Origin of the sequence: Curtobacterium sp. C1, assembly GCF_021049325.1 — a bacterium.
Taxonomy (GTDB): domain Bacteria; phylum Actinomycetota; class Actinomycetes; order Actinomycetales; family Microbacteriaceae; genus Curtobacterium; species Curtobacterium citreum.
In genome coordinates this window covers 2,886,741-3,000,738 of the sequence record NZ_CP088076.1, presented here as the reverse complement: position 1 = coordinate 3,000,738, position 113,998 = coordinate 2,886,741, and the positions used below count along the sequence as shown (strand labels likewise).

Annotated in this window: 104 protein-coding genes, 1 tRNA gene and 6 rRNA genes (2 of these 111 only partly in view); 71 read left to right on the top strand and 40 right to left on the bottom strand. The window is 70.1% G+C overall.

The annotated features are described in order from the left end of the window. The 3 genes in view from LQK89_RS14385 to LQK89_RS14375 are tightly spaced (at most 10 nt apart) and all read right to left on the bottom strand, a layout consistent with a single transcriptional unit that may run on beyond the window. Positions 1-579, bottom strand: partial view of an FAD-dependent oxidoreductase gene (locus tag LQK89_RS14385; RefSeq protein WP_231049513.1) — the beginning only. Its footprint begins 663 nt before the window's first position; the window shows 579 of its 1,242 coding nt (coding positions 1-579); it begins with the start codon at positions 577-579; the stop codon falls past the left edge of the window. Then, positions 576-1,058: a DUF6264 family protein gene (locus tag LQK89_RS14380; RefSeq protein WP_231049512.1), complete on the bottom strand. Its 483-nt coding sequence runs from the start codon at positions 1,056-1,058 to the stop codon at positions 576-578. Before LQK89_RS14380 ends, LQK89_RS14385 begins: the two co-directional genes overlap by 4 nt. A 10-nt stretch (positions 1,059-1,068) precedes the next feature. Further along, entirely contained in the window at positions 1,069-1,941 is an 873-nt protein-coding gene (locus tag LQK89_RS14375; RefSeq protein WP_058743103.1) for an HpcH/HpaI aldolase/citrate lyase family protein, read from the bottom strand. Positions 1,942-2,079: 138 nt separating this feature from the next. Here LQK89_RS14375 and LQK89_RS14370 point away from each other — a divergent pair, with 138 nt between their 5' ends. Then, positions 2,080-5,916 carry an ATP-binding protein gene (locus LQK89_RS14370; protein ID WP_058743104.1) on the top strand — a complete coding sequence of 1,279 codons (3,837 nt, stop codon included), beginning with the start codon at positions 2,080-2,082 and terminating at the stop codon, positions 5,914-5,916. Between the two features lie 302 nt (positions 5,917-6,218). Continuing rightward, positions 6,219-6,803, top strand: coding sequence for a CDP-alcohol phosphatidyltransferase family protein (locus LQK89_RS14365; protein WP_058743105.1), 585 nt, complete (start codon positions 6,219-6,221; stop codon positions 6,801-6,803). A gap of 118 nt (positions 6,804-6,921) precedes the next feature. Here the strand turns inward: LQK89_RS14365 and mscL are convergent, their stop codons facing one another. Genes mscL through LQK89_RS14350 form a run of 3 tightly spaced genes read right to left on the bottom strand, consistent with a single transcriptional unit; the run spans position 6,922 to position 8,391 of the window. Beyond that, the gene (mscL, locus tag LQK89_RS14360) at positions 6,922-7,422 is read right to left on the bottom strand and encodes a large conductance mechanosensitive channel protein MscL (protein ID WP_058743106.1); all 501 of its coding nucleotides are present in this window, start codon (positions 7,420-7,422) and stop codon (positions 6,922-6,924) included. Positions 7,423-7,478: 56 nt separating this feature from the next. Next, positions 7,479-7,805, bottom strand: coding sequence for an FmdB family zinc ribbon protein (locus LQK89_RS14355; RefSeq protein WP_175325293.1), 327 nt, complete (start codon positions 7,803-7,805; stop codon positions 7,479-7,481). A 1-nt stretch (position 7,806) separates the two neighbouring features. Further along, positions 7,807-8,391: a 5-formyltetrahydrofolate cyclo-ligase gene (locus LQK89_RS14350; RefSeq protein WP_174777482.1), complete on the bottom strand. Its 585-nt coding sequence runs from the start codon at positions 8,389-8,391 to the stop codon at positions 7,807-7,809. Between the two features lie 115 nt (positions 8,392-8,506). On the opposite strand from LQK89_RS14350, the gene galU reads away from it, so the two are divergent. From galU to LQK89_RS14330, 4 genes are all read left to right on the top strand, one after another. After that, positions 8,507-9,397 carry a UTP--glucose-1-phosphate uridylyltransferase GalU gene (gene galU, locus LQK89_RS14345; protein ID WP_096900522.1) on the top strand — a complete coding sequence of 297 codons (891 nt, stop codon included), beginning with the start codon at positions 8,507-8,509 and terminating at the stop codon, positions 9,395-9,397. A gap of 90 nt (positions 9,398-9,487) precedes the next feature. Continuing rightward, on the top strand, positions 9,488-10,150 hold the full coding sequence (locus tag LQK89_RS14340) for a GNAT family N-acetyltransferase (RefSeq protein WP_231049511.1): 663 nt from the start codon (positions 9,488-9,490) through the stop codon (positions 10,148-10,150). Between the two features lie 119 nt (positions 10,151-10,269). Beyond that, positions 10,270-11,376 (top strand): hypothetical protein, encoded by a 1,107-nt coding sequence (locus LQK89_RS14335; RefSeq protein WP_058743111.1) that lies wholly within the window; start codon positions 10,270-10,272, stop codon positions 11,374-11,376. An 84-nt stretch (positions 11,377-11,460) separates the two neighbouring features. Further along, positions 11,461-11,533: transfer RNA gene (locus tag LQK89_RS14330), tRNA-Ala, on the top strand. A gap of 71 nt (positions 11,534-11,604) precedes the next feature. On the opposite strand, the gene LQK89_RS14325 is transcribed toward LQK89_RS14330, so the two are convergent. Further along, a complete protein-coding gene (locus LQK89_RS14325) occupies positions 11,605-11,988 on the bottom strand; it encodes a hypothetical protein (RefSeq protein ID WP_058742091.1) in 384 nt (127 codons plus the stop codon). A gap of 73 nt (positions 11,989-12,061) precedes the next feature. On the opposite strand from LQK89_RS14325, the gene LQK89_RS14320 reads away from it, so the two are divergent. Next, on the top strand, positions 12,062-13,123 hold the full coding sequence (locus LQK89_RS14320; RefSeq protein ID WP_231049510.1) for an amidase domain-containing protein: 1,062 nt from the start codon (positions 12,062-12,064) through the stop codon (positions 13,121-13,123). Positions 13,124-13,303: 180 nt separating this feature from the next. Here the strand turns inward: LQK89_RS14320 and LQK89_RS14315 are convergent, their stop codons facing one another. Continuing rightward, positions 13,304-14,539 (bottom strand): mannosyltransferase family protein, encoded by a 1,236-nt coding sequence (locus LQK89_RS14315; protein WP_231049509.1) that lies wholly within the window; start codon positions 14,537-14,539, stop codon positions 13,304-13,306. 124 nt (positions 14,540-14,663) lie between these two features. Here LQK89_RS14315 and LQK89_RS14310 point away from each other — a divergent pair, with 124 nt between their 5' ends. Continuing rightward, complete coding sequence (locus tag LQK89_RS14310) at positions 14,664-15,503, top strand: alpha/beta fold hydrolase (RefSeq protein ID WP_231049508.1); 840 nt, start codon at positions 14,664-14,666, stop codon at positions 15,501-15,503. A gap of 88 nt (positions 15,504-15,591) precedes the next feature. Here LQK89_RS14310 and LQK89_RS14305 read toward each other — a convergent pair whose 3' ends face one another. After that, complete coding sequence (locus LQK89_RS14305) at positions 15,592-17,448, bottom strand: glycoside hydrolase family 2 protein (RefSeq protein WP_231049507.1); 1,857 nt, start codon at positions 17,446-17,448, stop codon at positions 15,592-15,594. A 100-nt stretch (positions 17,449-17,548) separates the two neighbouring features. Between LQK89_RS14305 and LQK89_RS14300 the strand changes: the two genes are divergently transcribed. Further along, positions 17,549-18,811: a phosphotransferase gene (locus LQK89_RS14300; RefSeq protein WP_231049506.1), complete on the top strand. Its 1,263-nt coding sequence runs from the start codon at positions 17,549-17,551 to the stop codon at positions 18,809-18,811. A 103-nt stretch (positions 18,812-18,914) separates the two neighbouring features. On the opposite strand, the gene LQK89_RS14295 is transcribed toward LQK89_RS14300, so the two are convergent. Next, positions 18,915-19,268 (bottom strand): DUF1844 domain-containing protein, encoded by a 354-nt coding sequence (locus LQK89_RS14295; protein ID WP_058742096.1) that lies wholly within the window; start codon positions 19,266-19,268, stop codon positions 18,915-18,917. A 274-nt stretch (positions 19,269-19,542) separates the two neighbouring features. On the opposite strand from LQK89_RS14295, the gene infC reads away from it, so the two are divergent. The 32 genes from infC (at position 19,543) to LQK89_RS14135 (ending at position 58,849) form a co-directional block, all read left to right on the top strand. After that, the gene (gene infC, locus LQK89_RS14290; RefSeq protein WP_083519974.1) at positions 19,543-20,202 is read left to right on the top strand and encodes a translation initiation factor IF-3; all 660 of its coding nucleotides are present in this window, start codon (positions 19,543-19,545) and stop codon (positions 20,200-20,202) included. Positions 20,203-20,281: 79 nt separating this feature from the next. Next, on the top strand, positions 20,282-20,476 hold the full coding sequence (rpmI, locus tag LQK89_RS14285; RefSeq protein ID WP_058742097.1) for a 50S ribosomal protein L35: 195 nt from the start codon (positions 20,282-20,284) through the stop codon (positions 20,474-20,476). Between the two features lie 28 nt (positions 20,477-20,504). Further along, complete coding sequence (gene rplT / locus LQK89_RS14280) at positions 20,505-20,888, top strand: 50S ribosomal protein L20 (protein WP_022908516.1); 384 nt, start codon at positions 20,505-20,507, stop codon at positions 20,886-20,888. A gap of 71 nt (positions 20,889-20,959) precedes the next feature. Next, positions 20,960-21,811 carry a TrmH family RNA methyltransferase gene (locus LQK89_RS14275; RefSeq protein ID WP_231049505.1) on the top strand — a complete coding sequence of 284 codons (852 nt, stop codon included), beginning with the start codon at positions 20,960-20,962 and terminating at the stop codon, positions 21,809-21,811. Positions 21,812-21,881: 70 nt separating this feature from the next. After that, positions 21,882-22,922, top strand: coding sequence for a phenylalanine--tRNA ligase subunit alpha (gene pheS, locus LQK89_RS14270; RefSeq protein ID WP_058742099.1), 1,041 nt, complete (start codon positions 21,882-21,884; stop codon positions 22,920-22,922). Continuing rightward, the gene (gene pheT / locus LQK89_RS14265) at positions 22,922-25,417 is read left to right on the top strand and encodes a phenylalanine--tRNA ligase subunit beta (protein ID WP_231049504.1); all 2,496 of its coding nucleotides are present in this window, start codon (positions 22,922-22,924) and stop codon (positions 25,415-25,417) included. Before pheS ends, pheT begins: the two co-directional genes overlap by 1 nt. A 75-nt stretch (positions 25,418-25,492) precedes the next feature. After that, positions 25,493-26,590, top strand: coding sequence for an N-acetyl-gamma-glutamyl-phosphate reductase (locus LQK89_RS14260; RefSeq protein ID WP_175324905.1), 1,098 nt, complete (start codon positions 25,493-25,495; stop codon positions 26,588-26,590). 5 nt (positions 26,591-26,595) lie between these two features. Next, positions 26,596-27,786, top strand: coding sequence for a bifunctional glutamate N-acetyltransferase/amino-acid acetyltransferase ArgJ (gene argJ, locus LQK89_RS14255; protein ID WP_229666867.1), 1,191 nt, complete (start codon positions 26,596-26,598; stop codon positions 27,784-27,786). Beyond that, the gene (gene argB / locus LQK89_RS14250; RefSeq protein ID WP_058742102.1) at positions 27,786-28,814 is read left to right on the top strand and encodes an acetylglutamate kinase; all 1,029 of its coding nucleotides are present in this window, start codon (positions 27,786-27,788) and stop codon (positions 28,812-28,814) included. The genes argJ and argB overlap by 1 nt, the downstream gene beginning before the upstream one ends. Further along, positions 28,811-30,031, top strand: coding sequence for an acetylornithine transaminase (locus LQK89_RS14245; protein WP_269145902.1), 1,221 nt, complete (start codon positions 28,811-28,813; stop codon positions 30,029-30,031). The genes argB and LQK89_RS14245 overlap by 4 nt, the downstream gene beginning before the upstream one ends. Next, positions 30,028-30,951, top strand: coding sequence for an ornithine carbamoyltransferase (argF, locus tag LQK89_RS14240; protein WP_058742104.1), 924 nt, complete (start codon positions 30,028-30,030; stop codon positions 30,949-30,951). The genes LQK89_RS14245 and argF overlap by 4 nt, the downstream gene beginning before the upstream one ends. Positions 30,952-31,021: 70 nt before the next feature. Then, positions 31,022-32,209 carry an argininosuccinate synthase domain-containing protein gene (locus LQK89_RS14235; RefSeq protein ID WP_231049503.1) on the top strand — a complete coding sequence of 396 codons (1,188 nt, stop codon included), beginning with the start codon at positions 31,022-31,024 and terminating at the stop codon, positions 32,207-32,209. 102 nt (positions 32,210-32,311) lie between these two features. Then, positions 32,312-33,760, top strand: a complete 1,449-nt coding sequence (gene argH / locus LQK89_RS14230; protein ID WP_231049502.1) for an argininosuccinate lyase — start codon at positions 32,312-32,314, stop codon at positions 33,758-33,760. Further along, entirely contained in the window at positions 33,757-34,437 is a 681-nt protein-coding gene (locus LQK89_RS14225) for a DNA-3-methyladenine glycosylase (protein ID WP_058742107.1), read from the top strand. Before argH ends, LQK89_RS14225 begins: the two co-directional genes overlap by 4 nt. A 64-nt stretch (positions 34,438-34,501) precedes the next feature. Continuing rightward, the gene (tyrS, locus tag LQK89_RS14220; RefSeq protein WP_231049501.1) at positions 34,502-35,815 is read left to right on the top strand and encodes a tyrosine--tRNA ligase; all 1,314 of its coding nucleotides are present in this window, start codon (positions 34,502-34,504) and stop codon (positions 35,813-35,815) included. A 527-nt stretch (positions 35,816-36,342) separates the two neighbouring features. Beyond that, positions 36,343-37,864 (top strand): 16S ribosomal RNA (locus LQK89_RS14215). 466 nt (positions 37,865-38,330) lie between these two features. Further along, positions 38,331-41,459: ribosomal RNA gene (locus LQK89_RS14210) — 23S ribosomal RNA — on the top strand. 135 nt (positions 41,460-41,594) lie between these two features. After that, positions 41,595-41,711 (top strand): 5S ribosomal RNA (gene rrf / locus LQK89_RS14205). A gap of 103 nt (positions 41,712-41,814) precedes the next feature. Then, positions 41,815-42,633: a GNAT family N-acetyltransferase gene (locus LQK89_RS14200; protein ID WP_231049500.1), complete on the top strand. Its 819-nt coding sequence runs from the start codon at positions 41,815-41,817 to the stop codon at positions 42,631-42,633. Between the two features lie 557 nt (positions 42,634-43,190). Then, a 16S ribosomal RNA gene (locus LQK89_RS14195) occupies positions 43,191-44,712 on the top strand. Between the two features lie 466 nt (positions 44,713-45,178). Next, positions 45,179-48,307 (top strand): 23S ribosomal RNA (locus LQK89_RS14190). A 135-nt stretch (positions 48,308-48,442) separates the two neighbouring features. Then, a 5S ribosomal RNA gene (gene rrf, locus LQK89_RS14185) occupies positions 48,443-48,559 on the top strand. The 16S, 23S and 5S rRNA genes sit together here, the layout of an rRNA operon. Before the next feature lie 590 nt (positions 48,560-49,149). Continuing rightward, positions 49,150-49,905, top strand: a complete 756-nt coding sequence (locus LQK89_RS14180) for a hypothetical protein (protein WP_231049499.1) — start codon at positions 49,150-49,152, stop codon at positions 49,903-49,905. Further along, entirely contained in the window at positions 49,902-50,600 is a 699-nt protein-coding gene (locus LQK89_RS14175) for a hypothetical protein (RefSeq protein ID WP_231049498.1), read from the top strand. Before LQK89_RS14180 ends, LQK89_RS14175 begins: the two co-directional genes overlap by 4 nt. A 28-nt stretch (positions 50,601-50,628) precedes the next feature. Then, positions 50,629-51,606 (top strand): HAD-IIA family hydrolase, encoded by a 978-nt coding sequence (locus LQK89_RS14170; protein WP_058743136.1) that lies wholly within the window; start codon positions 50,629-50,631, stop codon positions 51,604-51,606. A 10-nt stretch (positions 51,607-51,616) separates the two neighbouring features. Continuing rightward, positions 51,617-51,829: a hypothetical protein gene (locus LQK89_RS14165; protein WP_175325576.1), complete on the top strand. Its 213-nt coding sequence runs from the start codon at positions 51,617-51,619 to the stop codon at positions 51,827-51,829. Further along, the gene (locus LQK89_RS14160; RefSeq protein ID WP_231049497.1) at positions 51,822-52,652 is read left to right on the top strand and encodes a TlyA family RNA methyltransferase; all 831 of its coding nucleotides are present in this window, start codon (positions 51,822-51,824) and stop codon (positions 52,650-52,652) included. Before LQK89_RS14165 ends, LQK89_RS14160 begins: the two co-directional genes overlap by 8 nt. Further along, the gene (locus LQK89_RS14155) at positions 52,649-53,566 is read left to right on the top strand and encodes an NAD kinase (RefSeq protein ID WP_058743139.1); all 918 of its coding nucleotides are present in this window, start codon (positions 52,649-52,651) and stop codon (positions 53,564-53,566) included. Before LQK89_RS14160 ends, LQK89_RS14155 begins: the two co-directional genes overlap by 4 nt. Then, positions 53,563-55,257, top strand: a complete 1,695-nt coding sequence (gene recN, locus LQK89_RS14150) for a DNA repair protein RecN (RefSeq protein ID WP_231049496.1) — start codon at positions 53,563-53,565, stop codon at positions 55,255-55,257. Before LQK89_RS14155 ends, recN begins: the two co-directional genes overlap by 4 nt. A 172-nt stretch (positions 55,258-55,429) precedes the next feature. Next, positions 55,430-57,100, top strand: coding sequence for a CTP synthase (locus LQK89_RS14145; RefSeq protein ID WP_144805099.1), 1,671 nt, complete (start codon positions 55,430-55,432; stop codon positions 57,098-57,100). Between the two features lie 118 nt (positions 57,101-57,218). Beyond that, entirely contained in the window at positions 57,219-57,800 is a 582-nt protein-coding gene (locus LQK89_RS14140) for an NUDIX domain-containing protein (protein WP_058743143.1), read from the top strand. A gap of 20 nt (positions 57,801-57,820) precedes the next feature. Further along, positions 57,821-58,849 (top strand): site-specific tyrosine recombinase XerD, encoded by a 1,029-nt coding sequence (locus LQK89_RS14135; RefSeq protein ID WP_231049495.1) that lies wholly within the window; start codon positions 57,821-57,823, stop codon positions 58,847-58,849. Between the two features lie 23 nt (positions 58,850-58,872). Here LQK89_RS14135 and LQK89_RS14130 read toward each other — a convergent pair whose 3' ends face one another. After that, a complete protein-coding gene (locus LQK89_RS14130; protein ID WP_083520144.1) occupies positions 58,873-59,313 on the bottom strand; it encodes a DUF2510 domain-containing protein in 441 nt (146 codons plus the stop codon). Positions 59,314-59,439: 126 nt separating this feature from the next. Between LQK89_RS14130 and LQK89_RS14125 the strand changes: the two genes are divergently transcribed. Next, on the top strand, positions 59,440-59,916 hold the full coding sequence (locus tag LQK89_RS14125) for an ASCH domain-containing protein (protein ID WP_231050808.1): 477 nt from the start codon (positions 59,440-59,442) through the stop codon (positions 59,914-59,916). Position 59,917: 1 nt separating this feature from the next. Here the strand turns inward: LQK89_RS14125 and LQK89_RS14120 are convergent, their stop codons facing one another. After that, positions 59,918-60,949 carry an LLM class flavin-dependent oxidoreductase gene (locus LQK89_RS14120; protein ID WP_217507795.1) on the bottom strand — a complete coding sequence of 344 codons (1,032 nt, stop codon included), beginning with the start codon at positions 60,947-60,949 and terminating at the stop codon, positions 59,918-59,920. Between the two features lie 56 nt (positions 60,950-61,005). On the opposite strand from LQK89_RS14120, the gene LQK89_RS14115 reads away from it, so the two are divergent. Beyond that, positions 61,006-61,338, top strand: a complete 333-nt coding sequence (locus tag LQK89_RS14115) for a TraR/DksA family transcriptional regulator (RefSeq protein ID WP_058743259.1) — start codon at positions 61,006-61,008, stop codon at positions 61,336-61,338. Between the two features lie 140 nt (positions 61,339-61,478). Then, positions 61,479-61,940: a TIGR02611 family protein gene (locus LQK89_RS14110; protein WP_231049494.1), complete on the top strand. Its 462-nt coding sequence runs from the start codon at positions 61,479-61,481 to the stop codon at positions 61,938-61,940. Between the two features lie 19 nt (positions 61,941-61,959). Here the strand turns inward: LQK89_RS14110 and LQK89_RS14105 are convergent, their stop codons facing one another. Then, positions 61,960-63,423 carry an MFS transporter gene (locus LQK89_RS14105; RefSeq protein ID WP_269145901.1) on the bottom strand — a complete coding sequence of 488 codons (1,464 nt, stop codon included), beginning with the start codon at positions 63,421-63,423 and terminating at the stop codon, positions 61,960-61,962. Here LQK89_RS14105 and LQK89_RS14100 point away from each other — a divergent pair. Together LQK89_RS14100 and LQK89_RS14095 are read left to right on the top strand one after the other, a co-directional pair. Beyond that, positions 63,310-63,675: an ArsR/SmtB family transcription factor gene (locus tag LQK89_RS14100; RefSeq protein ID WP_231049492.1), complete on the top strand. Its 366-nt coding sequence runs from the start codon at positions 63,310-63,312 to the stop codon at positions 63,673-63,675. The two genes, LQK89_RS14105 and LQK89_RS14100, sit on opposite strands and share 114 nt — an antisense overlap. Continuing rightward, positions 63,672-65,255 (top strand): DUF7059 domain-containing protein, encoded by a 1,584-nt coding sequence (locus LQK89_RS14095; RefSeq protein ID WP_442874050.1) that lies wholly within the window; start codon positions 63,672-63,674, stop codon positions 65,253-65,255. The genes LQK89_RS14100 and LQK89_RS14095 overlap by 4 nt, the downstream gene beginning before the upstream one ends. Positions 65,256-65,384: 129 nt before the next feature. Here the strand turns inward: LQK89_RS14095 and LQK89_RS14090 are convergent, their stop codons facing one another. Beyond that, positions 65,385-66,251, bottom strand: a complete 867-nt coding sequence (locus LQK89_RS14090) for an NAD-dependent epimerase/dehydratase family protein (protein WP_058741121.1) — start codon at positions 66,249-66,251, stop codon at positions 65,385-65,387. 135 nt (positions 66,252-66,386) lie between these two features. Next, the gene (locus tag LQK89_RS14085; protein ID WP_114851419.1) at positions 66,387-66,980 is read right to left on the bottom strand and encodes a TetR/AcrR family transcriptional regulator; all 594 of its coding nucleotides are present in this window, start codon (positions 66,978-66,980) and stop codon (positions 66,387-66,389) included. An 83-nt stretch (positions 66,981-67,063) separates the two neighbouring features. Between LQK89_RS14085 and LQK89_RS14080 the strand changes: the two genes are divergently transcribed. Next, entirely contained in the window at positions 67,064-69,598 is a 2,535-nt protein-coding gene (locus LQK89_RS14080) for a glycoside hydrolase family 3 protein (RefSeq protein WP_442874049.1), read from the top strand. A gap of 432 nt (positions 69,599-70,030) precedes the next feature. On the opposite strand, the gene LQK89_RS14075 is transcribed toward LQK89_RS14080, so the two are convergent. After that, entirely contained in the window at positions 70,031-71,038 is a 1,008-nt protein-coding gene (locus LQK89_RS14075; RefSeq protein WP_231049490.1) for an LLM class flavin-dependent oxidoreductase, read from the bottom strand. Positions 71,039-71,149: 111 nt separating this feature from the next. Between LQK89_RS14075 and LQK89_RS14070 the strand changes: the two genes are divergently transcribed. Genes LQK89_RS14070 through LQK89_RS14060 form a run of 3 tightly spaced genes read left to right on the top strand, consistent with a single transcriptional unit; the run spans position 71,150 to position 74,543 of the window. Beyond that, complete coding sequence (locus LQK89_RS14070; RefSeq protein WP_231049489.1) at positions 71,150-73,720, top strand: DEAD/DEAH box helicase; 2,571 nt, start codon at positions 71,150-71,152, stop codon at positions 73,718-73,720. Next, positions 73,720-74,235: a GNAT family N-acetyltransferase gene (locus LQK89_RS14065; protein ID WP_231049488.1), complete on the top strand. Its 516-nt coding sequence runs from the start codon at positions 73,720-73,722 to the stop codon at positions 74,233-74,235. The genes LQK89_RS14070 and LQK89_RS14065 overlap by 1 nt, the downstream gene beginning before the upstream one ends. A gap of 56 nt (positions 74,236-74,291) precedes the next feature. Continuing rightward, complete coding sequence (locus LQK89_RS14060) at positions 74,292-74,543, top strand: DUF6458 family protein (protein ID WP_204621833.1); 252 nt, start codon at positions 74,292-74,294, stop codon at positions 74,541-74,543. 56 nt (positions 74,544-74,599) lie between these two features. Here the strand turns inward: LQK89_RS14060 and LQK89_RS14055 are convergent, their stop codons facing one another. Then, the gene (locus tag LQK89_RS14055) at positions 74,600-75,121 is read right to left on the bottom strand and encodes a ribonuclease H family protein (protein ID WP_114851414.1); all 522 of its coding nucleotides are present in this window, start codon (positions 75,119-75,121) and stop codon (positions 74,600-74,602) included. 65 nt (positions 75,122-75,186) lie between these two features. Beyond that, complete coding sequence (locus LQK89_RS14050; protein WP_231049487.1) at positions 75,187-76,086, bottom strand: hypothetical protein; 900 nt, start codon at positions 76,084-76,086, stop codon at positions 75,187-75,189. A gap of 97 nt (positions 76,087-76,183) precedes the next feature. Between LQK89_RS14050 and LQK89_RS14045 the strand changes: the two genes are divergently transcribed. Then, positions 76,184-76,522 carry a hypothetical protein gene (locus tag LQK89_RS14045; protein WP_114851412.1) on the top strand — a complete coding sequence of 113 codons (339 nt, stop codon included), beginning with the start codon at positions 76,184-76,186 and terminating at the stop codon, positions 76,520-76,522. A gap of 25 nt (positions 76,523-76,547) precedes the next feature. Here the strand turns inward: LQK89_RS14045 and LQK89_RS14040 are convergent, their stop codons facing one another. Next, entirely contained in the window at positions 76,548-77,366 is an 819-nt protein-coding gene (locus LQK89_RS14040) for an aldo/keto reductase (protein WP_231049486.1), read from the bottom strand. Positions 77,367-77,491: 125 nt separating this feature from the next. On the opposite strand from LQK89_RS14040, the gene LQK89_RS14035 reads away from it, so the two are divergent. Next, on the top strand, positions 77,492-78,283 hold the full coding sequence (locus LQK89_RS14035) for a hypothetical protein (RefSeq protein WP_231049485.1): 792 nt from the start codon (positions 77,492-77,494) through the stop codon (positions 78,281-78,283). A 75-nt stretch (positions 78,284-78,358) separates the two neighbouring features. Here the strand turns inward: LQK89_RS14035 and LQK89_RS14030 are convergent, their stop codons facing one another. After that, complete coding sequence (locus tag LQK89_RS14030) at positions 78,359-79,564, bottom strand: MFS transporter (RefSeq protein WP_175325660.1); 1,206 nt, start codon at positions 79,562-79,564, stop codon at positions 78,359-78,361. Positions 79,565-79,979: 415 nt separating this feature from the next. Between LQK89_RS14030 and nrdH the strand changes: the two genes are divergently transcribed. From nrdH to nrdF, 4 genes are all read left to right on the top strand, one after another. After that, on the top strand, positions 79,980-80,213 hold the full coding sequence (gene nrdH / locus LQK89_RS14025; protein WP_058727719.1) for a glutaredoxin-like protein NrdH: 234 nt from the start codon (positions 79,980-79,982) through the stop codon (positions 80,211-80,213). A 111-nt stretch (positions 80,214-80,324) separates the two neighbouring features. Continuing rightward, a complete protein-coding gene (gene nrdI, locus LQK89_RS14020; protein WP_058741109.1) occupies positions 80,325-80,741 on the top strand; it encodes a class Ib ribonucleoside-diphosphate reductase assembly flavoprotein NrdI in 417 nt (138 codons plus the stop codon). Between the two features lie 17 nt (positions 80,742-80,758). Next, positions 80,759-82,864 (top strand): class 1b ribonucleoside-diphosphate reductase subunit alpha, encoded by a 2,106-nt coding sequence (gene nrdE, locus LQK89_RS14015; protein ID WP_083519825.1) that lies wholly within the window; start codon positions 80,759-80,761, stop codon positions 82,862-82,864. Between the two features lie 108 nt (positions 82,865-82,972). Beyond that, positions 82,973-83,974 carry a class 1b ribonucleoside-diphosphate reductase subunit beta gene (nrdF, locus tag LQK89_RS14010; RefSeq protein WP_058725585.1) on the top strand — a complete coding sequence of 334 codons (1,002 nt, stop codon included), beginning with the start codon at positions 82,973-82,975 and terminating at the stop codon, positions 83,972-83,974. Positions 83,975-84,147: 173 nt separating this feature from the next. Here the strand turns inward: nrdF and LQK89_RS14005 are convergent, their stop codons facing one another. Next, positions 84,148-84,687 carry an AAA family ATPase gene (locus tag LQK89_RS14005; RefSeq protein WP_231049484.1) on the bottom strand — a complete coding sequence of 180 codons (540 nt, stop codon included), beginning with the start codon at positions 84,685-84,687 and terminating at the stop codon, positions 84,148-84,150. A gap of 103 nt (positions 84,688-84,790) precedes the next feature. Here LQK89_RS14005 and LQK89_RS14000 point away from each other — a divergent pair, with 103 nt between their 5' ends. Beyond that, positions 84,791-85,117, top strand: a complete 327-nt coding sequence (locus LQK89_RS14000; protein ID WP_231049483.1) for a hypothetical protein — start codon at positions 84,791-84,793, stop codon at positions 85,115-85,117. 26 nt (positions 85,118-85,143) lie between these two features. On the opposite strand, the gene LQK89_RS13995 is transcribed toward LQK89_RS14000, so the two are convergent. Next, on the bottom strand, positions 85,144-85,587 hold the full coding sequence (locus LQK89_RS13995; protein WP_231049482.1) for a hypothetical protein: 444 nt from the start codon (positions 85,585-85,587) through the stop codon (positions 85,144-85,146). Between the two features lie 403 nt (positions 85,588-85,990). Here LQK89_RS13995 and LQK89_RS13990 point away from each other — a divergent pair, with 403 nt between their 5' ends. The 3 genes from LQK89_RS13990 (at position 85,991) to LQK89_RS13980 (ending at position 86,990) form a co-directional block, all read left to right on the top strand. Beyond that, positions 85,991-86,224: a hypothetical protein gene (locus LQK89_RS13990; protein WP_231049481.1), complete on the top strand. Its 234-nt coding sequence runs from the start codon at positions 85,991-85,993 to the stop codon at positions 86,222-86,224. Positions 86,225-86,254: 30 nt separating this feature from the next. Further along, the gene (locus LQK89_RS13985) at positions 86,255-86,659 is read left to right on the top strand and encodes a hypothetical protein (protein ID WP_231049480.1); all 405 of its coding nucleotides are present in this window, start codon (positions 86,255-86,257) and stop codon (positions 86,657-86,659) included. Positions 86,660-86,771: 112 nt separating this feature from the next. Then, positions 86,772-86,990, top strand: coding sequence for a hypothetical protein (locus tag LQK89_RS13980; RefSeq protein ID WP_231049479.1), 219 nt, complete (start codon positions 86,772-86,774; stop codon positions 86,988-86,990). Positions 86,991-87,218: 228 nt separating this feature from the next. Here the strand turns inward: LQK89_RS13980 and LQK89_RS13975 are convergent, their stop codons facing one another. The 4 genes from LQK89_RS13975 to LQK89_RS13960 form a co-directional block, all read right to left on the bottom strand. Further along, positions 87,219-88,400 (bottom strand): FAD-binding domain-containing protein, encoded by a 1,182-nt coding sequence (locus LQK89_RS13975; protein WP_231049478.1) that lies wholly within the window; start codon positions 88,398-88,400, stop codon positions 87,219-87,221. A 157-nt stretch (positions 88,401-88,557) separates the two neighbouring features. Further along, complete coding sequence (locus tag LQK89_RS13970; protein WP_231049477.1) at positions 88,558-88,953, bottom strand: hypothetical protein; 396 nt, start codon at positions 88,951-88,953, stop codon at positions 88,558-88,560. A gap of 22 nt (positions 88,954-88,975) precedes the next feature. Beyond that, the gene (locus LQK89_RS13965; RefSeq protein ID WP_231049476.1) at positions 88,976-89,401 is read right to left on the bottom strand and encodes a PRC-barrel domain-containing protein; all 426 of its coding nucleotides are present in this window, start codon (positions 89,399-89,401) and stop codon (positions 88,976-88,978) included. Positions 89,402-89,409: 8 nt separating this feature from the next. Then, a complete protein-coding gene (locus tag LQK89_RS13960; RefSeq protein ID WP_231049475.1) occupies positions 89,410-89,817 on the bottom strand; it encodes an SdpI family protein in 408 nt (135 codons plus the stop codon). Here LQK89_RS13960 and LQK89_RS13955 point away from each other — a divergent pair. From LQK89_RS13955 to LQK89_RS13945, 3 genes are all read left to right on the top strand, one after another. Further along, a complete protein-coding gene (locus LQK89_RS13955) occupies positions 89,816-90,685 on the top strand; it encodes a serine hydrolase domain-containing protein (RefSeq protein ID WP_231049474.1) in 870 nt (289 codons plus the stop codon). The two genes, LQK89_RS13960 and LQK89_RS13955, sit on opposite strands and share 2 nt — an antisense overlap. Before the next feature lie 335 nt (positions 90,686-91,020). Next, on the top strand, positions 91,021-91,554 hold the full coding sequence (locus tag LQK89_RS13950; RefSeq protein WP_231049473.1) for a hypothetical protein: 534 nt from the start codon (positions 91,021-91,023) through the stop codon (positions 91,552-91,554). A 103-nt stretch (positions 91,555-91,657) separates the two neighbouring features. Then, entirely contained in the window at positions 91,658-92,107 is a 450-nt protein-coding gene (locus LQK89_RS13945; RefSeq protein ID WP_231049472.1) for a hypothetical protein, read from the top strand. A gap of 60 nt (positions 92,108-92,167) precedes the next feature. Here the strand turns inward: LQK89_RS13945 and LQK89_RS13940 are convergent, their stop codons facing one another. Then, the gene (locus tag LQK89_RS13940; RefSeq protein ID WP_231049471.1) at positions 92,168-93,217 is read right to left on the bottom strand and encodes a methionine synthase; all 1,050 of its coding nucleotides are present in this window, start codon (positions 93,215-93,217) and stop codon (positions 92,168-92,170) included. Positions 93,218-93,237: 20 nt separating this feature from the next. After that, positions 93,238-94,275, bottom strand: a complete 1,038-nt coding sequence (locus tag LQK89_RS13935; protein WP_231049470.1) for a putative oxygenase MesX — start codon at positions 94,273-94,275, stop codon at positions 93,238-93,240. A gap of 72 nt (positions 94,276-94,347) precedes the next feature. Between LQK89_RS13935 and LQK89_RS13930 the strand changes: the two genes are divergently transcribed. Continuing rightward, the gene (locus LQK89_RS13930; RefSeq protein WP_058741093.1) at positions 94,348-95,289 is read left to right on the top strand and encodes a LysR family transcriptional regulator; all 942 of its coding nucleotides are present in this window, start codon (positions 94,348-94,350) and stop codon (positions 95,287-95,289) included. Positions 95,290-95,400: 111 nt separating this feature from the next. Here the strand turns inward: LQK89_RS13930 and LQK89_RS13925 are convergent, their stop codons facing one another. Further along, positions 95,401-96,141, bottom strand: coding sequence for an SGNH/GDSL hydrolase family protein (locus LQK89_RS13925; protein ID WP_231049469.1), 741 nt, complete (start codon positions 96,139-96,141; stop codon positions 95,401-95,403). 96 nt (positions 96,142-96,237) lie between these two features. Further along, positions 96,238-97,227 carry a nuclear transport factor 2 family protein gene (locus tag LQK89_RS13920; RefSeq protein WP_058741091.1) on the bottom strand — a complete coding sequence of 330 codons (990 nt, stop codon included), beginning with the start codon at positions 97,225-97,227 and terminating at the stop codon, positions 96,238-96,240. A 63-nt stretch (positions 97,228-97,290) separates the two neighbouring features. Between LQK89_RS13920 and LQK89_RS13915 the strand changes: the two genes are divergently transcribed. Further along, entirely contained in the window at positions 97,291-97,674 is a 384-nt protein-coding gene (locus LQK89_RS13915) for a winged helix-turn-helix transcriptional regulator (protein WP_174777535.1), read from the top strand. A 31-nt stretch (positions 97,675-97,705) separates the two neighbouring features. Here LQK89_RS13915 and LQK89_RS13910 read toward each other — a convergent pair whose 3' ends face one another. From LQK89_RS13910 to LQK89_RS13900, 3 genes are all read right to left on the bottom strand, one after another. After that, on the bottom strand, positions 97,706-98,203 hold the full coding sequence (locus LQK89_RS13910; RefSeq protein WP_231049468.1) for a hypothetical protein: 498 nt from the start codon (positions 98,201-98,203) through the stop codon (positions 97,706-97,708). Between the two features lie 41 nt (positions 98,204-98,244). Continuing rightward, positions 98,245-98,643, bottom strand: a complete 399-nt coding sequence (locus LQK89_RS13905; RefSeq protein WP_174777537.1) for a hypothetical protein — start codon at positions 98,641-98,643, stop codon at positions 98,245-98,247. Between the two features lie 104 nt (positions 98,644-98,747). Further along, positions 98,748-100,709 (bottom strand): alpha/beta hydrolase, encoded by a 1,962-nt coding sequence (locus LQK89_RS13900; protein ID WP_231049467.1) that lies wholly within the window; start codon positions 100,707-100,709, stop codon positions 98,748-98,750. Between the two features lie 191 nt (positions 100,710-100,900). Between LQK89_RS13900 and LQK89_RS13895 the strand changes: the two genes are divergently transcribed. From LQK89_RS13895 to LQK89_RS13875, 5 genes are all read left to right on the top strand, one after another. Beyond that, entirely contained in the window at positions 100,901-101,962 is a 1,062-nt protein-coding gene (locus LQK89_RS13895; RefSeq protein WP_231049466.1) for a LacI family DNA-binding transcriptional regulator, read from the top strand. A 117-nt stretch (positions 101,963-102,079) separates the two neighbouring features. Then, positions 102,080-103,471, top strand: coding sequence for an ABC transporter substrate-binding protein (locus tag LQK89_RS13890; RefSeq protein ID WP_231049465.1), 1,392 nt, complete (start codon positions 102,080-102,082; stop codon positions 103,469-103,471). A gap of 11 nt (positions 103,472-103,482) precedes the next feature. After that, the gene (locus LQK89_RS13885) at positions 103,483-104,439 is read left to right on the top strand and encodes a carbohydrate ABC transporter permease (protein WP_231049464.1); all 957 of its coding nucleotides are present in this window, start codon (positions 103,483-103,485) and stop codon (positions 104,437-104,439) included. Then, positions 104,436-105,338, top strand: coding sequence for a carbohydrate ABC transporter permease (locus tag LQK89_RS13880; protein WP_174777539.1), 903 nt, complete (start codon positions 104,436-104,438; stop codon positions 105,336-105,338). Before LQK89_RS13885 ends, LQK89_RS13880 begins: the two co-directional genes overlap by 4 nt. Positions 105,339-105,388: 50 nt before the next feature. Further along, complete coding sequence (locus LQK89_RS13875; protein WP_231049463.1) at positions 105,389-107,488, top strand: beta-galactosidase; 2,100 nt, start codon at positions 105,389-105,391, stop codon at positions 107,486-107,488. Positions 107,489-107,566: 78 nt separating this feature from the next. On the opposite strand, the gene LQK89_RS13870 is transcribed toward LQK89_RS13875, so the two are convergent. From LQK89_RS13870 to LQK89_RS13860, 3 genes are all read right to left on the bottom strand, one after another. Continuing rightward, entirely contained in the window at positions 107,567-108,181 is a 615-nt protein-coding gene (locus LQK89_RS13870; protein ID WP_231049462.1) for a class F sortase, read from the bottom strand. A gap of 33 nt (positions 108,182-108,214) precedes the next feature. Then, the gene (locus LQK89_RS13865; RefSeq protein WP_231049461.1) at positions 108,215-109,747 is read right to left on the bottom strand and encodes a tyrosine-protein phosphatase; all 1,533 of its coding nucleotides are present in this window, start codon (positions 109,745-109,747) and stop codon (positions 108,215-108,217) included. 132 nt (positions 109,748-109,879) lie between these two features. Then, positions 109,880-110,317 carry a hypothetical protein gene (locus tag LQK89_RS13860; RefSeq protein ID WP_231049460.1) on the bottom strand — a complete coding sequence of 146 codons (438 nt, stop codon included), beginning with the start codon at positions 110,315-110,317 and terminating at the stop codon, positions 109,880-109,882. 99 nt (positions 110,318-110,416) lie between these two features. Here LQK89_RS13860 and LQK89_RS13855 point away from each other — a divergent pair, with 99 nt between their 5' ends. Next, positions 110,417-110,758 carry a ribonuclease E inhibitor RraB gene (locus LQK89_RS13855; protein ID WP_175325639.1) on the top strand — a complete coding sequence of 114 codons (342 nt, stop codon included), beginning with the start codon at positions 110,417-110,419 and terminating at the stop codon, positions 110,756-110,758. A gap of 36 nt (positions 110,759-110,794) precedes the next feature. Here LQK89_RS13855 and LQK89_RS13850 read toward each other — a convergent pair whose 3' ends face one another. The 4 genes in view from LQK89_RS13850 to LQK89_RS13835 are tightly spaced (each overlapping or abutting the next) and all read right to left on the bottom strand, a layout consistent with a single transcriptional unit that may run on beyond the window. Continuing rightward, complete coding sequence (locus LQK89_RS13850) at positions 110,795-111,541, bottom strand: ABC transporter permease (protein WP_231049459.1); 747 nt, start codon at positions 111,539-111,541, stop codon at positions 110,795-110,797. Then, positions 111,538-112,242, bottom strand: coding sequence for an HAD family hydrolase (locus tag LQK89_RS13845; RefSeq protein WP_231049458.1), 705 nt, complete (start codon positions 112,240-112,242; stop codon positions 111,538-111,540). The genes LQK89_RS13850 and LQK89_RS13845 overlap by 4 nt, the downstream gene beginning before the upstream one ends. Further along, positions 112,152-113,777, bottom strand: coding sequence for a glyceraldehyde-3-phosphate dehydrogenase (locus tag LQK89_RS13840; RefSeq protein ID WP_231049457.1), 1,626 nt, complete (start codon positions 113,775-113,777; stop codon positions 112,152-112,154). The genes LQK89_RS13845 and LQK89_RS13840 overlap by 91 nt, the downstream gene beginning before the upstream one ends. Beyond that, a protein-coding gene (locus tag LQK89_RS13835; protein ID WP_231049456.1) for a phosphoenolpyruvate carboxykinase (GTP) crosses the window boundary here: on the bottom strand, positions 113,777-113,998 show its 3' end. The gene runs 1,650 nt beyond the window's last position; 222 of the gene's 1,872 nt are visible here — the last part of the coding sequence; the start codon falls outside the window, past its right edge; the stop codon is at positions 113,777-113,779. The genes LQK89_RS13840 and LQK89_RS13835 overlap by 1 nt, the downstream gene beginning before the upstream one ends.

The following is a 113,998-nucleotide window of genomic DNA, read 5'->3' as shown; positions in this document are numbered from 1 at the left end:
GAACCACCACGTGTCGAACCCGACCGGGAAGCGTCGCGGTCGCAGTCCCGCCGCGGCCCGCAACACCGAGTTCCGGCCGTCGCACGCGATGACCACGTCGGCGCGCAGTTCCTCGGGCTCGCCGCCGCCGCGCGGCGTCAGGTGCACGCCGGTGACCAGCCCGTCCTCCACGATCAGGTCGGAGGCCGCGGTGCCCATGGTGATCGAGAACGAGGGCTCCTGGCGCGCCGCGGTGGTGAGCAGGTCGAGCAGGTCCCACTGCGGCACCATCGCAACGTGGTCGTACGGCGGACGGAGCCGCGAGAACTCGCCGAGCACGAGCCGTGACCCGTCCGGCCGGGGCAGCGAGAAGTCGTCGAGGCGCGACTGTGGGAGCGCCCGGAACCGGTCGCCGAGCCCGAGCTCGTCGAGCAGTCGGATGGTCGAGGCGTGCACGGTGTCGCCGCGGAAGTCGCGGTTGAAGTCGTGATGCGACTCGACGACCCGCACGTCGACGCCGGCCCGGGCGACGAGCAGCCCGAGCATCACACCGGCGGGGCCGCCCCCGACGACGGCGACCGACGTCCGCGAGACCCTCACGGTGCTGCGGTCGCGGTCCCTGCCGTCCCGACACCGTCCGCCGCGTCGGCGAACACCACGCCGCCCCAGGTGATCACGGCGATCGCCAGGACGAAGCCGATCGCGGCGATCCACCACGACGAGCGCCGCCGGAGCCAGGCGCCGATCGTCAGCACCACGGTCGCGACGCCGACGACGAAGGCGCCGCCGACCGCGATGGCCGTCCCGCCGAGGTAGCCGCCGGGCGAGCACCCGGTCGCGGCGTCGCACCCGGCGGTGGCGGAGACGAGCGCGATGATGCCGACGACCGCCGTGACGAGCGTCACCACGGCGCCGAACACGAGCAGGAGCACGGTCGACACCCGGTCGGCGATGCGCCCGGCGGGGAACAGCGTCGTCCCGCCGCGCGCCCACTCGGCCCGCTGCTGGGCGTCGCGGTCGTGGGGACCGCCGGTGGGCGAGGACTGCGGCGGACCGCCGGGCACGTTCGACCAGGTCATGGGGACCGGTCTACCGCGCCTCGACCCCGAACGCCTGGGCGAGTCGCTGGATCTTCTGCGCTCGGCCGAGTCGCGGCAGGTCGGAGCCGTCGCGGATCACCCGGCCCCGGGCCTCGAAGTCGTCGAGGAAGTCCTGCGCCCAGGCCACGTCGGTCGGCGTGGGGGAGATGACCTCGTTGATGACCGGGAGCTGCTCGGTGTCCAGGCAGAGCTTGCCGGTCAGGCCGAGGGACACCGCCACCTGCGACTGCTCGCGCAGGATCGCGTGCGCCGACCCGACCGTCGGGCCGTCGATCGGCCCGGGCAGGTCGCCGACGCGGGACGCCACGACGAGCCGGGAGCGCGGGTACGCCATCGCCATCGTGTCGGCGGAGGTGCCGGTGTCACGGCGGTAGTCGCCGGAGCCGAACGCCAGTCGGAAGGCGCCCTGCGCGCGGGCGATCGACGTCGCCTCCTCGATGCCGAGCGCCGACTCGACGAGCGCGATCACGGGCGTGTGGCCGCCGAGCCGGTGCCACGTGTCGGTGACCTGTGCGGGCGACTCGGTCTTCGCGAGCATGACGCCCTGCAGGCCGGGCAGGCCGCGGAGCTCCTCGACGTCGTCCGCCCAGAAGTCCGTCGTGACGTCGTTGATCCGCACCCAGGCCTCACCGCCGCCGGCGAGCCACGAGGCCACCGTCTGGCGGGCGCCCGGCTTGGCGGCGGGGTCGACCGCGTCCTCGACGTCGAGGATGATCTGGTCGGCCCGGGACCGCTGCGCCCGCTCGAACCGGTCGGCGGCGGTGCCGGGGACGAGGAGCCACGAACGGGAGATCTCGGCGGGGACCGATCGACGCCGATCCGGCGCAGGGGTGGACGTGGTGGTGCGGTCGTCGATGGCCATGTCCACGTTGGTACCACACGCGGGTGGCCGGGGAGCCCGACCGTCCCGGGGCGGCCCGGAATCCCGGAAACCTCGGTTCATTGCCAGAGAGGGCGGTCGCTTCCGCCTACAGTGTCCGATGTGTGGCGAGCGGACAGGGTGACCGACGACGAGGGCGACGCGAACGGCGACGTCCCCGCGCGCGGTCGCGCCGTGCCCGCCGACGGCCGGGGGGAGCAGGACGACCAGCAGGTGGAGCAGGGAGCGAACGTCGTGACGGACGAACCGGACCGGACCCTGCGGCCGGAGCTGCAGCTCACGAGTCCGCAGGCGATCAGCCTGGGTGATCCGCGCCTCCAGGCCGGCAACGCCGCGGAACCCGCGTGGGACGCGTGGCGGAAGCAGCTGACCGGGGTCGGCGGCGTCAGCCCGCTCACGCACTTCAGCGACCACCCGCGCACCCGCATCGAGCTCTCGACCACCCACCCGGGTGGCCTCGCGCAGTTCATCACCGGCAAGACCACCCTGCTCTCCAGCCTGATCCGCGACGAGGTGGCGCTCCGCGCCGCCCGCGTCGCCGCCGCCCGGGTCGAGGAGAAGGGCACCGAGCTCGCCACGGTCCGCGGCATCGACGCGGTCGAACTCGGCATCGGCATGGCCGACTGGACGCACGCCGACGAGCACTTCCGCGGCCCCGTGCTGCTCCGCCCGCTGGCCATCCGACGCCACGGCCGCGACTTCGAGGTCCGCCTGCTCGGCGAACCCGTCCTCAACCCGGGCCTCGCCGACGCCCTGCACGAGCAGTACGGCGTGATCCTCGACGCGCAGTCCTTCGTCGCGCTCGCGCAGCAGGACGGCTCGTTCACGCCGAACCCGGTCATCGACCGGCTGCGCGGCCTGACCGCGCACATCCCCGGCTTCTCGGTGCACGCGCGCCTGGTCGTGTCGACCTTCGCCGAGGTCGCGAGCGGCCTGGTCGAGGACACCGAGGACCTGTCGCACCCGGTCCTCGACGCCCTCGCCGGCAACCCGAGCGCCAAGTGGCAGGTCGAGCAGTCGTACCACCCGGTCGAGCAGACGCCGTCCGACGAGCGCAGCCCCGAGACGGACACGCTCCTGCTCGACGCCGACGACGAGCAGGAGAACGTGATCGCGCAGATCACGGCCGGCAACTCGATCGTCGTGAAGACCCTCCCCGGCACCGGTGGCACGCAGACCATCGTGAACGCCCTCGGCGGGCTCGTCGCGGCGAACAAGCGCGTCCTCGTGGTCAGCCCGCGTCGCGCGACCCTGCGGGGGATCGCCGCGCGCTTCGCCGAGGTGCAGCTCCCCGGGGTCGCCGTCACACCGTCCACGCTCCGACGCGACGTCGTCCGCGCGATCGCCCGGAACGAGAAGGCGTCCAGGCCGAACCTCCGCGAGGTCGACGACGCCCTGGTCCGGCTCCGCAAGGTCCTCACGGACTACCGCGGCTCGCTGACCCGGGTCGACCCGCACTTCCGCGTCTCCGTGCTCGACTGCCTGGTCGAGCTCTCGCGGCTCTCGCTCCTGCCGGTGCCGCCGTCGACGACCGCGCGCCTGTCGTCCACCTCGGTGACGAGCATGGTCGAGGGCCGTTCGCGCGTCGCCGAGACCATGGTCAGCGCCGCGAACCTCGGTGAGTTCCGCTACGGTCCCGACGACTCGCCCTGGTACGGCGCGAAGTTCGGCTCGAGCGACGGGGCGCAGCGGGCGCACCGCACCGCGCAGGACCTCGACGCCGACGGGCTGCCGACGCTGCTCCGGCGCGCGCAGGACCTCGTGGCCTCGACGCACATGCGGCAGTTCACGACCATCAACGAGCTCGGCATCTACCTCCGCCTGCTCACCGAGATCCGGGACACGCTCGACCGCTTCCTGCCCGTCGTGTTCGACCGCTCGGTCGCCGAGCTCGTCGCCGCCACCGCCCCGCGCGGCGAGGGCGCCCCGATGTCGTCCACGAACCGGCGCCGGCTGAAGAAGCTCGCGCGCGAGTACGTCCGCCCGGGTGTGCACGTGTCCGACCTGCACGAGGCCCTGACCCGCGTGCAGCAGCAGCGCGTGCTCTGGCAGCGCTACGTCGCCGCCGGCGTGAACCCCGAGGTGCCCACGGGCATCGGGGACGTCCAGGTGCTCTTCTCGAACGTCGTGCAGGACCTCGCGCGCCTGGACGAGCCGCTCGGCCGCACGTCGCGCGAGACCCAGCTGGCCAACCTGCCCATCGACGAGCTCGTCCCCACGATCGCGCGCCTGGCCGAGGAGTCCGACGTCCTGCACAACCTGCAGGAGCGCACCGAGCTCATGCAGACCCTGCGCGACCTGCAGCTCGAGCCGCTCATCACCGACCTGGCGAACCGCCACGTCCCGGACACCCAGGTGCCCGCCGAGCTCGAGCTCGCGTGGTGGCAGTCCGCCCTCGAGACCATGCTCGAGTCCGACCGGGCGCTGCTCGGTGGCAACACCGACATGCTCGACCGCGTCGAGGCGGACTTCCGGCTCGTCGACGACGCGCACGCCGCCGGGGTGTCCCAGGGTCTGGCGTGGCAGCTCGCCGAGAACTGGAAGGTCGGTCTCGTCGACTGGCCGGAAGAGGCGACCGCACTCCGCACCCAGCTCAAGGAGGGCGCGATCACCTCGCGCCTGCTCCAGGACTCCGCGCCGCACCTGTCCCGGTCGATCGCGCCCGTGTGGCTCGCATCGCCGTACGAGGTCGCGCAGATCGCCGACACGATGCCGTTCGACACGGTCATCCTGGTCGACGCCGGCGCCGTCACGATCGCCGAGACCGTCGGCGCGATCCGTCGCGCCCGGCAGACGGTCGCGTTCGGCGACCCGGTGACGCAGACGCCGTCGCCGTTCCGCATCGCCGTCGACCCCGACCACCGCGCCCTGCAGGTGGACGAGGGCACGCTCGACGCCCTGCACGCCGACTCCGCGCTCGCGAAGCTCTCCACGCTGCTGCCGACCCTGTCACTCACGCGGTCGTACCGCGCCGGCGGCGAGGACCTCGCCGAGCTCGTGAACCGGCGCTTCTACGGCGGCCGCATCGAGTCGCTGCCGTGGGCCGGGTCGTTCCTCGGGCACGGGTCGATCGCGATCGACTACGTCAGCGACGGTAAGGCGGTCCCGGACCCGGAGTCCGGCGCGGTCGAGAGCGTCGATGCCGAGGTGGACCGCGTCGTCCGGCTCGTCATGGAGCACGCCCGCACCCGGCCGTCCGAGTCGCTCATGGTCATCACGGCCTCCGCGAAGCACGCCGTCCGCGTCGAGCAGGCGGTCCTGACGGCCGCGCAGGGACACAAGGACCTCACCGAGTTCGTCATCGGCGACCGGGCCGAGCCGTTCATCGTCGCGACCCTCGAGCAGTCGGTCGCGCAGAGCCGCGACCGCGTCGTGTTCTCCATCGGCTACGGCCGGACGCCGCACGGCCGGGTCCTCCGCGACTTCGGGGCGCTCGGCAAGCCGGGCGGGGAGCGCCTGCTCGCCGTCGCGATGACCCGTGCGCGCCGCTCGATGGTCATCGTCACGTGCTTCCAGCCGTCCGACATCGAGGCCGAGCGGATGGGCCACGGCACCGTCGCCCTGGCCGAGATCCTGGCAGAGGTCCGCGCCCGCACGACCGCCGAGTACGTGCCGGACGACTCCGACCCGCTGCTCGTCGACCTGGCCCGACGCCTCGAGATGCGCGGCATCCCGGTGGCACTCGGGCACCGCGGGAAGCTCGGCCTGGTGGCCGCGCACGGCGGGGTCTGCGTCACGATCGAGACCGACGCCTCGCTCGTCCGCGGGTCGCTCCGCGAGAGCCTGCGGCTCCGTCCCGAGGTGCTCCGTCGACTCGGCTGGCACTACGTGCGCGTGCACGCCTTCCAGCTGTTCTCCGACCCGGACCGCGTCGCGGACACGGTCGCGTCGGTGCTCGGCGTCGACCGCGGGGCCACCCAGGAGATCAGCATCCCGCCGATCCCGGCCCGCCGATGAGCCGCAGGGCGCACCGGCCCGCGGGGCCGGTGACGCCCGACACGGACCAGCTGGTGGGCACGTGGACGCGGGCCGACGACGCGGCGGACGCCGTGCCTCCCGTCCGACCAGCGACTGACGGACCGGAGACGGCGGACCGGACGGGAGGCACGGCGCGACCCCGCAGGCGCGTCACCACCCAGCCGGTGCCGGGCAGCGACCCCGCTCCCGCACCGGAACCGCCGCGGCACCGCACGGGGGAGAACGACGACCAGCTCCGCCGCGACGTCCCCCCGCACTGGTGACGGGTAGCCTGGGACGCGATGACTGACACCGTGCGGCAGCGCCCCGACTGGCAGACGTGGCCGAACCTGATCACGGTGGTCCGCTTCCTGCTGATCCCGGTGTTCATCGGGCTCGTCGTCGCACACCACTCGGGCTGGGCCCTGGTGACCCTCGTCGTCCTCGGCGTGAGCGACTGGGCGGACGGGTTCATCGCGCGGAGGTTCGACCAGGGCTCGAAGCTCGGCAAGGCCCTCGACCCGATCGCCGACCGGCTCGCCATCATCGCGATCGTGCTGTCGCTCGTGCTCGTCGGACTGCTGCCGTGGCCGAGCGTCGCGATCATCGTGCTCGTCGACGCGGTGCTGGCGCTGCTGTCCGGGCTGTGGTTCCGGGGCGACCCCGACCTCGACGTCACCTGGACCGGCAAGGTGCGCTCGGCCCTGCTGTTCGTCGGCCTGCCGCTGCTGCTGTTCTCGTCGACGTCGTTCGCGGCCGGTCACGACTGGGTGCGGGTCACCGCGCTCGTGTTCGTCTGGGCGGGGACGATCGGACACGTCGTCGCGGGCGTGCAGTACGCCAGGGCCCTCGCCGCGAAGCACCGCGCGGAGTCCCGCGCGCGCTGACGCGCCGCCCGCCATCGCGGGCGGATCGAACCACGAAACCGACGTGGAACCAGCACACGTGCATGGTTCGACGTCGGTTCCGTGGTTCGGAGCGGGGCGACCGCGGCGGCCCAGCGCGCTACAGCTTGGTCGTGCCGGCGATCCCCGGACCCTCGGGCGCGGTCGACGGGGCCACGTGCGCACCGCCACCCGTGCCGACCGCGGCGCCGTTCTGCGTGCGCAGCAGGTCGCGGATCTCGAGCAGCACCTCGACGTCCGTGGGCGGGACGTCCTGCGGCGTCTGCTCCTGGTTCTTCTGCACCCGCTCGAAGGCGAGCTTCTTGAGGTGGTTCACCGGGAGCACGAGTGCGAAGTACACGACCGCCGCGACGATGACGAAGTTGATGACCGCGCCGATCACCGCGCCGAAGTACATCACCGCCTCGCCGCCCGAGACGGTCGGGATCGCGACGGGCAGCGCCTTGTCCAGGCTCGACGCGTTGAAGACCGCGCCGATCGCCGGGTTGATGACGGCGTTGACGATCGCGGTCACGATGGCGGTGAACGCCGCACCGATGACGACCGCGACGGCCAGGTCGATGACGTTCCCGCGGAGCAGGAACTCCTTGAAGCCCTTCACGCGGGCCTCCTTCCGTGTCGAGGAGACCCCACCGTACCGACGGAGACGAGTCCTCGTCAGGAGGCGCTGGGCGCGGCCGGCTTCGACTCGGTCTTCTTCGGTGCGGCCTTCGACGTGCTCGACGAGGAGTCACCGGACGACGAGCCGCCGGACGACGAGCCGCCGGACGACGAGCCACCCGACGACGAGCCACCGGACGAGGGCGTCGACCGCGAGTCGGTGCGGTAGAAGCCGCCGCCGTTGAACGTCACGCCGACGGGGGAGAAGACCTTGCGCAGGACGCCCCCGCACACCGGGCACTCGGTGAGTGCGGCGTCGGAGAACGACTGCTTGACGTCGAAGGCGTTGTCGCACGCGGTGCAGCGGTACGAGTAGGTGGGCACCCTAGCTCCGGAAGGTGATGATGCGCGACGGCGTGATGATGCCGTCGACGGGTTCGTCGTGGGCCTCGCGCGGGACCTCGTCGAGGTACTCCGCGTCGAAGATCACAGCATAGACGGGCGGACGGTTCGCCATGGACCCGAGCGTCTTGTCGTAGTAGCCGCGGCCCCAGCCCATCCGGCAGCCGTCCTTCCCGACGGCGGCCGCGGGGGTCAGGATCGCGTCGACGTCGCCGAGCGCGAGCGGGGAGAGCACCTCGCCGACGACCTCGGGCATGCCGGACAGGCCCTCGCGCTCGGACTCGCCGTCGCCGACGGCCCAGTCGAGCAAGCCGTCCTCGCGGGTCACCGGCAGGAGCACCCGCACGCCGTGCTCGTGCGCCCAGTTCAGGAACGGTCGCACGTCGGGCTCGTCCGGCGCCGACAGGTACAGCGCGAGGGACCGGACCTGCCGTTCTTCGACGAAGCGCTGCAGGGTCGTGGTCAGGGCGCGGCTGTCGCCGTCCCGTTCGGTCGCGGTCCGGGTGCGCCGGCGCTGCCGGAGCTCGGCCCGCAGGGCTCGCTTCTCGTTCCCGAGGTCGGCGGTCATGGCGAGGAGTCTAGCGAGCGGGCACGATGCGGCTTCCCGCCGCTCGGCGCGGGAAGCCGTGTCCCCAGCAGTGACGACATGCCCCGTGCAGGGGTCATCCGATACGTTCGACGGCATGGGCTTCCAGATTTCGAAGGCGGTGATCCCGGCCGCAGGCCTGGGCACGCGCTTCCTCCCCGCGACCAAGGCGATGCCGAAGGAGATGCTCCCGGTCGTCGACAAGCCGGCGATCCAGTACGTGGTGGAAGAGGCCGTCGGCGCCGGACTCACCGACGTCCTGATGATCACCGGGCGCAACAAGAACGCGCTCGAGAACCACTTCGACCACGTGTCCGAGCTCGAGGAGACCCTGAAGAAGAAGGGCGACCACGAGAAGCTCCAGAAGGTCAACCAGTCGACCGACCTCGCCGACATGCACTACGTCCGCCAGGGCGACCCGCTCGGCCTCGGCCACGCGGTGCTCCGGGCCAAGATGCACGTCGGGCGCGAGCCGTTCGCGGTCCTGCTCGGTGACGACATCATCGACGCCCGCGACCCGCTGCTCAAGCGCATGATCGAGGTCCAGGGCGAGAAGAACGCGACCGTGGTCGCGCTCCTCGAGGTCCCGGCCTCGCAGACCCACATGTACGGCATCGCGACGGTCGAGGAGACCGACACCGACGACGTCGTGAAGATCACCGGCCTGGTCGAGAAGCCCCCGCAGGGCGAAGCCCCCTCGAACCTCGCCATCATCGGCCGCTACGTCATCCGCCCCGAGGTCTTCGACGTCCTCGAGAAGCAGGAGCCGGGCAAGGGCGGCGAGATCCAGCTCACCGACGCCCTCATGAAGATGGCCGGCGCCGAGGAGTGGACCGGCGGCGTGTACGGCGTCGTGTTCCGTGGACGTCGGTACGACACCGGTGACAAACTCGACTACATCAAGGCGATCGTGCAGCTCGCCTCGGACCGCGATGACCTCGGCCCCGACCTCAAGTCGTGGCTCAAGGAGTTCAACGCGGGCGAATAGCCGACCCCGTGCGAACGGGTCCGGGGGTCCTCCCCGGGCCCGTTCGTGCATCCACCCGGCCGACCACCGGGTACCGGAGGAACCACAGCGATGACGACGATCCCGACCCTGTCCCACAGGCGGGTCACCATCCGGCCCCTCCGCCTCCGGGACACGCGCGACCTCGACGTCGCCCTGGCCTCGAACCGCAGCTGGCTCCGGACGTGGGAGGCCACGAACCCGTCCGGCCACGTGTCGACGGACGTCCGCGGCAGCATCCGCGCGCTGCAGGCCAACGCCCGCGCCGGGCTCGGGCTCCCGTTCGCGATGGAGCTCGACGGTCGCTTCGTCGGCCAGCTCAACGTGTCCGGCATCTCCTACGGCTCCCTCGCGAGCGCGTCGATCGGCTACTGGGTCGTCGAGGACGCCGCCGGACACAACGTGACCCCGATCGCCGTCGCGATGGCCGTCGACCACTGCTTCCGGGTCGTCGGCATCCACCGCATCGAGATCTGCATCCGTCCGGAGAACGCCCCGAGCCTGCGGGTCGTCGAGAAGCTCGGCTTCCGGTACGAGGGACTCCGCCGCCGCTACATCCACATCAACGGCGACTGGCGCGACCACTTCTGCTTCGCCCTGGTCGCAGAAGAGGTCCGCGAGGGCGTCCTCGACCGCTGGGTCGCGGGTCGCGTCCCGGCCGGCGTCGGCAGCGTGCCGCTGGCGGCCCGCGACGAGGCCGCCATGCCGCTCGACACCCGTCCCCGCATCCAGTGACCGCGCGCATCCAGTGACGGCCGGGATGCACGCCCCGCCTCCACCGGATCCGTCGCGACCCGCGCAACACGCGACCGGCAATCACCCGCCAGGGGAACCCGCACCCCTACCGTTGCCCCATGGCAGGTATCGGCTCCTGGGGCGGCGGCATCGTCCTGCTCATCGCGGCCGTGCTCTGGGTCGTCTACCTGATGCCCTCGTGGGCCGCCCGACGCCAGTACCTCGCCACCGAGCGCAACGCCATCCGGCTGCAGCAGACCCTCCGCATCCTCGCCCAGACCGCTGAGCTGCCGGACGAGGTCCGCGTCGAGATGAACGCCCGGTCGCTGGCCGAGGCGCAGCGCGTCGCGCGGTCCGAGGAAGCGAAGCGCGCCGCGATCGTCCGCGCCCACGAGGCTGCTCGGCAGCGTGAGATCACCCGGCGACTCGCCGAGCAGCAGCCCCAGCTCGAGCGCGTGTCGGCCGTCCCCGCACTGACCGCCCGTCGGATGCGACGGTCCCGGCTCGGCGCGACGACCTTCGGCGCGATCGGCCTCGTCGTCGCGCTCGTCGTCCTCGTCGCCGCACCGTCCGCGTGGCTCGTCGCGGTCGCCGGACTCGTCGCGGCCGGAGCGTCCGCCGCGGTCCTCGCCCAGCTGCACCAGGTCGCCCAGGCGCGGAAGGCGCGTGCCGCAGCCGGCGCTGCCGACGCGAGCCGTGCCTCCCGGCCGTCGACCACGTGGACGGACCCGGCGCCGCCGCTGCCCACGGAACAGCAGACGGAGCCCACGCGCGACCGCACCTGGACTCCGCCGGCCGCCGTCCCGAAGCCGCTCTACGTCGAGCGCCCCGCCGCACCGACCCCCTCGCCGGAGTCGTCCGCGGAGCTCGCCGCACGGCTGCGGGAGCGCGTCGCCGCGGCGAAGGCCGAGGCGGACGCCGAGGCCGCGGCGATCCGCGCCGCTGAGACGGACCCCTCGCTCGCCCGGGTGTCGCGGATGCGGCCGGACGTCGAGGAAGCGGTCGCCTCGCTCTCCGCGCACGACCAGGGCCGGCTCGCCGAGCGGCTCGGACTGCGGGCGCCCGCGCCGGAGCCGCGCGGGCAGGAGACCGCCGCTGCCCCGACCGCCGAGCCCGTGGCGGAACCGGCTCCGCCGAGCCGCTGGGCGGGCATGGGCGTGCTCGACGAGGACGGCTTCCAGCAGGCCGACCTCGACGCGATCATGCGTCGCCGTCGCGCGGTCTGACCAGCGTCCACTCCGCGGCACGCCCGAGCGGGTCGGACCGATTTCGGATCGTCGACGACGTGGTGCTAGTGTGGTCGAGCACTCGGGGCTATGGCGCAGTTGGTAGCGCGTCTCGTTCGCAATGAGAAGGTCAGGGGTTCGAATCCCCTTAGCTCCACTCGAGTGCAGAAGGCCACCCCGCGGGGTGGCCTTCTGTGTTTCCCGGGCTGTGCTTCCCGGGCCGCCGGCTCAGCTCGCGATGCTGTCCGTCAGGATGCCTGCCTGGGTGAGCTCGGCGTGGATCGCGTTCGCTGCCTGCTCGAACGCGCGGTTGCCGCGGGAGATCCCGATCGCGCCGCCCTTCAGCGCGGACTTGCCGGAACCGCGGAGCAGTCGCGCGACGGTGCGTCCGTCGGGCGTGACCATCACCTGCACGTCGAGCCGGGTGTGGAACGTGCGGTCGTTCGCGAGGCCGCCGATGAGCAGGGTGAGGCCGAGGCTGCCGCGGGTGGCCTGCAGGGCACCCTGCTCACCGTCGACGACGGCGTAGCCCTCGCGGACGAGCGCCTCGCGGACGCGGGCTCGGGTGGACTCGGGGTCGGCGGCGACGAAGAAGTCGTGGCTCTCGGGCATGGTCTGATCCTTCCGGTGCTGGTCGGCTTGCTACCGGTGATCCTGCCGTACCGTCGCCTACCCTGGACAGGTCATGTCTTCCTCGTTCACGCGTCGTTCGCTGCTCTCGCTCGCCGGTGTCGCCGGCATCGGCCTCGCCGTGGCCGCCTGCTCCCGTGGTGGGGACGGCGGTGGCGACGTCGCATCTGGCCCCACCAGCGCCGCCTCGGGCCGTGCGTCCGGCGGGTCCGGCAGCGCGGCCGGCACGGCGACACCCGCGGCCTCCTCGCTCGAGCCGGCGCAGGTGCCGCTCGCCGGCGGGGTCACGGTCACGATCGCGGGGACCGGCCTCGGTGCCGTCCGGGGGGTCACGGTCGGTGGGGTCGCCGCGCGGGACGTGCAGGCCTCGGCGACCAAGGTGACCTTCACGGCCCCGCACCAGGCGATGTACACCGCCGGAGCCGCGGACGTCGCCCTCTTCACCACCGCGATCGAGCCGTCACCGTCCGCGAACCGCTCGTCCGACGGCAACGGCAGCGCCGCGAACGACGGCCAGGCGGGGGCGACGCAGGACGACGTCACCGCGACGCCGACGCCGACCGCCGCACCCGTGCCGGACGCGTCGACCGCCGTCGCGACGAGCTCGCTGACGTACGCGGCCCTGACCGACGTGGACCGGCAGCTCGAGTACGCGATGGCGCACTGGGAGGACTACAACACCGCCGAGTACGGCACCATGAACCCGATCGGCGGCGACTGCGCGAACTACGTCAGCCAGACGCTGATCGCGCGCGGGTGGCAGCAGCGGAGCGACTGGTACAACCGGGACGGCGGCGCGCAGCACAGCGCGACGTGGACCTACTGCCCGTCGATGGACCCGTGGCTCAGCGCGAACGCATCGACGTTCGGCCTCACCCGCCGGTCCCTCGACGAGCGCAGCAAGGTCAAGGTCGGCGACATCGTCTTCTACGACTGGAACGCGAACCAGTCACCCGACCACGTGACGATCGTGTCCGAGGTGTTCACCGAGCCGGACGGCACCGTCCGCATCAAGTCGGCGAGCCACAACCAGGACGGGCCCTACCGGGACCTCGACGAGATGATCACCGTGCAGCACCCGGGCGGCACCGCCTGGTTCCACACGTTCGACGCGTAGCCGCCGCCGCGCGCGCGTTCGGGCGGGCCGCCGGGCCGCCGCGGGCGCCCGCACAACCGGAAGCACGCCGCGCCACGGAACTCAGTTGTTCGGCGTGCTTCCCGTTGTGCGCAGACACGCCGAACAAGCCGCGGCCCGCCCCGCACGCGCGCCGCGACACGCGCCCCGCGCCGCCGCGGCTCACGGGTACCCGAGGAACCACAGCAGCACCACGGCCACCGGCTGCAGGCACACCCCAACCACGAGCCACCCCACCGCCCGCCGCCGCGTCGCCGTGAACGCGTCCGCCCCGAGCAGCGGCGCCGTCGGCATGAGCAGCCGCGGCAGGCTCTGCTGCGGCAGGAACACCGCGACGAGGTACAGCGCGTACGCCGCCGTGAACGACACCACGTCGACCCCCAGGGCACGGACGCCCCGCCGGGTCCAGAACCAGACGGCCCCGGCGAGCACGACGACCACCAGGACGATCCCGACCGGCCCGAGCCAGGTCCCCGCCATCGTGAACCACGGCGTCAGCGGCGCGAAGTGCTGCCGACCGACGAACCCCACCCACCACGACAGCTCGGTGTCCAGGTACGCGTCCGGTCGTCCGGTCACCGCCGAGGCGACCACGGGCCACGCCAGACCGGCCACCGCGATCCCGAGCCCCGCGACGACGATCGCCACCGCGTCCCGCGCCGGCAGCGTCCGACGCTCGCGTGTCCACCGCACGACCAGGTGCACCGCGAGCGCGACCGCGAGCGCGAGGACCCCCGGCTTCGTGAACGCCGCCACCAGCCCGAGCGGCAGCACGAGCCAGTACCGCCGCCGCACGAGCGCGAGGAGCGCCCCGAAGAGCAGCAGCAGGAAGGTGCTCTCCGCGTAGGCCACCTGGAGCAGGAACCCGGTGGGTCCGAACGCGAAGAGTGTGGTCGCCCACCGCGCGCGCCGGACGTCGGTGACCGCCACGACGAGCCGGTACAGCACCACGCACGCGCCCGCCCCCGCGAGCGTCGCGACGAGCACCCCGGCCACCCAGAAGGACCCGCCGACGAGCGGCTGCACCGCCCGCGCGAGCGTCGGGAACACGGGCAGGAAGGCCCAGGCGTTCGGGAGCACGTGGCCCGCCTGGTCGAGCGGCAGCGTGGTCGGGTAGCCGCGTTCCGCGATGGTCCGGTAGAACGACGCGTCCCACGAGCCGAGGAACGACCAGAAGGTGCCCTCCCGGCGGTGGGACGCGAACGTCCAGCCGTGCACGGTGGCGGTCAGCCAGACGCCGAGCAGCAGGACGGTGCTGAGCACGCGCGAGGCCAGCCACAGGAGCAGGGGAGCTGTCCACCCGCTGTGCCGCGCCTCCAGTCCGTCCGTCACCACGCGTCGGACGCGGGTCGGCAGACCCGGCCGGGAGGCACGGGTCGGCTCCGCCAGGTCGGTCACCGGCCGATCCTCCCACCTCCGCGCGCGTCGGCGCGCTGTCCGGTCCCCGCACGCGGTCAGGTCCCGTCAGCGGAGCGGGCGTTGCATCGGGCACGTTCCACGGAAACCAGCGACAGGAGGCACCATGCCCTTCATCACCGTCGGCGCCGAGAACGGCCACGACATCGACCTGCACTACGACGACCTCGGCACGGGCGACCCCGTGGTCCTGATCCACGGCTGGCCGCTCTCCGGCCGCTCGTGGGAGGGCCAGGTCCCCGCACTCGTCGAGGCCGGCCACCGCGTCATCGCCTACGACCGACGAGGCTTCGGCCAGTCGTCGCAGCCGTGGGGCGGCTACGACTACGACACCTTCGCGGCCGACCTCGACAAGCTCATCACCGAGCTCGGCCTGTCGGACGTCACGCTCATCGGCTTCTCGATGGGCGGCGGCGAGCTCGCGCGCTACGTCTCGACGTACGGGACGTCGAAGGTGAAGAAGCTCGTGTTCGCGAGCGCCGTGCCGCCGTACCTGTGGAAGTCGGACGACAACCCGGACGGGGCCGTCGACCAGGACCTCGCGGACTGGTTCGCGAACGGCATCACCGGGGACCGCCCGGCGTTCCTGCACCAGTTCGTCGACATGTTCTACACGCCGGGGGAGTCCGGGGAGCCCGTGGTCTCCGCCGACCAGCGCGCCTACGACCTGGCGATCGCCGAACTCGCGTCGCCGAAGGGCACGCTCGACTGCACCGTGGCGTTCGCGACGACCGACTTCCGCGACGACCTGACGAAGATCGACGTCCCGACGCTCGTCATCCACGGCGACTCGGACGGCATCGTGCCGTTCGAGGCCTCTGGGAAGCGCACCGCCGAGGCGATCCCGGACGCGCAGACGCACGTGATCGAGGGCGGCCCGCACGGGGTGCTCGCGTCCCACAGGGACGAGTGGAACGAGGCGGTCCTGCGCTTCCTCGCTTCCTGAGGCACCCCCGGCTCGCAAGACGCAACGTGGGCGGTTTCCCGCAGCGACATTCCGCTGCGAGGAGCCGCCCACGTTGCGTTCTGCGGGGTCAGGCGCCGGTGACCGCCCGTCGGATGCGCTCGATCGGCACCTTCGGGGTCCGGTCGGCGTTCAGCAGGCCGTTCGTCTCCTGCAGGGTGTCGGTGAGCTGCGTCCAGCACGACCCCGCGAGGAACGAACTCGCCCGGACGCCGTCGTAGAGCGCCGTGATGCGCGCGATCCAGTCGTCGCCGTCGACGGCCGAGGTGTACCCCCACCCGTCCTCCCGCTGCGCCCCCGGCTGGTAGTCCACCCCGCCGAACTCGGTCAGCATCACGGGCTGCCCACGATCCACCGCGCCACCGACCAGGATCCGCCGGTCCGCGGGCCCCCGTCCGCCGAGCAGGGCCGTCCGGGCGGCGTCGTCGGCGTAGGTCGCCGCGAGTCGCGAGCCGTCGCCCTCGTAGTCGTGGACCGTGACGATGTCCGAGTCGGGGTGCTCCCACCCGTCGTTCGAGACGACCGGCCGGGTCGCGTCGAGGGCCCGGGTGACGTCGGCGAGCGCCCGGGCGTACGCCTGCTGCGCCGGGTCGGTCGCGATCTGCTGCACGCCCCAGCTCTCGTTCGCGGGCACCCACGTGACGATCGACGGGTGCGACGCGTCGCGCTCGACGGCGTCCATCCACTCCCGCACCAGGCGCTGCACCGCGAGCGGGGAGAACGCGTACGCCCCGGGTGCCTCACCCCAGACGAGCAGCCCGAGCCGGTCCGCCCAGTACAGGAACCGCGGGTCCTCGATCTTCTGGTGGTTCCGGGCCGCGGTGAAGCCGAGCTCCTTGATGAGCTCGACCTCGCGCCGGAGTGCCGCGCGGGACGGTGCGGCGAGGTGCGACTCCGGCCAGTAGCCCTGGTTCAGGACGCTCCGGACGTCGTACGCGCGCCCGTTGAGCAGGAACGCGCCGCCGTCCAACCCGACCGTCCGGACACCGAAGTAGCTCGCCACGGCGTCGACGGGGGTGACCCCGTCCTGCAGCAGCGTGACGGTGGCGTCCACGAGCCGCGGGGTCTCCGGGCTCCACGTCAGCTCGTCCGCCGCCTGCCCGTTCGTCTGCCGGGTGACCGGCACGGTCACGTCGACCTCGTCCGCGGTGGCCGGGACGCCGGTCTCGACGCGCGCGATCCGCTCGCCCTGCTCCTCCCACCAGGCCTCGACCCGGACCCGCTCGTCCGTCCGGCGCTCGCCGCGGAGCCGCACGGTCAGGCGCACGGTGGCGTGGTCGACGTTCGTCCACCGCAGGGCCGCGACGGAGCGGGACGGGACCGCCTCGAGCCACACCGTCTGCCAGATCCCGGTCGTCCGGCGGTACCAGATGGCGTGCGGGTGCTCGTGCCAGTCCTGCTTGCCGCGGGGCTGCGTCACGTCGTGCGGGTCGTCCTCCGCTCGGACCACGAGCAGGTGCCCGCCGTCCGGGGTGCCGTCGTCCGGAGTGCTGCCGAGCGCCTCGGTCACGTCGAGCACGAACGGGGTGTGGCCACCCTCGTGCTCCCCGATGAACTGCCCGTCGATCCACACCCGCGCGCGGTGGTCGACGGCGCCGAAGTGCAGCAGGAGTCGGTCCCGGTCGGCGCCGAGTCCGGCGGCCGTGAGCTCCTCGCGACCGATCGTCCTGGCGTACCAGACGACGGGGTGGAAGCCGGGTTCGTCGATGCCGGACGCCGCGGACTCGGGCGGGAACGGCACGGTGATCTCCCGCGCGTCGGGGAAGCCGTTCCGCCAGGCGGGGTCGTCGCCGGTGTTCCGGAACGACCACGTCCCGTCGAGGTCGGCCCACGCGCCGCGGAGGAGCTGGGGGCGGGGGTACTCGCCGTCCTGGCGGGACGCGAGCGGGAGGTCAGGTGCGGCGACGGTGCCGTCGAGCGTGCTCATGGGTCCATGCTGCCGCCGACGTACATCGTTGTAAAGCAATGTGCATCGTTGTTGAGCACTGCGGGTGCCTTCACGGCGACCGCCGCGTACCGTCCATCCCATGAGCGCCGAGGCACCCGACCAGGTCAGCGACCGTACGCTCGAGGGCTGGATCGCCCGGCAGCGCTGGTACACCGCGAAGGGCAGCACCCCGGCGCTGCACACCATCGCGCAGACCGACGGCACCCGGCTCGTCCTCGACGACGCCCCGACGGGCCCCGTCCTGTACCAGGTGCCCGTCTCCGGCGGCGGACCGGACGCCGACCCGGTCGACGCCACCACCGACACCGCGTGGGTGCAGCAGCTCGCCGCGCGCATCGACGCCGACCCCGCGAGCCTCCGCCAGATCGGCCGCATCACGGCATCGCGCGTGCTGTCCGGCGAGCAGTCGAACACCTCGGTCATCTGCGACACCGCCGACGGCGCCCGGGTGATCGTCAAGGTCTTCCGCGTCCTGCACCACGGCGACAACCCCGACGTGACGACGCAGCTCGCGCTCTCGGCGGCCGGCAGCGCGCGCGTCCCGACCGTGTACGGCGCGCTCCGGGCGAGCTGGCCGGACACCGGTCGTCCGGACGGCACCGCGACCGGGCACCTGGCGTTCGCGCAGGAGTTCCTCCCCGGGCTCGACGACGCCTGGCGCGTGGCCCTGACCGACGCCCGCGAGGGCACCCCGTGGGACGACCACGCGCAGCGGCTGGGGGAGGCCCTCGCCGAGGTGCACCGCACCCTCGCCCAGGCCCTGCCGACGGAACCCGCGGACGACGCCCGCCGTGCCGCGGCCGTCGCGACGATGCACGCGCGCCTGGACGCCGCCGTCCGCGAGGCCCCGACCGTGGAACCCCATGTCGACGCCGTCCGCTCGGTCTACGAGCGTGCCGCGGCCGTGCGGTGGCCGGACCTGCAGCGCATCCACGGCGACCTGCACCTCGGGCAGGTCCTCGCCGCGCCGGAGCCCCGCGGCTGGGTGTTCCTGGACTTCGAGGGCGAGCCGCTCCGCCCGCTGACCGAGCGGTCCCTGCCCGACGTGACGCTCCGCGACGTCGCCGGGATGCTCCGCTCGTTCGACTACGTCGCGGGCTCGCTCGCGCACGACGCCACGTTCGTGGACGCCGGCGCGTGGGCGCACGCCGCCCGGGCCGCGTTCCTCGACGGCTACCAGCGGGGGACCGGGACGGACCTGCGGGAGCACCGGGAGCTGCTCGACGCCTTCGAGCTCGACAAGGCCGTGTACGAGGTCGTCTACGAGACCCGCAACCGCCCGGACTGGGCCGGGATCCCGCTCGCGGCAGTCGCGCGGCTCGCAGCGCGCAGCGCTGCTTGACAGGAGCAGAGCGCGCGCAGCGCTGCCTGCCAGGCCGACCCGCCGACGGACGGGAGGCACGGTGCCAGCCAGCACCGTGCCTCCCGTCCGTCGTGTGGTCCGGTCAGTTCACCGGGCCCGTGTACTTCTCGCCGGGGCCCTTGCCGACCGGGTCCGGGATCGCCGACGCCTCGCGGAAGGCGAGCTGCAGCGACCGCAGCCCGTCGCGCAGCGGACGGGCGTGGTGGTCGCCGATCTCCGTCGCGGCCGCCGTGACGAGGCCGGCCAGGGCGGTGATGAGCTTCCGAGCCTCGTCCAGGTCGGTCTGCTCCTGCGGGTCGTCCGCGAGCCCGACCTTGACGGCGGCGGCGCTCAGCAGGTGCACCGCGACGGTGTTGATGAGCTCGACCGCGGGGACCTCGGCGATGTCGCGTGCCTCGTCGGCCCCGGTGGGCTCGTTCGGCGGGGTGTCGGTCACGGTGCTCCTCTGCTAGACTCGTCGGCGGCAGATGCTGTCCGTGTGCCCTGGAACCTGTTCCAAGGTGGTCGAACGGCGTCGTAGAAGAGGAGTCTCTCCCACCCGCGGCCGTGCACCAAGGCTACCGGGTCCCACCGCTCCGCCGGCCCTTCGCTGGCAGGCCGTCCCGCAGGGGACGGCGTCGGGCGGCTGCCGAACGGGTTCCGATCCGTGCGTCAGATCTCCTCTCTCGTGCCGTCGTCCAGGGCAACAGCCCCGGACGGCCACCACCTGATTGAAGGAGCTCCGCATCACCGATCCCCGCACCAACGACCGAATCCGCGTTCCCGAGGTCCGACTCGTCGGCCCCCAGGGTGAGCAGGTCGGCGTTGTCCCGATCGCCATGGCCCTGCGTCTCGCGCAGGAAGCCGAACTGGATCTGGTCGAGGTCGCCCCGAACTCGAAGCCGCCCGTGGCCAAGATCATGGACTACGGCAAGTTCAAGTACGAGGCTGCGCAGAAGGCCAAGGAAGCCCGTCGCAACCAGGTGAACACGGACCTGAAGGAGGTCCGGTTCCGCCTGAAGATCGACGTGCACGACTACGAGACGAAGCGCAAGCGTGCCGAGGGGTTCCTCCTCGGTGGCGACAAGGTGAAGGCCATGATCCTCTTCCGCGGCCGCGAGCAGTCGCGTCCGGAGCAGGGCGTCCGTCTCCTCCAGAAGTTCGCCGAGGAGATCGCCGAGTTCGGTGTCGTCGAGTCGCGTCCGACCCAGGACGGCCGCAACATGACGATGATCATCGCCCCCCTCAAGAACAAGTCCGACGTCAAGGGCGAGCAGAACGCCAAGCGTGCTGCGCAGAAGGCCGAACGTCGCGCGACGGAGCACGCTGCGAAGGGCAAGGAGACCTCCGGGTCCTCCGAGTCCGAGCCGGCCGAGGCTCCCGCCGAGTAGGTCCTGGTGATCGCCCCCGCGGCGCTCCCCGAACCGCGATGACGCGGCCCACCCATCCACCCCACGGAAAGGCACCACGATGCCCAAGCAGAAGACCCACTCCGGGTCGAAGAAGCGCTTCAAGCTCACCGGCAGCGGCAAGATCATGAAGCAGCAGGCCGGTATGCGTCACAACCTCGAGGTCAAGAGCGCCAAGCGCAAGGCCCGCCTCAACGAGGACCAGGTCCTCGCCAAGGCCGACGCGAAGAACGTCAAGAAGCTTCTCGGCCACTGAGCCGGCGGAATCGTAAAGGAACGAAAACATGGCACGTGTAAAGAGAGCGGTCAACGCCGCCAAGAAGCGCCGCGTCATCCTCGAGCGCGCCGAGGGCTACCGCGGCCAGCGTTCGCGCCTGTACCGCAAGGCCAAGGAGCAGGTCACCCACTCCCTCGTCTACGCGTACCGGGACCGTCACGCGAAGAAGGGCGAGTTCCGTCGCCTCTGGATCCAGCGCATCAACGCCGCGTCGCGTGCGAACGGCCTGACCTACAACCGCCTCATCCAGGGCCTCGGCCTGGCCGGCGTCGAGGTCGACCGTCGCATCCTCGCGGACCTCGCGGTGAACAACCCCGAGACGTTCGCGGCGCTCGTCGAGACCGCCAAGAAGGCCCTGCCGGCCGACACCTCGGCCCCGAAGGCCGCGTAGTCACGCCAGCTCCCGAAGCCCCCGCTCCGTCCACGGAGCGGGGGCTTCGTGCATGCTGCGACACTGGGTCCGTGAGCGATCTCCTCGAGAACCCGAAGGCCGGCCGCGTCCGGGCCGTGGCCGCCCTGTCGAAGAAGGACGTCCGAGCCGACACCGGGCTGTTCCTGCTCGAGGGTCCGCAGGCCGTGCGCGAGGCGATCGAGTACCGTCCCGAGCTCCTCCGCGAGCTGTACGTCACGCCGACGGCCGCCGCGCGCTACGCGCTCGACGACGCGCCGGTCGACACCTGGTTCGTCACCGAGCAGGTGCTCGACACGATGGCGGACACCGTGACGCCGCAGGGCGTCGTCGCGGTCTGCCAGCAGTTCCCGACGTCGGTGCGCGAGGTCTTCCCGGACCCCGGCACGGTCGGACGGGAGGATCGTGGCGGGCTCCCGGGGATCGTCGCGATCCTGGAGCAGGTGCGCGACCCCGGCAACGCCGGCACGATCATCCGCGCCGCGGACGCCGCTGGTGCCGACGCCGTGGTGCTGACCGGGCGCTCCGTCGATCCGTACAACCCCAAGGTCGTCCGGTCGACCACCGGGTCGCTCTTCCACGTCCCGGTGTCGGTCGGGGTCTCGCTGCCGGACGCGGTCGCCCGCGCGAAGGCCCTCGGCTACACGGTCCTGGCGGCGGACGTGTCGGGCGACGACCTGCCCGACGTCCGGGCGGACGGGATGCTCGACGGGCCGACGGCGTGGGTCTTCGGGAACGAGGCCCGCGGGCTGACCAGCGAGGACCTGGCCCTGGTCGACCGGGCCGTGAAGGTCCCGATCTACGGCAAGGCGGAGTCGATGAACCTGGCGACCGCCGCGTCGGTGTGCCTGTACGAGAGCGCGTTCGTCCAGCGCACCGCGGCTTCTTCCTCCACAGGCGCCTGACCGCGGGGTCCGTCCACGGTCCGGGCGGTACAGGACGGCGGTATCCCATCGGCCGGTAGGCTTGGGCCTCGTGTCAGAACACCTCGAGATCAGCGAACCGGCCGTCGCCGCCGCCGTGGACGAGGCCCTCGCCGCCGTCCGTGCCGCGACGACCGTGGCGGAGCTGAAGCAGGCCCGGGCCGAGCACACCGGCGAGCAGTCCCCGCTCGCACGGATGAACGCGGCGATGCGCAGCGTCCCGAAGGAGCAGAAGGCCGCGGCCGGCAAGCTCGTCGGGCAGGCCCGTGGGCAGGTGAACCAGGCGATCGCCGCGCAGGAGAGCGTCCTGGCCCAGGCCGAGGAGCACGCGCGGCTCGAGGCCGAGCGCGTCGACGTCACCGCCCTGCCGAGCCGACGCACGCCGGGCTCGCGCCACCCGCTGTCGCTCCTGAACGAGACCGTCGCCGACATCTTCGTCGGCATGGGGTGGGAGGTGGCGGAGGGTCCCGAGCTCGAGCACGAGTGGTTCAACTTCGACGCACTGAACTTCGACCAGGACCACCCGGCTCGGGCGATGGCGGACACCGTCTTCGTCGAGCCGGTCGACCGGCACCTCGTGATGCGCACGCACACGTCGCCTGTCCAGGTCCGGTCGCTGCTCTCCCGCGAGCTGCCGCTGTACGTGATCGCCCCCGGACGCGTCTACCGCGCCGACGAGCTCGACGCGACGCACCTGCCGGTCTTCACCCAGGTCGAGGGCATCGCGATCGACAGGGGCCTGACGATGGCGCACCTCCGTGGCACGCTCGAGCACTTCGCCCGCCAGGTCTTCGGCGACGAAGCGCAGATCCGCCTGCGCCCGAACTACTTCCCGTTCACCGAGCCGAGCGCCGAGATGGACGTCTGGCAGCCGAACGCCAAGGGCGGTGCCCGCTGGGTCGAGTGGGGCGGCTGCGGCATGGTGAACCCCAACGTCCTGCGTGCCGCCGGGATCGACCCGGACGAGTACCAGGGCTTCGCGTTCGGGATGGGCATCGAGCGGACGCTGCAGTTCCGCAACGGCCTGAACGACATGCGTGACTTCCTCGAGGGCGACATCCGCTTCTCGCAGCAGTTCGGAACGGTGGTCTGATGCGCGTCCCAGTCCGTTGGCTCGGCGAGAGCGTCGACCTCCCCGACGACGTCAGCCTCGAGCACGTCCACGCCGCGCTGGTGTCGGTCGGCTTCGAGGAAGAAGCGGTCCACACCTTCGACCTCACCGGCCCGGTCGTGGTCGGCCGGGTGCTGTCGCGCGAGCCGGAGCCGCAGAAGAACGGCAAGACCATCAACTGGTGCCAGGTGGACGTCGGCGAGCCCGAGCCCCGCGGCATCGTCTGCGGCGCGCACAACTTCGACGTCGGTGACCTCGTCGTGGTCACGCTGCCCGGAGCCGTCCTGCCCGGACCGTTCCCGATCGCCGCCCGCAAGACCTACGGCCACGTGTCGGACGGCATGATCGCCTCGGCCCGCGAACTCGGGCTCGGTGACGAGCACGACGGCATCCTGCGCTTCGCCGACCTCGGCATGGAGCCCGAGGTCGGTTCGGACGCGATCGGCCTGCTCGGGCTCGACGACGCGGCGGTCGAGATCAACGTCACGCCGGACCGCGGCTACGCCATGAGCCTGCGCGGCGTCGCCCGCGAGTACGCCCACGCGACCGGCGCGAGCTTCCACGACCCAGCAGAGCGCGTGACGCCCCGTTCCGGCGAGGGTTTCCGGGTCACGATCGACGACCGGGCGCCGATCCGCGGCCGCGTCGGTGCGCACACCTTCGTGACGCGCGTCGTCCGGGGTATCGACCCGGCGCGGACGACACCGGCGTGGATGGTGTCCCGCCTGGCCCTCGCCGGTGTGCGGTCGATCTCGCTGCCGGTCGACATCACGAACTACGTCATGTTCGAGCTCGGGCAGCCGCTGCACGGCTACGACCTCGCGAAGGTGCAGGGCGGACTCGGTGTCCGGCGTGCGACCGCGGGGGAGCAGCTCGTCACGCTCGACGACACCACCCGTACGCTCGACGCCGAGGACCTCGTCATCACCGACGACCAGGGGCCGGTCGGTCTCGCCGGTGTGATGGGCGGCGCGCGGACCGAGATCTCCGACACCACGACCGACGTCCTGATCGAGGCCGCCGGCTTCGACCAGGTGTCGATCGCGCGCACGGCCCGTCGCCACAAGCTGCCGAGCGAGGCCTCGAAGCGCTTCGAGCGCGGCGTCGACCCGCTCGTGGCCGAGGCCGCCGCGAACCGCGCGGTCGAGCTCCTCGTCGAGCTCGCCGGCGGCACCCCGGACGCCCTGGGCTCGACGCTCGTCGACACCACCCCGCGCCCGCTCGTCACGATGCGGCTGCGTCGCCCCGCCGAGCTCATCGGCGTGGACTACACCGACGCCGAGGTCATCGACACCCTCCGCGCGATCGGCGCCACGGTCGAGGTGGACGGCGAGCAGCTCGCGGTCACCGCCCCGAGCTGGCGGCCCGACCTGACCGACGACACGACCCTGGTCGAGGAGGTCGCCCGGATCGTCGGGTACGACCGCATCCCGAGCGTGCTCCCGGTGGCGCCGCCCGGACGTGGCCTCACCGCGCACCAGCGCGCCCGTCGTCGCGTCGCCGCGGCCCTCGCCTCGGCCGGCCTGTTCGAGGTCGTGACCGCGCCGTTCGTGTCCCGTGCCACGCAGGACGCGTACCCGGGCATCGACGGCACGGGCGGTCCGAGCGTCGTGCTCGCGAACGCGCTCGACAGCGAGCAGGACCTGCTCCGCCGCAGCGCCGTCCCCGCCCTCGTCGACGCGGCACGTCGGAACGTCTCCCGCGGGCTCGTCGACGTCGCGCTCTACGAGACCTCCCGCGTCTTCCTGCCGGCGGCCGACACGGTGCTCGGCACGGACACGGTCCCGGCCGGGGCCGTCCGTCCCGACGCGGACGTGCTCGCCGCCCTCGACGCCGCGCTGCCCGCGCAGCCCTTCCACGTCGCGGCCCTGCTCACGGGCAACCGCGTCGTGAAGCAGCCCGGCGTGCAGCCCGAGCCGTACGGCATCGCGGACGCCCTCGACGTCGCCCGCACGGTCGCCTGGGCGGTCGGCGGTGTGGAGCTCTCGGTCGCACAGACGTCGCACCCGTCCCTGCACCCGGGACGGGCGGCATCCCTGCTCGTCGGTGACACCGTGGTCGGCGTGGCCGGCGAGCTGCTGCCCGCGCTGACCGAGGCCGCGGTGCTGCCGCGGGTCGTCGCCGTCGTCGAGCTCGACCTCGACGCCCTCGTCGCCGCGGCGCCGGACCTGGCGTCGGTCGGACCGATCGTGTCGTACCCGGCGGCCACCCAGGACCTCTCCCTGGTCGTCGACGCGGACGTCCCTGCCGGTGACGTCCTCGCCGAGGTCCGCTCGGGCGCCGGCGAGCTGCTGGAGTATGCTCGGCTCGTGGACGACTACCGGGGCACCGGCGTGGACGAGGGACAGAAGTCCCTGACGTTCGCGCTGCGCTTCCGCGCCACGGACCGCACGCTGACCGCTGCCGAGGCCTCCGAGGCCCGTGACGGCGCCGTCCGACGTGCCGGCGAGCGATTCGGGGCGACCCTCCGCGACTGATCCCGACGGATCAGCACCGCGCGGGGCCGCCGCCTCCGACTCCCTCGACGACCAGTCCGACCAAAGGTGGAACCCATGTCCGTATCCGTTGCCGTGGCGGGAGCCTCCGGCTACGCGGGTGGTGAGCTCCTGCGCGTGCTCGCCGCCCATCCGGAGTTCGACGTCAGGACGGTGACCGCGTACTCCAACGCCGGTCAGCCGCTCATCGCGACCCAGCCGCACCTGCGATCGCTGGCCCACCTGACGCTCGTCGAGACGACCGCGGAGCACCTGCGCGGGCACGACGTGGTCTTCCTCGCGCTGCCGCACGGGCAGTCCGGGGCGATCACGGCGGAGCTGGACGAGGACACCCTCGTGGTGGACTGCGGTGCGGACCACCGGCTGACCGACCCCGCGGCGTGGGACGCGTTCTACGGCGGCGACTACCACGGCGCGTGGACGTACGGGCTGCCGGAGCTGCTGCACGCGGCGCCGACGCCGGGTTCGGCGGAGGAGTGGCGCGACGTCGACGACATCGCCGGCACCGGGCGCCAGCGCACCGAGCTCGCGGCGACGAAGCGCATCGCGGTCCCCGGGTGCAACGTGACGGCCGTCACCCTGGGCATCCAGCCGGGCATCCAGGCCGGGCTCGTCGAGTCGGACGACATCGTCGCCGTGCTCAGCGTCGGGCCGAGCGGAGCGGGCAAGAAGCTCGCGACCACGTACCTGGCCTCCGAGATCATGGGCTCCGCGAGCGCGTACGCCGTCGGTGGGACCCACCGGCACATCCCGGAGATCCAGCAGAACCTGGTGGCCGCAGGGGCCGGCGACGTGACGATCTCGTTCACCCCCGTGCTCGTCCCGATGTCGCGGGGGATCCTCGCGACGACGACGGCCCGGCTCGCGCCCGGCGTGAGCGCCCGGGACGTCCGGCTGGCGTGGGAGCAGGCGTACGCGGACGAGCCGTTCGTGCACCTCCTGCCGCAGGGCGAGTTCCCGCGGACGGCCGACACCGTCGGCGCGAACACCTGCCTGGTCGGACTCGCCGTCGACGAGGCCGCGGGCCGCGTCGTCGCGGTCTCGGCCCTCGACAACCTCGCGAAGGGGACCGCCGGTGCCGCGGTCCAGTCCGCGAACATCGCCCTCGGCTTCCCCGAGACCCTGGGCCTCAACGTGGACGGAGTCGCACCGTGACCGACGTGACCGAGACGGACGACGCAGGCACGAGCCTCCAGGGCGTGACCGCGGCAGCGGGGTTCCGCGCCGCGGGCGTGACCGCCGGTCTCAAGGAGAGCGGCAAGCCCGACGTCGCGCTCGTCGTCAACGACGGACCGGACGCCGCGGTGGCCGCGGTGTTCACCACGAACCGTGCGCAGGCGCACCCCGTGATCTGGTCCCGCCAGGTCGTCGGCGACGGGACCGCCCGCGCCGTCGTGCTGAACTCCGGCGGTGCGAACTGCTTCACCGGCCCGTTCGGCTTCCAGACCACCCACCTGACGGCCGAGGCCGTCGGCGACGCCCTCGGCGTCGGTGCGGGCGACGTCGTCGTCTGCTCGACCGGCCTCATCGGCCGTGGCGACCAGACCTTCCGCGACGGTGTGCTCCGCGGGGTCGACCTCGCAGCTGCCGCGCTGTCCGCGGACGGCGGGCCGGACGCCGCCGCGGCGATCATGACGACCGACACCCGTGCGAAGCAGTCGGTCGTGACCGAGGACGGCTGGACCGTCGGCGGCATGGCCAAGGGCGCGGGGATGCTCGCGCCGGGGCTCGCGACGATGCTCGTGGTGATCACCACGGACGCCGTGCAGACCCCGGCCCAGCTCGACGACGCCCTGCGCGCCGCGACCCGCGTCACCTTCGACCGCGTGGACTCCGACGGCTGCATGTCGACGAACGACACCGTCGTGCTGCTGTCGTCCGGCGCGAGCGGAGTCACCCCGGAGGTCGGTGACTTCCAAGAAGCACTGACGGCCGTCTGCGCGGACCTCGCCCGACAGCTCCAGCAGGACGCCGAGGGTGCGAGCCACGACATCACGATCGCGGTGACGGGCGCGGTGTCCGAGGACGACGCGGTCGAGGTCGGCCGGAGCGTCGCCCGGAACAACCTGTTCAAGGCCGCGGTGTTCGGCAACGACCCCAACTGGGGGCGTGTGCTCGCCGCGATCGGCACGACCGACGCCGAGTTCGACCCGTACGCCGTCGACGTGAGCATGAACGGCGTCCGGGTGTGCCACGCGGGCGCGCCCGACCGACCCGTCGACGAGGTCGACCTCAGCCCGCGCGAGACGCACGTGCTCATCGAGCTCGGGGTCGGTCCGCACGCCGCGACGATCCTGACGAACGACCTGACGCACGACTACGTCCACGAGAACAGCGCGTACTCCAGCTGATGAGCGACCTCACCAAGGAAGAAGAGCACGAGCTCGCCGCCGTCAAGGCCGCGACGCTCATCGAGTCCCTGCCGTGGCTGAAGCGGTTCTCCGGCAAGACGGTCGTCGTGAAGTTCGGCGGCAACGCCATGGTGAACGACGACCTGAAGCGCGCGTTCGCGGAGGACATGGTCTACCTCCGGTACGCCGGTCTGCACCCGGTCGTGGTGCACGGCGGCGGCCCGCAGATCTCCGCCGCACTCAAGGAACAGGGCATCGAGTCCGAGTTCCGGGGCGGCTACCGGGTCACGACGACCGAGGCGATCACGGTCGTCCGCGAGGTCCTGGCCGGCGAGGTGAACCGCGAGATCGTCGACCTGATGAACGAGCACGGCGACGGCCTGGCGGTCGGGGTGTTCGGTGACGGCGGTTCGCTGTTCACCGGCGAGAAGAAGGGCGTCGTCGTGGACGGCGAGCACTTCGACCTCGGCCACGTCGGCGACATCACGCACGTCGACCCGTCCGGCGTCCTGGCCGCGATCGAAGCCGGCCGCATCCCGGTCGTGTCGAGCATCGCGATCGACGACGCCCACCCGGACCAGGCCCTCAACGTGAACGCCGACGCCGCGGCCGGCGCACTCGCGATCGCCCTCGGCGCCGCGAAGCTGCTCATGCTGACCGACGTGCCCGGCCTCTACCGCAACTGGCCGGACCGGGACTCGATCATCGACCTCATCGCGGTCGAGGAACTCCGGGAGCTCCTGCCGAGCCTCGAGTCCGGCATGATCCCGAAGATGACCGCGTGCCTGGACGCCGTGGTCGGCGGTGTCGGCGGTGCGACGATCATCGACGGTCGCATCCCGCACTCGATCCTGCTCGAGGTCTTCACCCTCCGCGGCGCGGGGACCGAGGTCATCCCGGACCCGAGCCGTCGCACCGAGAACCAGAACACCCACGCCGAGGTCGGCCGACGGGTCCCCGAGTCCGCAGCGGACCCGGGCCGGCACGCAGCCGACGCCGACACCACGCAGAAGGGGAACGAGCAGTGAGCACCGAGACGCAGACCCAGACCTGGAACGACCGGTTCGGGGCGTCGCTCATGCGATCCCTGCCCGCCCCGAAGATCATGCTCGAGCGTGGGAAGGGCTGCCGTGTCTGGGACGTCGACGGCAACGAGTACCTGGACTTCCTCGCCGGCATCGCGGTGAACTCCCTCGGCCACGCGCACCCGGCGCTCGTCGAGGCGGTCGCCGACCAGGCCGCCAAGCTCGTGCACGTCTCCAACTACTTCGCGACTCCGCCGCAGCTCGAGCTCGCCGAGCGCCTGAAGCGCATCACCGGCGCCGGGGACGCCGGACGCGTGTACTTCGGCAACTCCGGGGCCGAGGCGAACGAGGCCGCCTTCAAGCTCGCGCGCCTGAACAAGGGCGCCGACGGTCGCAAGACCCGCATCCTCGCGCTCAAGCAGGGCTTCCACGGCCGCACCATGGGCGCCCTCGCGCTGACCGGCAAGCCCGCGCTGCAGCAGGACTTCCTGCCGATGGTGGCCGGCGTGGACCACATCGACTCCACGGTCGAGGCACTCGAGGCCGCGATCGACGACACCGTGGCGGCCCTCATCGTCGAGCCGATCAAGGGCGAAGCCGGGGTGGTGGACCTGCCCGAGGGCTTCCTGCTGGCGGCCCGTCGCCTGACCGAGGAGCACGGCGCGCTGTTCATCCTCGACGAGATCCAGACCGGGGTCGGCCGGACCGGCAACTGGTTCACCTTCCAGGGCCACGGGTTCACGCCGGACGCGGTCACGATCGCCAAGGGCATCGCAGGGGGCTTCCCGATCGGCGCCCTCGTCACCTTCGGCTGGGCCTCGGAGCTCTTCTCCGCCGGGCAGCACGGGTCGACCTTCGGCGGGAACCCGCTCGGCACGCGGGTCGCGAACGCGGTCCTCGCGGAGATCGAGCGGGCCGACCTGGTCGCCGGTGCCGTCACGAAGGGCGAGCGCATCCGCGCCGGCATCGCGAGCCTCGGTTCGCCGCTGGTGGACGAGGTCCGCGGGACGGGTCTGCTCATCGGCGTCGGGCTAGCGGCCCCGGTCGCCGCCGCCGTCAACGCCGCCGCGCTCGAGCGCGGTCTCATCATCAACGCCCCGAACGAGTCGAGCCTGCGCATCGCGCCGCCGCTCATCGTGTCCGACGCCGAGATCGACGAGTTCGTGTCGATCCTCGGCCAGAGCCTCGCGGCCGTCGCCGCCCAGGAGACCTCAGCATGACCCGCCACTTCCTCCGGGACGACGACCTCACCCAGGCCGAGCAGTCCGCGATCCTCGACCTCGCCGCGCGCATGAAGGCCGACCGCTGGGGCGAGAAGCCGCTCGCCGGCCCGCAGTCGGTCGCGGTGATCTTCGACAAGTCGTCCACCCGCACCCGGGTGTCCTTCCACGTCGGGATCTCCGACCTCGGCGGCAGCCCGCTCGTGATCACCACGGCGAACAGCCAGCTCGGCGGCAAGGAGACCCCGTCGGACACGGCTCGCGTGCTCGAGCGCATGGTGTCGGCGATCGTGTGGCGCACCTACGCCCAGTCCGGGCTCGAGGAGATGGCCGAGGGTACCCGCGTGCCCGTCGTCAACGCGCTGTCCGACGACTTCCACCCGTGCCAGCTCCTCGCCGACCTGCTCACCATCCGCGAGCACCGCGGTGCCCTGGCCGGACAGACGGTCGCCTTCGTCGGCGACGGCGCGAGCAACATGGCGCAGTCGTACCTGCTCGCGGGTGCCACCGCCGGCATGCACGTCCGCGTCGCCGCCCCCGCGGCCTTCAGCCCGGACGCCGTGGTCGTCAGCGACGCCGAGCGCCGAGCCGCCGAGACGGGCGGGTCGGTCCTCGTCGTGACGGACCCGGTCGCCGCGGTCGCCGGTGCGGACGTCGTCGTGACCGACACCTGGGTCTCGATGGGCAAGGAGGACGAGAAGCAGTCGCGCCTCGACACCTTCGCGGGCTACCGCGTGGACGACGAACTGCTCGCGCACGCCGCGGACGACGCCGTGTTCATGCACTGCCTGCCGGCGGACCGTGGGTACGAGGTGACCGCCGAGGTCATCGACGGTCCGCGCAGCATCATCTGGGACGAGGCGGAGAACCGGCTGCACGCCCAGAAGGCCCTGCTCGCCTGGCTGCTCGCCGCCGCCTGATCCGCCCCGCGGCACCAGCCACGCGGAGCCAGCACCGCAGACCCCGTCCCGCCCGTCCGGAAGGAGCCCCGTGACCGACCGCATCGTCGTGGCGGCCTCAGCCGGCGTCGATCCCGCCGAGGCCGTCGCCCGGGTCGCCCACAGCGGCCCCGCGGACGACCACGCTGCGCTCGGCCCGGCCGACCGCGAGGTCATCGCGCTCGTCGTCGACGTCGGCGGGCGGGGCCGCGACGTCGAGCAGGTGCGGGACCGCGCCCGTGCGGCCGGAGCCGTCGACGCGATCGTCGTCGACGCGAAGACGGAGTACGCCGAGCGGTACGTGGTTCCCGCCCTGCGCGCGAACGCCCTCGACACGGGACGCTCGCTCGTCCCCGCGCTCCGACGACCCCTCGTCGCGGCGCACCTGGTGACGACCGCCCGGCAGCTCGGCGCCGGGCTGGTCGCACACGCGACGGCGGCCCCGGACGAGCCGGCCCTCGCCGCCCTGGTCGGCGGCGTGGACCCGGACCTCGGGGTCGTGCCGGTGCCGCTGGACGCGGTCCCGACCGGGGCGGAGCAGGACCTGTGGGGCCGACTCGTCCCGGCGACCGGCACGACCGGTCTGGCGGCAGGACCGCCGACCGGCCCGGCGGCCGGCACGGCGACCGACCCCGCGGACGATCCCTGGGCCGCTCCGGCCGACGCCGGGTGGCTGCGCACGCAGGACCCCGTCACCGTCCCGGACCCCGACGAGGTCACCGTGACGTTCGAGCACGGTGTCCCCGTCGCCCTGGACGGTCAGCGCTTCGGGATCGTCCGGCTCCTGCAGGAACTCGACGCCCTCGCGGGACGGCACGGGATCGGCCGGCACGACGTGGTCGTGGACCTGCGTGACGGCCGCAAGGCCCGGCACGTCGCCGAGACCCCGGCCGCGACGGCCCTGACGGTCGCGCACCGGGACCTCGAACGGCTCACGCTCGAGCGGGACGTCGCCGTGTTCTCTCGCGGTGTCGAAGCCGAGTGGGCACGGCTCGTCGTCGACGGCGCATGGAACTCGGGGCTCCGCCAGGGCCTCGACGCGTTCCTGGAGCAGACCCAGCAGCACGTCTCCGGCGAGGTCCGGCTCCGGCTGCACGGCGGCGGAGCGGTGGTCACCGGACGCCGCTCGGAGCAGAGCCTGTACGACTTCGAGCTCGCCGCGGCCCCCGGTGCGACGAGCCTCGCCGACGCCTGGGCCCGCCCCGGCCGGACCGCCGCCCGTCGCAACCGGGCCAACTGACCCGCCCGACCGGCGCCCGACCGGCGCCCGACCAGAGCCCGACCACAGCCCGACACGACACGACCACCCCAGACCCCGCACCACCGAACGACGCAGGACGACATGAGCGACGCGAACCAGCCGACCAAGACCGACGCCACCAACACGGGCGCCCTCTGGGGTGCCCGCTTCGCCGACGGGCCGAGCGCCGAGCTCGCCGCGCTGTCCCGATCGACGCAGTTCGACTGGCAGCTCGCCCCGTACGACATCGCCGGGTCCCGGGCCCACGCCCGTGCCCTGCACACCGCGGGGTACCTGACCGCTGACGAACTCGAGCGGATGCTCGCGGGACTGGACCGCCTCGAGACCGCCCACGCCGACGGCTCCCTGCAGCCCGCGGACGGCGACGAGGACGTGCACGGCGCCCTCGAACGTCTGCTCATCGCCGACCTCGGTCCGGAGCTCGGCGGCAAGCTCCGCGCCGGCCGCAGCCGGAACGACCAGATCGCGACGCTCGGACGCATGCACATGCTCGACCACGCGCGCCGGATCGGGCACCTCGTGATCGACCTGGTCGACGCACTCAGCCAGCAGGCCAACGAGCACCCCGGGGCGATCATGCCGGGCCGGACCCACCTGCAGCACGCGCAGCCCGTGCTCCTCGCGCACCACCTGCTCGCGCACGCATGGCCGCTCGTCCGCGACCTCGAGCGGCTCCACGACTGGGCCGACCGTGCGAGCGTCAGCCCGTACGGCGCCGGGGCCCTCGCCGGGAGTTCGCTCGGGCTCGACCCGACGGCCATCGCGCACGAGCTCGGCTTCGCCCGCCCGGCGGACAACTCGATCGACGCCACGGCCGCTCGCGACGTCGTCGCCGAGTTCGCGTTCGTGCTCGCGCAGATCGGCATCGACGTCTCCCGCCTGGCGGAAGAGGTCATCCTCTGGAACACGAAGGAGTTCGGCTTCGTCCGGCTGCACGACGCGTTCTCGACCGGGTCGAGCATCATGCCGCAGAAGAAGAACCCGGACATCGCCGAGCTCGCACGCGGCAAGTCCGGGCGCCTCGTCGGCAACCTCACCGGGCTGCTCGCGACGCTGAAGGGCCTGCCGCTCGCGTACAACCGCGACCTGCAGGAGGACAAGGAGCCCGTGTTCGACTCGGTCGCGCAGCTCGAGGTCCTGCTCCCCGCGTTCACCGGCATGATCGCGACGCTGACCTTCGACACCGACCGCATGGCCGCCCTCGCGCCGCAGGGCTTCTCGCTCGCGACCGACGTCGCCGAGTGGCTCGTCCGCCAGGGGGTGCCGTTCCGCGACGCGCACGAGGTCTCCGGCGCGCTCGTGCGGCACTGCGAGGAGCGCGGCATCGAGCTCGACGAGCCGACCGACGACGAGTACCGCGCGGTGTCCGCGCACCTCACGCCCGAGGTCCGCGGCGTCCTGACGATCGAGGGCAGCGTCGCGTCGCGGTCCGGCGTCGGCGGCACCGCGCCCGACCGGGTCGCCGAGCAGCTCGCGTCGCTGACCCGGCGCGTCCACGACCTCGCCGCGGGGGCGCCGTTCGCGCGATGACCTCGCCGCTCCACGCCCTCCTCGAGCTGCCGGCGCCGACCTCGGCGCCGGCGCTCCTCGGCGCGACGATCACGGGCAAGGGCGTCGTCCTCCGCATCACCGAGGTCGAGGCGTACTGGGGTCCGACCGACCCGGGCTCGCACGGGCACCGCGGCATGACCGAGCGCAACCGCCACCTGTTCGGCTCCCCGGGGACCCTCTACGCCTACCGCTCGTACGGCATCCACACGTGCGTCAACGTCGTGAGCGGTCCCGAGGGCACCTCCTCGGGGTCGCTCCTGCGGGCCGCCGAGGTCGTGGACGGCGTGCCGGTGGCGCGTGGCCGCCGCGGTGACCGCCCGGCGGACACCGCGTTGGCCCGTGGCCCCGGCAACCTCGGCACCGCGCTCGGCGCGGTCCTCGGGACGGACGACGGCACGTCACTGCTCGACGGCTCCGGCCCCTACGTGCTCGCCCTGGCACCCGGCCTGGAGGCGCGGATCACCGCCGACGGGCCCGCTGCGGTCGTCGACGCGCTCCTGTCCGCAGGATCCGGCGCGGCCGGACCGCGCATCGCGCGCGGGCCGCGGACGGGCGTCGGCGGCGTCGCCGGCGGCGCCGCCTTCCCCTGGCGCTTCTGGCTCGCGGGCGACCCCACGGTGTCCGCGTACCGACGACACAAGGGTGCCCTCGACTGACGGAGCCGCCCCGCGCCTCCAGTCCGGATCCCGGTGCGCGCCCGCGCGCCGCTACGATCGTCGTGTGTCCAGCGCAACCGATCACGATGTCCTGACACGTCAGCGGAACGACCCCACCTTCGCCTCGGTGTGGGACGAACTGCGCTGGCGTGGTCTGGTGCACGTCTCCACGGACGAGACGGCACTCAAGGAGGCCCTCGACGGCGAGCCGGTCACCTACTACTGCGGCTTCGACCCGACCGCCCCGTCGCTGCACTGCGGCAACCTGCTCCAGCTGCTGACCATGCGGCGGCTGCAGCTCGCCGGGCACCGGCCCCTCGCGCTCGTCGGCGGGTCGACCGGACTCATCGGCGACCCGCGCCCGACGGCAGAGCGCACGCTGAACACCCGTGAGACCGTCGCCGACTGGGTGTCGCGGCTGCAGGCGCAGGTGTCGCGGTTCCTCAGCGCGGACGGCGACAACGGCGTCCGGCTCGTGAACAACCTCGACTGGACGTCGCCGCTGACGGCGATCGACTTCCTGCGCGAGGTCGGCAAGTACTTCCGCGTCAACAGCATGCTCAAGAAGGACGCCGTCGCGGCGCGCCTGAACTCCGATGCGGGCATCAGCTACACGGAGTTCAGCTACCAGATCCTGCAGGGACTCGACTACCGCGAGCTGTACCGGCAGTACGGGTGCACGCTCCAGACGGGCGGCTCCGACCAGTGGGGCAACCTGACGTCGGGCACGGAGCTGATCCGGCGGTCCGAGGGTGCCTCGGTGCACGCCATCGGGACGCCGCTCATCACGAACTCCGACGGCACGAAGTTCGGCAAGAGCGAGGGCAACGCGATCTGGCTCGACCCGGAGATGACGTCGCCGTACGCCTTCTACCAGTTCTGGCTCAACACCGCGGACGCAGACGTGATCGCCCGGCTGCGGGAGTTCACCTTCCTGTCCCGCGAGGAGATCGAGCGGCTCGAGCGTGCCGTCGCCGACGAGCCCTTCCGACGTGAGGCCCAGCGGACGCTGGCGTACGACGTCACCGCGACCGTGCACGGGCACGACGCCACCCAGGCCGCGATCGATGCCTCGGCCGCGCTGTTCGGCAACGGCGACCTCGCGGCGCTGGACGCGGAGACCCTGCGGTCCGCGGTCGCCGAGCTGCCTGGTTCGGCGACGCTGGAGGGCGATGCCGACGTGGCGCGCGCCCTCGTGGAGACCGGACTCGTCAAGTCCCTGGGCGAGGCGCGGCGCGCGATCGACCAGGGCGGTGTGTACGTGAACAACGCACGTGCCGAGGACGCGACCGCACCGCTGTCGGGGCTCGCGCTCCCCGGGGGCGTCGTCGTCCTGCGCCGGGGGAAGAAGACCCTCGCCGGCGTGACCTTGTCCTGACCGGCTCCCGGCGCGTGTTGCAGAACGCGACACGCCCGGGAGCGGTCAGGGTTGGCGCTCACCGGGATCCCTGCGTAGAGTTCTTACTCGTCACCCCAAAGGTGCGGCGGAGCGGCTGGAGCGAGAGCCCAGAGCCTGCCGGCCTCAAGCGGGGGCCATCCTCCACCGAAGTTCGACCCGGGTCTTGTGCTCGGTCGCTTCGACGCTTAGGATGAACACTTCACCGGCCCTCTCCCACGGGATGAGCCACAGGACCTCGGTCCGACGCGTTGCCGGTGACAACCAAGATCGAAAGCCCCTCTGTTGTGGTCCGGTGTTACCGGGCTGATTGGTGGGTGCGTCTGGTCCTTGAGAACTCAACAGCGTGCACATTGTCAATGCCAATTATTTTGACCCCGTGCGATCGTGGCTCTTTTGGGGGCTTCGGTTGTCGGAGGCAATTCCTTTTGGATTGAATTGATTGTCAGTAGACAGTCTTTACAGTCAGTTTCAACTCGCTGACGCTTTCGGGTGTTGGTTGTATTTTTTTTACGGAGAGTTTGATCCTGGCTCAGGACGAACGCTGGCGGCGTGCTTAACACATGCAAGTCGAACGATGATGCCCAGCTTGCTGGGTGGATTAGTGGCGAACGGGTGAGTAACACGTGAGTAACCTGCCCCTGACTCTGGGACAAGCGTTGGAAACGACGTCTAATACTGGATATGACTGCCGGCCGCATGGTCTGGTGGTGGAAAGATTTTTTGGTTGGGGATGGACTCGCGGCCTATCAGCTTGTTGGTGAGGTAATGGCTCACCAAGGCGACGACGGGTAGCCGGCCTGAGAGGGTGACCGGCCACACTGGGACTGAGACACGGCCCAGACTCCTACGGGAGGCAGCAGTGGGGAATATTGCACAATGGGCGAAAGCCTGATGCAGCAACGCCGCGTGAGGGATGACGGCCTTCGGGTTGTAAACCTCTTTTAGTAGGGAAGAAGCGTAAGTGACGGTACCTGCAGAAAAAGCACCGGCTAACTACGTGCCAGCAGCCGCGGTAATACGTAGGGTGCAAGCGTTGTCCGGAATTATTGGGCGTAAAGAGCTCGTAGGCGGTTTGTCGCGTCTGCTGTGAAATCCCGAGGCTCAACCTCGGGCTTGCAGTGGGTACGGGCAGACTAGAGTGCGGTAGGGGAGATTGGAATTCCTGGTGTAGCGGTGGAATGCGCAGATATCAGGAGGAACACCGATGGCGAAGGCAGATCTCTGGGCCGTAACTGACGCTGAGGAGCGAAAGCGTGGGGAGCGAACAGGATTAGATACCCTGGTAGTCCACGCCGTAAACGTTGGGCGCTAGATGTAGGGACCTTTCCACGGTTTCTGTGTCGTAGCTAACGCATTAAGCGCCCCGCCTGGGGAGTACGGCCGCAAGGCTAAAACTCAAAGGAATTGACGGGGGCCCGCACAAGCGGCGGAGCATGCGGATTAATTCGATGCAACGCGAAGAACCTTACCAAGGCTTGACATACACCGGAAACGGCCAGAGATGGTTGCCCCCTTGTGGTCGGTGTACAGGTGGTGCATGGTTGTCGTCAGCTCGTGTCGTGAGATGTTGGGTTAAGTCCCGCAACGAGCGCAACCCTCGTTCTATGTTGCCAGCGCGTTATGGCGGGGACTCATAGGAGACTGCCGGGGTCAACTCGGAGGAAGGTGGGGATGACGTCAAATCATCATGCCCCTTATGTCTTGGGCTTCACGCATGCTACAATGGCCGGTACAAAGGGCTGCGATACCGTAAGGTGGAGCGAATCCCAAAAAGCCGGTCTCAGTTCGGATTGAGGTCTGCAACTCGACCTCATGAAGTCGGAGTCGCTAGTAATCGCAGATCAGCAACGCTGCGGTGAATACGTTCCCGGGCCTTGTACACACCGCCCGTCAAGTCATGAAAGTCGGTAACACCCGAAGCCGGTGGCCTAACCCTTGTGGAAGGAGCCGTCGAAGGTGGGATCGGTGATTAGGACTAAGTCGTAACAAGGTAGCCGTACCGGAAGGTGCGGCTGGATCACCTCCTTTCTAAGGAGCATCTGGCTCGTCCCCTCGTCTGCAGTAGGCAGGTGTGGGGTGGGTCCAGGCGCCTGGTTCGGACCGAACGTGTCCGACGGGTAGCTCATGGGTGGAACATTGACAGTGCAGTCGGGAGCGCAGCTTCCGGCCCTAGTACGCCAGCTTGCTGGTTGGGACGGGTCGGTGGTGAGCGGGTCGGCTGGTGCACGTTGTTGGGTCCTGAGGGACCAGGCTTCCCGGTCGCTGCCCTGTTCCAGGGTGGACGGTTTCCGGGGGTTGAGCCGGCGGAGTGATCCGTCAGGGTTCTTCGGTGGGCCACATGAAGCTGATGCGTTGGTGTCGGTGGGGTGTGGTGCCGATCGTATGTTGAGAACTACACAGTGGACGCGAGCATCTTTGAAATCGCTTGCAATGGTTGGTGGGCCTTCGGGTCTGACCGGCTTGTTGTGAGTGGATTGCAATTTTTAATCTTTGTGGTCAAGTTTCTAAGAGCAAACGGTGGATGCCTTGGCATCTGGAGCCGAAGAAGGACGTAGAAATCTGCGATAAGCCTCGGGGAGCTGATAATCGAGCTGTGAGCCGAGGATTTCCGAATGGGGAAACCCCGCCAGGCGCTTTTGTGACCTGGTGACTCCCGCCTGAATATATAGGGCGGGTAGAGGGAACGTGGGGAAGTGAAACATCTCAGTACCCACAGGAAGAGAAAACAACATGTGATTCCGTGAGTAGTGGCGAGCGAAAGCGGATGAGGCTAAACCGATCATGTGTGATAGCCGGCGGGCGTTGCATGGTCGGGGTTGTGGGACACGTCGCTCAGTTCTGCCGGACTGGGGCGGTTACAGCGCATCATAGTCGAACCGGTTTGAAAGCCGGGCCGTAGTGGGTGCCAGCCCCGTAGACGAAATGGTGTTATGGCCGGATGTGTATCCCAAGTAGCACGGGGCCCGAGAAATCCCGTGTGAATCTGTCAGGACCACCTGATAAGCCTAAATACTCCCAGATGACCGATAGCGGACAAGTACCGTGAGGGAAAGGTGAAAAGTACCCCGGGAGGGGAGTGAAATAGTACCTGAAACCGTTTGCTTACAAACCGTCGGAGCCTCCTTGTAGGGGTGACGGCGTGCCTTTTGAAGAATGAGCCTGCGAGTTAGTGATATGTGGCGAGGTTAACCCGTGTGGGGCAGCCGTAGCGAAAGCGAGTCTGAATAGGGCGATTCAGTCGCATGTCCTAGACCCGAAGCGAAGTGATCTATCCATGGCCAGGTTGAAGCGACGGTAAGACGTCGTGGAGGACCGAACCCACTTCAGTTGAAAATGGAGGGGATGAGCTGTGGATAGGGGTGAAAGGCCAATCAAACTTCGTGATAGCTGGTTCTCTCCGAAATGCATTTAGGTGCAGCGTTGCGTGTTTCTCGCCGGAGGTAGAGCTACTGGATGGCCGATGGGCCTCAACAGGTTACTGACGTCAGCCAAACTCCGAATGCCGGTGAGTGAGAGCGCAGCAGTGAGACGGTGGGGGATAAGCTTCATCGTCGAGAGGGAAACAACCCAGACTACCAACTAAGGCCCCTAAGCGTGTGCTAAGTGGGAAAGGATGTGGAGTTGCACAGACAACCAGGAGGTTGGCTTAGAAGCAGCCACCCTTGAAAGAGTGCGTAATAGCTCACTGGTCAAGTGATTCCGCGCCGACAATGTAACGGGGCTCAAGCACACCGCCGAAGTTGTAGATTTCGCACACCGATTAGCCTTCGTGGTTCAGTCGTGCGGAGTGGTAGGAGAGCGTCGTGTGGCGAGTGAAGCGGCGGAGGAATCCAGCCGTGGACGCCACACGAGTGAGAATGCAGGCATGAGTAGCGAAAGACGGGTGAGAAACCCGTCCTCCGAAAGACCAAGGGTTCCAGGGCCAGGTTAATCCGCCCTGGGTAAGTCGGGACCTAAGGCGAGGCCGACAGGCGTAGTCGATGGACAACGGGTTGATATTCCCGTACCGGCGAACAACCGCCCAAGCTAATCCAGTGGTGCTAAGAGTCCTAACCCGGATTCACCGGATCCCTTCGGGGTGATGGTGTCCGGTCTAACGCTCGACCCCATGCTGGTGCGGCTAGCGTATGAACAGGTGTGACGCAGGAAGGTAGCTGAGCCAGGCGATGGTATCCGTAAGGTGAACCTGGTGTAAGGATGTAGGGCTGACGATAGGCAAATCCGTCGTCTGTGTGCCTGAGATCCGACGCGTACCCGTTTGGGGAAATCAGTGATCCTATGCTGCCGAGAAAAGCATCGACGCGAGGTTGCAGCCGCCCGTACCCGAAACCGACTCAGGTGGTCAGGTAGAGAATACCAAGGAGATCGAGAGAATCGTGGTTAAGGAACTCGGCAAAATGCCCCCGTAACTTCGGGAGAAGGGGGGCCGGACACGTGATACGAACTTGCTTTGTTGAGCGTTGAAGGCCGCAGAGACCAGTGGGAAGCGACTGTTTACTAAAAACACAGGTCCGTGCGAAGTCGCAAGACGATGTATACGGACTGACGCCTGCCCGGTGCTGGAAGGTTAAGAGGAAGGGTTAGCCTCCGGGCGAAGCTCTGAATTTAAGCCCCAGTAAACGGCGGTGGTAACTATAACCATCCTAAGGTAGCGAAATTCCTTGTCGGGTAAGTTCCGACCTGCACGAATGGCGTAACGACTTCCCAGCTGTCTCAACCGCGAACTCGGCGAAATTGCACTACGAGTAAAGATGCTCGTTACGCGCAGCAGGACGGAAAGACCCCGTGACCTTTACTACAGTTTGGTATTGGTGTTCGGAGTGGCTTGTGTAGGATAGGTGGGAGACTGTGAAGCGGGCACGCTAGTGTTCGTGGAGTCATTGTTGAAATACCACTCTGGTCACTTTGGATGTCTAACGTAGGACCCTGATCGGGTTCATGGACAGTGCCTGATGGGTAGTTTAACTGGGGCGGTTGCCTCCCAAAGAGTAACGGAGGCGCCCAAAGGTTCCCTCAACCTGGTTGGCAATCAGGTGGCGAGTGTAAGTGCACAAGGGAGCTTGACTGTGAGACTGACAGGTCGAGCAGGGACGAAAGTCGGGACTAGTGATCCGGCAGTGGCTTGTGGAAGCGCTGTCGCTCAACGGATAAAAGGTACCTCGGGGATAACAGGCTGATCTTGCCCAAGAGTCCATATCGACGGCATGGTTTGGCACCTCGATGTCGGCTCGTCGCATCCTGGGGCTGGAGTAGGTCCCAAGGGTTGGGCTGTTCGCCCATTAAAGCGGTACGCGAGCTGGGTTTAGAACGTCGTGAGACAGTTCGGTCCCTATCCGCTGCGCGCGTTGGAAATTTGAGAAGATCTATCCCTAGTACGAGAGGACCGGGATGGACGAACCTCTGGTGTGTCAGTTGTTCTGCCAAGGGCACCGCTGATTAGCTACGTTCGGACCGGATAACCGCTGAAAGCATCTAAGCGGGAAGCCGTCTTCGAGATGAGATTTCCATGCACCTTGAGTGTGAGAGGCTCCCAGCAGACTACTGGGTTGATAGGCCGGATGTGGAAGCGGGGACTAACGACCCCTGGAGCTGACCGGTACTAATAAGCCGAAGACTTGACAACACACTTTTTACCCACACCGTTGGTGTGGGGCTCGCGTCCACTTTGTGGTTCCCGACAGACGATCGGGAACATGAAACTGAACACCGCGCATGCGCGGGACAGCTTTCTTGATCCGATGGGTCAAGTCGAAGGTGTTCCGGTGGTCATAGCGAGAGGGAAACGCCCGGTCACATTCCGAACCCGGAAGCTAAGCCTCTCAGCGCCGATGGTACTGCAAGGGGGACCTTGTGGGAGAGTAGGACGCCGCCGGACTCAACGTTGGTAACACCAGGGAACCCCTGACCATGACTGGTCAGGGGTTCCCTGCGTTTCCGGGCAAGTTGTCCCTCGGCAGCTACACCGTCATCATCGATGCATGACGCACCTGGGGGACCTGTTCATCGACGAGCCCACCGCCTGGGGGAGCCGTGGCGATCCGTGGCTGTGGCGGGAGCTCGGCGATCGGTTCGCCGGCGTCGAGTTGCCCGCGCGTCGGGGGTCGCTGGCCGCTGCGATCCGACGTGCCGCCGCTGATGCGATCGGGGCGCCGCTGACGTCGCCGAACCAAGACTCGGTGTTCGTCGAGCGGTTCGCCCACGGCGGGATGTCGTCCGGGATGGTGTCGCTGGCGTGGTGGCGGGACACGGGGCTGCCGGTCTTGCTCGAGCGGGCGGGCTTCTCAGGCGACGCCGTCCGCTTGCGGGTCACGCACGAGCACGACTGGGTCGCGGTGCGCGACCTGCGGCTCCGCAATGCCGCTGAGAACCCGATCGCGTACGGTGCGACGTTCGAGACGACGCTCGGGATGACGGAGGACGACTGGCGGCTCCGCGCACGACGTGGGACCGCAGCGGACAGCACGAGCGTCGTCGCGGTCGCTGAGGACGGGCGCTGGCTCGGGATGATGGCCTGCCATTCCGCGGCCGAGGGCGATGTGCTGCTCACGGGGGTGTACGTCGAACCGGATGCCCGAGGACCAGTACTGGGCGTCGCGGACGAACTCCTCGGCGAGGTCCTCACTTGGGCATCGATGCACGGCGACCGGATGCGCCTGTGGGTCGATGCCGGCCGCGGTGGCACCCCTGCCAGATCCTTCTACGCGCGCAACGGGTTCCACGCGTCCGGGGCTCGGCGACCGCTGCAGGACGCGTTCTCCGGGGAGCAGCTCGAGATGGTCCGGGGGACCGCGGTCTGAGTCGGCGTCGGCAGCGACCGGAGCGCACGCCCGGGCCGCCTGTGCGCTGCGGCGCGGTGCTGCGAGTGTTCCGTGCAATCAGTACGGAGGTCGGCTGATGCGCCGGTGGTCCTGACCAGCGGTGAAGGCCGAGGTCGTGCGGCTCCCGCTCGGTACCCCGTTCCCCGGAGATCAGCAGGGAGGTCGGGGCACGACACGCCCGGGAGTGAGCACGGTTGGCGGTGGCGGGATGTGCCGCGTAAGGTTGTACCTCGTTGCCGCTGAGGCGGAGAACGGAACGGCCGGTTGGTTCGGTTCCGAGTCTCGCCCGGGCAGCGAACTTCCAGCCCCTCTGTTGAGGTCCGGTGTTACCGGGCTGATTGGTGGGTGCGTCTGGTCCTTGAGAACTCAACAGCGTGCACATTGTCAATGCCAATTATTTTGACCCCGTGCGATCGTGGCTCCTTTTGGGGGCTTCGGTTGTCGGAGACAATTCCTTTTGGATTGAATTGATTGTCAGTAGACAGTCTTTACAGTCAGTTTCAACTCGCTGACGCTTTCGGGTGTTGGTTGTATTTTTTACGGAGAGTTTGATCCTGGCTCAGGACGAACGCTGGCGGCGTGCTTAACACATGCAAGTCGAACGATGATGCCCAGCTTGCTGGGTGGATTAGTGGCGAACGGGTGAGTAACACGTGAGTAACCTGCCCCTGACTCTGGGATAAGCGTTGGAAACGACGTCTAATACTGGATATGACTGCCGGCCGCATGGTCTGGTGGTGGAAAGATTTTTTGGTTGGGGATGGACTCGCGGCCTATCAGCTTGTTGGTGAGGTAATGGCTCACCAAGGCGACGACGGGTAGCCGGCCTGAGAGGGTGACCGGCCACACTGGGACTGAGACACGGCCCAGACTCCTACGGGAGGCAGCAGTGGGGAATATTGCACAATGGGCGAAAGCCTGATGCAGCAACGCCGCGTGAGGGATGACGGCCTTCGGGTTGTAAACCTCTTTTAGTAGGGAAGAAGCGTAAGTGACGGTACCTGCAGAAAAAGCACCGGCTAACTACGTGCCAGCAGCCGCGGTAATACGTAGGGTGCAAGCGTTGTCCGGAATTATTGGGCGTAAAGAGCTCGTAGGCGGTTTGTCGCGTCTGCTGTGAAATCCCGAGGCTCAACCTCGGGCTTGCAGTGGGTACGGGCAGACTAGAGTGCGGTAGGGGAGATTGGAATTCCTGGTGTAGCGGTGGAATGCGCAGATATCAGGAGGAACACCGATGGCGAAGGCAGATCTCTGGGCCGTAACTGACGCTGAGGAGCGAAAGCGTGGGGAGCGAACAGGATTAGATACCCTGGTAGTCCACGCCGTAAACGTTGGGCGCTAGATGTAGGGACCTTTCCACGGTTTCTGTGTCGTAGCTAACGCATTAAGCGCCCCGCCTGGGGAGTACGGCCGCAAGGCTAAAACTCAAAGGAATTGACGGGGGCCCGCACAAGCGGCGGAGCATGCGGATTAATTCGATGCAACGCGAAGAACCTTACCAAGGCTTGACATACACCGGAAACGGCCAGAGATGGTTGCCCCCTTGTGGTCGGTGTACAGGTGGTGCATGGTTGTCGTCAGCTCGTGTCGTGAGATGTTGGGTTAAGTCCCGCAACGAGCGCAACCCTCGTTCTATGTTGCCAGCGCGTTATGGCGGGGACTCATAGGAGACTGCCGGGGTCAACTCGGAGGAAGGTGGGGATGACGTCAAATCATCATGCCCCTTATGTCTTGGGCTTCACGCATGCTACAATGGCCGGTACAAAGGGCTGCGATACCGTAAGGTGGAGCGAATCCCAAAAAGCCGGTCTCAGTTCGGATTGAGGTCTGCAACTCGACCTCATGAAGTCGGAGTCGCTAGTAATCGCAGATCAGCAACGCTGCGGTGAATACGTTCCCGGGCCTTGTACACACCGCCCGTCAAGTCATGAAAGTCGGTAACACCCGAAGCCGGTGGCCTAACCCTTGTGGAAGGAGCCGTCGAAGGTGGGATCGGTGATTAGGACTAAGTCGTAACAAGGTAGCCGTACCGGAAGGTGCGGCTGGATCACCTCCTTTCTAAGGAGCATCTGGCTCGTCCCCTCGTCTGCAGTAGGCAGGTGTGGGGTGGGTCCAGGCGCCTGGTTCGGACCGAACGTGTCCGACGGGTAGCTCATGGGTGGAACATTGACAGTGCAGTCGGGAGCGCAGCTTCCGGCCCTAGTACGCCAGCTTGCTGGTTGGGACGGGTCGGTGGTGAGCGGGTCGGCTGGTGCACGTTGTTGGGTCCTGAGGGACCAGGCTTCCCGGTCGCTGCCCTGTTCCAGGGTGGACGGTTTCCGGGGGTTGAGCCGGCGGAGTGATCCGTCAGGGTTCTTCGGTGGGCCACATGAAGCTGATGCGTTGGTGTCGGTGGGGTGTGGTGCCGATCGTATGTTGAGAACTACACAGTGGACGCGAGCATCTTTGAAATCGCTTGCAATGGTTGGTGGGCCTTCGGGTCTGACCGGCTTGTTGTGAGTGGATTGCAATTTTTAATCTTTGTGGTCAAGTTTCTAAGAGCAAACGGTGGATGCCTTGGCATCTGGAGCCGAAGAAGGACGTAGAAATCTGCGATAAGCCTCGGGGAGCTGATAATCGAGCTGTGAGCCGAGGATTTCCGAATGGGGAAACCCCGCCAGGCGCTTTTGTGACCTGGTGACTCCCGCCTGAATATATAGGGCGGGTAGAGGGAACGTGGGGAAGTGAAACATCTCAGTACCCACAGGAAGAGAAAACAACATGTGATTCCGTGAGTAGTGGCGAGCGAAAGCGGATGAGGCTAAACCGATCATGTGTGATAGCCGGCGGGCGTTGCATGGTCGGGGTTGTGGGACACGTCGCTCAGTTCTGCCGGACTGGGGCGGTTACAGCGCATCATAGTCGAACCGGTTTGAAAGCCGGGCCGTAGTGGGTGCCAGCCCCGTAGACGAAATGGTGTTATGGCCGGATGTGTATCCCAAGTAGCACGGGGCCCGAGAAATCCCGTGTGAATCTGTCAGGACCACCTGATAAGCCTAAATACTCCCAGATGACCGATAGCGGACAAGTACCGTGAGGGAAAGGTGAAAAGTACCCCGGGAGGGGAGTGAAATAGTACCTGAAACCGTTTGCTTACAAACCGTCGGAGCCTCCTTGTAGGGGTGACGGCGTGCCTTTTGAAGAATGAGCCTGCGAGTTAGTGATATGTGGCGAGGTTAACCCGTGTGGGGCAGCCGTAGCGAAAGCGAGTCTGAATAGGGCGATTCAGTCGCATGTCCTAGACCCGAAGCGAAGTGATCTATCCATGGCCAGGTTGAAGCGACGGTAAGACGTCGTGGAGGACCGAACCCACTTCAGTTGAAAATGGAGGGGATGAGCTGTGGATAGGGGTGAAAGGCCAATCAAACTTCGTGATAGCTGGTTCTCTCCGAAATGCATTTAGGTGCAGCGTTGCGTGTTTCTCGCCGGAGGTAGAGCTACTGGATGGCCGATGGGCCTCAACAGGTTACTGACGTCAGCCAAACTCCGAATGCCGGTGAGTGAGAGCGCAGCAGTGAGACGGTGGGGGATAAGCTTCATCGTCGAGAGGGAAACAACCCAGACTACCAACTAAGGCCCCTAAGCGTGTGCTAAGTGGGAAAGGATGTGGAGTTGCACAGACAACCAGGAGGTTGGCTTAGAAGCAGCCACCCTTGAAAGAGTGCGTAATAGCTCACTGGTCAAGTGATTCCGCGCCGACAATGTAACGGGGCTCAAGCACACCGCCGAAGTTGTAGATTTCGCACACCGATTAGCCTTCGTGGTTCAGTCGTGCGGAGTGGTAGGAGAGCGTCGTGTGGCGAGTGAAGCGGCGGAGGAATCCAGCCGTGGACGCCACACGAGTGAGAATGCAGGCATGAGTAGCGAAAGACGGGTGAGAAACCCGTCCTCCGAAAGACCAAGGGTTCCAGGGCCAGGTTAATCCGCCCTGGGTAAGTCGGGACCTAAGGCGAGGCCGACAGGCGTAGTCGATGGACAACGGGTTGATATTCCCGTACCGGCGAACAACCGCCCAAGCTAATCCAGTGGTGCTAAGAGTCCTAACCCGGATTCACCGGATCCCTTCGGGGTGATGGTGTCCGGTCTAACGCTCGACCCCATGCTGGTGCGGCTAGCGTATGAACAGGTGTGACGCAGGAAGGTAGCTGAGCCAGGCGATGGTATCCGTAAGGTGAACCTGGTGTAAGGATGTAGGGCTGACGATAGGCAAATCCGTCGTCTGTGTGCCTGAGATCCGACGCGTACCCGTTTGGGGAAATCAGTGATCCTATGCTGCCGAGAAAAGCATCGACGCGAGGTTGCAGCCGCCCGTACCCGAAACCGACTCAGGTGGTCAGGTAGAGAATACCAAGGAGATCGAGAGAATCGTGGTTAAGGAACTCGGCAAAATGCCCCCGTAACTTCGGGAGAAGGGGGGCCGGACACGTGATACGAACTTGCTTTGTTGAGCGTTGAAGGCCGCAGAGACCAGTGGGAAGCGACTGTTTACTAAAAACACAGGTCCGTGCGAAGTCGCAAGACGATGTATACGGACTGACGCCTGCCCGGTGCTGGAAGGTTAAGAGGAAGGGTTAGCCTCCGGGCGAAGCTCTGAATTTAAGCCCCAGTAAACGGCGGTGGTAACTATAACCATCCTAAGGTAGCGAAATTCCTTGTCGGGTAAGTTCCGACCTGCACGAATGGCGTAACGACTTCCCAGCTGTCTCAACCGCGAACTCGGCGAAATTGCACTACGAGTAAAGATGCTCGTTACGCGCAGCAGGACGGAAAGACCCCGTGACCTTTACTACAGTTTGGTATTGGTGTTCGGAGTGGCTTGTGTAGGATAGGTGGGAGACTGTGAAGCGGGCACGCTAGTGTTCGTGGAGTCATTGTTGAAATACCACTCTGGTCACTTTGGATGTCTAACGTAGGACCCTGATCGGGTTCATGGACAGTGCCTGATGGGTAGTTTAACTGGGGCGGTTGCCTCCCAAAGAGTAACGGAGGCGCCCAAAGGTTCCCTCAACCTGGTTGGCAATCAGGTGGCGAGTGTAAGTGCACAAGGGAGCTTGACTGTGAGACTGACAGGTCGAGCAGGGACGAAAGTCGGGACTAGTGATCCGGCAGTGGCTTGTGGAAGCGCTGTCGCTCAACGGATAAAAGGTACCTCGGGGATAACAGGCTGATCTTGCCCAAGAGTCCATATCGACGGCATGGTTTGGCACCTCGATGTCGGCTCGTCGCATCCTGGGGCTGGAGTAGGTCCCAAGGGTTGGGCTGTTCGCCCATTAAAGCGGTACGCGAGCTGGGTTTAGAACGTCGTGAGACAGTTCGGTCCCTATCCGCTGCGCGCGTTGGAAATTTGAGAAGATCTATCCCTAGTACGAGAGGACCGGGATGGACGAACCTCTGGTGTGTCAGTTGTTCTGCCAAGGGCACCGCTGATTAGCTACGTTCGGACCGGATAACCGCTGAAAGCATCTAAGCGGGAAGCCGTCTTCGAGATGAGATTTCCATGCACCTTGAGTGTGAGAGGCTCCCAGCAGACTACTGGGTTGATAGGCCGGATGTGGAAGCGGGGACTAACGACCCGTGGAGCTGACCGGTACTAATAAGCCGAAGACTTGACAACACACTTTTTACCCACACCGTTGGTGTGGGGCTCGCGTCCACTTTGTGGTTCCCGACAGACGATCGGGAACATGAAACTGAACACCGCGCATGCGCGGGACAGCTTTCTTGATCCGATGGGTCAAGTCGAAGGTGTTCCGGTGGTCATAGCGAGAGGGAAACGCCCGGTCACATTCCGAACCCGGAAGCTAAGCCTCTCAGCGCCGATGGTACTGCAAGGGGGACCTTGTGGGAGAGTAGGACGCCGCCGGACTCAACGTAAGTGATGTGGCCATCGGCCCTCCATCGAGAACTCGTAGGGGAGACCCTCGTTCTCGGGAGGCCGGTGGCCACATCTGTTTCTGCTGCAGGTCGCTCGACTCACTGGCCGGTTCGTGATGGACTGGGACGGTGCGGCTGTCCGACCGGCAGCGCCTGTACACACAACGACACAGCGGACGATCGCCAGGGCCTCGGGCCCGGGCACGCAACGAGGAGCAACGGTGGCGAACGACGACGAGCAGCGACGCAACGACGGGGATCGTGCGGGCCGTCCCGACAACGGTCGTGGCCGTGGTCCTCGTCGGGACAACGGACCCCGTGGCTCCGGAGATCGCTGGGCTTCGGGCCCGCGTGACTTCGAGCGGCGTGAGGGTGACCGTGGGTCTCGCGGCGGCGATCGTCCGGCCGGCGGCTCGGGCGGTCGGTCCTCCCGCGACGGCGACCGTTCGTTCCGTGACGGTGGGCGGCGCCCCGCGTGGCGCGGCGACCGTGATGTGGCGCGTCCGCCCCGTGGGGACGGGCCCCGCGGCGACCGCACCGATCGACCGCGCCGGGATGGTGACCTTCCGTTCCGTGGCGGGCATGACCGTCGTCCGCAGCGAGACGGTGAGCGTCGGCCGTTCCGCGGTGGTGACGATCGTCGCCCGCAGCGTGAGGGCGACCGTCCGTTCCGTGGTGGTGACCGGCCGTTCCGGGGGAACGATGACCGTCGTCCGCAGCGTGATGGTGACCGGCCGTTCCGTGGAGGTGATGAGCGTCGTCCGCAGCGTGACGGCGAGCGTCGTCCGTTCCGCGGTGGTGACGATCGTCGCCCGCAGCGTGATGGCGACCGAGCGTTCCGTGGTGGTGACCGGCCGTTCCGTGGTGGCGATGACCGTCGTCCGCAGCGTGATGGTGACCGGCCGTTCCGTGGTGGCGATGACCGTCGTCCGCAGCGCGATGGCGACCGTCGTCCGTTCCGTGGTGGTGACGACCGTCGTCCGCAGCGCGATGGCGACCGTCGTCCGTTCCGTGGTGGTGACGACCGCCCCCGTCGCGACGACCGCGGCGGCGACCGTCCGCGCTTCGGGGACGGCAGCCGTCACGCCGGCGCCAGGTTCGGCGAGGCCGCCCGTGACGACTGGGAAGACCGGGACCCGTACGGCACGCGCTCGATCCGCCCGCGGCACGACGACCCGGAGATCGACGAGAGCGTCAGCGCACGCGACCTCGACCCCGCGGCGCGTGCCGAGCTCAAGACGCTCAGCAAGGACAACGCCGAGTGGGTCGCGAAGCACCTCGTCATGGCGGCGCTGCTCGTGGACGAGGATCCGGAGACGGCCAACCTCCACGCGTTGAGTGCCGCACGTCGAGCCGGACGTGTCGCGGTCGTCCGCGAGACCGCTGCGATCACGGCCTACCGGACCGGTGACTTCGCGACGGCCCTCCGTGAGCTGCGGACCTACCGCCGCATCTCGGGCCGGAGCGACCAGCTGCCGATGATGGTCGACTGCGAGCGGGGACTCGGCCGTCCGGAGCGCGCGCTCGAACTCGGGCGTTCGGTGGACCGCGCGGCACTGGAGACTCCGGTGCAGGTGGAGCTCGCGATCGCGATGTCGGGTGCACGACTCGACCTCGGGAACCCCACAGCCGCGCTCGGCGAGCTGGAGATTCCACAGCTCGACCCGAGCACGGCCTACAGCTGGTCACCGGCGCTCTACAGTGCTTACGCGGCCACGCTCGAGGAGCTCGGCCGCCAGGACGAGGCCGACGAGTGGTGGGCGCGGGTCGACCGCGCCGCCGCTGCGCTCGAGGAAGCCGCCGACGACAACGCATGGGAGACGGTTGATGTGGTCGAGGAAGAAGTCGAAGGACACGACGAGCACGGCGCCGACGGGATCGACGACACCGAGCAGCTCGGGGACGACACCGACGAGCGCGACGACCCCGACCAGCTCGGCGGCGACACCGACGAGCTCGACGAGCCCGACGACGACCTCGGCGAGATCGACGACGACAACCCCCGCGACGTCGAGGGCTCCGCAGCCGACTGAGGCGCGGCCGACGCCGCCGACGGAGGGTGTGGACGTCGTCCTCACCGACCTCGACGGCGTCGTCTACCGCGGACGCAACGCGATCCCGCACGCGGTGGAGGCCCTGACGCGGGCGTCGCTCTCGGCACGCGTCGGCTACATCACGAACAACGCGTCACGTCGCCCGGTCGACGTGGCGGAGCACCTCGAGCGCTTCGGGCTCGAGGTCGGTGCCGACGACGTCGTCACCTCGTCGCAGGCTGGCGTCCGACTGCTCGAGACGCTCGTGCCGGCCGGGTCCACGGTCCTCGTGACCGGCGGGCTCGGTCTGACGAGCATCGTCGAGGCCGCCGGCTTCACGGTGACGTCGAGCGCCGAGGACGCGCCGGCCGCGGTCATCCAGGGGTTCTCGCCGGACCTCGGGTGGACGCACCTGGCCGAGGCCGCCTTCGCGCTCGCTGACCCCGACGTGCCGTGGGTCGCGACGAACATGGACTGGTCGATCCCGGTCGAGCGCGGGATCGCGCCCGGCAACGGCACGCTCGTGTCCGCCGTGCACCAGGCCGTCGGTCGGATGCCGGTCGTGGCGGGGAAGCCCGAGCGTCCGATCTTCGATGCTGCCCTGGCCCGCTTCGGCGGGGAGCACCCGCTGTTCATCGGGGACCGGCTCGACACCGACATCAAGGGCGCGAACGACGCCGGCATCCCGAGCGTGCTCGTCCTGACCGGCATCGACCAGGCGAAGCAGGTGCTCGCGGCGGACGTCCGGTCGCGGCCGACGTTCCTGCTCGAGGACCTCCGCGGACTGTCGGAGCCCTACCCGGTGACGCTCCGGCGCGAGGACGCCGACGGCACCCGGTACGTGACGGTCGGCGACGCGACGGTGGCCATGCACGGGCACCGTGTCCGTGTCCTGGACGGTGGGACCGCCATCGACCGACTGCGTGCCGGTGCCGCCCTGATCTGGGAGTCCGGACTGGCCATCTACGGCCTCGACGTGGACCCGAAGCTGTACGGCGGCGAGTAGCCTGACCGACGTGTCGAACCACGAGCCGGGACCCGAGCCGGGCGCCGCCCAGCCGATCCCGGGGCCGGGCACTGTCCCGCAGGCTGCCGAGCCGGACGACGTCGCGGCGCGGACCGCCCGGGCAGAGTCGCTGCCGCTCGAGGAACGCGCCGACGCCTTCGCGGCCCTGCACGACGAACTCCGCACCCGTCTCGAGAGCGGGCAGCAGGTGCCGCGTGCCTGAGACCGCTCCGGTCAGACTCGACGCACTCCTGGCAGCCCGCGGTCTGGCCCGCTCCCGCACGGCCGCCGCGAAGCTCATCCAGGCCGGCCGGGTGACGGTGGCGGGCGCCGCGGTCGTGAAGCCCTCGACGCCGGCCGACCCGGACGCGGAGATCGTGGTGGACACCGAGGACGAGTGGGTCTCGCGTGCGGCCGTCAAGCTCGTCGGCGCGCTCGACGAGTTCGCGGTCGACCCCGCTGGCCGGGTCGTGCTCGACGTCGGCGCGAGTACGGGCGGCTTCACGCAGGTCCTCCTGCACCGGGGCGCCCGCCGGGTCGTGGCGCTCGACGTCGGACACGGACAGCTGGACCCGGTCCTGGCCCTCGACGAGCGCGTGCGCGTGGTGGAGGGGACGAACGCGCGGGAACTCACCGCCGAGGACTACACGGCGCTCGACCCCGAAGCCGCCGACACGAGCCTGATCGTGGGGGACCTGTCCTTCATCTCGCTGCGCCTGGTGCTCCCCGTGCTCGCCGAGGCGGTGCCGGCCGACGACTTCGTGCTGCTCGTGAAGCCGCAGTTCGAGGTCGGCCGCGGCGGTGTCCGCGAGGGCATCGTGCGGGACGCCGGGCTGCGGAACGACGCGCTCATGAACGTCCTCTGGTCGGCGTGGGACGCGGGCCTCGGGACCACCGGCCTCGCCGCCTCACCCATCGTCGGGACGCACGGGAACCACGAGTACCTCGCGCGCTTCCAGCGTCGTGTCGGTGGCGATCCGACAGAATGGGGGAACCCGACAGCGTGGATCGGTCGGGCGACCGAACTGACCGAAGGGGCTGCATGAGCGACCGGCACATCCTGCTCGTCTCCCACACGGGTCGCCAGGACTCCATCGACGCCGCCGTCGAGGTCTGCGACCTCCTCCACGCGGCAGGGCTCGTCCCGGTGATGCCCTTCGACGAGTACGCCGACGTCCGGCGCGCGGAGGCGTCCGTCGGGCAGGTCGACATCCTGAACGTCGACGTGCAGGCCGACCAGCTCGAGATCGTCATCGTGCTCGGCGGGGACGGCACGATCCTCCGTGCGGCCGAACTCGTCCGTGGGACGGGGGCGCCGATCGTGGGCGTCAACCTCGGGCACGTCGGGTTCCTGGCCGAGAGCGAGCGCGACGGGCTGCACGCCACGGTCGAGCGGGCGCTGTCGGGCGACTACAAGGTCGAGGAACGCGTCACCCTGCAGGTCGACGTCGTCGTCGGACACGAGGTCGTGTACTCGTCCTGGGCCCTGAACGAGGCAACCATCGAGAAGGCATCGCGTGAGCGCATGCTCGAGGTCGTGACGGAGGTCGACGGCCGCCCGCTGTCCTCGTTCGGCTGCGACGGGGTGGTCGTCTCGACCCCGACCGGTTCGACCGCGTACTCGTTCTCCGGCGGCGGCCCGGTCGTCTGGCCGGACGTCGACGCGCTCCTGATGGTGCCGCTCAGCGCCCACGCCCTGTTCTCGCGGCCGATCGTCGTCGGCCCCGATCGCGTGCTCGCGGTCGAGGTCCTGCGCCGCACGAGCGGCGTCGGCGTGCTCTGGTGCGACGGCCGCCGCACCCACGACCTGCCGCCCGGCGCCCGGGTCGAGGTCCGTCGCTCGCCCGACCCGGTGCGCGTCGCACGGCTCAAGGACGCCCCGTTCACCGACCGCCTCGTGGCGAAGTTCCAGCTGCCCGTCGCCGGGTGGCGCGGGCCGGCGACCGAGGACGACGCATGATCGAGGAGATCGTCATCTCCGACCTCGGCGTGATCGGCGAGACCACGCTCGAGCTCGGTCCCGGCTTCACGGTCGTCACGGGCGAGACCGGCGCGGGCAAGACGATGATCGTCACCGCGCTCGGACTCCTGCTCGGCGCGCGTGCGGACGCGGGCTCGGTCCGTCGCGGTGCCCCCAGTGCCGTGGTCGAGGGGCGCTGGCACGTGCCTGAGCACGACGCCGTGGCCGAACGCGTCGAGGACGCCGGCGGGACCGTCGAGGACGGCGAGCTCATCCTCACCCGCACGGTGTCCGCGGAGGGCCGCAGCCGTGCCACGGTCGGTGGCCGCAGCGCCCCGGTCGCGGTGCTCGGTGAACTCGCCGACCAGCTCGTCACGGTGCACGGGCAGTCCGACCAGATCCGCCTGACCTCGTCGAGCGCCCAACGCGCCGCGCTCGACGGCTTCGGCGGTCGGGCCGTGCAGCGCGCCCTCGACGCCTACGTCGCGGCGTACGACACGTGGCAGACCCACACCGGCGAGCTCGAGACCCTCGTGCGCGACCGTGACGACCGCGTCGCCGAGGCCGAGCGGATCCGCGCGGCCTCGGACGAGATCGAGGCCGCCGACCCGCAGCCGGGCGAGGACGCCGAGCTCGCCGAGCGTGCCGAGCGCCTCGGGAACCTCGAGGAACTGCGGCTGTCCGCCGGTCTCGCGCACGAGGCGCTGTCGAGCGAGTCCCTCGACGACAGCCCGGACGTCGTCGGCCTGGTCGAGTCGGCCCGCCGCGCGATCGAGCGGGTGGCCGGCTCCGACGCGGCCCTGCAGCCGGTGCTCGAGCAGCTCACCGAGCTCGGCATCCAGGCGGCCGAGGCGTCGGCATCGCTGTCGAGCTACCTCGGTTCGCTCGAACCGGACGCCGGGCACGACCTCGAGCTCATCAACGAGCGACGGGCGCTCCTCGCGGGACTCACGCGCAAGTACGGCGACACCGTCGACGACGTCATCGCGTACGGGCAGCGAGCGAGCGACCGGCTGCTCGAGCTCGACGGTGACGACGACCGCATCGTCGCGCTGCAGCAGGCCGTCGAACACGACGAGCGGGCGCTGGAGCAGGCCGCGGCGACCCTCACGGCCGCGCGGACGAAGGCGGCGGCGGACCTCGCGAAGCGGGTCACCGCCGAGCTCAAGACCCTCGCGATGGCCGGCGCCACCCTGGTCGTCGAGGTCACCGACGGCGGCGAGTACCGCCGGCACGGGCGCGACCAGGTCGCGATCCTGCTGCAGCCGCACTCCGGCACGGACCCGCGGCCGATCGGCAAGGGCGCCTCCGGTGGTGAGCTCTCCCGCGTGATGCTCGCGATCGAGGTCGTCATGGCCGGCAGCACGACGGTCCCGACGTTCGTCTTCGACGAGGTCGACGCGGGCGTCGGCGGTGCCGCGGCGATCGAGATCGGTCGGCGCCTCGCCAAGCTCGCGGAGCGCACGCAGGTCATCGTCGTCACGCACCTGGCGCAGGTGGCCGCGTTCGCGAACAACCACCTCAACGTCGTGAAGGACGCCAGCGGTGCGGTGACCTCGTCGAGCGTGCGACGGCTCGAGGGCGAGGAGCGGCTGCAGGAGATGGCTCGGCTGCTCTCCGGGCTCGGCGACAGCGCGAGCGGCATGGAGCACGCGCGGGAACTCCTCGACGTCGCCGGCCAGCAGGCCTGACCGAGTCGGACCGGCTCGACCGAGCGGGCCGTGCGCTGCGGACCCGGCGGCCCACCGGGCGCAACGCCCGCGGCGAACGCGGGTCGCGCCTCCCGGCAGTTCTGACGTACGATGGAATCCCGTGGCGGACACTTCAAGCGGCGGAACCAATTCTTCGAACACGACCCCGAAGGTGACGAAGCAGATCTTCGTGACCGGCGGGGTCGTCTCGTCCCTGGGCAAGGGCCTGACGGCGGCCAGCCTCGGCAACCTGCTCACGGCGCGCGGCCTCAAGGTCGTCATGCAGAAGCTCGACCCGTACCTCAACGTGGACCCGGGCACCATGAACCCGTTCCAGCACGGCGAGGTCTTCGTGACCGACGACGGCGCCGAGACGGACCTCGACATCGGGCACTACGAGCGCTTCCTCGACATCAACCTGTCGCAGTCGGCGAACGTCACGACCGGCCAGGTCTACTCGACGGTCATCGCCAAGGAGCGTCGCGGCGAGTACCTCGGCGACACGGTCCAGGTCATCCCGCACATCACCGACGAGATCAAGCGTCGGATGCGCGAGCAGGCCGACAACGACCCGCAGCCCGACGTCATCATCACCGAGGTCGGCGGCACGGTCGGCGACATCGAGTCCCAGCCGTTCATCGAGTCGGCCCGCCAGGTCCGCCACGAGCTCGGCCGCAACAACGTGTTCTTCGTGCACGTCTCGCTGGTGCCGTTCATGAGCGCCTCGGGCGAGCAGAAGACGAAGCCGACGCAGCACAGCGTCGCCGCGCTCCGCTCGATCGGCATCCAGCCGGACGCCCTCGTGCTCCGGAGCGACCGCCCCGTGTCGGACTCGAACAAGCGCAAGATCGCGCTGATGTGCGACGTGGACGAGGACGCCGTGGTGAACGCCGTCGACGTCCCGTCGATCTACGACCTCCCGACGCTGCTCCACGACCAGGGCCTCGACCAGGTGATCATCGACGCGCTGAAGCTCGACGCGCACGACGTCGACTGGTCCGCGTGGAAGCCCGTCCTCGACGCCGTGCACGAGCCGAAGAAGGAGGTCACGATCGCCCTCGTCGGCAAGTACATCGACCTCCCCGACGCCTACCTGTCGGTGACCGAGGCCCTGCGCGCCGGCGGCTTCGCGCACAGCGCCAAGGTCCGGCTCAAGTGGGTCGTCTCGGACGACTGCACCACGCCCGAGGGGGCTGCGAAGCACCTCGGGGACGTCGACGGCATCTGCGTGCCCGGCGGGTTCGGCGTACGCGGCATCGAGGGCAAGCTCGGTGCGCTCCGCTTCGCGCGTGAGCAGGGCATCCCGACGCTCGGGCTGTGCCTCGGCCTGCAGTGCATGGTCATCGAGTACGCCCGCCACGAGGCCGGCCTGACCGACGCGTCGAGCACCGAGTTCGATCCGGAGACCTCGACGCCGGTCATCGCGACCATGGCGGAGCAGGTGGACATCATCGCCGGTGGCGACCTCGGCGGCACGATGCGTCTGGGCCTGTACCCGGCGCACTTCTCCGACGGCTCGCTCGCCGCGGAGCTGTACGGCGCGTCCGAGGCGTCGGAGCGGCACCGTCACCGCTACGAGGTGAACAACGCCTACCGTCAGCAGATCGCGGACGCCGGCCTGGTGTTCTCGGGCACCTCGCCCGACGGCACGCTCGTCGAGTACGTCGAGCTGCCCCGCGACGTGCACCCGTTCTACATCGCGACGCAGGCGCACCCCGAGCTGCGCTCGCGGCCGACGGACGCCCACCCGCTGTTCGCGGGGCTGGTCGACGCAGCGATCGCGCGCCACGAGGCGTCGAGCCTGTTCGACCCGGCGGACGAGCAGGCGGAGGTCGTCGCGTAACGCGACCCACGTTCGGACGGGAGGCGCGGTGCCAGCTGGCACCGCGCCTCCAGTCCGTCCTGGCCCGGTCCGGCGGACCGGTGCGGGTCCGTCGGACCCGCGTGCTTGGATGGCAGACGTGACTGACGCTGCCGCCCCCATCGCCGACGAACCGACCTCGTTCCCCGTCACCGACTCGACCGTCGTGTACGAGGGGATGGTCTGGGATGTGCGCCGGGACACCGTCGACCACCACGGGCAGGACATGGTGCGGGAGTACATCGACCACACCGGAGCCGTCGCCGTGTTCGCGGAGGACGACGAGGGACGCGTGCTCGTCATCCAGCAGTACCGGCACCCGGTGGGCCTGCGCGACTGGGAGCTGCCGGCGGGGCTGCTCGACCACGAGGGGGAGGACCACCTCGAGGCGGCGAAGCGCGAGCTCGGCGAAGAGGCCGACCTGCAGGCGGAGCACTGGGAGCCGCTGATCCGGTACAACACCTCGTCCGGCGGCAGCGACGAGTTCATCGAGATCTTCCACGCGAGCGGCGTCAGCGCCACCGACAGCGCCTTCGAACGCGAGGCCGAGGAAGCCGACATCGTCACCCGGTGGGTCCCGCGCGAGGAACTCGTGGCGGCGATCCTGGCCGGCCGGTTGCAGAACTCGGCGTTGGTCGTCGCGACGCTCGCGGTCGACGCACGGTCGCGGCGCTCCGCCTGACACCGGATGCGCCTGACGGGATGACCACGCTCGACCGCGCCGTCGACACGTACCTGCGGCACGTCGCCGTGGAGCGGGGGCTGTCGCGGCACACGGTGTCGGCCTACCGGCGCGACCTGACGGTGTTCGCCGAGTGGCTCGCGACCACGCCCGAGGTCCACTCCGAGGGCGCCGACCGGGCCGGCGGTGCGTCGGCCACGGCGGACGTCGGACGGCTGGCACGCGCCGACGTCGCCGGGTTCGTGGCGCACCTGGCGTCCCGGCCGGAGGGTCCGCTCGCGCCGCGTTCGGTCGCCCGGATGCTCAGCTCGGTCCGGTCGTTCACCGCGTTCGCCGCCGCCGAGGGGTGGGTGCCGCTCGATCCCGCCACCGCGGTCCGTCCACCGAAGGCACCGAGCCGGCTACCGAAGGCGATCTCGGTGCACGACGTGGAGCGGCTGCTCGAGGCGGCGGGTGGTGCGGACGACGATCCCGTGGGGCTGCGGGACCGGGCGCTCCTGGAGCTGCTGTACGCCACGGGGGCGCGGGTCTCGGAGGCCGTGGGGCTGTCGGTGGACGACGTCACGACGCTGTCCGATCTCGACTCAGACGCCGACGACGGCGCAGGCGCGTCCGGCGCCGGGCGCGCCGACGGTGTCGCGGTCGTGAAGGTCACGGGCAAGGGGAACAAGCAGCGCATCGTGCCGCTCGGGAGCTACGCCCGTGCCGCGGTCGAGGCCTACCTGGTGCGGGCGCGTCCGGTGTTCGCGGCGCGAGGGCCGTCGACGCCGGCGCTGTTCCTCGGTGCCCGGGGCGCCCGGCTGTCCCGGCAGAGCGCCTGGCTCGTCATCCAGGCGGCAGCGGAGCGCGCGGGATTGGCCGAGCACGTGTCGCCGCACACGTTCCGGCACTCGTTCGCGACGCACCTGCTCGAGGGCGGGGCCGACGTCCGCGTGGTGCAGGAGCTGCTCGGGCACGCGAGCGTCGCGACGACGCAGATCTACACGCTCGTGACGGCCGACATGCTGCGGGACGTGTACCAGACGGCGCACCCGCGGGCGCGGCGGTAGGGCGAGCGGGCGCAGGCCGGGCCTCAGGACGCGAGCTGGGCAGCCACGGCCACGGCGGCCGTCGCGACCGCGACCACGAGGGCGCTCGCCGCAGCGCTCCGTGCCACCACGCGGCGCGCGCCGGAGGCCCCCGGTCGCACGACCCCGACGACACCGAGGACGATCGCGACGACGCTGACGGCACCGAACGGGTTCCAGGCCACCGACACGACCGCGAGCACGACGGCCACGAACGCGGTGAGCCCGATCCGCGGCGCGGCGCTGCCCGACGCCCAGGAGCCCGTCCGCAGGGCGCCGCCCTGCACGGAGAACGAGGGGCCGACCGGGGCGACGACGACCGGGACGACGGGCCCCGTCCGCGTCGGCATCGCGTGCGTCGCGGTGCCCCAGGCGTGCCCGTCCCACCAGCGCAGGCGGTTCGCGTCCTGCGGGTCGGGGAACCAGCCGGCGGCCGGCAGTGTCACGGGGTGCTCCTGGAGGGTGCGGTGGACGGTGCGCTTCGACGCTACGCGCTCGGGAGGCACGGCCGCGGCCCCAAGGCGGGTGTCGGCAGGAAGGGGGACCAGCGGGTGCGCTACGGTCGGCGGGTGATCACCGCCGACGAGACGCTGACCGACTTCTGGGCCGCCCGACGGGCCGAGGAACCCTCCCTGCCCGAGACCGTGCCGGAGGCGTGGGCGTTCGGCGCGACGCCCGAGCACGCCGACGGCCTGCTCGAGCTCGTGCTCAGCGGGACGAAGGACGGCACCGCGTCGTCGATGTGGGACTACGAGGCCACGGGCGACCCGCTGCCCGAGGTCGGCGAGCTCAGCGTGATCCTGGACGGCCGCGGAGCGCCGCGCGCCGTGATCGAGACCACGGCGCTCGCCGTCGTCCCCTTCGACCAGGTCGGCGCCGAGCACGCCCGGGCCGAGGGCGAGGGCGACCGGACGCTCGAGCACTGGCGCGCGGTGCACGAGCGGTACTGGCGCGAGCACTCCGAGAACCCGCGTGGCTGGGAGCCGGACATGCCGGTGCTGTGCGAGCGCTTCCGCCTGCTGTGGCCGGGAGCGCCCGCCGGGTCGTGACCTAGGCGGGCACGACCGCCGCGTCGACCTCGTCCATCACGGCGCGGGTGGCCGCGAGCAGCCGGGCGTTGAAGTCGACGCCGAGCTGGTTCGGCACCGTCACGAGCACGGTGTCGGCGGCGCGGACGGCCGCGTCGGCCGCGAGCTCCGCGACGAGCTGCTCCGGTTCGCCGATGTACGAGCGGCCGAAGCGGGCCAGTCCGCCGTCGAGGTGGCCAACCTGGTCCTGCCCCTCGACCTGCGCACGGACGCCGAAGTAGTGCCGCGACTCGTCGTCGGTGATCGGGATGATGCTCCGCGACACGGACACCCGCGGTTCGCGCTCCCAGCCCATCTCGGCCCAGGTCGACCGGAAGCGGGCGATCTGCTCGGCCTGGAGCTGGTCGAACGGCACGCCGGTGTCCTCGGTGAGGAGCGTCGACGACATCAGGTTGAGCCCCTGCTCGGCGGTCCACTCGGCGGTGGCCCGGGTGCCGGCGCCCCACCAGATGCGCTCCGGCAGGGTCTCCGACAACGGGGACACCGCGAGCGATCCGGCCGAACCGGTCATCTGCGGGTTCGCGTGTGCCATCGGCTCGCCGGCGATCGCGCGACGGAAGACGTCGGTGTGGGCCCGCGCCATGTCGCCGCCGTTGGTGTCGTGTGCCTCGGGCACGTAGCCGAACTGCTGGTACCCGGCCAGGGCGGTCTCGGGTGACCCCCGCGAGACGCCGAGCTGCAGTCGGCCGCCGGCGATGAGGTCGGTCGCCGCCGCCTCCTCGGCCATGTAGAGCGGGTTCTCGTAGCGCATGTCGATCACACCGGTGCCGATCTCGATGCGGCTGGTCCGGGCGGCGATCGCGGCGAGGAGCGGGAACGGTGCAGCCTGCTGCGGTGCGAAGTGGTGCACGCGGAAGTACGCGCCGTCCACCCCGGCCTCCTCGGCGGCGACGGCGAGGTCGATCGCCTGCACGAGCGCCTCGCGGCCGCTCCGCACGCGCGAGCCCGGCACGTCACGCCAGTGCCCGAAGGACAGGAACCCGATCTTCGTCATGCCGATGCGAACGCATGGTGCGCGGGCTCCATTCCGCCCCGACTACCTTGGCCGCCATGGACGATCCCCGCACGGCGCTCACGACGGAACGGCAGCGCAACGAGCGGCTGCTCGCCGATGTGGAGCGGAGCATGCGGGACGTCAGCGACGCCCGGCTCGACGCGAACTCCGACGACGAGCACGACCCCGAGGGCGCGACCCTCGCGTGGGAGCGCGGGTCGCTCGGCGCGGTCCGCGACGCCGCGCGGGAGCGGATCCGCCTGGTCGACGCCGCGCTCGCGCGGCTCGACGCCGGCACCTACGGACGGTGCGCAGTCGGCGGCGAACCCGTCCCGGAGGCCCGCCTGGCCGCCGTCCCGTGGGCGGCGACGTGCGTCGCCCACGCGTGACGCGCCTCCAGGCCGGGTGGGAGCCGCCACGGGGCGGACGTGGGCCGGGCCGGGAGGCACGTGGTGCGTCCGTCCCGCCGCTCACGGCACGTGGACCGGTTGCGCCGCCGTTTCCCAGCCGCGCGCCCTACGGTGCCGACATGGACGGCGACACCCACGAGCGACCCGACGCGGTCGTGCGTGCCGAGGCCCAGCAGACCGACGAAGGGTCCCACCGCTTCCGGTGGTTCCGCGACCTGCGCGCGTGGATCCACGCGCGGCCGGGGCTGCACCTGTTCTACAAGGTGCTCGTCGGCATCGTCGGCGGGCTGGTCGTGGTGATCGGGCTCATCCTCGTGCCGCTCCCGGGGCCTGGTTGGCTCGTGGTGTTCATCGGTCTGACGATCCTGGCGAGCGAGTTCCACTTCTTCCACCGGATCATCACGTGGCTCCGCGCCCAGCTGCACCGCTTCTGGGACTGGGCGAAGGCGCACGGACCGCGGTGGCTCCGTCGCGCGGCCGACCGCGGCAAGGCCGACGTCGACGCCGCACACGCCGACGCGCACCGGAGCACGGGGGTCCGCGCATACCAGCGGCCGAACCAGGCGCGCCCGGGGCACTGACCTCGGACCCGCGTCGGCGTCAGTCGGCGGTGGGCACGGGGCAGGTCCGCACGGGACCGGTCACGGCACGTTCCTCGGCGTCGGCGGCACTCCGTGAGACCAGCTGGAGGACGAGGGCGACCGTTGCCGCGAGGACGATGAACGCGCCGTAACCGGCGAGGACGGGCACGAAGCCGAACGTCGGCTCGAGGAGGCCGGCCACGACCGCGGGGACGCCGAACGCCAGGTAGCTCACGACGTAGACCGACGACAGCAGTCCGGCGCGGTGCGTCGGTGCGGCGGTCGCGAGGAGCATCCGCAGCGGCGCCTGGAACCCGGCCCCGAAGCCCACGCCGGCGATCGCGCTGCCGACGACCAGGCCGGGCAGCGAGGGCGCGAACACGAACGACACGGTGACGACCGGTCCGGCGACGAGTGCGATCAGGCCGATGAGCAGGCTGCGGCGGGTGTCGAGCCGCTGGATCGCCAGGCCGGTGAGCCCGCCCACGCCGGTGACGACGGCGATCAGGGCACCGGCGGCGAAGTGGTCCTCGATGCCGAACACGGCGCGGAGCGCGGAGGGCACGAGCGACAGGAACAGCCCGCCGAGGGCCCAGCTGGCGACGAGGGCGCCCGCGACGCCGCGGAACAGGGCGCGGGAGGCACGGGGGACCGAGACGGTGGGGCGCAGGGAGCGCAGCGCTCCCGGACGTCGGGTGACGCGCTCGGGGACGACGACGAGCGCCACGACGAGCAGCAGGAGGAGCGCGCCGAACACCACGTAGACGAGCTGTTCGGGCGCGGGACCCCACTCCACCAGGGCACCGCTCGTGAGGGCGCCGGTGGCGAGGGCGAACGGCGGCACAGCACCGTTCAGGACCCCGGCGAGGGACGGGAAGCGCTCGAGCGAGTTGTCGATGAGGGCCGCACCGAGCGCGCCGATGAGCAGCCCGACGGCGACGCCCTGCACGATGCGGTCCACCACGAGGGCGACGGGGCCGTCCGCGCCGGCGAACAGCACGAGGGAGAGCACGAGGAGCAGCCCACCGGCGACGAGCACGGGCTTCCGGCCGACGTGGTCGGACAGGCGCCCGGCGACGAGCATCGTGACGAGGAGCCCCGCGACGTAGATCGCGAACACGGCGGTCAGGGCGAGCGGGGTGAGGTGCCACTCGGCCGCGTAGACGGGGTAGATCGGCGACGGCACCGCGGACGAGGCCATCGCGACGAGGAGCATGGCGGCGAGGATCCAGAACCCCGCGACCGATCGTGCTGACTGCATGCGTTCCTCCGTGTCGACGTCACTCCTGCTTGTACGACTGTATTCGTACAGCACGCTCGCTGTACGACGCAAGTCGTACTGGAACCGAACGGTGCTACCGTCGCGGTCATGCCCGCGAACGTGGATGCCCCGGAACGGCTGCCCCAACCGACCGTCGCCGAGATGGACCTGCCGACGGTCCTCGACGCGATGAGCGACCCGATCCGCCTCGCGATCCTGCACCGCTACCTGGTCGACGCGGCCGGCGGGGTGCGCAGCTGCGGGTGGGTCGGGCTCGACCGACCGAAGTCCACGCTGACGCACCACTTCCGCGTCCTGCGCGAGGCCGGGCTCCTCGAGCAGCACCAGGAGGGGCTCGTGCGGTCGAGCCGCGTCCGGGTCGAGGACGTGCAGCAGCGGTTCCCCGGGCTGCTCGACCTGGTCACCGACTGGCAGGTCCCCGCTGCGCTCCTGCTCGACGAGGTCCCCGCGTGAGCGCCGCCGCGGCGACCGGGCAGCCGCACCACGTCCTGCCGACCGTCACGACCGACCCCGTCGTCGTCGCCGCGATCGCCGCGGACCTCGACGCCGCCGGGTTCACGGTCGAGCGGGTCGACGCGCTCTGGGGAGCCGAGGCAGCGGCGTCGCTGCACCGCGGCACCCGGGTCGCCGCGCTCCGGGCCCTGGCCGCGCGGGAGACCTCGCCGCTGACGACACTCGCGACGCTGTTCGTGCTCGGCCTGCCGGTCGCGCGGTCGGACGCCGAGCGGTCCTTCCCGACCGCGGGTCTCGACGGTGTGCTCGCCGCGGGGCTGCTGCGGACGGGCGACGACGGCCGGGTCTTCCCGACCGTCGACCTGCGCCCGTACGCGTTCGTGGACGACCTCGGTGCCGGCAGCTGGTGGGTCGTCTCGGACCTCGGTGAGCTCGCGCTCGGCACGGCCCTCGGCGAGGAGCACGTGCTCGGCATCGGTGGCGCGTCCACGACGCTGTCCGGGCTGCAGGTGCCCGTGCGGGTGCGGCGGGTGCTCGACCTCGGCACCGGGTGCGGCATCCAGGCACTGCACGCCCGCCGCTTCGCCGACCAGGTGGTCGCGACCGACATCTCGCAGCGAGCCCTCGACATCGCACGGTTCAACGCCGCGCTGAACGGTGTCGACGGGATCGAGCTCCGGCTCGGCTCGCTCTTCGAGCCCGTCGCCGGTGAGCGTTTCGACCGCATCGTGTCGAACCCGCCGTTCGTGATCACCCCGCGGCGCGAGGGGGTCCCGTCGTACGAGTACCGCGACGGCGGCATGGTCGGCGACGCGCTCGTCGAGACCGTGCTCCGCGGGCTCGTCGACCACCTGGAACCCGGCGGGACCGCTCAGCTGCTCGGCAACTGGGAGTACCACTGGGGTGTCGACGGCCTCGACCGCGTGCGCTCGTGGTTCGCTGACGCCCCCGCCGCGTCGGAGCTCGACACGTGGGTGGTCGAGCGGGAGCGCGAGGACCCGCCCGCCTACGCCGAGACGTGGATCCGGGACGGCGGCACGAAGCCCGGGACGCCGGAGTACGACGTGCTCGTGGACGCCTGGCTCGACGACTTCGCGGCACGGCGGGTCACCGGGGTCGGTTTCGGGTACGTCGTGGTGCGGCGCGCCCAGCCGGGAGGCACGGGTCGCCTCCGTCGGTTCGAGCGCGTCCCCGAGACGCTCGGCTCCAACCCCGCGGGGCTCGGTGCGACGGTCGCGCGGGTGCTCGACGCCGCGGCGTGGCTCGGAGTGCACGACGACGAGGCGCTCGCCGCCGCGCACCTCCGGGTCGCCGGCGACGTCACCGAGGAGCGGCACTACTGGCCCGGGAACGACGACCCGACCGTGATCACGCTCGTGCAGGGCGGCGGCTTCGGCCGACGGGTGGACGCCGACACGGCGCTCGCCGCGTTCGTCGGGGCCTGCGACGGCGAGCTGTCCGTCGCCGCCATCGTCGGGGCGATCGCGCAGATCACCGGCGTGGACGAGGACGCCCTGCGCGCGGACCTGCTGCCGCGGGCGCGGGACCTGGTGCTCGACGGCATGCTGCTGCCCGCCTGACCCTGCCCGGCCCGGCCCCGGCCCGTCGCGTCTCGCAAAACGCAAGGAGAGCGGTTTCTCGCAGCGACATTCCGCTGCGAGAAACCGCTCCCGTTGCGTTTTGCGGAAGGGGGAGGGCGGGAGAGGGGGTCAGCTCGTGCGGTGGTTGCGCCAGGTGTGCTCGGGGGCGTAGCCGAGGAGCTCGCGGGCCTTGTCGGACGACAGGAGCGAGCTCGTGCCGTCGATGTCCGCCCGGCGCTCGATGTCCGGCACGAAGCGCTCGACGAGCTCGATGGTCGGGGTGTCCATCACGGTGTCGGGGCTCGCGATGACGAACGCCTCGAACCCGGTCAGGTCGGCCTCGAGCGACTTCCGCACCGCCTGGGCGCCGTCGCGGGAGTCGATGTACGACCACAGGTTGAACGTCTTCGCCTCGGGGGAGGCGTCCCACGGGAACGCCGGGTAGTCGGTCTCGTCCATCACGTTCGAGAACCGCAGACCGATCATCTTCAGCTCCGGGTCCCAGCGGGTGAAGTGGCGGGCCATCTCCTCCTCCACCGCCTTGCCGAGCGAGTACGAGGACTGCGGGCGGACCGCGAACTCCTCGTCGACGGGCAGGTACGGCGGGTGGTGCTCGCCCATCGGGATCCCGAGCAGGGTCTCGCTCGACGCCCACACCAGGTTCTTGACCTTCGCGACCCGGGCGGCGTGGAAGACGTTGATCGACGCGGTCACGTTGTTCGTGATGAGGGCCACGTCGGGCACCTGGCCGGGGGCAGGTACGGCCGCCAGGTGCACCACGGCGTCGACCGAGTCGTAGCGGTCGTCGATGCCGGTGAGGGCGCCGAGCACCTGGCCGTAGTCGCTCAGGTCGATGCGGACGAACGGCACCCGCTCGGGCTTGTCGGGGGAGGGGACCCGGTCGAGCAGGACCACGTCGTACCCGTGCTCGTCGAGGTCGCGGACGACCGCCCGTCCGAGCTTGCCGCTGCCTCCGGTCACCACAACACGCGTCATCGCGTCACTCCACATCGTCGTCGGACGGCCTGGTCGGCCGGGTCCCATCCTGCCGCGCGGGTGCTGGGCGGGACCAGGCACTGGCGGTACCTGTCCCGGCGACGCAGCCCTCCGGTGGATCGCCGAACCGGCGTGTCAGCGGGCCGGGGCGGCTGCCTGGGTGATGGCGAGCTGTGCGACGAGCTCCACGTGCTCGGCCATGTCGCGCGACGGGTCGTACAGCCACTGGATCTGCATGCCGTCCGACACCGCGAGCATCACGCTGGTGAGCCGCTCGGCGTCGACGTCGGCGCGCAGCCGCCCGTCCTGCTGCATGTCGCGGAACTGCCGGGTCATGTCCGCCCGGGTGAAGTCGTAGCGCTGCCGGAAGTACTCGTGCGCCGGGTGCTCCGGGTCCGTGGCGGCCGCGGCGGACAGGTTCACGAACATCTGCACCAGCCCCGGGACCTCGGCGTTGTGCCGGACCACGGCGGCGAGGAGCTCGGCCGGGTTCGAGGCGTTCCAGTCCTGGGCGTTGTCGTGCTCGTCGCGGCGGCGGAGGATCTCGACCCAGAGCTCGTCCTTCGAGTCGAAGTAGTGCAGCAGCCCGGCCTGCGTGAGCCCCACCGCGTCGGCGATGTCCTTGATGCTCGTGCGGCGGAACCCCTGCTGGGCGACGAGTTCGAGCGCGACGGTGAGGATCTCCTCGCGCTTGGCGATGCCCTTCGCGTACGAACCCCGTCGTGCCATGGCGCGAGCGTACCGCCCACGGACGGACGGCAAAACCGAGTACAGAAAGGTTTTGGGTGCTACGCTGACGCCAGCCGCCGACGATGGCGCGCGGAGGTCGTGCCCCCGTCGCCCGTCGCACAACGAAGGGACCGACCATCGTGACCACCGTGGAAGAAACGCCGCGCGCCTCCAGTGCGTCGCCGCTGACCGAGCGCATCGACGCGCTCGTCGGACAGCTGACCACCGAGGAGAAGGTCCAGCTGCTGACCGGACGCGACTTCTGGACCACCTGGCCGATCGAGAAGATCGGTCTGCGCCGGATCCTGATGTCCGACGGCCCCTCCGGCGTCCGAGGCGAGGTGTGGGACGAGCGTGACCCGTCGCTCAACCTGCCGTCCGCGACCGCCCTGTCGGCGAGCTGGGACCGCGCGATCGCGAAGCGCTACGGCGCCGCCGCCGCGGTGGAGGCCCGGCGCAAGGGCGTCGACGTCGTCCTCGGCCCGACCATCAACCTGCACCGCTCCCCGCTCGGCGGACGGCACTTCGAGGCGTTCAGCGAGGACCCCGTGCTGACCGGCGACCTCGCCGCGAGCTACGTCGCCGGCGTCCAGGAGAACGGCGTCGCCGCGACCCCGAAGCACTACATCGCGAACGACTACGAGACCGACCGCTTCACCGCGTCGACCGAGGTGTCGGACCGGGCGCTGCGTGAGCTGTACCTGCTCGCGTTCGAGAAGGCCGTGACCGAGGCGCACGCGTGGGCGGTCATGTCGTCGTACAACGCGATCAACGGCGTCACCGCGTCGGAGAACGACCTGCTCGAGACGCCGTTGAACTCGGAGTGGGGCTTCGACGGCATCGTCGTGTCGGACTGGACGGGCGTCCGCTCGGTCGAGTCCGCCAAGGCCTCCCAGGACGTCGCGATGCCCGGACCGAACCCGTGGTGGAGCGAGGGGCCCCTGCTGCAGGCGGTCGAGTCGGGCGAGGTGCCGATGGCCGCGATCGACCGGAAGGTCCACCGCATCCTGACGCTCGCCGCCCGGGTCGGTGCGCTCGAGGGCTTCGAGCCCGTCGCCGAGCGCCCCGTGCACGTCGAGGACGGGGTCGCCTTCGTCCGCGCCGCCGAGGCCGAGGGCACCGTGCTCGTCCGCAACGAGGGCGTGCTGCCGCTCGACGCCGCCGCGGTGTCCCGCATCGCGCTCGTCGGACACAACGCCGACCAGGCCCGCAGCCAGGGCGGCGGCTCCGCGACGGTCGTCCCGGAGCGGGTCGTCACGCCGATCGAGGGCATCCGCGCCGCGTTCCCCGGCGCGACGGTGGACTACGCCATCGGTGCCGTGGTGCAGGAGGGCATCGCCGAGTTCCCGCTCGCGAGCATCACGAACCCGGGCACCGGCGAGCCCGGCGCCCGCGTCGCCTTCGTCAAGGACGGCGAGGAGCTGTACGTCGAGGACCGCCGCGCCACCGCGCTGTTCTGGTTCGGCGGCGACGCCCCGACGCGCGAGGCCGACCGGCTCGACATCACCACGACCTACACCGCCGAGTCGACCGGCGCCGTCCGGATCGGCATCGGCGCCGCCGGGCACTCGCGCCTGTGGATCGACGGCGAGCTCCTGCTCGACGAGACCGTGCCGTACGAGGGCGACCAGCTCGGCGCCGCGTTCCTCAACCCGCCGGCGCGCTCGGTGCCCGTGCAGGTGCAGGAGGGGCAGCAGGTCGCGATCCGCATCGAGTACGACATCGTGCAGGACGAGGCGCTCGGTGGGGTGCTCGCCTACCAGTTCGGCACCGAGCCGAGCGACGCCGACCCCGCCGCGCTGATCGACGCCGCCGTCGCGACCGCCACCGGCGCGGACGTCGCGATCGTCGTCGTCGGCACGAACAGCAAGGTGGAGTCCGAGGGCTACGACCGCTCGTCGCTCGTGCTCCCCGGACACCAGGACGACCTGGTCCGGGCCGTCGCCGCCGCCAACCCGAACACCGTCGTGGTGGTCAACTCCGGGTCCCCGGTCGAGATGCCCTGGCGGGACGACGTCGCCGCGGTGCTCCTGACCTGGTTCGGCGGCCAGGAGTACGGCAACGCCCTGGCCGACGTCCTGACCGGCGCGGCCGAGCCCGGCGGGCGCCTGCCCACCACCTGGCCGGCGACGCTCGAGGACGTCCCGGTCGCGAACGTCACGCCCGTCGACGGCGAGGTCGCGTACGACGAAGGGGTGCACGTCGGCTACCGTGCCTGGCTCCGCGCCGGCACCGAGCCCGCGTACCCGTTCGGCCACGGCCTCGGCTACACGACGTGGTCGATCGACGGCATCAGCGCGACGCCCACGGTGTCCGAGGGGGACGCGGTCATCGTCACCGCGACCGTCGCGAACACCGGCGACCGTGCGGGCAAGCACGTCGTGCAGGTCTACGCCTCGCGCGAGGAGTCGACCGTCGACCGTCCGGTGCGGTGGCTCGTCGGCTTCGCACCCGTGCGGATCGGAGCGGGCGAGTCGACCGAGGTCTCGATCGAGGTGCCGGCCCGCGCGTTCGCACACTGGGACGGTGCCTGGCGGTACGAGCCCGGCACGTTCACGCTGCACGTCGCGGAGTCCGTGGCCGCCGAGGTCGGGACGACGACCCTCGAACTGGAGTGATCCGGTTTGCGTGCATCTCGTTGTTGCATTCAGTAGCATCGATCCGCGCCTGACGGCTGGTTACCGTCGGCGCGCGCACCGAGACGGGGTCGCTGTGTGAGCGACGCGGTCTCCTGATCCGGCCGTCGGAGCCCCTGCGATCCCGGTGCGTCAGAATGCGCCTCCGCGTCCGCGCGGAGGCGCATTCGTCGTCCCGGGGGAATGGTCTCAAAGGGGATCATTGACCGCTGAGCGCAACGCATGACGAACCGTCACTTTGTCCGCGTAGCGATGATGACAAATCCTTCGAGAAGTGAAAGACTCGGCGCACCATCCCCTCCGGATCAGGGATGAGATGGTCATCCGGCCAGGGCTCCGGGGCTTCACCGACCCTGTCGCAGCCCGGCCGGATGCGTCTCCCGCAGCGCGATCTGCGGCAGCGCGGGTCGGGGATCACCGCAGCTGCGGCAGGACCTCCTCGGCGACGACGCGCAGGATCCGCTCGTGTGCGACCGCGTCGCCGTTCGCCGGCAGGGTGACGACGAGCTCGTCCGTCGCGGTCACGGCGGGATCCGCGGCGAGGGCGTCGACGATCTCCGCGACCCCGCCCGCGACCACCTTGCTGAAGCGGAACGGCGGCCCGGAGCGCGGTCGGCCCTCGTCGTCCATGCCGCTCGCGTACCCGGTCAGGAACTCCTCGTGCACCGCGCGGTCGTGGTCGTCGAGGAGCGGGACCACGATGCGGCCGACGGCGACCTTCGCGGTCCGGTCCGGGTGCTGCGCCGCGAAGCGCTCCCGGTACGCCGCGATCTGCGCCGCCTGAGCGACGGCGAACGGCTCGCCCGTGTCCTCGGTGTTCAGGGTCGAGCAGTGCAGCAGCAGGCCCTTGTCCGCCGTGCGCTCGGCCGTCCCGAGGCTGCCCCCGCCCCACCAGACGCGGTCGAGCAGGCCGTGGCTCTGCGGCTGCAGCGTCAGCTCGGTGTCGGCAGGGATGCTCTCGTAGCCCTTGCCCGAGGTCCCGAGCGGCTCGCCACGCAACACCTCGAGCAGCCGAGCGGCCCGGGCCTCGGCCTCGTCGCGGAAGCTCCGTTCGGTACTGCCGAACACCGGGTCCAGGATCGGCCCGTACCCGGCGATGCCCGTGCTGATGCCGAGCTGCACGCGGCCGCCGCTCAGCAGGTCGACCGTGCTGGCGTCCTCGGCCAGGCGCACCGGGTCCTCGTAGCGCATGCCGAGCACGGCCGTGCCGAAGCTGATCGAGCTCGTGCGCTGGGCCGCGGCGGCGAAGAAGGTCATGGGGCTGGTGAGGAACGGCTCGAAGTGTCGGCCGCGCACCCAGCCGGTGCCGTAGCCGAGGGACTCGGCGGTCTCGAAGAGCCGCAGGCCGTCCTCGAGGGCGCCGGCAGCGCCGGCCGGTCCGCCGTGGTTCGGGACGAAGGAGAGGAATCCGAGTTCGCGCACGTCTCGAGTGTATGCATGCGCATCCACACGCCGGCCGGGAGGATCGTGGCGGGGCCGGCCCCGATCCTTCAGTCCGTCTGCTGGTCACCACCCACCTGGGAGGATGGACGCATGACCGACGTCACCACCGTCCCGCCGCTCGTCGCCGCCCTGCCGGCGGCGGTCGACGGCGCCGTCGACCCGGACGCGGTCTACGAGGCCTTCGCCGACTGGGCCGCCTCGGGCGGCCGCCCGCTCTACCCGGCGCAGGACGAGGCGGTCATCGAGCTCGTCTCCGGCGCGAACGTCGTGCTCAGCACGCCGACCGGCACCGGGAAGTCGCTCGTCGCGGCCGGCGCGCACTTCGCGGCGCTCGCCGAGGGGAAGCGGAGCTACTACACCGCCCCGATCAAGGCGCTCGTGTCCGAGAAGTTCTTCCAGCTCGTCGACCTGTTCGGCGCGCAGAACGTCGGGATGGTCACCGGCGACTCGAGCGTCAACGCCGACGCCCCGATCGTGTGCTGCACGGCCGAGATCCTCGCGAACCTCGCTCTGCGACAGGGTCCGGACGCCGAGGTCGACGTCGTCGTGATGGACGAGTTCCACTTCTACGGGGACCTTGACCGCGGGTGGGCGTGGCAGGTGCCGCTGCTCGTGCTCGAGCGGGCGCAGTTCCTGCTCATGTCGGCGACCCTCGGCGACGTGACGACCATCGCCGACGACCTGTCCCGGCGGACCGGACGCCCGACCGCACGGGTGACCGGTGTCTCGCGGCCGGTGCCGCTGTCCTACGAGTACGTCATGACGCCCGTGCAGGAGACCGTCGAACGGCTGCTCGAGGAGGGCAAGGCGCCGGTCTACATCGTGCACTTCTCGCAGGCGGCGGCGCTCGAGCGGGCGCAGGCCCTGATGTCCGTGCGCGTCGCCGATCGTGCTCGTCGGGACGAGATCGCCGACGCGATCGCGCAGTTCCGGTTCAGCGCCGGGTTCGGGCAGACGCTGTCCCGCCTCATCCGCGCCGGCATCGGTGTGCACCACGCGGGCATGCTGCCGAAGTACCGGCGGCTCGTCGAGCAGCTCGCCCAGCGCGGCCTGCTGCCGGTGATCTGCGGCACCGACACCCTGGGCGTCGGGATCAACGTGCCGATCCGGTCGGTGCTGCTGACCGGGCTGACGAAGTTCGACGGCACGAAGATGCGACAGTTGTCCGCGCGCGAGTTCCACCAGGTCGCCGGACGCGCCGGTCGCGCGGGCTACGACACCGAGGGCGACGTCGTCGCCGAGGCCCCCGAGCACGAGATCGAGAACGCCCGCGCCGTCGCCAAGGCCGGGGACGACCCGAAGAAGAAGAACAAGGTCAAGAAGAAGAAGGCGCCGGAGGGGTTCGTCTCGTGGGGACAGGCGTCCTTCGAGCGGCTCATCGCGGCGGAGCCCGAGCCGATGGTGTCGCGGATGCGGATCACGCACGCGATGGTGCTCGCCGTCGTCGCGCGCGGGGGCTCACCGTTCGACGAGGTCCGCGCGCTCGTGTTCGAGAACCACGAGCCGCGGGCACGCCAGTACGCGCTGGCCCGGCGCGCGCTCACCATCGCGCGGACGCTGGTCAACGCGCGGGTCATCGAGCGGGTGGACGGCGTGTACCGGCTGGCGGTCGACCTGCAGCAGAACTTCGCGCTCAACCAGCCGCTGTCGCCGTTCGCGCTGGCCGCGTTCGAGTTGCTCGACCCCGAGTCGCCCACGTACGCGCTGGACATGGTCTCGATCGTCGAGGCGACCCTCGACGACCCGCGGGCGATCCTGTCGCAGCAGCAGTTCAAGGAGCGCGGCGAGGCCGTCGCCCGGATGAAGCAGGAGGGGATCGAGTACGAGGAGCGGATGGAGCTGCTCGAGGAGGTCACCTGGCCGAAGCCGCTCGCTTCGCTGTTGGAAGCTGCATACGAGGCCTACGCCGCCGAGCAGCCGTGGGTGCTCGACTTCGCGCTGTCGCCGAAGGCCGTCGTCCGTGACCTGTACGAGCGGGCGATGACGTTCGGGGACTTCGTACGGTTCTACGACCTCACCCGCTCCGAGGGGCTCGTGCTCCGGTACCTGTCCGACGCGTACCGGACCATGCGGCAGACCATCGCCGAGGAGCAGCGAACGCCCGAGCTCGAGGCCCTGATCGAGTGGCTCGGCGAGGTCGTGCGGCAGACGGACTCCTCGCTCGTCGACGAGTGGGAGGCGCTCGTCAACGGCGACGTCGCTCGTGCCGAGGCAGAAGCCGGCTCGTCCTCCACGGGCGAGATCGTCCCGCCGCAGCCCGCGCGCCTGACCGGGAACCCGCGGGCGTTCCGGGTGCTCGTGCGGAACGCGCTGTTCCAGCGGGTGCTGCTCGCGGCGGCGGACGACCCGGCGGGACTCGGGGTGCTCGACGGTGCCGCCGGGTTCGGGCGGGACGAGTGGGACGCGGTGCTCGAGGAGTACTACGACGCGCACGACACGATCGGCACGGACGCGGACGCGCGGTCGATGCAGTACCTGGTGCTGTCCGAGGAGGGACGGACGTGGCGCGCACGGCAGATCTTCGCCGACCCGGCGGGTGACAAGGACTTCGGGTTCTCGGCGACGATCGACCTCGACGCGTCGGACGCCGCGGGCGAGGCCGTCGTCCGGGTCACCGAGATCGGCCGGTTCGACGGCTGGACGGACGTGGACGTCGACTGATGTGCGCGGTCACCGATCCGGTCTTCCGGTCGCTCGACGGCGACGCTGACGTCGCCGCGCTGCAGGACCTGCTCGAGTCCGCGCCGGACTACACCGAGCGGATCACCGGGTACCCGCCCGGGCCGTCGGACGCCCTGAGCGCGCTGATCAGCGTGCCCGAGGGCTTCGACCCGGTGGGCAAGCACGGTTGGGGGCTGTTCGACGGGGACCGGCTCGTGGCGTTCGCGGACGTGCTGCTCGGCTACCCGGACCCGGGGGCGGCCTTCGTCGGACTGCTGCTCGTCCGCGGGGACCGGCAGGGGCAGGGACTCGGCCGCGCGCTGCACGAGGCCGTCGTCGACCGGGTGCGCTCGGTGCCGGGGGTCGGCCGGCTGCGGCTCGGGATCGTCGCGACGAACGCTGCCGTCGCGGAGCCGTTCTGGCGGGCGCTCGGCTACACGCCCACCGGGGAGACGAAGCCGTACCGGTACGACCGCCTGGAGAGCACCGTCGCCCTGTGGGAACGTCCACTCTGACGGACGGGTACGTTCGACGGCAGCCCGGACAGCCGGGTCCGTCGAGAGGAACTCCCATGCGCATCGGATCGAGCATCGCCCTGATCGTCATCGGCGCCATCGTGGCGTTCGCCCTGAACATCCAGCTCGCCGGGGTCGACCTGCGCCTGATCGGGTACATCCTGATGGCCGCGGGCGTCGTGCTGCTCATCATCAGCCTGGCCGTCGGGTTCGGCGGTCGCCGGACGACCACCACGACGCGGTCCGGGATCGACCCGGCGTCGGGGGAGCAGATCACCCGCCAGGACCGGCGCGACGGGACGTACTGACCGCGCTGCGACCGGTTCGCCGGTCGTGTCGGTCCGGTGGTCGCCTCGGTCCGGTTCTAGAACAGGGTCGCGGGCGGTTCGACCTGCACCGGCTCGGGTGCCGGGTCGACCTGCTTGCCCGGCCATCCCGGGCCCGTCGGGACCTCGGTGTGGTTCTGGTACGCGGTCGCGGCACCGCGGGCACGGACGTCCGCGGCCTCGTTCATCTCGTGGCCGACGTGCCCGCGGACCCACTCGAACGTGACCTTGCGGCCCTGCAGCTCGGCGTCGAGCTCCTTGATGATCTCGACGTTCAGGACGGGCTTGCCGTCGGCCTTCCGCCAGCCCTTCCGCTTCCACCCGGCGAGCCACTCGGTGCACGCCTTGATCGCGTACTGGCTGTCGCACAGGATGTGGAGCGGCTCGCCGGTGTCCTTCGTCGCGCGGAGCAGCTGCAGGACGGCGGTGAGCTCACCGATGTTGTTCGTGGCACGAGGCCAACCGCCGGCGGCCCAGCGGTCGTCGTCGACGTACCATGCCCAGCCGGCCGGACCGGGGTTGCCGAGGGCGGATCCGTCTGCGGCGGCGACGATCGTCACGGGGTGACCTCCAGGATGGCGCGGGTGCGGGGTCGAGCGTAACGGACCGGGCGGTGCCGCCGTGGTCAGCGTCCGGCGGGGTCGAGGTTCAGGTCGGTGTCCTCGTACAACCAGCCGTTGCCGTGCACCCGCATCGTGGGGTTCAACCACCGGAGCTGCGCCAGGGTCAGGCCGAAGCGCTTCGCGACCGTGGTCTGGTCGTCGCCGTGGGACACCCGGTACGACGTCGGCACACCGCTGCCGGGCGAGGTGAGCTTGTCGCCCGCCGCGTCGAAGACCCACCCGTAGGCGCCGGCACGGGCGGCGCCGACCTGGACGTGCAGGTCCGGGTACGGACTCGGGATGTGCCACTGCAGGGTCGCCGCCGCCAGGACGCTCCCGACCCACGGACGGTCCGCGTCGATCGGAGTGTCCGAGTCGTCGGTGTCGGCTACCTGCGTGGTCGCCGCGGGCACGAGGACGACGCTGTGCAGCCAGTCGGGGAAGGACCCGGCGTCGGAGAGGCTGATCGACGTGGGCGCCGGGGCGTCCGCCTGCCAGGTCGTCGAGGCGACCGACTCCCAGTCGAACCCGTCACCGGGCGAGGCAACCGACCGGCGGAACTCGACCGTCATCGGCTGGGGGTTCGTCGTGCGGTAGCCGGAGAGCTGCGCGTCGAAGGTGCCGGCGTCGTCCGCCACGACGCGCACGTGCACGGCGGTGTCGCCGGACTTCGAGACGAGGTCCGTCTCGGCGACGCCGGTGCCCGCGGGGACCGCCTGCTTCGTCACGACCTGCTGAGCGGTGCCGTCAGTTCCGGTGCCGCTGCCGTCCGTGCCGCTGTCCGGGCGCGCCGATGCGCTCGGTGCCGCGTGCCCGGTGGGCTTCGGCAGCGGGTCGTCCCCGCCGAACACCGAGCAACCGGTGAGCACCAGCGCCGTCACCCCCGCGATCGCGATCGATGCTGTGACCGTCCTGCGTCCCATGTCGGACCCCCTCGCGACGACCGTAGTGGAGCGGGAAGCGGATCACGAGCGCCGTGACCGAACCGGTACCGGAGGTCACCGGCCTACTGTGCAGCCCATGAGCGACAGCATCCCGGACGCACCCGGCCCCGAAGCCTCCGACGACCGTGCACGGAGCGACGCGCTCCGCGACGCCGCGCACCACGAGGGCGCCGACGGCGTGAGCGCGTCCGAGCAGGAGGCCGCGGACACGTCCTACAGTCCGTCGAGCGAGCGGGAGACCGTGGCGGCGCAGACGGACCAGCGCAGCCGCGAGGACCTGGAGGCGGACGGCATCGATCCGTCCCGCGTCGTGGCCGCGCCCGGCACCGGTGGGGCCGACGACGCCGGCGACGTCGAGCCCGAGCCGGGCGACCTGCACCTGCCCTGGCAGTCCGAGGAGGACCGCGAGGGCTGAGCGAGGCCGGGCCCGGCCGGGCCCGCTAGGAGACGGTGTCCGGGTGGGAGCCGGTGCGCTGCCCGGACTCGAGCGTGTCGATCGCCGCGAGGTCGTCCTCGGTCAGCACGAACCCGTCGACGTCGAGGTTCGACCAGATCCGCGCGGGCGTGACCGACTTCGGCAGCACCACCACGCCCTGCTGCACGTTCCACCGGACGAGCACCTGCGCGACGCTGACCCCGTGCGCGTCCGCGATGCCCGTGAGCACCGGTTCGTCGACGAGCCGACCGCGGCCGAGCGGTGACCACGCCCCCGTGGCGATGTCGTGCTGCTCGTGGAACGCGATGAGCTCGCGCTGGGGCAGCCACGGGTGCCGTTCGACCTGGTTGAGCGCGGGGACCTCGCCGGTCTCGTCGATCAGCCGCTGCAGGTGCGGCACCTGGAAGTTCGAGACGCCGACGCTCCGCGCACGGCCCTGCTCTCGCAGTTCGACCAGCGTCCGCCAGGTCTCGACGTAGCGGTCGTTCGCAGCGGCCGGCCAGTGGATGAGGTACAGGTCGACCGTGTCGGTCCCCAGCCGCTCGAGACTCGCGTCGAACGCCCGCAGCGTCGCGTCGCGCCCCTGGTGGTCGTTCCACACCTTGGTGGTCACGAAGACGTCGTCACGGTCGAGCCCGGAGGCATGGATCGCCTTGCCGACACCGGCTTCGTTGCCGTACATCTCGGCGGTGTCGACGTGCCGGTAGCCGGCGTCGAGCGCGAGACCGACCGCCGTCTCGGCCTGGGCGTCGTCGACCTTGTAGACGCCGAAGCCGATCGCGGGGATGCTGCGGCCGTCGCGGAGGGGGATCGAGGTGACCATGCACCCATCCTGCCGGGCGCGGTCGGTGTGCCGCCGCCCGCTGGCCTTGGATGTTCACATCGCACTCGGGAGTGGATCAGCGTCCAGTATGCAGTATTTCCTGGTCCCCGATGAAAGGAACTCCCATGAAGATGTCCCGCGTGCTCTGCGCCACCACCGGCCTCGCCCTCACGCTCGGCGCCGCCGTCCTCGGTGCCGTCCCGGCCGGTGCCGCGACGATCACCCCGACCGCCGTCAGCTCGGCGACCTCCGCCGACGCGGGTGCCCACACCTTCGGTGCGGTGGAGGTGACCTCGAGTACCGCTCGTGACGGGGTCGTCACGGTCTCGGGCACCGTCCACGACGCGTCGTACGCGAACAAGACCGTCCAGATCGCAGCGGGTGCCGGCTGGCAGGGCTCTGCGACCGTCGGCGCGGACGGTTCCTTCACCGTGTCCACCCCCTCCGCACAGGCGGAGTACGTCCTGCGGTTCGGCAAGCAGCTCACGCCGACGCTGTTCGTGCCGACCGGCTCGCAGATCCAGTGGTACGCAGTGCAGGCGCCCGCCGACACCGTCACGACGGCCTCTGCCCGGTCCAGCGTCGCCGAGCCGTCGCGTCCGACGGTGTTCACGGTCGACGGCCAGTACGCGGACCAGACCGAGGACGAGCAGGGGGACCCGGAGGACATCTGGGTGTTCTCCGGTCACGCCACGCGCACGGCGGACGTCTTCTCGCGCGCTGCCGGCACCCTGCACGTCTCCGCGTTCGACGGCTCCGAGACCCGCGAGGTCAGCTCGCAGGAAGTGGCCGCCGGCAGCCGGACGGCCCTGCAGCTGACCCTGCCCGACGGAGCCTCGTTCGCCGAGTACACGCTCGTGGTCGAGGACGGCGGGCAGCAGTCAGCGGCCTACCGGTTCATCCTCCAGGAGGTCTGACCGAGACCCTGTCCCGACGACGGAAGGGGCGGAGCCGCACGGCTCCGCCCCTTCCGCCGTCTGCCGTCGCTCTCGTCAGCTCGGCAGCGTCACCGGCTCCGTGTCGGGAATGGGGCTCGCGTCGCGGCCGCGCAGGTCGGGCAGCCACCGCTTCGCGACGAGCGGCAGGACCACGCCGGCCGCCGCCATCACCGCGCCGACGGTCATGCCGCCCGAGGGACCGTTCGCGTCGATGAGGAACCCGGCCACCGCCGATCCGCCCGCGGCGCCGATGAGCTGCCCGGTGCCCATCCAGCCGTAGGCCTCTGCCGTGTCGGAGAACTTCACGGTCGCGGACACCGAGCCGAACATCACCGCGAGGGCCGGGGCGATGCCGGCGCCGGCGATCACGAGCGCCAGGCAGAGCCACCAGAAGTTCGTGCCGCCCACGGCCAGCGCGAGTCCGACGAACACGATGCACATGCGCGCCCACAGGGTGTTCGGGGAGATCGGACGGTGCCCGAGCGCGAGCCCGCCCGCGAGCGACCCGACGGCGAACACCGCGAGGACGATGCCGGCGTTCGGGCTGCCCTCGCCGAAGACGCTCGTGACACTGGCCTCGACCGCGGCGCACGCACCGATGAGCAGCAGGCCGGTCAGGGTCGCCACGACGACCGAGGGGCGGCGCAGCACGACGCCGAACGCACGCTTCGAGCGGGGGATGCGGACGCGGCCGAGCTCGGGGGAGGCGATGAACCACACGCCGCCGACGACCAGGAACACCATCGCCACGACGATCGCCTGCACGGTGCCGACCTGCGTCGCGACGAACGTCGTGATGACCGGGCCGGCGACCCAGATGAGCTCCTGCGCGCTGGCGTCCAGGGAGAACAGGGGCGTGAGCTGCGACGAGGTCACCATCTTGGGGTAGATGGTGCGCACCGCCGGCTGCACGGGCGGGACCGCGAGGCCGCCGAGGAACCCGACGACCACGTACGCCCAGAGCGGCATGGTGGCGAACGCGACGACGCCCATGCTGAGCAGCGCGACGATGCTCGTCAGCACCAGGACCGGCCGCATGCCCCAGCTGCCCATCCACCGGCTGGTGAGCGGACCGGCGATGGCCTGGCCGATGCTCGTCGTCGCGAGCACGAGCCCGGCGGCGCCGTACGAGTGGAAGACGTGCTCGACGTGCAGCAGGTACGCGAGCGAGAGCATGCCGAACGGGAACCGCGCGGTGAGCTGCGCTGCGATGACGCGACCGACTCCGGGGGTCTTCAGCAGGGGTCCGTAGGCACTCACGAGACGAGTGTACGGACCGGACGGACGGGGCCGTCACCCGTCCGGGGGTGCTGTGGACGAGCGGCCTCCGGAGGCCCGTGTGGAGGACCGTCCGCGACACGCCGACGCGCTGATTCCACACATGTGGATCGAGGCTGTCCACCGGTGTGGGGAAGTGTCGGTGGTGGGCCGCAGACTGGCGTGATTCCGGGCCTCCCGGGAATCCACAGACTGTGGAGGGCGTTGTGGAGAACTACACGGCTGTAACACTTCCTCTTGTGGTCGGTTCCTCGGCCAGCCACTAGATGTAGTGTGGAGCCACCGCAGCGGCCCCTTCCCGGACACGTCTGCGCAGGTGCCAGCGGGCAGGTGCAAGCGGCACCCGACACCAGCACCACTCCACAGCACGAACAACCAGCAAGAACCAGGGGAGATCATGGCCGTCACCGTCTACACCAAGCCGTCCTGCGTCCAGTGCACCGCGACGTACCGCGCGCTCGACAACAAGGGCATCCAGTACGAGGTGCTCGACGTCTCCGCCGACGAAGCCGCACTCGAGCACGTCAAGAGCCTCGGCTACATGCAGGCCCCCGTCGTCGTCACCGACGACGACCACTGGTCGGGCTTCCGTCCCGACAAGATCGCGACGCTCAGCGCCGAACTCGCGTGAGCCGTGCGGGTCCCGTCCCGGGACCCGCACCTCCGCCGGCCTGGAGGCACGCAGCGCCTCCGACAGGCCACTCCTGATCTGCTGTCCGCACCTCTCACAAGGAGCGCGCACATGAGTCGCCTCGTCTACTTCTCGAGCGTGTCCGGGTACACCGCACGCTTCGTCGAGAAGCTCGGCCGTGACGCGGACCGCATCCCGCTCTACCCGAACGAACCGTTCCTGCGCGTGGACGAGCCGTACGTGCTCGTCCTGCCGACGTACGGCGGCGGCAACGGGCAGGGCGCGGTGCCCAAGCAGGTCATCAAGTTCCTCAACGACGAACAGAACCGCTCGCTCATCCGCGGAGTGGTCGTCGGGGGCAACACGAACTTCGGCGAGGCCTACGGCCTGGCCGGGGACGTCATCGCACAGAAGTGCGGCGTCCCTCTCCTCTACAGGTTCGAACTCTTCGGAACGCCGGACGACGTCCGCGCGGTCAACTCAGGATTGGATGCATTTTGGACGCAGCAGTTGCAGACGTCGATCTGACGTCGCCGCAGACGGGGATGGACTACCACTCCCTCAACGCGATGCTCAACCTCTACGACGCGGACGGGAACATCCAGTTCGACAAGGACCGTGAGGCCGCGAAGCAGTTCTTCCTGCAGCACGTCAACCAGAACACCGTCTTCTTCCACAACCTGAAGGAGCGGCTGGACTACCTGGTCGAGAACGAGTACTACGAAGCGGCGACGATCGAGCAGTACTCGCTCGAGTTCATCCAGAAGCTCAACGACCTGGCGTACTCCAAGAAGTTCCGGTTCCAGACGTTCCTCGGTGCGTTCAAGTACTACACGAGCTACACGCTCAAGACGTTCGACGGCAAGCGCTACCTGGAGCGCTTCGAGGACCGCGTCGTGATGACGGCCCTCGGCCTGGCGCAGGGCAACGAGCAGCTCGCGATCGACCTCGTCGAGGAGATCATCGCCGGCCGCTTCCAGCCCGCGACCCCGACGTTCCTCAACACCGCGAAGGCGCAGCGCGGCGAGCTCGTGTCCTGCTTCCTCCTCCGCATCGAGGACAACATGGAGTCGATCTCGCGCGGCATCAACTCCTCGCTGCAGCTCTCGAAGCGCGGCGGCGGCGTGGCACTGCTGCTCTCCAACATCCGCGAAGCCGGCGCCCCGATCAAGCAGATCGAGAACCAGTCCTCGGGCATCATCCCCGTGATGAAGCTGCTGGAAGACTCCTTCTCGTACGCGAACCAGCTCGGTGCGCGTCAGGGTGCCGGTGCCGTCTACCTGTCGGCCCACCACCCCGACATCATGAAGTTCCTCGACACCAAGCGCGAGAACGCCGACGAGAAGATCCGCATCAAGACGCTGTCGCTCGGCGTCGTCGTGCCGGACATCACGTTCGAGCTCGCGAAGAACAACGAGGACATGTACCTGTTCTCGCCGTACGACGTCGAGAAGGTCTACGGGATGCCCTTCGGCGACGTCCCGATCTCCGAGAACTACCGCGCGATGGTCGACGACTCGCGCATCAAGAAGACGAAGATCAAGGCGCGTGACTTCTTCACGACCATCGCCGAGATCCAGTTCGAGTCGGGTTACCCGTACATCGTGTTCGAGGACACGGTGAACAAGGCCAACCCGATCAAGGGTCGGATCAACATGTCCAACCTGTGCTCGGAGATCCTGCAGGTCAACACGCCGACCACCTTCAACGAGGACCTGTCGTACAAGGAGATCGGCAAGGACATCTCCTGCAACCTCGGCTCGCTGAACATCGCGCTGACGATGGACTCGCCGGACTTCGGCAAGACCATCGAGACCGCGATCCGCGGCCTGACCTCGGTCTCGCAGATGTCGCACATCTCGTCGGTCCGCTCGGTCGAGGACGGCAACGACAAGTCGCACGCCATCGGCCTCGGCCAGATGAACCTGCACGGCTACCTGGCTCGTGAGCGCGTCTTCTACGGCTCCGAAGAGGGCATCGACTTCACGAACATCTACTTCTACACGGTGCTGTTCCACGCCCTGCGCGCCTCGAACAACATCGCGATCGAGACGGGGGAGACCTTCGACGGCTTCCGTGACTCGAAGTACGCGTCGGGCGAGTTCTTCGACAAGTACACCGACCAGGAGTGGACGCCGGCGACCGAGCGTGTCCGCGAGCTCTTCGCGAACGCGAACGTGACGATCCCGACGCAGGACGACTGGAAGGCGCTGAAGGCGTCCGTCCAGGAGCACGGCATCTACAACCAGAACCTGCAGGCCGTCCCGCCGACCGGTTCGATCTCGTACATCAACCACTCGACGTCGTCGATCCACCCGATCGCGTCGAAGATCGAGATCCGCAAGGAAGGCAAGCTCGGCCGCGTCTACTACCCGGCGCCGTTCATGACGAACGACAACCTGGACTACTACCAGGACGCGTACGAGATCGGTGCCGAGAAGATCATCGACACGTACGCCGCGGCGACGCAGCACGTCGACCAGGGCCTGTCGCTGACGCTGTTCTTCAAGGACACCGCCACCACCCGCGACATCAACAAGGCCCAGATCTACGCATGGCGCAAGGGCATCAAGACGATCTACTACATCCGTCTGCGCCAGCTCGCCCTCGAGGGCACCGAGGTCGAGGGCTGCGTCAGCTGCATGCTGTAGCGGTCGGTCGCTGACGCGACTGCCCACATCCTGGAGGCACAGGGCGGGCCCCGCCCCGTGCCTCCAGTCCGACACCAGATCACCATCTCGAATCCGGAAGACGATCCCATGACCCTCACCGACCCGGTCCACGCAACGGGCAAGTCCATCCCGCTGATCAGCGCGGTCAGTGCCATCAACTGGAACCGCATCCAGGACGACAAGGACGTCGAGGTCTGGAACCGGCTGGTCAACAACTTCTGGCTGCCCGAGAAGGTGCCGCTGTCGAACGACGTGCAGTCGTGGAACACGCTCACGCCCGAGGAGCAGCAGCTGACCATGCGGGTGTTCACCGGCCTGACGCTGCTCGACACCATCCAGGGCACCGTCGGCGCGATCAGCCTGATCCCCGACGCGATCACCCCGCACGAAGAAGCCGTCTACACGAACATCGCGTTCATGGAGTCGGTGCACGCGAAGAGCTACTCGTCGATCTTCTCGACGCTCGCCTCGACGCCCGAGATCGACGACGCATTCCGCTGGTCCACGGAGAACCCGAACCTGCAGAAGAAGGCGCAGATCGTCCTCGACTACTACACCGGTGACGACCCCCTGAAGCGCAAGGTCGCGTCGACGCTACTCGAGTCGTTCCTGTTCTACTCCGGCTTCTACCTGCCGATGTACTGGTCCTCGCGGGCGAAGCTCACCAACACCGCCGACCTGATCCGCCTGATCATCCGCGACGAAGCCGTCCACGGGTACTACATCGGCTACAAGTTCCAGAAGGGCCTGGAGGGCGCTTCCGAGGAGCGCAAGCAGGAGATCAAGGACTACACGTTCAACCTGCTGTTCGAGCTCTACGAGAACGAGGTGCAGTACACGCAGGACCTGTACGACGGTGTCGGGCTGACCGAGGACGTCAAGAAGTTCCTGCACTACAACGCCAACAAGGCGCTGATGAACCTGGGCTACGAGCCGATGTTCCCGAAGGAGACGACGGACGTGAACCCGGCGATCCTTTCGGCCCTGTCGCCGAACGCGGACGAGAACCACGACTTCTTCTCGGGGTCCGGCTCGTCGTACGTCATCGGCAAGGCCGTCGTGACGGAGGACGAGGACTGGGACTTCTGATCCTGGTCTGACTCGTGTGGGGACGCCCCGCTGGCTTCGGCCGGCGGGGCGTTCTTGCGCTTCGGCGGCGTCCGTCTGGCGTGCCCGCATTGAGACCGATCGCGGACGGGTCATCTGAGACAGATGCTGTTGTTCACGGAGGAGAAGTGGTCGTGCGTCCGGTGAAGGACCGGCTATCGAGACACGTTGACGAGATCGAAGTACTGCGCGATGCGGCGAGCTACTGACAGCGCATCTAACCTGTCCGTGGCGATCGCGACTTCATCCAAGTCAGCTGCGGTGAGACGCTGGGTGAGGTCCTCCCAGCGGTCAACGTGCCAGCGTAGCTCGGTCTGTCGGGAGGAGTCGTAGCGTGCCCGCAGGCGTGCCTCGGCAGTTGATCGCTGCGCGGTCAGGCGGACAGATCGAAGCGGCAGCGCGACGGCTTCTGAGTATCGATGCTTGTCGGCTTCGTTGGCGATCACGCCGCTCATGACGAGCTGGCGCGGTCCGGCGGTCTTGTAGTTCGCCCACACGGCAGCGATGTTCCTCGCCTCGATGACCTGGTTCTGCGGGTCGGAGGCGGCAACGGGAGAGGACCGATGAAACCAGTCGACGTCGATCAGACTGAAAGGGCGCCCCTCGGCTGCGAGCAGGTTGCCGATGTGATCGAGAACGGTTGTCTTGCCAGCGCCGTAGGAGCCGTTGATGAAGATCGCAAACGAGGCTTCCATCCGCGGACTCTACGGGTGTGCCGTTGAAGCTGTCCCAGGGTTCGAGTAGTACCCCGGATGGGGATCGGTTGACGAGACAGCCCCTCTGAGCCATGTTCGTGGGATGCCTGAGTGGAACGGTCTTCAGATCCCGGTGACTGATCTCCGTCTTGTGTTCGATCGGATCCTTCAGCACGTCGAACATGCGAACGGGGAGTCGGTCGTGCTGCGTGAGGACTACTTCTACTCGTTGCCCGCTCCGGGACTGTACGACGTGTCGAGCGATCCACCCGAGGCCACGATCGGGCAGCTGACCGAGTCGTGGGACAACCTGACGTCAGCGCCGGCCGCCGATCGGACGTTGAACTGGGAACTCGTTTGGCTGGGCGACGTCCTACGAGCCATCGGGCATCTTCTGCCCGAGGGCGAGCAGCGTTCGACAGACCGGTAGCCGATCGGTGAGCGGACGGTCTTCGCTCATGACCTTGGGCTGAGCGATGTGCCGCCGGTGGTGGCGTCGATATGCAGGACCGGACGGGCATTGTTCTGCCCCTCGGGACGGATGATGACGTCCTTCCTGACCACCGAACTCACCAGCCGAAGAAGACGGATGAGACTGTCGACGGCCTCGTCATCGCCCATCTCCCGGAGGTCGAAGTCGAACTCGATCGGTGCGCCCCAACCGAGGAAAAAGTTCACCTGCACCCCGTCGCTCGGCCACACAGAAAGGGTCTGTCCCACGCCGCTCGCTCCGGGTCCGACTGTGCGGGTCCACGCAGCACTCCCGAGAGCGTCGCGCAGGGGAGCAATGTCGGCGTCGGAGGAACTGACGACCTCCCCGTCAGGCAGGACCAACGGCGCGAGATCATCGGCTTCCTGGAAGGCCCGACGAAACGCGGCAGCGGTGATTCGATCGTCCACTCCGTGACACTCTCAACACGAAGCGCTGAGCGCAAAGCGTTCGCGAAGAACGTCTCGTCGAGGTCACGTCGGTCCATTACGTTCGGGGAGCCGCGAAGGTCGATCACGTGTACGGCGGGCGGCAAGCACTTCGATCTGTGGGACGCGCTGCAGTCCCTGTTGCAGTGACGCCTCTCCGCCGGCCGTGCACGCAACCACCGCTCCGCCGTGCAGCCACTTCCGTGCCGCCACGACGTGGAGCGTGTCCGTTCGCCGGTCGGCAAGCGGACGTCGGAGAGGGCAGCGGCGAGGGCCGTCTGTGAGTAGCGGATCGTCTCATTCACCGATGGTTCATCGGGACCGCCAGCATCACCCTGAGTACCGTCGAATCGACAACTACCGAGGCGAATGGGACTGTAGCTGTGTGGCAACGATGTCGAAGCGCGCCAAGGGCTGGGTCTTCATCTGGGTCAGCCTGCTGTTTCCCGCGATGGCGATCAGCACGCTCGTCTTCGGGGCGCTCGGCGACCCGGACCGTTCCGACTGGCTCATCTGGACGGTGGTGATCGTGCTCCTGTCGGCAGTCATCGTCGTTGCGTACATCTGGGTGTTCCGCAGCATGCGCGCTCTCCGAGCGCCGGATCGTGGCGGCCGATAAGCCACCGGCCACACCGCGCGCGTGAGCATCGTGTCATACCAGCAACCAAAGGGCGCAATCCAGCGTCTCGCCGCACCGTGGCGTCCGCTGCTCGGCAATCGCTACGCCGTCGAGATCGCGCGCAGGAAGCTCTCTTTCGCCATCGCGTTCCCCGCGCAACTCACGATCTGGGCGCTGGCTTGGGCCCTCGGGCTCATGCACATCGATCCGACCTGGATCTTCCCGGTCCTGATCATCGGGTCGGGCGCAGTGACGGTCGCGACGATCGTGCGCTTCGGCCGATTCGGTGCGCGGGTCCGGCGCGACCTCGCAGCTCACGACGTGCACGTACAGGAGCTCCTGGTCGCCCGACGACCAGACAACGTCCAGCAGTGGGCCGGCCGCAACCGTGTTGATCTCCACGTCGTCGCCCAGATCGGAGACGATCATCGCTGACAGCGATTCGCCCAGCCCTCTCCAACCGGCGCCAGAGCTGTCCGGTGATCGATCGGCCGTCGTACAGGCTGAACTCGGGACCTCACCATGCGACGCTGGCTACGTTCGACTTATGAGGAAGTCCACGTTCTGGCGCCCGGCGATCGTCGCCACGGCTTTCCTCGTGCTGGGCTTGGTGTCCCTCCTAACGCCGATGCGGACCGTGAGCACGGCACGAGGGTTCCCGACCTGGATCCTCGGCATCATCCTTCTCGCTGGCGGCGTGGGTCTGTGGATCGATGCACTGATCGGCCGTGCTCGAGTTCGCGATCGCGATCGCGATCGCGGCTGAGCTGGCTCGGCCGCGGCGCATCCGATCTGGCGGGGAAGGGTGCGACGCGCGTCCCGCTCCGCCCGCGGTCGATGACACCTCGAAGACTGCGCACCGGGCGCGAACTCGGCCGGCTGCTCCCGGTCGTCCTGAACCGTCCGACCTGTCATGCGAGCTTGCGGGGCGGACTCGCCCCGAGGCTCCAGGCCGTGACAGAGCCGGCCATGCGGCTCGCCGAACCGGCGTCGACTACCGCCCCCGCACCAACCCCGGGATCCGCTCCCGGAACGGGAAGAACCCCCGCGACGCGTACGGCCACGCTCGCCCGTCCCACTGCCGGCGGACGGTCACGAGCGCGACGCCCTCCGCGCCGAGCCGTGTGCGCAACAGGTCCAGGCGCTCCCGGACGGGGCCGATGGGCGCGTACGGGACGACCACCGTGTCCAGGTCCGCAGCGCCCACCCAGTCGAGGACGGCGGACGGCTCGATCGAGCTGAGCACCGTCGCATCGGTCGTCCGCGACGCAGCGTCCGCGACCGCACCGGCGGTGAAGGCCGTGACCGCGGTCGACACCTCGGCGGGGGAGCGCTGCCCGGGGTCCGCGGCCACGGCGACTGCGCGGATCGACGAAGCAAGGGACGGGTGCTCCGCGAGCAGGCTCTCGGGCTCCAGGTCCTCCTCGTGCAACAGCAGCCCGACGCGCTCGCCGATGCGGCCGTCGACGTCGTCGGACGGCACCGGGACCGCGGCCGGGAAGGGCTCCTCGTCGAGCGCTCGGGCCTCGGTCGCGAGGCCGGTCGGCGCGAAACGGCCGTCGGTGTACCGCGCGATGTTCTCCGTCGTCGCCAGGTACGTCTTCCCCCTGGTCTGCAGACCGGCGACCCAGCGCCACGACAGGGTGTTGGAGGCGGCGTCACCGTCGAGCAGGTGTCGGGAGAAGAAGTCGGCACCGAGCTGCCAGGGCAGCTCGAGGGTGAAGACCCAGATGCTCGCGAACCACATCCGCGTGTGGTTGTGCAGGTACCCGGTCTCGACGAGCTCACGCACCCACGCGTCCATCGCCTCGATCCCGGACCGCCCGGCGACCACGTCCTCGTAGTGCGCGGGCAGGTCGCCGGCGAGCAGGTCACGGACCTCTTCGCGGTAGCGGCGCCAGACCTCGGGACGCTGCTCGAGCCACCCCTTCCAGTAGGTGCGCCAGAAGACCTCCTGCACGAACTTCTCCGCGGTGTGCAGGCTGTGTCGCTCGAGCACGGCGTCGACGACCTCCTGCTCGGTGACGAGCCGGTGCCGGATGTACGGCGACAGACCGGACACGTTCGTCCGCGCGGGACCGGTGTCGTGGTTGCGGTCGCGCCGGTAGTCGGCGCCGGCGTGCGGGACGAACGCGCGCAGGGCGTCGAGGCCGGCTGCTCGGGTGGGCGTGGTCACCTCGCCATCCTGCGCCTGCCGGCGCCGGGGGAGCCGTGTGCCGGGGTGACACGGCTGGGACGCGAGCGGCGGGGCGGACGGCTGCCGTGCCTCCAGTCCGGCCTGGAGGCACGCATCCCGCGGGCGCGACGGCGCACGTCCGTCGTGTGGGCGCCTCCTACGACGCTCCGACGAGCAACCCGTACGCCACGAGTGCGGTCATGGCGCCGGGGAGCATCGCGATGATCGCGGCGGGGACCGCCCAGATCTGGTGCACCCACGGATGGCCGCCCGGCTTCGTGGAGGCCATCACCGCGAACGAGGTCGCGGACACCAGCACCGCCCACGCCGCGGTCATGGTGACGATCGCGCCGGGGTGGTCGCCTCCGCTGAGCACCGAGAGCGCGAGCGGGAGGAAGAACATCGCCGGCGGGAGGAGGAACCCGGTCGTGGCCACGACGCGGAAGGCCTTCCGGCGGCTGTTGAGCTCGGCGATGGTTCGCTGTTCTTGCGCCTGCTGGGCGGCGTCTGCTCCGCGCGGCAGACCTGCCTGGAGGTCCTGCTCGTCCACCATGTCGTCCTCGTGACGGTGCGCTTCAGGCCGGTGGCGTCGTGCCCGCGCCCTCGGTGTCGTCTGCCCCGGCCGGGCCGGTGCCTGCCTGGTCGAGGTTCTCGTGCGGGTCGCCCATGTCGCCGGTGGCCTTGCCGACGGGGGACAGTCCGAAGTGCTTGCGGGCGGCGTTCTCGTCGGCGAGGGACAGGGTGTTCCCGGCGCCGGTGGAGGGTGCGTCCTTGATCGCGCGCTTCGTGTACCCGACGTGCAGGTCCGAGCCGTCGAACGTGGCGTCCTCGACCGGGACGAGCACGGCGTGGCTGCCGAGGAGTCCGGTGGCGACGCTGATGAAGGCGGCGCTGCCGTCCTCGTCGGAGGGGAACACCTGTGCGACCTTGCCGACGGATGCGCCGTCGCGGTCTCGGACGGTCGCGTGCTCCACCTCGTGGATCTGGGCCTTGGTGATCATGCGTGTAGTCAACGCCCTCGGCCTGCTGCGGGCGTGTCAGTCTGCGCGTCCTCGAGACCGGTCCGATCCCCGAGCTCCGCTCGGTCTACCGCGCGGTGGGCAACAGGGATGGAGAGGAGTGCGCCGCCCAGGAGGACGACCGACACGACGATCACCGACGCGGGTGTGCGGAGCGCGGGCGCGACGATGCACACTGCGCAGCAGAGGATCGTGATCGCGCCCGAGATCAGCGTCGGAGGCAGCGCCGCTCGGTGCCCGGTCCGCCAGGCTTCGTCGCTGGACATCGTCACCCGCGTCCGGATGCCGGCGAGGTCGTTCCGACCGAGCTGTCCGTTCGCAGCCCGCCACGTCAACCACATCACGAGGACCGCTCCACCGATCTCGACGACGAGTGCGGACACCATTGCTCCAGGCATGGTGACGACGCTAGCGTGCTGGTACATGAACGGCAATGTTCCACGTGGTCAATGGCGGGCGAGCCTTCGGACGACCGACGGCTGGCAGTCCGTCCGCGAGCCCGCCGGACGGTACGCCGAGGCATCCTTGCTCGAGTGGGGGAGCATCACGAAGGGGCTCGTCGGGACGACGGCCGCGGTCACGCTCGAGCTCGGACGGCCGGTCGCGTCGTACCTGCCCGGCGTGCCCGACGGCGAGATGACGGTCGGTGATCTCGTCCGCCATACCTCTGGGCTGGCCCGGGTACCACCGACGATCCGTGACAGCCTCTTCCGTGACCCGTACCGACCGGCCGTCGGGGTGCCGCTGGACCTGACGACCGCGACGCCGGTGACGCCCAGGGGGCAGTACGTGTACTCGAACCTCGGGTACGCGCTCCTCGGGGCGGTCCTCGACGCGGTGCGCGGGAGCTGGTTCGACGCCGTGGAGGAGCAGGTCCTGCGCCCGGCGGGCATCGGTTCCGCGACACTGGTGCCGGCTGCATCGGAGCGCATCATGCCGAGGTTCCTCGGTCGCGCCATCCGACCGTGGGCGCTCGGTGAATCCTCGTTCGCATCGGCCGGCGGGGTCTGGTCGACCTTCGACGACCTCTGCCGCTACGGCGAGTGGGCGCTGGAACCGGGTGCACCGCCCACCCGCACGGTCAGCTGGCAGCGCGACGAGGGCTCTCGCTGGATCAACGGCGAAGTCCGGGCCGCGGGTGCGGTGATCGCCCGGGCAGCGGGAGTGACCGCCGTGGTGCACACGCTCGCGAAGGCGCCGTACGCAGCCAATGCGATCGCGGCGGCGCTCGTCGAACGGGAAGCGCTGCGCGCGAGAGACGCTTGATCCCGATCGACACGACCGACCCGTCGAGGTCGAGGCAGCTGGACGGACGGGACGGCCGGTCGTTGGGTAGTGTCGGGAACCAACTTGCGAGCCACACGGGGGTGTGCGTGACGATGGCGTTCGATGACGGGGCAGCCGATGCCCGCGTCGCTGTTGCAGACGGCGCTTCCAGGGACCCGCGAATGCATCGCTCCCGTCTACGACCGCGCGGCGCGATCGTGACTGCGCTCGCGGCCGCGGTGCTCGCGACGACCGGGTGTGCCTCGGACAGCGGAGGCGGACGGGGCGCGCGAGACGCAGCAGGCACGACGCAAGAGCAGGGAGCCGGTCTCTCGTTGCAGGACGAGTTCGAGCTGGCTGGCGAGCGGTACGAGCACGGGCAGGCCGTGCTCGTAGCCGCACAACGACAGATCTGGGACGGCAAGTGGTACCGGAACGGCGGCGACGTCCGTCCTCTGCCCGCAGGCGACGACGCGTTCGGCGAGGCGCCGGAGGGTGCGACCAAGGAGAACTCCTACGCGTTCCGAGCCGTGCGGATCATCGAACCGGAGGGTGCTACCGGCGCGGTGCAGGACCTCGAGCCGATGCAGCGCTACTTCGACGAAGAAGGGTGGCGCTGGAGCAGCGCGAAGGTCGGTACGGATCACGAGGTCCGGGCCGACACCGGCGACGGATGGTGGGTGACCTGGAACGTGCGACCGAACGGGCAGTGCTCGCTCGGCGTGTACAGCGAGGCGTTCTGGGCACACGATGCTCCGGAGCTCATCAAGGCGATCGCACTGCGGGACCCCGCCGACTTCCCCGATGCATCCGAACCGGGTGTCTCGGAGCCGTTCCCGAAGTGGAGCGACCGTGTCCGGCAGCGCTGATCTCCGGACGAGGGTGCGCCTCGCAGACGCCGACCGGTCTGCGAGGAACTCCCGTGTGGGACCCGCCCAGCGGAGAGCCGCCACTGGTCGCCGAGCCACCGCAGTGGCGCTGCTCGCCGGGGTCGTGCTCACCGGCTGCAGTGCCGGCATCGGGAAGACTCCCGAGCAGGCGAAGCAGTCCGTCGTCACGTTCGTCGAGGACTCCACCGACGTCGTCGGCGACGGGTGGGAACCGAGTGAGGGGCCCGGACTCGGGAAGTGCGGCCTCGCCCCCGGGGTCGGTGGCGTCCGGTACGTCTACGCCGTGGTCCGGTCCGCGAGCGCCGACCCGAAGGCCGACGTCGAGGCGGTGGAGCAGCACTGGAAGGACCTCGGGGTCACCACCGAGCGCTACCAGACGGGTGGCGAGGACCCGATCCTGGGCGTCCGGGGCCGGGGTGGCCCGGTGAGCTCGTCGGACTTCCGCGCCGACCCCCGCGGCTACACGATCGATGCCAGCTCGCAGTGCTTCGTGGGCGACTTCGACCGGATGAGCCTGGACGGCCAGGAATGACGGACGTGACCCGCCTGTCGGGGCCGAGCCGTGCCTCCAGGCCAATTTGGAGCCGCGCCGCTACCGCCCAGCCGGCACCGCGACGTTCGCCAGTTCCGCGCGCACGATGTCCGCACCAGCGGACAGCGCACCGAGCTTCCCGAGCGCCGCACCCCGCGCCAGCGGCGCCATCCCGCAGTTCGAGCTCGGGATGAGCTTGTCCGCGTCGACGTAATCGAGCGCCCGGCGGAGCACCTCGGCGACCTCGTCCGGGGTCTCGACGGTCTCGGTGGCGACGTCGACCGCGCCGAGCATGACCTTCTTGCCGCGGATGAGCTCGACGAGTTCGAGCGGGACGTGGGAGTGGATGCACTCGAGCGAGACGATGTCGATCGACGACTGCTGCAGGAGCGGGAAGGACTGCTCGTACTGCCGCCACTCGGCGCCGAGGGTCTCCTTCCACCGGTTGTTCGCCTCGATGCCGTAGCCGTAGCAGATGTGCACGGCGGTCTCGGCGTGCAGCCCCTCGGCAGCGCGCTCGAGTGCGGCGACGCCCCAGTCCTGCACCTCGTCGTGGAAGACGGTGAAGGCGGGCTCGTCGAACTGGATGACGTCGACGCCGGCGTCCTGGAGCTCGCGGGCCTCCTGGTTGAGGATCGTGGCGAACTCCCACGCGAGCTTCTCGCGGCTCTTGTAGTGCTGGTCCGACAGGGTGTCGATCATGGTCATCGGGCCGGGGAGCGCCCACTTGATCGGCCGGTCGGTCTGCGCGCGCAGGAACTTCGCGTCCTCGACGAAGACCGACTCCGGACGGCTGACCGCGCCGACGACGGTCGGGACGGCGGCGTCGTACCGGTCGCGGATACGGACGGTCTCCTTGCGCTCCTGGTCGATGCCGTCCAGGTGCTCGATGAACGTGGTGACGAAGTGCTGGCGGGTCTGCTCACCGTCGCTGACGATGTCGATGCCGCGGCGCTCCTGCTCGTGGACGGCGGAGCGGAGGGCGTCCTGCTTGCCCTCGGTCAGCGCGTCGCCCTCGAGCTGCCAGGGGGACCAGAGTCGCTCGGGCTCGGCGAGCCAGGACGGCTTCGGCAGGCTGCCGACGATGGCGGTGGGGAGGAGGGTGCTCATGCGGGCGGGGTTCCAGTCGTTCAACGGGTCGGGACGGCGGTGTCGGCGGCGAGACGTGCCAGGAGTGCTCGGTGCGGCTTGACCAGGTGCTCCTCGGTCCAGCGGCCCTGGGTGACGCCGAGGCGGCTCCGTTCCTCGCGGTCGTAGGTGACGGGCGGCACGGTGAAGTCGGTGTGCTCGAGGGTCGGGCGGTAGGTGGCCGGGGCGACGACGTCCGCGTTGTAGATCTCCGGGCGGTAGATCTTCTGGAACGTCTCCATCGTCGCGATCGTGCCGATGAGCTGCAGGTCCGAGTAGTCGTGCAGCAGGTCGCCGCGCGTGTAGAACGCGAGCGGGGCCTTGCCACCCGGGGGCATGAAGTAGCGGACCTGCATGCCCATCCGGCCGAAGTAGTCGTCGGTCAGCGAGGAGTGCTCGTGCGCGTACTCGGCGCCGAGCACGGGGTGGACCGTCGCGGTCTGGCGGTAGGTCTGGCTCGTGGAGACGCTGATGCAGACGACGGGCTCCTGGTCGAACTCGGACCGGAAGGCGTCGGACTCCAGGAAGTGCTGGAACAGTCGGCCGTGCAGCAGCCCGAAGTCGGCGGGGATCCCGGCGGACCTGTCGAGCGTGGGCAGCAGCACCGAGAAGTCGTAGTCGCGCAGGTACGACGAGAAGTTGTTGCCGAGGATGCCGTGGTGGCGCTCGCCGGTGTGCTGGTCGACGATCGTGACGTCGAGCATCTCGAGCAGCGGGAACGCGACGTCGGTCGCCCCGTCGTCGAACTCGGCGGTGACCGAGACGATGTCGAGCTCGACCGCGTAGCGGCGCGAGTCGCCAGCAGGCGACGCCGACGACGCGTGCGAAGCCGACGTCGCCGCCGCCGCCGCCGACGCCGACGGCGCGGCCAGGTCGTTCGCCCGCTCGTCGATCATGCCGAGCGCGTTCCGGAGGTTCTGCTGGCGGTGCTCACCGCGCGCCAGGTTGGCGAAGTTCGTGGTCAGCCGGGAGCTGTCGGCGGGGGAGTAGTCCTCGTCGAAGCGGGTCCGGGTGATCCGGAAGGTCAGGTCGTTCGCCATCCCCCGATCATGACCGCGGGCGCGGGTCATCAGGTAATCCGCAGTTGCTATGCGGCGGTATAGCCTCTGCCTATGGCCCGCGTGTCGAACGACATCACCCTGCAGCAGCTCCGGTACTTCATCGAGGTCGCGACGGAGGGGTCGATCACCGCCGCGGCCGACCTGCTCTACGTCTCGCAGCCGACGATGTCCGCGGCGATGAAGGACCTGGAGACCCGGATCGGCCGCCCGCTCTTCACCCGGTCGGCCCGAGGGGTCGTGCTCACCGTCGACGGGGTCGAGTTCCTCGGGTACGCCCGCCAGGTCGTCGAGCAGGTCTCCCTGCTCGAGCAGCGCTACGTCGGGCGGCAGGCCTCGCGGCGGCTGCTCGGCGTCTCCGCGCAGCACTACTCCTTCGCGGTGGAGGCCTTCGTCCGCATGGTCGAGGCGGCGGCCGCGGACGAGTACGAGTTCTCGCTCCGGGAGACCCGCACGTGGGACATCATCGAGGACGTCCGCACCCTGCGCAGCGAGGTCGGCATCCTGTACCGCAACGACTTCAACCGGCAGGTGCTCGGGAAGCTCATGCGCGACGCCGGGGTGGTGTTCACGCCGCTGTTCGTCGCGCAGCCGCACATCTTCGTGGCCAGACGGAACCCGCTGGCGTCGCGGGAGCGGGCGACGCTCGAGGACCTGGCCGACCTGCCCCGACTGACGTTCGACCAGGGCGCGAACAACTCCTTCTACCTGGCCGAGGAGATCCTGTCGACGATGTCGAGCAAGCGGGAGATCCGGGTGTCGGACCGGGCGACGATCTTCAACCTGATGATCGGTCTCGGCGGCTACACGATCTCGACGGGGCTGATCAGCGACGACCTGGACCCGGAGATCGTCGCCATCCCGCTCGACGTCGACGAGCGCATCGAGATCGGGTGGATCGCGCACGCGTCGGTGCCGCTCACGGTGCAGGCGCAGGCGTACCTGGACGAGCTGCGTGCGGTGGTCGTCAGCTACGGGGTCGAGCCGCTGGGCTGAGCCCGGCGGGCGGCGGCCCGGCAGGCGGGCTCGCGTCGCCCGTGTGGGTGGTGGCCGGCCTGGAGGCGCGACCTGCGTCCGTCACCTGGGTCGCGCCTCCAGGCCGATTCCCTACTCGCGGACCGGACCCAGCGTCGCGCTCTTGGGGGTCCGCCCGTCCCCGGACGACCGTCCGGTGAGGCGTCTGCCGACCCACGGCAGGACGTGGACGCGAAGGTGCTCGATCGTGGACGCGCGCTCCGCGAGCCGGACGGCCCCGTCCCAGGTCGGCAGGGGGACGCCCAGGGCGGTCAGGACGTTCGCCGCGACCCGCCGGTGGCCGAGGGTGTTGAGGTGGAGCCGGTCCGGCGCCCAGAGTGCGAGGTCCTGGAACCCCGCGTCCGTCCAGTTGTCGACCACGGTGACGTTCGGCCGGTCCGCCCATGACCGGATGTGGTCCGCGTACTCGTCCCCGCGTCGGCGGATGAGCCGGCCGAGCGGCAGGTGCCGGGTCATGTCCGCGACGGTGACGAAGAGCACGTCGGTGCCGGTGCGCACGGCGGCGTCGAGCCCGGCCGTGATGCGTCGGGCGTTGGCGGCGATCGACACCCGCGGGCGCAGGATGTCGTTGTTGCCGCCGCTGATGCTCAGCAGGTCCGGCCCGAGGCGCAGGGCGGCGGGGAGCTGGTCGTCGAGGATCGGCGCGAGCAGCTTGCCGCGGATCGCGAGGTTGGCGTAGGTGAACGTGCGGTCGGAGGCAGCGGCGAGGCCATCGGCCACGAGGTCGGCCCACCCCCGGGGCGAGCCGTCGGGCCACTCGTCGCCGACCCCCTCGGCGAAGCTGTCGCCGATCACCGCGAACTTGGTGTGCATCGTCGCCATCCTCCCACCGTCACCCGAGCGCGGTCCCGGGCGCGGTGCGCGCACCCGGGACCACGCTCGTCGCGACCGCCCGCCCGTTCCCGGCGCTCAGCTCGTCGGCACGACGTCCCAGTGCTCGCGGATCAGCCCGCCGTCGACGCGGAACAGGTCGGCCGCGAGCAGCGGCGCGTCCGGTGCCGCCCCGACCGGCTGCGAGAACGTCCACACCAGGTCGCCGTCCGCGAGCGAGATGACCGACTGCTGGGCGGGGAACTGCGCGCCGCTGCCGAACAGCTGCTTGAGGGCGGCCGTCCCGTTCGGCGCGACGGGGTTGTGCTGCAGGTACGCGGGGTCGAAGTCGCGGTCGAGGACGGACACGTCGTGGTCCCGGAACAGGGTGTCGTAGGCGGACACCGCGAAGGTCCGGTTGCGCTCCTCCTGGCGTTCGCTCGGGGGCGGCGTCGGTCGCGCCGGGCGGTACAGGTCGCTGAACATCGTGTTCGTGTTGCCGCTGGCGGGCTTCCCCGTCGCGATGGCCTGGTCGAGGGACCAGTGCTCCACGACCCGGCCGTCCCGCAGCCGGAACAGGTCCACTGCCGCGTCCCCACGGCGCTCGTCGTGGATGTCGGGTGCGACCTGCCAGTGCACGGCCACCAGGTCACCGTCCGCCGCGACGTGCTTCACGACCGCGTGGGCGCCGGGGACGCGGGCGCGGTCGGCGGCGAACTCGGCCAGGACCCCGGCGGGGCCGGCGCTCGCCCCGTTCGTGTGCGTCACGGCCTCCGGGGCGACGAGCGTCTGCGCCAGGCGGCGGGCCGCCGGGCTGGTCGGGTCCACGAACGTCCGGGTCAGGAGCGTGACGACCGCGCAGCGGTTCCGGCGTTCGGTCGCGGTGTCGAGACGGGAGGCGGTGGTCCCGCCGTCGGCGATCGTGGCCGACCGGGAGGCGCGGGTCACGTCCGGTGCGGCGCTGGCGGTCGCGGGGACGCCGAGTCCGGCGAGCAGGGCGGCGCCGGTGACCAGGGCGGCGCCGCCCACGAGGGCGGCGCGGTGGCGGGTGCGGTGCTTCGTCAGCGGGTGCTTCGTCGTGGGCTGCATGGCGACGACGGTAGGTCGGGCGTGCACTGGCCGGAAGGAGGCACTTCTCCGTACGGTACTGACATGGACGTCGGAATCGCGGTCCCGGACGGAACTCAGGACACCCCTGCGGACGGACCGGTCCGGTTCCCCACGGCGTGTCCGACGCGAGTGGTGCTCAGCCACGTCACGAGCCGGTGGGGCGTCCTCGTCCTGCTCGCACTGCGGGACGGGCCGGTGCGGTGGGGTGCGCTGCGCCGGACGATCGAGGGCGTGAGCGAGAAGATGCTCGCCTCGACGCTCCGGACGTTGGAGCACGACGGCATCGTGCACCGGGACGTGCAGCCGACGGTGCCGCCGCGGGTCGACTACTCGCTGACGGGTGCCGGGCAGGAGCTGGCCGAGCGGCTCGTGCCCCTGATGGACTGGATCGTCGAGCACGCGGACGCGATCGTGGACGGTCGGTGACCGCTCCTGCCCCGCACCGCGGCGGCCGCTGTCAGTTCTCGAGTCGCTGCTGGTCGGGCATCCCGTCGGAGCACTTCGACGTCGCCGACATCTGGTAGTTCCCCGGGTAGGCGTCGAAGCTCGCCGACACGACCGGCCCACCGCGCCCGCGGACTCCCGGTGCCGGGTCGGGCCCACCGCTCTGGTACTCGTCGACGTCGACTCCGGCGTCCCGCCAGTGCTTGCTCACCGCTTGCACGTCGACTCGGGCATCAGCGCCAGAGGTGTCAGTCCGCTTCATGACGTAGACGAACATCGTGCCGGGTGCACCGGAGTCTTGCTCGCACTCTCGGACGCCCGGACCGCTGAGGTGCTCCCAGGTGCCGCCGGCGGCGGTCGTCGACTGCTCGACGAATTCGATCACGGACTGCTTCGCTTCCGAGGGCTGTACCGAGGGCTCCGTCGTGTCGTCGCTGCAGGCGGACAGCACGAGCAGCGTGCCGACGAGCAGGGCCGACTGGACGAGGGCTCGTGGCCATCTGGACATCATGCGAACCGACGCTCCGGTGCGTGTACGACGACGGCGTGCCGTCAGCCCTCTCGTGAGAGCTCGTCCGGCGAGCCGTCGGAGCACTGTGACGTCGCGGAGAGTCGGTAGTTGCCGGGCTTCGCGTTGAAGCTCGCCGAGATCACCGGACCACCTCGCCCTCGGACTCCGGGTACGGGATCCGCCCCGCCGCTCTCGTACCACTCGACGTCGACGCCGAGGTCCTTCCAGCGTTCACCGACCGCCCGCACGTCGGCGCGCGCGTCGGCATCGGTCGAATCGGCACGCTTGACGATGTACACGAACATCGTTCCCGGAGCCCCATTCTCCTGCGCGCACTCCCGGACGCCCGGTCCGCTGACGTGCTCCCACTCGCCGCCCGCTGCTGCGGACGACTGCTCGACGAACTCGACGACGGACTGCTCCGCTTGGGAGGGCTTCACTGTGGGTTCTCCTGGATCGTTGCTGCATGCTGTCAGGGCGAAGATGGTGGCGCAGAGCAACGCCGCGGTCGTGATCGACCGTTCGTTGTGGGCACGCCTGGCGCTCACGGGACTTGCTGCATCTGCTCGAGGACGGTTTTCTCGTACCACGTCAGTCCTTTGGGCTCGTGCTTGGTCATCGCTTCAGGATGGCCTGTCGTGGCCTGCCCGATGTTGTAGAGCGACTCGGTGTCGTTGTCGAGGTATCCCCGGTGGTCATCGGTGAGGACGTTGTGGTCGTCCACGGAGAGCTTCTCGTCGTCACCGGGGACGCCGTCCGTCCCGAAGGCGGTCGCGTCGAAGTCGGGGTCGGTGGGATCTTGGCCGTGTGACCAGCTCAGCCTTCCGGTTTGTGCCCATCGGTCGCCTCGTCCTGGCTCGAAGACCCAGATGTTCTGGGCCTGTCCTGCGTACACGTGGTCCGCGTGCAGGTCCGATGCGTTGTCGACCGTGTCGGGGAGGCCTGCCGAGCCGATCGTGGTGAAGGTGTCGACGTGGATGTCCGGCTTCGTCAGTGTGTAGGCCGCGGTGGTCGAACCGTACGAGTGGGCGACGATGTTGTTCGAGAACGAGTCGTCCCCGCGCGCGGCGTTCAGACCGCGGAGCGCGGTCGCGAGCTTCTCGCTGCCGTCCTTCGCGTACTTCGTGCCGAGGACGCCGAAGTCGAGTTGCCCCTGGATGACCGGTTGCGGCGGGGTGGAGTAGCCGACCCAGGACACGACGGCGCGTTCCTCGGGCCCACTCGAACCCTGTTCGGAGTACAGGTTCTGTGCTGCCATGGTCCAGCCGGTCATGCCCTTCGTGTCCGTGGCCATGCCCGGAACGGTCCAGGTCACGTTCTTCGCGGTGTCGAGGTCACCGATCGAGATCGCGGCCAAGGGAGGGACGACGTCGTCATCCAGCGAGATCAGGAAGCGCGCCCCCTCGTTCGTCGTGTCGTCAGTGGCGATCCGGATGTTCTTGAGGGCCGTCAGGTTCTCGTAGGCCGTGGCGTAGGCGGCGCCGCCGGGGTCGTAGGTGGTCGATCGCTCCAGGTCACGAAGGCGCTGCTCAGCCGTGCTGATCAAGTCGTCCAGCACGTCCCGGTTCGCAGCGTCCCGAGCCCAGTAGGCGACTCCCTCGAGGTTGCCGAGCTGGCGGAGCACCGGGAGCGGGAGTGCCTGGACGTCGCGCCGGTCGGCCGGGGTCAACCCGAGCTCGGCCCACAGCGCCGCGACCTGGGTGGCGGTGAGGCCGGGGGCGAGGAGCGCGGTCATCCCTGCGGGGAGTTCGGCCGCCGCGGCGATGTCGAGGACGCCGTTCGACAACGTCCCCTGACCTCCGGCACGGTCGAAGGCGTCAGCGATCCGGTCGAGCCAAGCGGCGTCCTCGGCGTTCTCGTCGAGCAGACGATCGAAGCCGCCGAGGAACGACGCGCTCCCGATCCGGGCCCACCCGCACGTCGAGGTGAAGGCCGTCCAAGCGTTCCGGACCGCCGTGCGCTCAGCGCCGGCGGAGCGGTCGAGCCCACGAGTCGTCGAAGCGAAGCCGCGGAGGGCGGTGGGATCCGCGGCGCTCCGTCCCTCCGATGTCCCGCCGCCGGTGCGCGTCCGGGCCCGGGGTGCGAACGCCGCTGACACCTCCGGCGGTGACACCGGCGTCTCGGAAGGTCGGATGTCGAGCGGTTGCACACCCGGGACGCCGAAGATGCCCAGCGGTGAGGCGGCAGCAGCGTCGTCCCGCGCCTGTTGCCGCTGCTGCCACGCCGCGAGTTCCGCCCGCCGCGTGCGCTCCTGGTCGGCGGCGGCTGTTGCTCGGTGCACCTGCTCGGTCAGTTCGTCGAGGACACGGGCGAGTTTGGCCCGGTCCTCGGACTCGATCCGTGCCGATTCGTCGAAGCGCTTCGCGTACGCGCCGTCGAAGTCCTCTCGCGCAGACTCTGCCGCGGTCCGCCGCGCGGCTGCCTGCGCGCGGAGCCGTTGCGCAGCCGTCGTCGCGGCTCGTTCGAGTCGCGCGGCTGATCCGTTGTCGTAGTCGATCCCCACCATGAGCCCCCCGCCCTGACTGGAACGTACTCGGTCCAGCGTGTCGACGATCTTCGTCGCACTCGGTGAAATGTGCAACCTCAGTCTCGGCCCCGACTTCCCGACTCAGGCTTGACTACGTAGACAACGGCGTGGTTGTCTTGCTGCACGGCCGCTCCCTGCGGCCCTCTCGACGCAGCGAAGGAGCTGGCAGCATGCGCGACGACGCCCCCGTACGCCGCCTCCGCCCGGCGTCGATGACCGACGTCGCCGCGCTCGCCGGGGTCTCGCAGAAGACCGTCTCCCGCGTGGTCAACGACGAGCCGCACGTGACCGAGACCGTCCGCGCGAAGGTGGAAGCCGCCATCGCCGAGCTCGGCTTCCGCCCCAACGCCGCCGCCCGGTCCCTGAAGTCCCAGCGCTCCCGCCGCGTCGGGCTCATCACGATCGGCACGAACCTTTACGGCCCGACCGCGATGCTCACCGGCGTCGAGCAGGCCTGTCGCACGAACGGCTACGCGCTCGCCGTCGTCCGCACCGTGACGGCCCTCGCCGACGAACTGCAGCCCGCGGTCGACTCCCTCGTCGAGCAGGGGGTCGAGGCGATCGTCCTGTCCGAGCCGGTCGAGAACCAGATGGACCAGCTCCGGATGCCCGACGGCGTCACGATCCTGACCCTCGGCCCGCCGGACGTCGCCGACCGCGCGAACACCCTGGCGGTCGGTCTCGACGAGACCGGCGCCGCCTTCGCAGCGACCGACCACCTGCTCGCGCTCGGCCACGAGACGGTGTGGCACATCGCGGGTCCGGCGAACTGGACCTCGAGCCAGCGCCGCACCACCGGGTGGCGTGCGGCGCTCCAGGACGCGGGCGTCGCGGAGCACGCGCCGGTGGAGGGGGACTGGTCGCCGCAGAGCGGCCACGACGCCATGCGCTCGCTGCTCACGCGTCCCGACGTCACGGCCGTGTTCGTCGCCAACGACCAGATGGCGATCGGTGCGATGTCCGCCATCCAGAACGCCGGTCTGTCCGTCCCGCGGGACATCAGCATCGTCGGCTTCGACGACATGCCGATCGCCGCGTTCCTGCCCACGCCGCTCACGACCATCCGCCAGGACTTCGACGAGGCCACCCGCCTCGCGATGCACCGCCTCTTCCGCACCCTCGAGGGCCACCCGCCCGCCGAGCGGCACCGGATGCTCCCGGGACAGCTCGTCACGCGCGCCACCAGCGCACCGCCCTCCGACGAGCGCCGTCACCTCCGCCCCGCCGACTGAACCCCCGGACGGGAGGCGCGGCTCGCGTCCGTCCCGCACGTGAGCGCTCACTCGCGCCCGCGTCCACCCCGACAACCACCCCGACACCCACCCGACGACGACGTCAGGAGTTCGTTCGTGACCCCAGTACCGACGCGACCCACGGATCGGACCGAACCCGATCCTCCAGGCCGGTCCGACCGCCGTGCACCCAGCCGACGCGACCTGCTCCGCTGGGGTGCCGCGGCCGGCGGAGCCGCCGCCCTGAGCGGCCTGCTCGCCGCGTGCTCACCGCAGTCCTCCGCCGCCGTCCGCTCCGGCCGGGCCGACCTGTCCTTCTGGACGCACGACCCCGGCTACGAGAAGTTCTTCACCCAGGCGCTGCCCGTCGCGGACCGGAAGTCGCGGTTCGACTACGCACTCGACATCACGACCATCGCGGCGGCCGACATCCCGACGAAGCTCATCGCGCAGGCCGTCGCGGGCACCGGGACGCCGGACGTCGCGGGTCTCGAGATCGGCGCGTTCTGCCGGATGCTCCGCGGCGACATCGCGAAGGAGCTCCTGAGCGACCTGTCACCGTCGGTCGCCTCGCGGAAGGACGACTTGATCGGTGCGCGCCTGACACCGTTCTCGAAGGACGGGCGGCTCTACGCGCTCGACTCGGACACCCCGCTGTGCGTCTACTACCACCGCGCCGACCAGTTCCGGGCGCTCGGAATCCCGGACGACCTGGCGACGTGGGAGGAGACGATGGCGGTCGGCGCGAAGCTCAACGAGAGCAAGGGCGTCTCGCTGCACGCCGTCGCGGTGACCGACCCGGGCGGAACGCTGCAGAGCTACCAGATCCTGCTGCTCCAGCGCGGTGGCGACCTGTACGACGAGTCCGGCGACATCGCGATCCAGACGCCCGAGGCCGAGCGCACCCTGCAGTTCCTGGTCGACGGCGTGCAGTCCGGCGCGATCGCCACGGTCGCCGACATGTACGGACCCAGTCTGCAGTCCGGACTGAAGGGCGGCACGATCCTCGCGGTCGACATGCCGTCCTGGTACGCGAGCTACGGCATCAAGCCCAACGTGCCCGAGCAGCAGGGGAAGTGGCGGGTCCGCAACCTGCCGCGGTTCGCCGGCGGCGGCAGCACCACGAGCGTCGGCGGCGGGACCGGGTTCGCGGTGCTCCGCGACAAGCCGCTCACGCAGGCCGGCATCGACCTCGTGCTCGCCGCGTACCTGGACCCCGACCAGCAGGTCAAGCGGTACCAGGACCTCGGCTACCTGCCGACCCTGCGCTCGGTGTACGACGACCCGCGTCTCGCGGCGATGAGCGACCCGTACTTCGGCGGACAGCAGCTGTTCGGTGTCTACAAGTCGGTCGTCGACGAGGTGCCCTCGCAGCACCAGAGCGCGAACGCCGCGATCCTGCAGACCGTCCTGAGCGGGTACCTCATCAAGGCCTACAAGGGCCAGATCTCCCCGAAGCAGGCGCTCGACGCCGCTGCGGCCGACTTCCGCGGTCAGACCCGCGCCTGAGGAGGACGACGTTGTCCACATCCACCGCCACCGGCATCCCGGTGTCCGCCACGACCGCCGCCACGGATCCGCCCGCCGGCCGTCGTCGCCGGCTCAACACGAACGGCGGCAGTGCGCCGTACCTGTTCATCGCGCCGTTCTACGTCCTGTACGCCCTGTTCATGATCGTGCCGGTGCTCGCCGCCGTGTACCTGTCGCTCACCGAGTGGGTCGGGCTCGGTACGCCGGACTGGGTGGGGCTCCGGAACTACACGAACCTGTTCCGGGACACGAGCTTCGGCACGGCGCTGGTCAACTCGCTGATCTACACGCTCATCGCGGTGTTCGTCATCGTGCCGGTGTCGCTCCTGGTCGCGCAGGCGCTCAACGCGAAGGGCCTGCGCGCCCGTGACCTGTTCCGCGTGACGTTCTTCATCCCGATGGTGCTGTCGCCGATCGTGATCGCGCTCATCTACAGCCTGGTGTTCGACACGAACTACGGGCTGCTGAACGCCACGCTCAAGGCACTGTTCGGGCTGCCGAACACCGACTGGCTCGGCGACCCGACGCTCGCGAAGGTCGCCATCGGGTTCGTCCTGCTCTGGCGCACGGTCGGGTACCTGACGATCTTCTTCCTGGCGGCCCTGCAGAACGTGTCGCCGGAGCAGTACGAAGCCGCGTCGCTCGACGGCGCCGGGACGTTCCGGAAGTTCACGAACGTGACGCTGCCGGCGATCCGTCCGGTGACCGCGTTCGTCGTCGTGACGTCCTTCATCAGTGCGGCCCAGCTGTTCGACGAGCCCTACCTGCTCACCAAGGGCGGACCGGGTGAAGCGACCCTGTCCGTCGCCATGTTCATCTACCGCGCCGCGTTCGAACGGCAGCAGTTCGGGTACGCGGCGGCAGCCGGTGTCGTGCTGTTCGTCGTCGTGTTCGGCGTCAGTCAGATCCTCAACCGCGCGCTCGCCATCGGGAGGGACGACGCATGACCGCCACCACCGTCACCGAGGCCGTGACCACCAGGGGCGCCGGCCGACGACCCCGTTCCGGTCCGGCACGCACCCCGGGCTGGGTCGCCCGCCGCGGCCTCCTCTACGCCACGTTGATCGTGCTGCTGCTCGTGTTCGTGTTCCCGCTGCTGTGGGCGCTGTCCGGGTCGTTCAAGCGCCGCGGCGACATCTTCTCGACGCCGCCGACGCTCATCCCGAGTCCGGCGACCGGCGAGAACTACGTGAACCTGCTCACCACGCAGCCGTTCTGGGCGTGGTTCGGCATCAGCGTCGGCACCGCGGTGATCGCCACCGTCGTGTCCGTCTTCGTCTGCGCGATGGCCGGGTACGGGTTCGCGAAGTTCCGGTTCCGGGGGAAGCGGGTCCTGTTCGCGGTGATGTTCTCGTCGCTGTCGGTGCCGTTCGCGGTGATCCTCGTGCCGCTGTTCATCCTCGTCGTGAAGTCGGGGCTCGCGAACCCGTGGTTCTCGCTCATCGTGCCGTGGGTGGCGCCCGCGTTCGGCATCTTCATGATGCAGCAGTTCATCACCCAGTCGATCCCGGACGAGATCATCGAGGCCGCCCGCATCGACGGCAACTCGGAGTTCGGCACGTTCCGCCGCGTCGTGCTCCCGCTGCTCCGCCCGTCCCTCGGGGCGCTCGCCGTGTGGAGCTTCCTGCAGAGCTACAACTCGTTCCTCTGGCCGCTCGTGCTCGTGTCGAACTCCGACCAGTACACGCTGCCGCTCGGCCTCAACGCGATCTTCGCGTCCGAGAACCGCTCGTACGACCTCGTGCTGGCCGGTGCCGTCCTGGCGAGCGTGCCGACGATCCTCGTGTTCCTGCTCCTCCGGAAGCAGTTGCTCGACGGCCTGACCGCGGGAGCGGTCAAGGGATGACCTCTCCCGCCCCCGACCACCGACCCCCTTCGAACGGAGCACCCCGCACCATGCAGCACGACCGCGTCCTCTTCGGCGCCGCGTACTACCACGAGTACCAGCCCACCCCCCGGCTCGACGAGGACATGCGCCTCATGCAGGAGGCCGGCTTCTCGGTCGTCCGCGTCGGCGAGTCCGTCTGGAGCACCTGGGAGCCGGAGAACGGCCGGTTCGACCTGGAGTGGCTCGCACCCGTGCTCGACGCCGCGCACGAGCACGGCATCCGGGTGGTCCTCGGCACGCCGACGTACGCGGTGCCGATGTGGCTCGCGCGGATCGTGCCGGAGATCAACGTCCGCCGCCGGACCGGCGGCGAGGCGATGGGCTGGGGCGCCCGGCAGGAGATCGACCACGCCCACCCGGCGTTCCTGTTCCACGCCGAGCGCGTGATCCGGAAGATCGTGGCCCGGTACGCCGACCACCCGGCGGTGATCGGGTACCAGGTCGACAACGAGCCGGGCAACGAGCTGATCGCGAACCCCGAGGTGTTCCAACGCTTCATCGACCACCTGCGCCACACCTACGGCACGGTCGAACGCCTCAACGAGGAGTGGGGCCTGACCTACTGGTCGCACCGTCTGTCCACCTGGGCGGACCTGTGGACCCCCGACGGCAACGTCCAGCCCCAGTACGACCTGGCCTGGCGGCGGTTCCAGGCCTCCCTGACGACCGACTTCATCGGCTGGCAGGCGTCGATCGTCCGCGAGTACGCCCGCGAGGACCAGTTCGTCACGACGTGCATCTCGTACGAGCGCCCCACCGTCGAGGACGACGCCCTGACCCGTGCCCTCGACGTCACCGCCGGGAACCCCTACTACCGGATGCAGGACGCCCTCGCGCTGCCGAACACCGACGAGGCGCCGCAGTACTGGACGTCGTCGGGTGCGTGGACGATCGTCGCGACCGGCGACCGGATGTACGGCTCGAAGCAGGCGCCGTTCCTGGTCACCGAGACGAACGCGCAGGCGATCGGCTTCTCGTGGACGAACGAGCCCGCGTACGAGGGGCAGTGGCGTCAGGCGGCATGGGCGCTGGTGTCCCGCGGCGCGTCGATGATCGAGTACTGGCACTGGCACACGCTCCACTTCGGGGTCGAGACCTACTGGGGTGGCGTGCTCCCGCACTCGCAGCAGCCCGGCCGCACGTACGAGGAGATCGCCCGAATCGGTGCGGAGCTCCGGCACGCGGGGGACCGGGTCGCCGGGCTCCGGCCGCACGCCGACGTCGCCCTGCTGTTCTCGAACGAGTCGAAGTGGGCGCTGAACGAGCACCCGGCCCTCGGCGACGGACCGGAGCCCGACCGCCGTTCGTGGCAGACCGTGTACGACGCCTTCGCCCGGGGCGTGTTCGACGCCGGGCTGCAGGCGAACACGGTGCACCCGTCGCAGGTGTTCGACCGGGACCCCGCGTCCTTCGCCCGGGAGCGTCCGGTCCTCGTCGCCGCCGCGTTCACGATCGCGACCGACGCGCAGCTGCGGTGGCTGGCCGCGTACGCCGAGGCCGGCGGGCACCTGGTCGTCGGCATCCGCACCGGCTACGAGGACCACGAGGCCCGCGCACGGCTCGAGCGCAAGCCCGCGTTCCTCGACACCGCCGCGGGCGTGCACTACGACGAGTTCAGCAATCTCGGGCACCGCATCCCGGTGACCGCCGGAGCCGCAGCCGACGCCCTCGGCTTCGCGGTGCCGACCGGTGCCACCGCGACACGGTGGGCGGACGGGCTGCTCGTGGACGACGCCGACGTCCTCGCCGGCTACGACCACCCGCACCACGGCCGCTTCGCCGCCGTCACGACGCGGGCCCACGGCGCCGGGCGGGTCACGTACGTCGGCACGGTGCCGGACCCGGCGCTCGCCGCCGCCGTCGTGGACTGGGCGGTCGCGCAGGGGAACGGGGCGACCGCGTGGCGGCCGCAGACCGACACGCAGTCGGTCGCGAGCGCGGTGAACCAGCGCGGGGAGACCGTGCACGTCGTGCACAACTGGTCGTGGACGCCGAGTACCTTCACCGTGCCGGTCGACGCCCAGGACGTCCTCGACGGCGGGGCGCTCGCGGCGGGGTCCGAGCTGTCGCTCGGGGCCTGGGACGTGCGGGTGGTGGCCGTCCGGTAGACGCGACCACGGGACGGACGGGAGGCGCGGTGCCAGCTGGCACCGCGCCTCCCGTCCGGTCTGCGGTCGCGTGCCGCCTCAGACGCGCGTCGCCTCGATCACCAGGTTGTCGACCGAGGGTCGACCGTCCGGCCGCTGCAGGCAGGTGACGACGACGAGGCGGTCCGGAGTGTCCGCCCAGACCGGCGCGTCCGCGGCGATGTCGCCCTTCCGGACGGTCTCGGTCCGCGTCACGCGGTAGGTGACGTCGTCGACCGTGATCGCGGCACCGGCGGCGACCCGGGCCCGACCGTCGGCGACGTCGATCAGCCCGTTGCCCGGACCGACGCCCCCGCCGCGCAGGGAGTGCATCGCGACGAAGACCGTGCCGCGTGCAGCCGAGGACGGCTCGACGCCGAGGTTGCGGACCCAGTACGCGGACGTGGACCCGGGCGGTTCGATGACCCCGTCGGCGACGTCCAACGCCCCGAGCGGGACGTCGAGCCCGACCGAGGGCACCACGAACCGGCCGTGCCCGGACGGCGTCGCCGAGGCCGCTGCCGGCGGCGGCGGACCGTCGAGCTGCACGGCGTTGCCGGCGAGGTCGACGCTCGTCGTCGTGCCGGCACCGCGCGGTTGCGGCGTGAGGAGCTCGACGCCCGCGACGGCGATCATCGCGGCCGCCGCGGCCGCCGCGACGGCGGTGAGGCCCACGCCCCACCGCCGTCGCTGCGCTGTGCTCGGCACTCAGCGCCCCGTCCGGAGGCGCGCGCGGAGCCGGAACGCGCCGAGGCCGCCGAGGACGAGGGCGCCGAGACCGCCGAGGGCCAGCCACGGGGCGTCGTCCCGACCGCCGACGACCGTGCCGCCCGTCGCGACCGACGGCCCGACCGCTGCCGTGGTCGTCGCGCCGGTCGACGTCGAAACCGTCGTGGTCGACGCCGTGGTGGTGGCGGCGACGGTGAGGGCGAGCGGGTCGCTGACCGCGTCGCCCGCTGCGTCGGCGAGGAACAGCGTGTGTGCGCCGGGCGCGAGGTCGGCGGGCAGCGTCACCGAGGCGCGGACGGTGCCGTCCTGGGCCGCGGTCACGTGGCCGAGGACCTGCGGCGTCGAGTGCACGACGACCTCGTACACGGCGCCGGGCGTCATGCCACCGGCGTCGACGGTGACGGTCGACCCGGGCGTGAGCGTGCCGTGCGCCGCGAGCGTCAGCGTCGGGCGGGCGACGGTCACCCGGTAGGTCCCGGTGGTGGTGCCGTCCTCGGCCGTGACCGTGACGACGGCGGTGTCGCCCTGCACGTCGACGGTCGAGCGGGCTGCCGCGTTCGTCGTCGTGACGTGCACGTCGCCACTCGTGAGCGTCGCGACCGGAGCGGTGACGGTCGCGCCCCCGGGGGAGGACGCGGCGGCGAGCGGGACGGTGACACCGTCGACGGTGATCGCCGACGCGGAGGCGTCGTTCGAGACGAGGAAGCGACTCCGCAGGGCTGCCGCCTCGGCCGGTGTCACGCCGATCGTCTTCGACAGGTAGGAGTCCATACCGGCGTACTTGGTCGCGATGTCGCTCTCGAAGGTGCCCTGCAGCAGCGCGGGCGTCGCCCACGTCACACCGAGCTGCGTGTTCGAGAGGAGGTAGTCGTGCAGGATGTCCGCGCTGTCGACGCCGAGGACGCGGTCGAGCAGGTCGACCACGGTGCCCGTGCGGTCCATGCCGTGCGAGCAGTGGATGAGCACGGTGCCGCTGGTGTGGGTCGCGAGGATCTGCAGGACCTGCGCGTAGGCGCTGATCATCGGTCCGCGGTCCGAGGCGTCGACGTAGCCCTTGTCGACGAGGTCGTGGTACATCGCGGTGTCGTCGCTGTAGTTGCCGTCGGCGCCGAACATCGAGATGTCGACGTCCTTCGCGCCCGGGATGGCGACGTCCGGCTTCGCGGCCACCTGGGTCGGCGTGCGCAGGTCGATGACGAGGTCGACGTGGTACTTGCTCGCGAGCGTCTGCGCGCCGGCGGCCGTGATCTTGTCGAGCGACTCCGAGCGGATGAGGCGGGAGGCGTCCACCCGCTGCCCGCCGAGACCCGTGAAGGCGCCGAGCTCGCGGCCGTTCACCATCCCGGGGACGTCGGTGATCGCGTGGTCCTGCGCAGTCAGGGCCGGCTGGGCGCCGGCGTCGGCGTGGGCGGCGGCGGACGGGAAGGCGACTGCGCCGAGGACGGCGGCAGCGGCGACGGCGGTGGAACTCGCGCGGAGGAACGCGGACGAGCGGGCGGGACGGCGGGACACGGGTCTCCTCGGGGACGGGGCAGGGATGTCGGTCACCCGGTCGTCCGGGCGACCCGCGGAGCAGCGTGCCGACGTCGCCGGTCCCGTCCGTGAACGGGTCGGGGCGGTGGGGTTACCGGGAGGTGAGGTGGGTCACAGGTCCGGTGTCGTGCGGCGCTGACGCCCGGGCACGACCGACGCCGCCACGAGCACCGCGCCGACGAGAGCGGGGTACGCGCTGACCGCCGCGTACCCGACGGCGTCCGTCGGGCTCCACCACTGCGTGGTCCCGGTCGTCCAGGAGATCCGCTGCGTGACCGCGAACACGGTGACGAGGAGCACGACGACCCCGGCGGTGGCGCCGATCGTCGGCCAGTGGGTACCGACGACCACGGCCGCGACGCCGACGACGGCGAGTCCCGCGAGCACCAGTGGGTTCGTCGTCGAGTCGCCGCCGAGCGGGGCCGTGGCGATCACCGCGATCAGGTACTCGCTGACGAGGCCGACGAGGACCCCGGTACCGAGCCGTGCGGCGATCCGGGACGGGCGCTGCAGGCGGAGTCCTCCGTGTGTGCGCTCGGATGTCGTCATGGTGTCCCCCTCGGCCGACACGACGGCGTGCCTCGGCACCAGGGTCGCACGTCGGTCGCGGATCGTCCACGGGGCCGACCCGGCCGCTACCCTGCAGGCATGGCCCGATCCTCGCTCGCCGTCACGCTCGCCGACACCGGACAGCAGCTCGATGCGCGTCGGCAGATGGGCGACCGGCTCGAGGTGCCGCGCATCGTCGACCACGTCGCGCTCTTCCGTTCGAAGGGCGCTGCGGCGTCGGCTGCCGAGGCACTGCGTGCGCTGGGCTACACGGTGGACGTCCGCGCGAAGCTCTTCAGTTCGACGATCGAGGCGCACAAGTCCGAACGACTCGACGGGGACGAGCCGGTCCGGTTCGTGACGGAGGTGTTCGAGGTCGTCGAACGGAACGGCGGCACGTACGACGGGTGGGGCGGCGAGGTGGAGTTGCCGGGAGCGTGAGCCCGGGGCCGCACCGGCCTGGAGGATCGTGGTGCGTCAGCGACGCTCGTCCGTCGGGCGCACGGTCACCGGGGCGAGCCACCGCGTCAGGCACACCGCGGTGCAGGCGCCCGCGGTCGCGATCGCGGCGAGCACGACGATCTGGAAGCGGCCGGCCTCGAGCGGGGAGAGCCCGCCGAACACTGCCCCGACGAAGGCGCCCGGCAGGGTCACCAGCCCCGTCGTCTTCGTCTGGTCGACCGTGGGGACGAGGGCCGCGCTGACGGCACGGCGCACCAGCGCCTCGGTCGCTCGACGCGGGGGAGCGCCGAGCGCGAGCCATCCCTCGACGGTGTCCCACTGGTCGACGAGCAACTCGCGGAACCGGCGTCCGCTGATCGTCGCGATGGTCATCGCGTTGCCGATCACGATCCCGCCGACGGCCAGCGCGTACCGCGGGCTCAGCTCGATCGCCCCGGTGCCGAACACCACCGCACCCGTGACGACGATGCCGAGGGCCATCGACACCGCGACCGGGAGCGCGGACTCGCGCAGTGTTCCGAGCCGTCGGGCAGCCGTGACCACCGCGACGGAGAACATCACCACGAGCGCGACGGCGATCAGGACGGGTGAGCGGATGATCCCGGACAGCACGAGGCTGATCACCGCGAGCTGCGCTGCGCCGCGCAGGATCGCGATCGCGGGTGCCCACGGGGCCTCGGCCCGGGTCGCGAGCAGGACGGCCGTGGCGACTGCGACGAGCAGCAGCACGCCGACGAGCGTGTGCAGCAACGGTTCGGTCACGCCTCGAACAGTACGGGGCTGCCCGGCTCCAGGGCGCGGAGGACGGCCACACGCACGGCGTCCGGCCGGGTGGTCTCGCGGTCCACGAGCAGCCCACGCATCCCGGCTCGACGGGCCCCGGCGACGTCTCGCTCGGGGTCGTCACCGACGAACAGGCACGCGGACGGGGCGACCCCGAGTGCGTGCGCGATGCCGGTGAAGGCCCGCTCGTCCGGCTTCTGCAGCCCCGTCCGCCCCGACGCGTGGACGACGTCGAACGCATCGCCGAGCCCGGTCCGTGCGAGCTTGTCGAGCTGTTGTTCCGCGTCGCCGTTGGTCAGGAGCCCCAGACGGTATCCGCGGGACCGGAGATCGTCGAGCAGGTCACGGCTCTCGGGGAACGCTCGCCACGCAGCCCGGTACCGCCGGAGGTAGTCCGCGAACAGCTCGTCGAGCACCGCGACGTCGTCGAGGTCGAGCGGGTGTCCCAAAGCCGGGAGCACCGTGCGGAGGCGCTCCCGGCGCTGCTCGGCGAACCCGATCTCGCCCGACCGCCACCGTTCGAAGTGCTCGTCCTCGGCAGCTGCCCACCGTCGCAGCGCCGACTCGCTGGGACGCAGCGCGAGGCTCGTCAGGAACTCCGCTGCACCGCGCCTGGACGCGCCTCGATGGTCGAAGAGCGTCCCGTCGAGGTCGAACAGGACCGCTCGGAGGTGCCGCACGTCTGCAGGCTACCGCCGGCGAGGCGGGCTGCTGCGCGCCTCCCGGCCGGGGTGGCGGGGAGTGCCGTCGGACGGCCACCCGCCATCTCCTGCAGGATCCGGTGGACCTGCCGGCTGTAGCCGGACTCGTTGTCGTACCAGACGTACAGGACCACGTGCTCGGAGCCGTCCGCGATCGTCGCGAGCCCGTCGACGACGCCCGCGCGGCGGCTGCCGAGAAAGTCCGTCGAGACGACCTCGGGGGACTCGACGTAGTCGATCTGGCGGCGGAGCGACGAGGTGAGCGACGCGTCGCGGAGCAGCCCGTTCAGGGCGTCGCGCGTGACGGGCCGGGCGAGGGTCAGGTGCAGGACCGCGAGCGACACGTTCGGCGTCGGGACGCGGACGGCGTTGCCGGTGAGTCGACCCCGCAGCTCGGGCAGGGCCTTCTCGGCGGCGCGCGCCGCACCGGTGGCGGTGATGACCATGTTCAATCCCGCCGCCCGACCGCGCCGGTCGGCGGGGTGGTAGTTGTCGACGAGGTTCTGGTCGTTCGTCGCCGAGTGCACGGTCTCGACGTGGCCGTGCACGACGCCGTACGCGTCGGACACCGCCTTGAGGACGGGGACGATCGCGTTCGTCGTGCACGAGGCCGCGCTGACGACCGGGGCGTCACCGACCTGGTCGTGGTTGATGCCGTGCACGACGTTCGGCACGCCGCCCGTGCCCGGGGCGGTGAGGAGCACCCGGGCGGCTCCGGGGGCGAGCAGGTGCTGCTCGAGGCCCTCGGCGTCCCGCCAGCGGCCGGTGGTGTCGACGACGATCGCGTCCTCGATGCCGTGGGCGCGGTAGTCGACCGCGCTCGGGGCGTCCGCCGAGAGGAACTGGATCAGCGTGCCGTTCGCGGTGATCGTGTCGTGCTCGGGGTCCACCGTGACGGTGCCGGCGAACGGGCCGTGGATCGAGTCGCGGCGGAGCAGGCTCGCGCGCTTGACCAGGTCGTCGGGACCACGGCGACGGACGACGACGGCGCGGAGCGCGAGGGGCGCGTGCTCGCCGGCGCGTTCGAGCAGGATCCGGGCGAGCATCCGGCCGATACGCCCGAAGCCGTACAGGACGACGTCGCGCGGGGCGGGGCGGGGACCGTCGGGGCCGTCGTGCGGTGCGGCGCCGCGGGCGAGGAAGAGTTCGTCATCGAGGAACTCGCGGAGCGGCGTGCCGAGCGGGTCGGCACGGTGGCGGGCGGCGAGGTCGGCGAGGTCGACGGACGCCGAGGACAGGGTCATGGCGTCGAGCTCGGTGAGGATCGCCAGGCTCTCGGTCACGGGGAGCTCGGTCTCGTCGACCCGGCGCGTGGAGCGGTGAGCCTTGACGATCCCGATCGGGGACTCGCCGACGAGGGGCCGGCCGTACACCGAGGTGACGATGTCGTCCCGGCGGTACAGGCGTCCGATGAGGGGGACCATCGCCTCGGCGGCGGCGAGCTTGTCGGTCCAGGCGCGCTGCAGTCGTGCGCGGTCCGCCGCGGAGGGCGTCGCGCTGGGCGGGTTGGCCATCAGGCGACCTGTGGGGTGCGGGCACGGGCGGCCGCGGCGGCGTGCAGGGCTGCCCGCCGCTCGTCGAGGACGGCGGTGAAGACCGCGGGGGAGCGGCCGTCGAACTCGTCGAGGAACTCCTCGGTGCGGCGGCACTCCTCGAGCCACGAGTCCGGGTCGACGGCGAACAGGGCGTCGAGCTGGGCGTCCGAGATCGCGAGCCCCTGCACGTCGAGGTCCGC

Excerpts from the sequence above, each read along its gene's own strand:
- LQK89_RS14180 (WP_231049499.1), top strand. The coding sequence starts at position 49,150 with ATGACCGTCGTCCGCAGCGAGACGGTGAGCGTCGGCCGTTCCGCGGTG.
- nrdF (WP_058725585.1), top strand. The coding sequence starts at position 82,973 with ATGACCCTCACCGACCCGGTCCACGCAACGGGCAAGTCCATCCCGCTG.
- LQK89_RS14225 (WP_058742107.1), top strand. The coding sequence starts at position 33,757 with ATGACCTCGCCGCTCCACGCCCTCCTCGAGCTGCCGGCGCCGACCTCG.
- recN (WP_231049496.1), top strand. The coding sequence starts at position 53,563 with ATGATCGAGGAGATCGTCATCTCCGACCTCGGCGTGATCGGCGAGACC.
- LQK89_RS13840 (WP_231049457.1), bottom strand. The coding sequence starts at position 113,777 with ATGGCCAACCCGCCCAGCGCGACGCCCTCCGCGGCGGACCGCGCACGA.
- rpmI (WP_058742097.1), top strand. The coding sequence starts at position 20,282 with ATGCCCAAGCAGAAGACCCACTCCGGGTCGAAGAAGCGCTTCAAGCTC.
- nrdH (WP_058727719.1), top strand. The coding sequence starts at position 79,980 with ATGGCCGTCACCGTCTACACCAAGCCGTCCTGCGTCCAGTGCACCGCG.
- rplT (WP_022908516.1), top strand. The coding sequence starts at position 20,505 with ATGGCACGTGTAAAGAGAGCGGTCAACGCCGCCAAGAAGCGCCGCGTC.
- LQK89_RS14320 (WP_231049510.1), top strand. The coding sequence starts at position 12,062 with ATGTCTTCCTCGTTCACGCGTCGTTCGCTGCTCTCGCTCGCCGGTGTC.
- LQK89_RS13910 (WP_231049468.1), bottom strand. The coding sequence starts at position 98,203 with ATGATGTCCAGATGGCCACGAGCCCTCGTCCAGTCGGCCCTGCTCGTC.
- LQK89_RS14135 (WP_231049495.1), top strand. The coding sequence starts at position 57,821 with ATGACCACGCTCGACCGCGCCGTCGACACGTACCTGCGGCACGTCGCC.
- LQK89_RS13970 (WP_231049477.1), bottom strand. The coding sequence starts at position 88,953 with ATGGTGGACGAGCAGGACCTCCAGGCAGGTCTGCCGCGCGGAGCAGAC.
- LQK89_RS14365 (WP_058743105.1), top strand. The coding sequence starts at position 6,219 with ATGACTGACACCGTGCGGCAGCGCCCCGACTGGCAGACGTGGCCGAAC.
- LQK89_RS13880 (WP_174777539.1), top strand. The coding sequence starts at position 104,436 with ATGACCGCCACCACCGTCACCGAGGCCGTGACCACCAGGGGCGCCGGC.
- LQK89_RS13875 (WP_231049463.1), top strand. The coding sequence starts at position 105,389 with ATGCAGCACGACCGCGTCCTCTTCGGCGCCGCGTACTACCACGAGTAC.
- LQK89_RS14335 (WP_058743111.1), top strand. The coding sequence starts at position 10,270 with ATGGCAGGTATCGGCTCCTGGGGCGGCGGCATCGTCCTGCTCATCGCG.
- LQK89_RS13855 (WP_175325639.1), top strand. The coding sequence starts at position 110,417 with ATGGCCCGATCCTCGCTCGCCGTCACGCTCGCCGACACCGGACAGCAG.
- LQK89_RS14005 (WP_231049484.1), bottom strand. The coding sequence starts at position 84,687 with ATGGAAGCCTCGTTTGCGATCTTCATCAACGGCTCCTACGGCGCTGGC.
- LQK89_RS14305 (WP_231049507.1), bottom strand. The coding sequence starts at position 17,448 with ATGAGCACGCTCGACGGCACCGTCGCCGCACCTGACCTCCCGCTCGCG.
- LQK89_RS14115 (WP_058743259.1), top strand. The coding sequence starts at position 61,006 with ATGGACGATCCCCGCACGGCGCTCACGACGGAACGGCAGCGCAACGAG.
- LQK89_RS14000 (WP_231049483.1), top strand. The coding sequence starts at position 84,791 with ATGCCTGAGTGGAACGGTCTTCAGATCCCGGTGACTGATCTCCGTCTT.
- LQK89_RS14155 (WP_058743139.1), top strand. The coding sequence starts at position 52,649 with ATGAGCGACCGGCACATCCTGCTCGTCTCCCACACGGGTCGCCAGGAC.
- LQK89_RS13925 (WP_231049469.1), bottom strand. The coding sequence starts at position 96,141 with ATGCACACCAAGTTCGCGGTGATCGGCGACAGCTTCGCCGAGGGGGTC.
- argF (WP_058742104.1), top strand. The coding sequence starts at position 30,028 with ATGACCCGCCACTTCCTCCGGGACGACGACCTCACCCAGGCCGAGCAG.
- LQK89_RS13900 (WP_231049467.1), bottom strand. The coding sequence starts at position 100,709 with ATGGTGGGGATCGACTACGACAACGGATCAGCCGCGCGACTCGAACGA.
- LQK89_RS14260 (WP_175324905.1), top strand. The coding sequence starts at position 25,493 with ATGTCCGTATCCGTTGCCGTGGCGGGAGCCTCCGGCTACGCGGGTGGT.
- LQK89_RS13935 (WP_231049470.1), bottom strand. The coding sequence starts at position 94,275 with ATGGCGAACGACCTGACCTTCCGGATCACCCGGACCCGCTTCGACGAG.
- nrdE (WP_083519825.1), top strand. The coding sequence starts at position 80,759 with ATGGACTACCACTCCCTCAACGCGATGCTCAACCTCTACGACGCGGAC.
- LQK89_RS14040 (WP_231049486.1), bottom strand. The coding sequence starts at position 77,366 with ATGGTCACCTCGATCCCCCTCCGCGACGGCCGCAGCATCCCCGCGATC.
- LQK89_RS14380 (WP_231049512.1), bottom strand. The coding sequence starts at position 1,058 with ATGACCTGGTCGAACGTGCCCGGCGGTCCGCCGCAGTCCTCGCCCACC.
- argB (WP_058742102.1), top strand. The coding sequence starts at position 27,786 with ATGAGCGACCTCACCAAGGAAGAAGAGCACGAGCTCGCCGCCGTCAAG.
- LQK89_RS14120 (WP_217507795.1), bottom strand. The coding sequence starts at position 60,949 with ATGACGAAGATCGGGTTCCTGTCCTTCGGGCACTGGCGTGACGTGCCG.
- LQK89_RS13895 (WP_231049466.1), top strand. The coding sequence starts at position 100,901 with ATGCGCGACGACGCCCCCGTACGCCGCCTCCGCCCGGCGTCGATGACC.
- galU (WP_096900522.1), top strand. The coding sequence starts at position 8,507 with ATGGGCTTCCAGATTTCGAAGGCGGTGATCCCGGCCGCAGGCCTGGGC.
- LQK89_RS14110 (WP_231049494.1), top strand. The coding sequence starts at position 61,479 with ATGGACGGCGACACCCACGAGCGACCCGACGCGGTCGTGCGTGCCGAG.
- LQK89_RS14300 (WP_231049506.1), top strand. The coding sequence starts at position 17,549 with ATGAGCGCCGAGGCACCCGACCAGGTCAGCGACCGTACGCTCGAGGGC.
- LQK89_RS13940 (WP_231049471.1), bottom strand. The coding sequence starts at position 93,217 with ATGAGCACCCTCCTCCCCACCGCCATCGTCGGCAGCCTGCCGAAGCCG.
- LQK89_RS14085 (WP_114851419.1), bottom strand. The coding sequence starts at position 66,980 with ATGGCACGACGGGGTTCGTACGCGAAGGGCATCGCCAAGCGCGAGGAG.
- LQK89_RS13860 (WP_231049460.1), bottom strand. The coding sequence starts at position 110,317 with ATGACGACATCCGAGCGCACACACGGAGGACTCCGCCTGCAGCGCCCG.
- LQK89_RS13955 (WP_231049474.1), top strand. The coding sequence starts at position 89,816 with ATGGTGACGACGCTAGCGTGCTGGTACATGAACGGCAATGTTCCACGT.
- LQK89_RS14060 (WP_204621833.1), top strand. The coding sequence starts at position 74,292 with ATGCGCATCGGATCGAGCATCGCCCTGATCGTCATCGGCGCCATCGTG.
- argH (WP_231049502.1), top strand. The coding sequence starts at position 32,312 with ATGAGCGACGCGAACCAGCCGACCAAGACCGACGCCACCAACACGGGC.
- LQK89_RS13980 (WP_231049479.1), top strand. The coding sequence starts at position 86,772 with ATGAGGAAGTCCACGTTCTGGCGCCCGGCGATCGTCGCCACGGCTTTC.
- LQK89_RS14045 (WP_114851412.1), top strand. The coding sequence starts at position 76,184 with ATGAGCGACAGCATCCCGGACGCACCCGGCCCCGAAGCCTCCGACGAC.
- LQK89_RS13960 (WP_231049475.1), bottom strand. The coding sequence starts at position 89,817 with ATGCCTGGAGCAATGGTGTCCGCACTCGTCGTCGAGATCGGTGGAGCG.
- LQK89_RS13930 (WP_058741093.1), top strand. The coding sequence starts at position 94,348 with ATGGCCCGCGTGTCGAACGACATCACCCTGCAGCAGCTCCGGTACTTC.
- LQK89_RS13920 (WP_058741091.1), bottom strand. The coding sequence starts at position 97,227 with ATGCAGCCCACGACGAAGCACCCGCTGACGAAGCACCGCACCCGCCAC.
- LQK89_RS14200 (WP_231049500.1), top strand. The coding sequence starts at position 41,815 with ATGACGCACCTGGGGGACCTGTTCATCGACGAGCCCACCGCCTGGGGG.
- LQK89_RS14350 (WP_174777482.1), bottom strand. The coding sequence starts at position 8,391 with ATGACCGCCGACCTCGGGAACGAGAAGCGAGCCCTGCGGGCCGAGCTC.
- LQK89_RS14090 (WP_058741121.1), bottom strand. The coding sequence starts at position 66,251 with ATGACGCGTGTTGTGGTGACCGGAGGCAGCGGCAAGCTCGGACGGGCG.
- LQK89_RS14035 (WP_231049485.1), top strand. The coding sequence starts at position 77,492 with ATGAAGATGTCCCGCGTGCTCTGCGCCACCACCGGCCTCGCCCTCACG.
- LQK89_RS14340 (WP_231049511.1), top strand. The coding sequence starts at position 9,488 with ATGACGACGATCCCGACCCTGTCCCACAGGCGGGTCACCATCCGGCCC.
- pheT (WP_231049504.1), top strand. The coding sequence starts at position 22,922 with ATGCGCGTCCCAGTCCGTTGGCTCGGCGAGAGCGTCGACCTCCCCGAC.
- LQK89_RS14310 (WP_231049508.1), top strand. The coding sequence starts at position 14,664 with ATGCCCTTCATCACCGTCGGCGCCGAGAACGGCCACGACATCGACCTG.
- LQK89_RS14325 (WP_058742091.1), bottom strand. The coding sequence starts at position 11,988 with ATGCCCGAGAGCCACGACTTCTTCGTCGCCGCCGACCCCGAGTCCACC.
- LQK89_RS14100 (WP_231049492.1), top strand. The coding sequence starts at position 63,310 with ATGCCCGCGAACGTGGATGCCCCGGAACGGCTGCCCCAACCGACCGTC.
- LQK89_RS13965 (WP_231049476.1), bottom strand. The coding sequence starts at position 89,401 with ATGATCACCAAGGCCCAGATCCACGAGGTGGAGCACGCGACCGTCCGA.
- LQK89_RS14070 (WP_231049489.1), top strand. The coding sequence starts at position 71,150 with ATGACCGACGTCACCACCGTCCCGCCGCTCGTCGCCGCCCTGCCGGCG.
- LQK89_RS14080 (WP_442874049.1), top strand. The coding sequence starts at position 67,064 with ATGGCGCGCGGAGGTCGTGCCCCCGTCGCCCGTCGCACAACGAAGGGA.
- LQK89_RS14065 (WP_231049488.1), top strand. The coding sequence starts at position 73,720 with ATGTGCGCGGTCACCGATCCGGTCTTCCGGTCGCTCGACGGCGACGCT.
- LQK89_RS13915 (WP_174777535.1), top strand. The coding sequence starts at position 97,291 with ATGGACGTCGGAATCGCGGTCCCGGACGGAACTCAGGACACCCCTGCG.
- LQK89_RS14050 (WP_231049487.1), bottom strand. The coding sequence starts at position 76,086 with ATGGGACGCAGGACGGTCACAGCATCGATCGCGATCGCGGGGGTGACG.
- nrdI (WP_058741109.1), top strand. The coding sequence starts at position 80,325 with ATGAGTCGCCTCGTCTACTTCTCGAGCGTGTCCGGGTACACCGCACGC.
- LQK89_RS14375 (WP_058743103.1), bottom strand. The coding sequence starts at position 1,941 with ATGGCCATCGACGACCGCACCACCACGTCCACCCCTGCGCCGGATCGG.